General features: G+C 36.0%; 97 protein-coding genes, 2 tRNA genes and 2 riboswitches (1 of these 101 running past the window's edge). Of the genes, 38 read left to right on the top strand and 61 right to left on the bottom strand.

The window, feature by feature from the left end; translation table 11 throughout:
* Positions 1-642, top strand: the 3' portion of a protein-coding gene (locus M899_RS02920; RefSeq protein ID WP_081653706.1) for a YdcF family protein. The gene continues 15 nt to the left of window position 1, outside the view; only the last 642 of its 657 coding nucleotides appear in the window; its start codon lies beyond the left edge, outside the window; it ends in the stop codon at positions 640-642.
* On the opposite strand, the gene M899_RS02915 is transcribed toward M899_RS02920, so the two are convergent.
* The 5 genes from M899_RS02915 to M899_RS02895 form a co-directional block, all read right to left on the bottom strand.
* Positions 639-2,828 (bottom strand): RelA/SpoT family protein, encoded by a 2,190-nt coding sequence (locus M899_RS02915; protein WP_021269855.1) that lies wholly within the window; start codon positions 2,826-2,828, stop codon positions 639-641. The genes M899_RS02920 and M899_RS02915 overlap by 4 nt on opposite strands.
* 10 nt (positions 2,829-2,838) lie before the next feature.
* The gene (gene gmk / locus M899_RS02910) at positions 2,839-3,417 is read right to left on the bottom strand and encodes a guanylate kinase (RefSeq protein ID WP_021269837.1); all 579 of its coding nucleotides are present in this window, start codon (positions 3,415-3,417) and stop codon (positions 2,839-2,841) included.
* Positions 3,418-3,438: 21 nt separating this feature from the next.
* Positions 3,439-4,314, bottom strand: coding sequence for a YicC/YloC family endoribonuclease (locus tag M899_RS02905; RefSeq protein ID WP_021269828.1), 876 nt, complete (start codon positions 4,312-4,314; stop codon positions 3,439-3,441).
* A gap of 9 nt (positions 4,315-4,323) precedes the next feature.
* Positions 4,324-5,301 (bottom strand): acetyl-CoA carboxylase carboxyltransferase subunit alpha, encoded by a 978-nt coding sequence (locus M899_RS02900; RefSeq protein ID WP_021269840.1) that lies wholly within the window; start codon positions 5,299-5,301, stop codon positions 4,324-4,326.
* Between the two features lie 170 nt (positions 5,302-5,471).
* Positions 5,472-6,119 (bottom strand): hypothetical protein, encoded by a 648-nt coding sequence (locus tag M899_RS02895; RefSeq protein ID WP_034727547.1) that lies wholly within the window; start codon positions 6,117-6,119, stop codon positions 5,472-5,474.
* A gap of 226 nt (positions 6,120-6,345) precedes the next feature.
* On the opposite strand from M899_RS02895, the gene M899_RS02890 reads away from it, so the two are divergent.
* Entirely contained in the window at positions 6,346-7,215 is an 870-nt protein-coding gene (locus M899_RS02890; protein WP_021269829.1) for a hypothetical protein, read from the top strand.
* Here M899_RS02890 and M899_RS02885 read toward each other — a convergent pair.
* The 5 genes from M899_RS02885 to M899_RS02865 form a co-directional block, all read right to left on the bottom strand.
* Positions 7,208-8,068: a sigma-54-dependent transcriptional regulator gene (locus M899_RS02885; protein ID WP_021269827.1), complete on the bottom strand. Its 861-nt coding sequence runs from the start codon at positions 8,066-8,068 to the stop codon at positions 7,208-7,210. The two genes, M899_RS02890 and M899_RS02885, sit on opposite strands and share 8 nt — an antisense overlap.
* A 108-nt stretch (positions 8,069-8,176) precedes the next feature.
* The gene (locus M899_RS02880; RefSeq protein WP_021269871.1) at positions 8,177-8,482 is read right to left on the bottom strand and encodes a hypothetical protein; all 306 of its coding nucleotides are present in this window, start codon (positions 8,480-8,482) and stop codon (positions 8,177-8,179) included.
* Between the two features lie 117 nt (positions 8,483-8,599).
* Positions 8,600-11,437, bottom strand: a complete 2,838-nt coding sequence (locus M899_RS02875) for a hypothetical protein (protein WP_021269890.1) — start codon at positions 11,435-11,437, stop codon at positions 8,600-8,602.
* 23 nt (positions 11,438-11,460) lie between these two features.
* Positions 11,461-12,561: a hypothetical protein gene (locus M899_RS02870; RefSeq protein WP_021269819.1), complete on the bottom strand. Its 1,101-nt coding sequence runs from the start codon at positions 12,559-12,561 to the stop codon at positions 11,461-11,463.
* 6 nt (positions 12,562-12,567) lie between these two features.
* The gene (locus tag M899_RS02865) at positions 12,568-14,511 is read right to left on the bottom strand and encodes an OmpA family protein (protein ID WP_021269915.1); all 1,944 of its coding nucleotides are present in this window, start codon (positions 14,509-14,511) and stop codon (positions 12,568-12,570) included.
* A gap of 413 nt (positions 14,512-14,924) precedes the next feature.
* Here M899_RS02865 and yihA point away from each other — a divergent pair, with 413 nt between their 5' ends.
* The gene (gene yihA, locus M899_RS02860; protein ID WP_021269851.1) at positions 14,925-15,617 is read left to right on the top strand and encodes a ribosome biogenesis GTP-binding protein YihA/YsxC; all 693 of its coding nucleotides are present in this window, start codon (positions 14,925-14,927) and stop codon (positions 15,615-15,617) included.
* On the opposite strand, the gene M899_RS02855 is transcribed toward yihA, so the two are convergent.
* Positions 15,614-15,982 carry a hypothetical protein gene (locus M899_RS02855; RefSeq protein ID WP_021269881.1) on the bottom strand — a complete coding sequence of 123 codons (369 nt, stop codon included), beginning with the start codon at positions 15,980-15,982 and terminating at the stop codon, positions 15,614-15,616. The two genes, yihA and M899_RS02855, sit on opposite strands and share 4 nt — an antisense overlap.
* 142 nt (positions 15,983-16,124) lie before the next feature.
* On the opposite strand from M899_RS02855, the gene M899_RS02850 reads away from it, so the two are divergent.
* The 3 genes from M899_RS02850 to M899_RS02840 all read left to right on the top strand — a co-directional run bounded on the left by M899_RS02850 (position 16,125) and on the right by M899_RS02840 (position 18,078).
* Positions 16,125-17,003 (top strand): lysophospholipid acyltransferase family protein, encoded by an 879-nt coding sequence (locus tag M899_RS02850; protein ID WP_021269836.1) that lies wholly within the window; start codon positions 16,125-16,127, stop codon positions 17,001-17,003.
* Positions 16,990-17,946: an NAD-dependent epimerase/dehydratase family protein gene (locus tag M899_RS02845; protein ID WP_021269886.1), complete on the top strand. Its 957-nt coding sequence runs from the start codon at positions 16,990-16,992 to the stop codon at positions 17,944-17,946. The genes M899_RS02850 and M899_RS02845 overlap by 14 nt, the downstream gene beginning before the upstream one ends.
* Before the next feature lie 46 nt (positions 17,947-17,992).
* Positions 17,993-18,078: transfer RNA gene (locus tag M899_RS02840), tRNA-Leu, on the top strand.
* A gap of 25 nt (positions 18,079-18,103) precedes the next feature.
* On the opposite strand, the gene M899_RS02835 is transcribed toward M899_RS02840, so the two are convergent.
* Positions 18,104-18,568 carry a hypothetical protein gene (locus M899_RS02835; RefSeq protein ID WP_021269833.1) on the bottom strand — a complete coding sequence of 155 codons (465 nt, stop codon included), beginning with the start codon at positions 18,566-18,568 and terminating at the stop codon, positions 18,104-18,106.
* Between the two features lie 269 nt (positions 18,569-18,837).
* Here M899_RS02835 and M899_RS17420 point away from each other — a divergent pair, with 269 nt between their 5' ends.
* Positions 18,838-21,579, top strand: a complete 2,742-nt coding sequence (locus M899_RS17420) for a hybrid sensor histidine kinase/response regulator (protein WP_021269862.1) — start codon at positions 18,838-18,840, stop codon at positions 21,577-21,579.
* A gap of 47 nt (positions 21,580-21,626) precedes the next feature.
* On the opposite strand, the gene M899_RS02825 is transcribed toward M899_RS17420, so the two are convergent.
* From M899_RS02825 to gap, 3 genes are all read right to left on the bottom strand, one after another.
* The gene (locus tag M899_RS02825; protein WP_021269830.1) at positions 21,627-21,941 is read right to left on the bottom strand and encodes a hypothetical protein; all 315 of its coding nucleotides are present in this window, start codon (positions 21,939-21,941) and stop codon (positions 21,627-21,629) included.
* A gap of 65 nt (positions 21,942-22,006) precedes the next feature.
* The gene (gene sugE, locus M899_RS02820) at positions 22,007-22,327 is read right to left on the bottom strand and encodes a quaternary ammonium compound efflux SMR transporter SugE (RefSeq protein ID WP_021269852.1); all 321 of its coding nucleotides are present in this window, start codon (positions 22,325-22,327) and stop codon (positions 22,007-22,009) included.
* A gap of 21 nt (positions 22,328-22,348) precedes the next feature.
* Positions 22,349-22,413, bottom strand: a riboswitch (guanidine-III (ykkC-III) riboswitch).
* A 29-nt stretch (positions 22,414-22,442) separates the two neighbouring features.
* Complete coding sequence (gap, locus tag M899_RS02815) at positions 22,443-23,438, bottom strand: type I glyceraldehyde-3-phosphate dehydrogenase (RefSeq protein ID WP_021269834.1); 996 nt, start codon at positions 23,436-23,438, stop codon at positions 22,443-22,445.
* Between the two features lie 153 nt (positions 23,439-23,591).
* Here gap and M899_RS02810 point away from each other — a divergent pair, with 153 nt between their 5' ends.
* Complete coding sequence (locus M899_RS02810; RefSeq protein ID WP_021269847.1) at positions 23,592-25,595, top strand: hypothetical protein; 2,004 nt, start codon at positions 23,592-23,594, stop codon at positions 25,593-25,595.
* A 36-nt stretch (positions 25,596-25,631) separates the two neighbouring features.
* Positions 25,632-26,330 (top strand): transporter substrate-binding domain-containing protein, encoded by a 699-nt coding sequence (locus M899_RS02805; protein ID WP_021269924.1) that lies wholly within the window; start codon positions 25,632-25,634, stop codon positions 26,328-26,330.
* Here the strand turns inward: M899_RS02805 and M899_RS18750 are convergent.
* Positions 26,327-28,798 carry a methyl-accepting chemotaxis protein gene (locus M899_RS18750; RefSeq protein ID WP_021269922.1) on the bottom strand — a complete coding sequence of 824 codons (2,472 nt, stop codon included), beginning with the start codon at positions 28,796-28,798 and terminating at the stop codon, positions 26,327-26,329. The two genes, M899_RS02805 and M899_RS18750, sit on opposite strands and share 4 nt — an antisense overlap.
* A gap of 118 nt (positions 28,799-28,916) precedes the next feature.
* Entirely contained in the window at positions 28,917-29,396 is a 480-nt protein-coding gene (locus M899_RS02795) for an Lrp/AsnC ligand binding domain-containing protein (protein WP_034727541.1), read from the bottom strand.
* Between the two features lie 124 nt (positions 29,397-29,520).
* Here M899_RS02795 and asnB point away from each other — a divergent pair, with 124 nt between their 5' ends.
* On the top strand, positions 29,521-31,107 hold the full coding sequence (gene asnB, locus M899_RS02790; protein WP_021269845.1) for an asparagine synthase B: 1,587 nt from the start codon (positions 29,521-29,523) through the stop codon (positions 31,105-31,107).
* A gap of 2 nt (positions 31,108-31,109) precedes the next feature.
* On the opposite strand, the gene M899_RS02785 is transcribed toward asnB, so the two are convergent.
* The 3 genes from M899_RS02785 to alaS all read right to left on the bottom strand — a co-directional run bounded on the left by M899_RS02785 (position 31,110) and on the right by alaS (position 35,770).
* Entirely contained in the window at positions 31,110-31,646 is a 537-nt protein-coding gene (locus M899_RS02785; RefSeq protein ID WP_021269846.1) for a hypothetical protein, read from the bottom strand.
* Between the two features lie 9 nt (positions 31,647-31,655).
* Positions 31,656-33,053 carry a UDP-N-acetylglucosamine 1-carboxyvinyltransferase gene (gene murA, locus M899_RS02780; protein WP_021269865.1) on the bottom strand — a complete coding sequence of 466 codons (1,398 nt, stop codon included), beginning with the start codon at positions 33,051-33,053 and terminating at the stop codon, positions 31,656-31,658.
* 86 nt (positions 33,054-33,139) lie between these two features.
* Positions 33,140-35,770, bottom strand: coding sequence for an alanine--tRNA ligase (alaS, locus tag M899_RS02775; RefSeq protein ID WP_021269883.1), 2,631 nt, complete (start codon positions 35,768-35,770; stop codon positions 33,140-33,142).
* A gap of 175 nt (positions 35,771-35,945) precedes the next feature.
* On the opposite strand from alaS, the gene M899_RS02770 reads away from it, so the two are divergent.
* From M899_RS02770 to M899_RS02760, 3 genes are all read left to right on the top strand, one after another.
* A complete protein-coding gene (locus M899_RS02770) occupies positions 35,946-37,532 on the top strand; it encodes a phosphoenolpyruvate carboxykinase (ATP) (RefSeq protein ID WP_021269866.1) in 1,587 nt (528 codons plus the stop codon).
* A gap of 2 nt (positions 37,533-37,534) precedes the next feature.
* Positions 37,535-38,977, top strand: a complete 1,443-nt coding sequence (locus M899_RS02765; RefSeq protein ID WP_021269919.1) for an SLC13 family permease — start codon at positions 37,535-37,537, stop codon at positions 38,975-38,977.
* Positions 38,978-39,067: 90 nt separating this feature from the next.
* Positions 39,068-39,700 (top strand): transporter substrate-binding domain-containing protein, encoded by a 633-nt coding sequence (locus M899_RS02760; RefSeq protein WP_021269911.1) that lies wholly within the window; start codon positions 39,068-39,070, stop codon positions 39,698-39,700.
* Here the strand turns inward: M899_RS02760 and M899_RS02755 are convergent.
* Positions 39,669-40,274 carry a histidine phosphatase family protein gene (locus M899_RS02755; protein WP_021269868.1) on the bottom strand — a complete coding sequence of 202 codons (606 nt, stop codon included), beginning with the start codon at positions 40,272-40,274 and terminating at the stop codon, positions 39,669-39,671. The genes M899_RS02760 and M899_RS02755 overlap by 32 nt on opposite strands.
* 51 nt (positions 40,275-40,325) lie before the next feature.
* On the opposite strand from M899_RS02755, the gene M899_RS02750 reads away from it, so the two are divergent.
* Genes M899_RS02750 through M899_RS02740 form a run of 3 tightly spaced genes read left to right on the top strand, consistent with a single transcriptional unit; the run spans position 40,326 to position 43,520 of the window.
* The gene (locus M899_RS02750) at positions 40,326-40,853 is read left to right on the top strand and encodes a CopD family protein (protein ID WP_021269882.1); all 528 of its coding nucleotides are present in this window, start codon (positions 40,326-40,328) and stop codon (positions 40,851-40,853) included.
* A 1-nt stretch (position 40,854) separates the two neighbouring features.
* Positions 40,855-41,403 carry a peptide-methionine (R)-S-oxide reductase MsrB gene (msrB, locus tag M899_RS02745; RefSeq protein ID WP_021269844.1) on the top strand — a complete coding sequence of 183 codons (549 nt, stop codon included), beginning with the start codon at positions 40,855-40,857 and terminating at the stop codon, positions 41,401-41,403.
* Positions 41,400-43,520 carry an FAD-dependent oxidoreductase gene (locus tag M899_RS02740; protein ID WP_021269912.1) on the top strand — a complete coding sequence of 707 codons (2,121 nt, stop codon included), beginning with the start codon at positions 41,400-41,402 and terminating at the stop codon, positions 43,518-43,520. The genes msrB and M899_RS02740 overlap by 4 nt, the downstream gene beginning before the upstream one ends.
* On the opposite strand, the gene M899_RS02735 is transcribed toward M899_RS02740, so the two are convergent.
* The 3 genes from M899_RS02735 to M899_RS02725 form a co-directional block, all read right to left on the bottom strand.
* On the bottom strand, positions 43,521-44,186 hold the full coding sequence (locus M899_RS02735; RefSeq protein ID WP_021269843.1) for a LysM peptidoglycan-binding domain-containing protein: 666 nt from the start codon (positions 44,184-44,186) through the stop codon (positions 43,521-43,523).
* A 66-nt stretch (positions 44,187-44,252) separates the two neighbouring features.
* Entirely contained in the window at positions 44,253-45,317 is a 1,065-nt protein-coding gene (locus tag M899_RS02730) for a hypothetical protein (protein ID WP_034727534.1), read from the bottom strand.
* On the bottom strand, positions 45,318-47,234 hold the full coding sequence (locus M899_RS02725) for a hypothetical protein (RefSeq protein WP_034727532.1): 1,917 nt from the start codon (positions 47,232-47,234) through the stop codon (positions 45,318-45,320). It lies immediately after the preceding gene.
* A gap of 82 nt (positions 47,235-47,316) precedes the next feature.
* On the opposite strand from M899_RS02725, the gene M899_RS02720 reads away from it, so the two are divergent.
* Entirely contained in the window at positions 47,317-49,755 is a 2,439-nt protein-coding gene (locus M899_RS02720; protein ID WP_021269891.1) for an ATP-binding protein, read from the top strand.
* Here the strand turns inward: M899_RS02720 and M899_RS02715 are convergent.
* Both M899_RS02715 and M899_RS02710 read right to left on the bottom strand, forming a co-directional pair.
* Positions 49,752-50,156: a response regulator gene (locus M899_RS02715; RefSeq protein WP_021269874.1), complete on the bottom strand. Its 405-nt coding sequence runs from the start codon at positions 50,154-50,156 to the stop codon at positions 49,752-49,754. The genes M899_RS02720 and M899_RS02715 overlap by 4 nt on opposite strands.
* 65 nt (positions 50,157-50,221) lie before the next feature.
* Positions 50,222-52,060: an ABC-F family ATP-binding cassette domain-containing protein gene (locus M899_RS02710; RefSeq protein ID WP_034727530.1), complete on the bottom strand. Its 1,839-nt coding sequence runs from the start codon at positions 52,058-52,060 to the stop codon at positions 50,222-50,224.
* Positions 52,061-52,159: 99 nt separating this feature from the next.
* Here M899_RS02710 and typA point away from each other — a divergent pair, with 99 nt between their 5' ends.
* Positions 52,160-54,007, top strand: a complete 1,848-nt coding sequence (gene typA / locus M899_RS02705; protein WP_021269854.1) for a translational GTPase TypA — start codon at positions 52,160-52,162, stop codon at positions 54,005-54,007.
* A gap of 5 nt (positions 54,008-54,012) precedes the next feature.
* On the opposite strand, the gene M899_RS02700 is transcribed toward typA, so the two are convergent.
* On the bottom strand, positions 54,013-54,360 hold the full coding sequence (locus tag M899_RS02700) for a nucleotide pyrophosphohydrolase (protein ID WP_231370248.1): 348 nt from the start codon (positions 54,358-54,360) through the stop codon (positions 54,013-54,015).
* A gap of 141 nt (positions 54,361-54,501) precedes the next feature.
* Between M899_RS02700 and M899_RS02695 the strand changes: the two genes are divergently transcribed.
* Both M899_RS02695 and M899_RS02690 read left to right on the top strand, forming a co-directional pair.
* The gene (locus tag M899_RS02695) at positions 54,502-55,191 is read left to right on the top strand and encodes a response regulator transcription factor (protein ID WP_021269887.1); all 690 of its coding nucleotides are present in this window, start codon (positions 54,502-54,504) and stop codon (positions 55,189-55,191) included.
* A 45-nt stretch (positions 55,192-55,236) separates the two neighbouring features.
* Positions 55,237-55,659: a CBS domain-containing protein gene (locus M899_RS02690; RefSeq protein ID WP_021269825.1), complete on the top strand. Its 423-nt coding sequence runs from the start codon at positions 55,237-55,239 to the stop codon at positions 55,657-55,659.
* Here the strand turns inward: M899_RS02690 and M899_RS02685 are convergent.
* Positions 55,649-56,731: a UDP-N-acetylglucosamine--N-acetylmuramyl-(pentapeptide) pyrophosphoryl-undecaprenol N-acetylglucosamine transferase gene (locus M899_RS02685; RefSeq protein WP_021269894.1), complete on the bottom strand. Its 1,083-nt coding sequence runs from the start codon at positions 56,729-56,731 to the stop codon at positions 55,649-55,651. The genes M899_RS02690 and M899_RS02685 overlap by 11 nt on opposite strands.
* A gap of 127 nt (positions 56,732-56,858) precedes the next feature.
* On the opposite strand from M899_RS02685, the gene M899_RS02680 reads away from it, so the two are divergent.
* Complete coding sequence (locus M899_RS02680) at positions 56,859-57,668, top strand: hypothetical protein (RefSeq protein WP_021269816.1); 810 nt, start codon at positions 56,859-56,861, stop codon at positions 57,666-57,668.
* On the opposite strand, the gene M899_RS02675 is transcribed toward M899_RS02680, so the two are convergent.
* The 4 genes from M899_RS02675 to M899_RS02660 form a co-directional block, all read right to left on the bottom strand.
* Positions 57,656-58,846, bottom strand: coding sequence for an NAD(P)/FAD-dependent oxidoreductase (locus M899_RS02675; protein WP_021269822.1), 1,191 nt, complete (start codon positions 58,844-58,846; stop codon positions 57,656-57,658). The genes M899_RS02680 and M899_RS02675 overlap by 13 nt on opposite strands.
* A 6-nt stretch (positions 58,847-58,852) precedes the next feature.
* Positions 58,853-60,679 (bottom strand): DEAD/DEAH box helicase, encoded by a 1,827-nt coding sequence (locus M899_RS02670; protein ID WP_021269824.1) that lies wholly within the window; start codon positions 60,677-60,679, stop codon positions 58,853-58,855.
* Between the two features lie 129 nt (positions 60,680-60,808).
* Entirely contained in the window at positions 60,809-61,984 is a 1,176-nt protein-coding gene (locus M899_RS02665) for a tetratricopeptide repeat protein (protein ID WP_021269898.1), read from the bottom strand.
* Positions 61,985-62,053: 69 nt separating this feature from the next.
* Positions 62,054-62,443 (bottom strand): acyl-CoA thioesterase, encoded by a 390-nt coding sequence (locus M899_RS02660; protein WP_021269884.1) that lies wholly within the window; start codon positions 62,441-62,443, stop codon positions 62,054-62,056.
* Positions 62,444-62,471: 28 nt separating this feature from the next.
* Positions 62,472-62,948: riboswitch (cobalamin riboswitch) on the bottom strand.
* A gap of 192 nt (positions 62,949-63,140) precedes the next feature.
* Between M899_RS02660 and M899_RS02655 the strand changes: the two genes are divergently transcribed.
* A complete protein-coding gene (locus M899_RS02655; RefSeq protein ID WP_021269859.1) occupies positions 63,141-64,208 on the top strand; it encodes a hypothetical protein in 1,068 nt (355 codons plus the stop codon).
* Between the two features lie 2 nt (positions 64,209-64,210).
* Here the strand turns inward: M899_RS02655 and M899_RS02650 are convergent, their stop codons facing one another.
* From M899_RS02650 to M899_RS02600, 12 genes are all read right to left on the bottom strand, one after another.
* Positions 64,211-64,987, bottom strand: coding sequence for a DUF4423 domain-containing protein (locus M899_RS02650; RefSeq protein ID WP_021269860.1), 777 nt, complete (start codon positions 64,985-64,987; stop codon positions 64,211-64,213).
* 2 nt (positions 64,988-64,989) lie between these two features.
* On the bottom strand, positions 64,990-65,127 hold the full coding sequence (locus tag M899_RS18300; RefSeq protein ID WP_021269901.1) for a hypothetical protein: 138 nt from the start codon (positions 65,125-65,127) through the stop codon (positions 64,990-64,992).
* A gap of 78 nt (positions 65,128-65,205) precedes the next feature.
* Positions 65,206-65,472 carry a hypothetical protein gene (locus M899_RS02645; RefSeq protein ID WP_021269914.1) on the bottom strand — a complete coding sequence of 89 codons (267 nt, stop codon included), beginning with the start codon at positions 65,470-65,472 and terminating at the stop codon, positions 65,206-65,208.
* A gap of 151 nt (positions 65,473-65,623) precedes the next feature.
* Positions 65,624-65,920 (bottom strand): hypothetical protein, encoded by a 297-nt coding sequence (locus M899_RS02640; protein ID WP_021269858.1) that lies wholly within the window; start codon positions 65,918-65,920, stop codon positions 65,624-65,626.
* Between the two features lie 212 nt (positions 65,921-66,132).
* Positions 66,133-66,215, bottom strand: a tRNA-Leu gene (locus M899_RS02635).
* Positions 66,216-66,313: 98 nt separating this feature from the next.
* Positions 66,314-68,767, bottom strand: a complete 2,454-nt coding sequence (locus M899_RS02630; protein ID WP_021269916.1) for a hypothetical protein — start codon at positions 68,765-68,767, stop codon at positions 66,314-66,316.
* A gap of 5 nt (positions 68,768-68,772) precedes the next feature.
* Positions 68,773-69,672 (bottom strand): hypothetical protein, encoded by a 900-nt coding sequence (locus tag M899_RS02625; RefSeq protein ID WP_021269905.1) that lies wholly within the window; start codon positions 69,670-69,672, stop codon positions 68,773-68,775.
* 171 nt (positions 69,673-69,843) lie between these two features.
* Entirely contained in the window at positions 69,844-70,743 is a 900-nt protein-coding gene (locus tag M899_RS02620) for an ABC transporter permease (protein WP_021269849.1), read from the bottom strand.
* 10 nt (positions 70,744-70,753) lie between these two features.
* On the bottom strand, positions 70,754-71,695 hold the full coding sequence (locus M899_RS02615; RefSeq protein ID WP_021269853.1) for an ABC transporter permease: 942 nt from the start codon (positions 71,693-71,695) through the stop codon (positions 70,754-70,756).
* Positions 71,696-71,734: 39 nt separating this feature from the next.
* Positions 71,735-73,504 carry an ABC transporter substrate-binding protein gene (locus M899_RS02610; RefSeq protein ID WP_021269923.1) on the bottom strand — a complete coding sequence of 590 codons (1,770 nt, stop codon included), beginning with the start codon at positions 73,502-73,504 and terminating at the stop codon, positions 71,735-71,737.
* 114 nt (positions 73,505-73,618) lie between these two features.
* The gene (locus tag M899_RS02605) at positions 73,619-74,179 is read right to left on the bottom strand and encodes a hypothetical protein (RefSeq protein WP_155897047.1); all 561 of its coding nucleotides are present in this window, start codon (positions 74,177-74,179) and stop codon (positions 73,619-73,621) included.
* 50 nt (positions 74,180-74,229) lie between these two features.
* Entirely contained in the window at positions 74,230-76,074 is a 1,845-nt protein-coding gene (locus M899_RS02600) for a tetratricopeptide repeat protein (RefSeq protein ID WP_021269880.1), read from the bottom strand.
* A 500-nt stretch (positions 76,075-76,574) separates the two neighbouring features.
* Here M899_RS02600 and M899_RS02595 point away from each other — a divergent pair, with 500 nt between their 5' ends.
* From M899_RS02595 to M899_RS02565, 7 genes are read left to right on the top strand one after another with little or no spacing between them, the layout of a single operon-like run.
* Positions 76,575-76,961, top strand: a complete 387-nt coding sequence (locus M899_RS02595) for a polyhydroxyalkanoate synthesis regulator DNA-binding domain-containing protein (protein ID WP_021269877.1) — start codon at positions 76,575-76,577, stop codon at positions 76,959-76,961.
* Positions 76,962-77,002: 41 nt separating this feature from the next.
* Complete coding sequence (locus M899_RS02590) at positions 77,003-77,674, top strand: outer membrane beta-barrel protein (RefSeq protein WP_021269907.1); 672 nt, start codon at positions 77,003-77,005, stop codon at positions 77,672-77,674.
* A 15-nt stretch (positions 77,675-77,689) separates the two neighbouring features.
* On the top strand, positions 77,690-78,493 hold the full coding sequence (locus tag M899_RS02585; protein ID WP_021269917.1) for an ArsA-related P-loop ATPase: 804 nt from the start codon (positions 77,690-77,692) through the stop codon (positions 78,491-78,493).
* Entirely contained in the window at positions 78,490-79,548 is a 1,059-nt protein-coding gene (locus M899_RS02580; RefSeq protein ID WP_021269832.1) for an ArsA family ATPase, read from the top strand. Before M899_RS02585 ends, M899_RS02580 begins: the two co-directional genes overlap by 4 nt.
* Positions 79,549-79,570: 22 nt before the next feature.
* Positions 79,571-80,791: a glutamate--cysteine ligase gene (locus tag M899_RS02575; RefSeq protein ID WP_021269850.1), complete on the top strand. Its 1,221-nt coding sequence runs from the start codon at positions 79,571-79,573 to the stop codon at positions 80,789-80,791.
* An 11-nt stretch (positions 80,792-80,802) separates the two neighbouring features.
* Entirely contained in the window at positions 80,803-82,185 is a 1,383-nt protein-coding gene (locus M899_RS02570; protein WP_021269895.1) for a pyridoxal-phosphate dependent enzyme, read from the top strand.
* Positions 82,185-83,351: a trans-sulfuration enzyme family protein gene (locus M899_RS02565; RefSeq protein ID WP_021269909.1), complete on the top strand. Its 1,167-nt coding sequence runs from the start codon at positions 82,185-82,187 to the stop codon at positions 83,349-83,351. The genes M899_RS02570 and M899_RS02565 overlap by 1 nt, the downstream gene beginning before the upstream one ends.
* Here M899_RS02565 and M899_RS02560 read toward each other — a convergent pair.
* Both M899_RS02560 and M899_RS02555 read right to left on the bottom strand, forming a co-directional pair.
* On the bottom strand, positions 83,348-83,953 hold the full coding sequence (locus M899_RS02560) for a hypothetical protein (protein ID WP_021269900.1): 606 nt from the start codon (positions 83,951-83,953) through the stop codon (positions 83,348-83,350). The two genes, M899_RS02565 and M899_RS02560, sit on opposite strands and share 4 nt — an antisense overlap.
* Positions 83,934-85,043: a hypothetical protein gene (locus M899_RS02555; protein ID WP_021269908.1), complete on the bottom strand. Its 1,110-nt coding sequence runs from the start codon at positions 85,041-85,043 to the stop codon at positions 83,934-83,936. Before M899_RS02555 ends, M899_RS02560 begins: the two co-directional genes overlap by 20 nt.
* 149 nt (positions 85,044-85,192) lie before the next feature.
* Between M899_RS02555 and M899_RS02550 the strand changes: the two genes are divergently transcribed.
* The 3 genes from M899_RS02550 to M899_RS02540 are packed head-to-tail and all read left to right on the top strand — an operon-like array spanning position 85,193 to position 88,886.
* On the top strand, positions 85,193-86,020 hold the full coding sequence (locus M899_RS02550) for an HD-GYP domain-containing protein (RefSeq protein ID WP_052610300.1): 828 nt from the start codon (positions 85,193-85,195) through the stop codon (positions 86,018-86,020).
* 37 nt (positions 86,021-86,057) lie between these two features.
* Positions 86,058-86,855: a sulfite exporter TauE/SafE family protein gene (locus M899_RS02545; RefSeq protein ID WP_034727522.1), complete on the top strand. Its 798-nt coding sequence runs from the start codon at positions 86,058-86,060 to the stop codon at positions 86,853-86,855.
* 51 nt (positions 86,856-86,906) lie between these two features.
* The gene (locus M899_RS02540) at positions 86,907-88,886 is read left to right on the top strand and encodes a site-specific recombinase (protein ID WP_021269818.1); all 1,980 of its coding nucleotides are present in this window, start codon (positions 86,907-86,909) and stop codon (positions 88,884-88,886) included.
* Here the strand turns inward: M899_RS02540 and M899_RS02535 are convergent, their stop codons facing one another.
* From M899_RS02535 to M899_RS17415, 8 genes are all read right to left on the bottom strand, one after another.
* Positions 88,887-91,469, bottom strand: coding sequence for a chemotaxis protein CheW (locus tag M899_RS02535; protein ID WP_021269823.1), 2,583 nt, complete (start codon positions 91,467-91,469; stop codon positions 88,887-88,889). It abuts the gene before it with no gap.
* A gap of 83 nt (positions 91,470-91,552) precedes the next feature.
* Positions 91,553-91,915, bottom strand: a complete 363-nt coding sequence (locus M899_RS02530) for a response regulator (RefSeq protein ID WP_021269876.1) — start codon at positions 91,913-91,915, stop codon at positions 91,553-91,555.
* Positions 91,916-91,923: 8 nt separating this feature from the next.
* Positions 91,924-93,012 (bottom strand): hypothetical protein, encoded by a 1,089-nt coding sequence (locus M899_RS02525; protein WP_021269841.1) that lies wholly within the window; start codon positions 93,010-93,012, stop codon positions 91,924-91,926.
* Positions 93,013-93,014: 2 nt separating this feature from the next.
* On the bottom strand, positions 93,015-94,082 hold the full coding sequence (gene cheB, locus M899_RS02520; RefSeq protein ID WP_021269899.1) for a chemotaxis-specific protein-glutamate methyltransferase CheB: 1,068 nt from the start codon (positions 94,080-94,082) through the stop codon (positions 93,015-93,017).
* Positions 94,083-94,096: 14 nt separating this feature from the next.
* Complete coding sequence (locus M899_RS02515; RefSeq protein WP_021269896.1) at positions 94,097-95,653, bottom strand: methyl-accepting chemotaxis protein; 1,557 nt, start codon at positions 95,651-95,653, stop codon at positions 94,097-94,099.
* Between the two features lie 13 nt (positions 95,654-95,666).
* A complete protein-coding gene (locus tag M899_RS02510) occupies positions 95,667-96,128 on the bottom strand; it encodes a chemotaxis protein CheW (RefSeq protein WP_021269821.1) in 462 nt (153 codons plus the stop codon).
* An 8-nt stretch (positions 96,129-96,136) separates the two neighbouring features.
* Entirely contained in the window at positions 96,137-98,839 is a 2,703-nt protein-coding gene (locus tag M899_RS02505) for a hybrid sensor histidine kinase/response regulator (protein ID WP_034727517.1), read from the bottom strand.
* A 121-nt stretch (positions 98,840-98,960) separates the two neighbouring features.
* On the bottom strand, positions 98,961-100,073 hold the full coding sequence (locus M899_RS17415) for a hypothetical protein (protein ID WP_021269826.1): 1,113 nt from the start codon (positions 100,071-100,073) through the stop codon (positions 98,961-98,963).
* A 68-nt stretch (positions 100,074-100,141) separates the two neighbouring features.
* On the opposite strand from M899_RS17415, the gene M899_RS02495 reads away from it, so the two are divergent.
* Positions 100,142-100,774: a class II aldolase/adducin family protein gene (locus tag M899_RS02495; RefSeq protein WP_021269864.1), complete on the top strand. Its 633-nt coding sequence runs from the start codon at positions 100,142-100,144 to the stop codon at positions 100,772-100,774.
* Here M899_RS02495 and M899_RS02490 read toward each other — a convergent pair.
* The 3 genes from M899_RS02490 to M899_RS17410 are packed head-to-tail and all read right to left on the bottom strand — an operon-like array spanning position 100,760 to position 105,275.
* Positions 100,760-101,809 carry a hypothetical protein gene (locus M899_RS02490; protein WP_034727515.1) on the bottom strand — a complete coding sequence of 350 codons (1,050 nt, stop codon included), beginning with the start codon at positions 101,807-101,809 and terminating at the stop codon, positions 100,760-100,762. The two genes, M899_RS02495 and M899_RS02490, sit on opposite strands and share 15 nt — an antisense overlap.
* Positions 101,794-102,621 carry a DUF455 family protein gene (locus tag M899_RS02485; protein WP_021269913.1) on the bottom strand — a complete coding sequence of 276 codons (828 nt, stop codon included), beginning with the start codon at positions 102,619-102,621 and terminating at the stop codon, positions 101,794-101,796. Before M899_RS02485 ends, M899_RS02490 begins: the two co-directional genes overlap by 16 nt.
* 2 nt (positions 102,622-102,623) lie before the next feature.
* Positions 102,624-105,275, bottom strand: a complete 2,652-nt coding sequence (locus tag M899_RS17410; protein ID WP_021269867.1) for a helicase-related protein — start codon at positions 105,273-105,275, stop codon at positions 102,624-102,626.
* A gap of 143 nt (positions 105,276-105,418) precedes the next feature.
* Between M899_RS17410 and M899_RS02475 the strand changes: the two genes are divergently transcribed.
* Both M899_RS02475 and M899_RS02470 read left to right on the top strand, forming a co-directional pair.
* Positions 105,419-106,408, top strand: a complete 990-nt coding sequence (locus M899_RS02475; protein WP_021269904.1) for an NAD(P)H-dependent flavin oxidoreductase — start codon at positions 105,419-105,421, stop codon at positions 106,406-106,408.
* Between the two features lie 7 nt (positions 106,409-106,415).
* The gene (locus M899_RS02470) at positions 106,416-107,684 is read left to right on the top strand and encodes an MFS transporter (RefSeq protein ID WP_021269814.1); all 1,269 of its coding nucleotides are present in this window, start codon (positions 106,416-106,418) and stop codon (positions 107,682-107,684) included.
* Between the two features lie 22 nt (positions 107,685-107,706).
* Here M899_RS02470 and M899_RS02465 read toward each other — a convergent pair whose 3' ends face one another.
* Genes M899_RS02465 through M899_RS02450 form a run of 4 tightly spaced genes read right to left on the bottom strand, consistent with a single transcriptional unit; the run spans position 107,707 to position 112,275 of the window.
* Entirely contained in the window at positions 107,707-109,737 is a 2,031-nt protein-coding gene (locus M899_RS02465) for a M3 family metallopeptidase (protein WP_021269879.1), read from the bottom strand.
* Positions 109,738-109,745: 8 nt separating this feature from the next.
* Positions 109,746-111,002: an Npt1/Npt2 family nucleotide transporter gene (locus M899_RS02460; RefSeq protein WP_021269863.1), complete on the bottom strand. Its 1,257-nt coding sequence runs from the start codon at positions 111,000-111,002 to the stop codon at positions 109,746-109,748.
* An 11-nt stretch (positions 111,003-111,013) separates the two neighbouring features.
* Complete coding sequence (locus M899_RS02455; protein WP_021269831.1) at positions 111,014-111,721, bottom strand: hypothetical protein; 708 nt, start codon at positions 111,719-111,721, stop codon at positions 111,014-111,016.
* Between the two features lie 35 nt (positions 111,722-111,756).
* Complete coding sequence (locus M899_RS02450; RefSeq protein ID WP_021269870.1) at positions 111,757-112,275, bottom strand: metal-dependent transcriptional regulator; 519 nt, start codon at positions 112,273-112,275, stop codon at positions 111,757-111,759.
* Between the two features lie 211 nt (positions 112,276-112,486).
* Between M899_RS02450 and M899_RS02445 the strand changes: the two genes are divergently transcribed.
* The 3 genes from M899_RS02445 to M899_RS02435 all read left to right on the top strand — a co-directional run bounded on the left by M899_RS02445 (position 112,487) and on the right by M899_RS02435 (position 115,241).
* A complete protein-coding gene (locus tag M899_RS02445; RefSeq protein ID WP_021269839.1) occupies positions 112,487-114,199 on the top strand; it encodes a hypothetical protein in 1,713 nt (570 codons plus the stop codon).
* Between the two features lie 13 nt (positions 114,200-114,212).
* Positions 114,213-114,593: a thiol-disulfide oxidoreductase DCC family protein gene (locus M899_RS02440; RefSeq protein WP_021269869.1), complete on the top strand. Its 381-nt coding sequence runs from the start codon at positions 114,213-114,215 to the stop codon at positions 114,591-114,593.
* Between the two features lie 105 nt (positions 114,594-114,698).
* The gene (locus M899_RS02435; protein WP_021269820.1) at positions 114,699-115,241 is read left to right on the top strand and encodes a lipocalin family protein; all 543 of its coding nucleotides are present in this window, start codon (positions 114,699-114,701) and stop codon (positions 115,239-115,241) included.
* Positions 115,242-115,343 lie beyond the last annotated feature (102 nt).

Here is a 115,343-nt window from a genome sequence, read left to right as displayed (position 1 = left end):
TATTTATTCGAAACACGACGAACCAGGACCTTGAGGTATTTAAAAAATACCTCATTCCTGATTTTTATAGGTGGTGTCTTCTACACCATCTTCTGCCTACTCTTTCTTATTGTCTCCAAAAACGAAACGACCCTTTCAAAAGAAGCCTTTTTCAAACGACCTCCCGATCTCATTGTAGTATTCACTGGTGACCAAGGAAGAATTCCTCATGCCATGGAACTTGCAAAAGAATATAATCAGTCCAATATTTTTATTACTGGTGTTTATTCTAAAAACTCGGTTAATACTTTGATTCAGCCTTTGAATCTGGAAGGGCTTGTAGACCCTGATCTTTTGAATATTGACTATCTCGCTCGCAATACTGTTGAGAACGTTTTAGCGACTCTTCAGTTTCTACGAACTAAAAATGGTATTAAAACAGTACTCATTGTTTCAAGTGATTATCATATTATGAGAATCAAACTTATTTTAGATAAGGTAAAAGTATCAGAAGATGATTACAATTTTAACTATGCGGGTGTACCAACAGATTATTCAAGGCCAAGAAGTCTAAAGATTCTATATACGGAGGCCTTTAAATACCTCCGCACATATTTCTTTTTACTTTTATGGGAATCGGAACAGCAAATCTACTTAGATTAAGCTCTTGTTACAGTGATTACTTCTTCGATTGCTTCAATCGCACTGATTGTCTTTAAAAGTTCAGAATAGTCTTTAACTTCAATTTCAAAAACAAATGAACCTTTACGATCTTGTAGAGATTTCGCAAGGGCAGAACGAATATTAACTCCGATATTATTGATGGCCTTAGAAATTGTAGAAAGAATTCCCGGCTTATCATGAGTAATAATTCTAACGTTCACTGGATGCTTGAAACTAAAGTCAGGGTTCCATTCTACGTGAATTCGACGAGACATATCGAGTTCAATTCTTGCACAGTCTTCCTTATGTACAGTGATCCCACGTCCACGAGTGACAAATCCAAGAATTGGGTCCCCAGGAATTGGGTTACAACATCTGGCCATCCTTACAAGAACATCATCCATACCATCAACGATTACGGCATTATCTTTATTTGATTTACGACGAGCGGATTTAGAAAGTTTCTTAGAAAGTGTATCCACTTCTTCGATTTTCTTTTTAAGCTCATCCTCTTTTTGAGAGGCCTTCAGCGTTGGGATATATTCAATGACATTTTGAACAGTATATTTTCCAGAACCAATATATTGATAGAGTTCATCTTCATTTCTACACTTAAGTTCTTTAAGAGCTTGTTTCATCTCTCCAGATTTGATTGTAGATTTAATTGAACTTGAAAAGACTTTTAGTGCCTTATCAAGCATTTGCTCACCAAGTTCTCTATTTCTTTCGCGTTCAACTTTTAGAAGCCATTGACGAATTTTAGATTTCGCCTTAGACGACTTAACAATATTCATCCAGTCTTTTGAAGGATTTTGCGTCTTACTTGTTAAGACTTCAATCGTATCTCCAGACTTTAATGTATAGCGAAGAGGAACCATTCTTCCGTTTACTTTGGCCCCTACACAATGATTTCCAACCTCTGTGTGAACGGCATAAGCAAAATCTAGTGGAGTCGCACCGTAACGCAGTTCTTGGACGTCACCTTTAGGAGTGAAGACAAAAACACCACCGATATCAAGGTCATTTTTAACAACGTCCATGAATTCAGAGTTACTTTCAACGGCCTGGTTGAATTCAAGAAGTTCTTGAATCCAATCAAGTTTTTTAGAACCACTGACGAGCCCTTCTTTATATTTCCAGTGAGCAGCAACCCCGCGCTCAGCAACTTCGTCCATGTCTTGAGTTCTAATTTGAATCTCAATTCTCTCGGCCTGTGGGCCAATTACAGTGGTGTGAAGAGACTGGTAGTTGTTTACTTTTGGGATGGCAATATAGTCTTTAAATCGACCAGGAATTGGCGTAAACGCTGAGTGGATAATACCAAGACCTTTATAACATTCTGTAATATTACTTACGATAACTCTGAAGGCCAGAATATCAGTAATCTGATCGAAGTCTACGCCTCTTGCTACCATCTTCTTATAAATTGAGAAGAAGTGCTTCGGACGACCTTTTACATAGGCCTTCATAGAGTATTCAAGTAACTTTTCTTCGATAATTTCAATCGTCTGCTTAATATAGGTTTCGCGATCAGATTTTTTCATCGCGATCTTCTCAGCAAGACGGTAGTAAATATCAGGGTGTAAAAATCTTAAGCAAAGATCTTCAAGCTCAGTCTTAACAGAGTTGATACCCAGTCGACTCGCTAGCGGAACGTAGATATCAAGAGTCTCTTGAGCGATCTTCTTTTGCTTCTCATCAGATACATATTGAAGAGTTCTCATATTGTGCATACGATCGGCGAGCTTAACAATAATAACTCGTAGATCTTTTGCCATGGCCACAACCATCTTACGAAAGTTTTCGGCCTGAGATTCTTCTTTTGTTTTGAACTTAATTTTTGAAATTTTTGTAAGACCGACAACAATTTGAGCGATCTCACTGTTAAACTCTTTTTCTAATTCTTCAGGAGTAACGTCACAGTCCTCAACAACATCGTGTAGAAAACCTGCTGCGATACTGTCGATATCCATGCGAAGTTTAACAAGAGTAGCGGCAACGTTTAGAGGGTGAATGATATACTCTTCACCAGAGCTTCTCATTTGACCTTTGTGCGCTTTCTCTGCAAAGTAATAGGCCTTTCTTAAAAGAGCGAAGTCTGCATCAGGATAGTAGGATTCTACCCTTTTAATAACTTCATCAATTGTAAGATTTCTCTCATGTGAAAAATCCAGTTGTTGAAACACTTACAAACTCCTAATCGCCTTTTAAAATGGCCGCTACCGTTTCCTTAAGTCTCTGGAAGGCCCCTTCGACTTCATCATTTATTATACAATAATCGTAGTCATCTTTGCGTAAAATCTCTTTTTTAGAGTTCTCAAGGCGAACCTTTAATGATTTTTCATCCTCAGTGCCTCTTCCCTTTAAGCGCTTTTCAAGTTCAGTAAGACTTGGGGGCGCAATGAAAATGGCCCTAGACTCATTAGGAAACACATTGATAATCGAATCGGCACCTTGCACATCGAGATCAAATAGAAGGAATTTTCCTTCCTTTAGCTTCTTCTCAACGAAAGATTTACCAGTGGCCTTGTACTCAGAATGAACCTCGGCCCACTCTAAAAACTCTCCCTCATCTCGCATTTCAAAAAACTTCTCTTTGCTAATGAAGAAATAGTGAACACCATCAACCTCTTTCTCACGACGAGGTCTAGTTGTATAAGATATAGATTCAATAAGTTCAGGAAAAGACTCCTTCACTCTTTGAATTAAAGTAGATTTTCCAGTCCCTGATGGACCGATGATAATGACAATTTTTCCGTGCGCATTCGCAGTCATGGACAACTCTTTTTGCGTTTTTTATTCCAAATTGAGGGCCTGCTCGCGGATTTTCTCCAACTGTACTTTCATTTGTACAACTGCATCCGAGATATCCTGCATACCTGATTTGGAACCAATCGTATTAGTTTCTCTATTGAGTTCCTGTATGAGAAAGTCTACTTGTCTACCAATCTCTCCATCGCTAGACAAGAGGCCATCCAATTTTTGCAGGTGTGATTGAATACGGTTGATCTCCTCGTGGACATCAAGTTTTTCTAAGTAAAAAATCACCTCTTGCATAAATCGAGGCTCATCAATTGAGATTTCCTTAGCCGTATCGGCAATTCTCTTTTTTAGTTTATCCTGAACATGGGCCTGGAATGAGTCGGCAAGACCAGTAACGATCTGGTAGTGAGAAAAGTAATTTTCTTTATGGCTTTTAATGACCTCTACGAGCTTAGCCCCTTCTTGTAGGCGCGACTCCTTCAGAGTGTCTAGAGCACCTTTAAAGGCCTCCAGAACAAGGGAAAGTGTTGATTCCGTCCTCGCATCGTCAATGTCCTTATAGAACTCTGAGCGAAGGAAGTCTGTGGCCGATACTTGAATATCAACCCCAGAAGTTTTGGCCATCTTAACGGCCTTATCAAGATAGATTTTAACTTTAGTTTCATCAATATCATCAAAGCGTGAAGTCGATTCAGTTCTTTTGTAGTTCACATAGACATCAAAACTTCCGCGCTTGAAATAGTCGCCAAGGGCCTTTTTCAAATCAAGCTCAACAGAAGAAAATAGTGAAGACATTTTAAAACGTACGTCTTTAAAACGATTATTAACAGACTTGATTTCTACACTAACCGTGTATTCATCGTTTGCTGCTTCCCCACTTCCAAAACCTGTCATTGATTGAATGGCCAAATCGTACTCCTAAATTTCAGTAATTGTTGTGTTACCCATGGCGCGGAATTTTTCAAAACGCGCATCCATAAGCTTTTCTTTATCCATTTTAAGAAGTGCTTTAATTTCTTTCGTTAGCATTTTCTTAACAGTTTCAAAAGTTGCTTCAGGATCTTTATGAGCACCACCCGTTGGTTCTTTGATCATGTCATCAACAACTTTTAGCTCAAGCGCCTTTTGTGGGCTTAAGTTCAAAGCATTTGCCGCTGTTTCAGCTTTCTTAGGGTCGGCCCAAAGAATTGAAGCACATGATTCTGGCGAAATAACTGAGTAAACAGAATATTCCATCATAAAAACTTTATCAGCGATAGCAATTCCAAGAGCACCACCAGAACCACCTTCACCAATGATGATTGAGATGATTGGTGTTTTAACATCAAAAAGCTCTGCTAAGTTTTCAGCGATAGCACTTGCTTGACCGCGCTCTTCAGCTCCGATACCCGGATAAGCACCTGGAGTATCAACAAAAGTTACTACTGGAATATTGAATCTTCCTGCCATTTGCATAACACGAAGAGCTTTCCTGTAACCTTCTGGTCTTGGCATACCAAAATTGTGGTGAACTTTTTCTTTTGTCTTACGACCTTTTTCAATTCCAACTACGGCCACTTTTTGACCATCGATGTAACCAAAGCCTGCAATAATTGCGGCGTCGTCTGCAAAAAATCTGTCCCCGCTAATTTCATGAAAATCAGTTATAACATTACCGATATAATCGATTGCATGGGGTCTATTAGGGTGACGTGAAAGTTGTACTCTTTCCCATGGAGTAAGATTTTCATAAATCTCTTTCATTAGGGTATCAACTTTACTTTGTAGGGCCTTTACTTCTTTTGAAATATCTAAATCAGATTTTTTCGTGGCCTCTTTAAGTTCTTTGATTTGATTTTCTAAATCGCGAACTGGTTTTTCAAACTCAAGGGTATAGTTATTTAATAGATCGCTCATAACCACTCCTGTGAAATTGTGAATTGAGAGCTGTATTGTTATTGGTAAATTTTATCGAGAATAGTACGTTTAGCAGGATAACTCAATGGATGACGCAGTGAAAACTGGTAAAAAAATAGTGACTTTTAAAGCGAATAATTGCTGTAGATAAGGGTTTTGAAATGAAGGGCCTATTCTAAGGCCCATCCCTGTACAACGCCTGATTCAAAATAGACATATTGTAATTTTCCATTGTTATAAAAGGCCCATCTCTCGTTCTGATTGCGAGGATTACCAGCAACGTCGATACGTGTCGGTCTTCCCCATGCACCAACTACCTGATCCTTACTCATTCCCATGAAAATTTCGTTATTACGAACAGATTGGGAACGCAGAAATTGCACGCCACGAGTTTGGGCATAATCGCGACCCATAACCCCTTTTTGGTAGAGGTATTCTCTTTTCTCATAGCTAGAAAGTTGTAAATAATAGATGCGCTCTGAATCATTTTCAAAATAATCGCTTACTTTTTTAAAATCGGCATATTCCCCTTCAGATAGGCCTCTTAATTTGCGAGCAAGTTCATTGCGAATAGATTCATCGTATTCATTTTGCTCACTCTCGGCAGCAGATGCAGGAGTTCTGTCTAAAATTTCTTCTCGTGACCTATAGGCCTGTCCCGTATCCCCAGGAGTCACAGGAAAATCGCGACCAGCAACAAAAAGGCCGTCTGTTTCTCTGTCCATTTCATCGATATAGCTTCTTTGCGCTAACAATTCGGCACACCCATAAAACTGCGACATAAGCAGAAAAAACAAAACAAATTTTAGTTTCGACATATTTCCTCCTGCCCTATAAACAGGGCAACTGCATTTTCTTGTCGAAAGGTCGGCCCAAATCCTTAGAAAAGCCCCATAAACACAGCTCTAAGTGGACATTTTTGCCTTTAAAAAGCCTTAAGTTTAGGGCCGTTATCAAGAATTAATATTGTTGAATTAAAATAAGAATAACCACTTAACTTCTTTGGCCGCTAAACCGATAAGTTGAGTGTAAGAGGAGGCCATTTTGAACTTGTGGCTAAAAATTGAAAAAATTATCAATAATATTTTGGGAACATTTTTTGCTCTTCTTGGTTCATTTATCAAAAAATTAACTCCTTCTAAAATCAAAACAACAATTCGCGAAAGCAAAAAAGTTGCTTCTAATACCAAATCGAATTTGCGTGGTCAGCTTGATAAGACCAAAGAAAAAGCAAATAAACTTGCACACAATTCAACAAAACTTGCCAAACAAAAAATTGAGCAAGCATCACAAAAGGCCCGCAAAGCAAAGAGCTTCGATTGGAAATCAATAGACCTAAAAAAAATTGGGGTAATTTTATTGGCCCTCTTTGGACCAAGGCTTCTCAAATTAAAAATGTGGTATCTATCGCTTAAGCCTATGACCGTTGTGAGCTTTATTGTCGCCGGTGCGGCCACAAGCTTAACAGGAATTACTGTCTATACTCAATCGAAGAGTATTGTTGAAAAAACAACAGAAGCTGAACGTATTCCGGCCAGTGTCATCTCAAAGTATGTTCAAAAGCGTGGAGGAGATCTTCACTTAATTGATCAGAGAAGCTTAAGACTAGGCAATGTACAAATGCCTGTTTATGTAGAATCGCAAAAGCATCTCAACACATTGATTATGGACTTTACCATCATTTCTTCAAATAGATATATTCGTGAATATTTCTTTGATATGAATAATGAAACCCTTCTAAGGGATCGTCTCAGCTCTACTGTACAGCCCTTCTTAACGGATTTTTCACTGGAAGAAGAAGGTAAAACAATTATAAAGAATAAAATCAAAAAAGAAGTAAACGCCCTCATTAAAGACCTTCAGATTAAAGGCGAAGTTGAAGACGTTTACATTCATTCTCTTCTTGCTAATTAATTTGACGTAAATAGCTTCTCAAGGTCGCAGGAGTAATTCCAAGAATCCGGGCCCCCTCTGATACCTTTTCCCCACATTCATGAAAAACACGAAGACAATACTGAGTTTGAACTTCTTTAAGTGTTTTTACTCCTCCAAGAATCTCATTGCTAACAGCGATATCGTGACCAAGACTTTGATCTATTTCATCAAAGTAAAGAACTCTTCCCTTGGTTGAAATCGTTTTTTTTCGTAAATGCCCAATAAGCTGACGAATATTACCTGGCCATTCACAGTTTTGATAATAATGAATGAGTTTACTTTCAACTTGTATATTATTGTCCTGGGCAAAGGACATGCAAACTTGAGCGATTTTTTCTTTTTCTTTTCGTAGTGGAGCCAAGCTATATTGGAATCCAGAACTAATTCTAAAAAAGAAATCTTTTCTCATCTTTCCTTGCTCCACAAGTTTTTTTAAATTTTGTCCTGAAGCACAGATGAGACGAACCTGACTTTCATATTCTTTCATTGCTCCAACTGGACGGACTAGGCCAGAATCAAGAAAGAGCAATAGTTTTGTTTGAACTTCAATTGGCAGAGAATCAATCTCATCCAAAAACAATGTCCCTCGGTTCGCCTCCCTTAGTGCTCCAATCTTATCAGTAACTGCTCCTGTAAAGGCCCCTTTCGAATGCCCAAAGAGCTCACTTTCAATCAACGATAATGAAAAAGATGATAAGTTCACATGGATGAAAGGTCCTAGAAGATTGCTATTTTCATGTATTTTCTTGGCCAAAAAAGACTTACCAGTTCCCGTTTCCCCCTCAAGAAGTAATGAGACATTACTTTCAATAATATTTTTATTAAAAGGCAAATCTTCATTATGCTCTTCAGAATCATCCTGAAAAGTAATTTTATTATATTGAAAATGTATTTCATCCCCTCTTTTGAGAAATGCTTCAAAAACATAATTTCCATTATGTCAAATCGCCTTTTCACTTTTTACTCTAAGCAAATATCGTCCAGCATCTTCCGAGGATTTTGTTGAATAATCATTTATAAGTTCTAGATCAAACTCATAAAGTTCATTGCCTATTTGTTTCAGAGAAATTGAACTATTCAAAAATTTTGTTTCTTCTTGAGAGGTCTTTATTTCAAATTTGGTACGATTAAGTCTAATTTCTTTCTTTCGACCAAAGGCCGGTGTAATAATCATCTTATCATAAAAACGTAAACCACCTTTGGCGATAGGTTCACTAGATTGAGATCGTTTCATAATTGTATTCATAAAAAAGGCCCTCCGTTTAGAGGGCCATTATTCAAAACTTATGCCTAAATTTCTTTAGTATTCTAAGGAGTTAATTCTCGTAATAAAGATCAAGATTAACTGAATGGTATAGAAGCTTTACTCAATCGAGCTCCCCTTTGATACAACAAAGTCTTCGTAAAATTTCATCTTAAAAGCATTAAATTTATCTGAGTTTTCCTGATTAACAAAACCTTGATTCGCCCAGTTTATAAATTCCTGCTCCCTTAATCTCATTTTTTCAACACCTCTTTCTAAAAAGCGCGGATCAAGCTCACTTCTCATCTTTGAAAGCTCTTTAATAAGTGTCCCCTCTGAAGATACAAAGTTAATGGCAAATTCTTCCGAAAGTTCCAACTCACTAAGCATAAATTCATGAACACTTAAAATCCACTCATTCTGAAAAGTATCACTCTCATACGTACTGTGAAATTTTGGAGTGAAGATAACATTATCAGTATATGTTACTTTATAACCTGGAGTTTGATCCGGTTTATAGATTCTCACTTCTTGTAAATCTTGCACCTTTTTATCTTGCACCACTTGGGCCTCTGCGCGTCGGTTTTCAAGAAAGGTCATAATCGTATTTTTGGTTGTTGTTCTAATTCCAGCTAAGTCAAAGAATGCGACAAGCCCTAGTAAAGCGACAGGAAGCACTCTTGATGAATATTTAACAAAAATTTTGCCAATACTTTTTTGTTGATTAGTGTCTACTTCCAACCCCGCACTTCGGGCCATTTTCTTTGGATCATTACTTAGTGAAGACTTAAGAACATCGTGGATACCGGCCTTGATCTCTTTTTTCTTTTCGATATCTATTTCTTTAAGTTCCCCTTGGAGTTCGTTGATAATATAATTATAAACACAGTTATGAACATGTTCGATTTTTTTCGACTTCAAATTTTCAAATTCTTTTTTCTCTCGTCCAATTTTGTTCTCGAACTCTTTTTCGAAATCCATTTTTTTAATATTAAGTTCTTCAATCTGATTTCGTTTTAACTGTTCAATTAAGTCTCTCTGTTCTTGTTGCCACTCATGTACTTCTTTTTCTTTTTGTCTTTTATATTCTTCTGCTTCTCTCATTAAGTTAGATCGTTCACTATAGAACGATTCTAATTCAGTCTTTTTCATTTCTCTTAGCTTATTCTTTTGAGAGATCAGATCTTCTGTAGCTTTATATAAAATTTCATTTCTCTTTTTAGCTATTCTTTTAAACTCATTCCTTTTCATTTTTTCAACATTCATTAAAGCGTGTTTTTGAGTTTTTTCAATCCTAGCTTTTTCATTATCAATACTTTTTGCTCTAGCAATTCTTGCTTTTTCTTTTCTATACGCAATATAGTTTTTTAATTTATACTTTTGCTCATTAAACTCATTTTCAAATGATTGCTCAATATCTCTAAGTCTCTTTTCATGAGCATGACGATCATTAATCGCTTCTTTTAAGATCTCATTTTTTTGAATTTCTGATTTTTGCAAAATTGCATTACCACGGGTCTTTGCACTATTTATTATTGTTTCTGCTTCTTTGCATTTCTTTCTATACTCTTCCTGCGCTCTTGCTAGTAACGCATTCGACTCTCCTCGTCTTTCATCAAAGATCCGATTTGCCTCTTCAATTTTTTGAGCGACTTCAGTCTGCGCCTCTAACTTAATCTCACCAGCGCGAACATACATTTCTTGAATTTTGGCCTCTTTCTCTAAGGCCAACTGTTGAGAGTTTATAATTATTCTCTGGGCCTCTTTGTTGGCCTTATCAACAATATCATTTTGCTTTCTTTCTAATTCTGAAATCTTTTCTATATGTTTTTTCTCTAAATAGTTTTTTTGTCCCTGGTAATCACTTTCAAGCGCACTTTTTCTTCTCTCAAATTCGCTATACCAATTCTTTTCATTCTCTTTTAGCGTTCTCTCAAGATTTTCCATTCGACTTTCGATCTCATAATCATGACGAAGTTTTTGCAACTCAAGCTCCATTGCAATTTTCTTTTCTTCTTCCGCCAATCTTTTTCTTTGCTTTTCCTCTTCAAATTCCAGATTTTTCAAAGTCTGACCCAGTGCAGTCTTTTTCGACAATAAATCATCTATTTCCGAATTTAACAAAAGAAGTTGTCCTTGAGATTTTTCAATTTGATCCTCAAGTTTTTGTACATTTCGTCTTTTCTCATTCTGAGTTTCTAGAATTAAGTTATTAGAATTTTCTAGTCCTTCTTGATTTTTCAACAACGTTTTTATTTCTGATTCGTAAACATTCGCCTTACCGATTAATCCATCTAGATATTTTTTACTCTCAGAAATTTTATATGTTAATTCTTTATATTCAGTATCCAATTTCTCAATTTTAAAATCAAAAGAGCTTTTCAACGTTTCAAAATCGTTCGTGAACATCTTCTTTTGGACGTCAAGATCCCTATTTAACGCCTGTGCCTCAGATATGGCCTGTTTCTTTTGCTCTTCAATTATATTCAGTTTATTTAAATTAATTTTATAATCTTCTTCAGATTTCTGGATTCTAAGATTAAGTTGTCCCAGCTTAGTTTCTTTATCATTTTTATCGAAAGAGATTCTCTCAAGCTCTTCCTTTAATAAATTCTTCTTTTCATTTATCTCCTGAAGCTGAGTCCTCTCATCATTTATCAGTCTCTTAATTTTCAAAAACTCTATATTTTGAGCATTACTCTTTTCGTTTAATATTTTTAATTCAGATCGTTTTTGCCCAATACTGCGACGAATCTTATCAAGATCAAGATGGAGGTCGCTTTTACGTCCCTCTTCCTTTTCCAAGCTTTTGCGAATTCTCTTCAATTCACCATAGCTCTCTTCTAAAGATGAACTTGTTCTGTAGTTATCAGATGGAATATGAGGCAAAAGCTCATGATCTAATTGGTCATTTTCATCCGAAACAAGCCTATATGGTTTTAACTTTTGCTGTCCCAAAGTTCATCCTTTGCAAAGCTTAATTAAGCAACTTTCTCATCACTTTCAACATGTTCTTCTTGTTCATTAACACTTTCACGAAGATCATGATTCTTATTCTCTTTTGTACTTTCGTATTCTTTTATAATTTTTTCTTTTTCTTCATCAGCAAGAACTGGTCTCTGCCCTTTTTTGTCTTTTAACCACCAACCTTGAATTGGCTTTTTAAGATGTACAAAACCTGTTTCTACTTGTAACTCTCTTGTAACTACATCTTCGGCCAAAACCTCGATTGGGTCTCTATTTTCATCAAAGTCTTCAATATTTTTAGGTAAAGTGTTATGAGAGCATCTTGTCCAAAGAATACTAAGATTGTTATCGAAACCTTCTACAGTGTTGATGAATAATTTCTCTGCATTTAAAAATGTATTCATAAAAGTCATTGAAACAGACAAGACAATACCAATGATTGAAGTCGACATTGAAAACGAAATTTTCAATAAGAATGTATCCATTACAACACGACTATTTTCAACATCAGCAAGATCCATCCCACCAAGCTCTGGAAGGGCCTTCATGATTCCTAGGAAAGTACCAAAGATACCTCCTACAATAAAAAGATTGGGTAAAATATTTAAAAACTCATTGAAAGCTGAAATTGGAATAATACCAAAAACTTTATTAAAACATGGGTTGTTCTGAAATACAGTTTTACTTATTTCAAGAAAACGAGGTTTTTCACGGTCGTATTTGATATAACGAATTTGCTTAAGAGTATCGTTAACAATTTTCGCGGCACCCTGCTGAATTAAAAAGAGTCTATCTGCCCATGTCATGATGGCATCTGGATTACGTCTTTTCATAATAGAGCGGATTTCAAAGGCCTCATAAAATGTAATTTCTAACAGCCTTTTTGTAACAACATAGAACGATAGCTCTTTGTCATCATCTGCACTATTGATAAAGCGTAACACCCTTTTTTGAAATTCCTCTGCAAACCAATATTCTCTTCTGAGAGTCCACCAAATAAGACATCTCATGGTCACCCCAAAGAGAAATGTTAAGGCCATGAAAGGCAGTAATAAATCGGTAGAAAATGCTACCAGCCCATCAATCATCTGTTGAATCAATTCTTGTAGTCCCATGGTATATTAGTCCTTTAAGTTAAATCTAACGATAACTTTTTGAGATTTATCACAATCATATTTTGAGCAATATTCTTTACGAGAAATACCAGAAGCAATTCCTCGTCCTTGGACACCATCAGCAAGATAACTTCGACCTGTAACTTTAATTAAAGGTTGAATCTTTTTCTGATAGGTATAATTCATTTTTTCTGTATCAGTCATATATGTGAAGATTGCCTTTGCTCTTTTAAATGACAAATCCAAATTATAATTCAGGGCCGCTCTATCCTCAGCCTTTAAACTTTGAGGATCAATGTACTTCCCTTTATAAGTTGGAGATGAAAAACCCACGATTTCTACAGACTGAACCTGTTTTGCAATTTCATCATTTTCAAGAAGAGACTTGGCATATTCAGGAATGAACTTCTGTAGTGTCTTTTGCATATTTGCTTTTAAATCGGCACGTCCAGAATCAAAGTATTCATCCCCAAATGAAAGAGTAACGTCACCTGATTTTGGATCTACGTTTGCTTTCACACCTTGTTTTTTCAAGTTGGCAGCAATTTTATTGGCAAGATCTTTTTTAGCATTCGCAATTTTTTTAACTCGTTCCAAATCGCCTGATAAGTTTTCCTTATCAGACTTCAGCTGCGAAATAGAAGCAAGATAGTTCGCATGATCTTTTTTTGCATCAGCAAGCTTATCAGCATATTCTTTAGCTTTCTCGCTCATTTCTTTTAAGTCACCTTTAACTTTTGAAACTTTCCCTTGCAGTTCACCAAGAGCACTTTGAAGATTTTCTCTTTCTTTTGCTGCTTGTTCTTTGAATTCTGCAAGCTTCTGGGCCTTCTCTTTAGCGCTTGCTTTTTCTTGATTCAACTTAGATTCAAGCGCTTCCCTCTGTGATGCCACTTTACTATTAAAGTCGCTCTCAAGATCTTTCATCTGTTTTTGATAGCTGATTTCAGCTTGCTTTAATTCATTTTCAAGTTGTTCTTTTCTATTTTCTTGTTCTTCGATTTTACGACTCGCACTTGAAAGCTCAACATTGGCAGCTTCTAGTTTCTCGTTCAAATTAGTCAAACGACTTGCAACTTGATCTTTTTCTTCTTTAAGTTTTTTAACTTCATTACGACTTGCTAATCTGAGTTTTAAAACGGCCTGTCTCATTTCAGCTTCCGTTTTATTTTGTTTCTTATACTGTTCTTGAAGTTCTACGATTTTGCCATCAAGTTTACTATTTAAGTCATCTATCCTTTGTGCATTTTTAGCGAGGACTTCTTTTTTCTGATCAACTTCAGATTCTAAATTTTTAATCGCAACTTTTCTTTCTGCGATTTCTTTCTCTTTTTCTTCAATTTCTTCATTTTGCTTACTTATTAACTGCTCTTTCTGGCCGATAACGTTGGCCTTTTCCTCAATATCTTGAGCTTGTTCTTGAATTGTTTCATCAAGGCCTTTAATCGTTTGAACCTGCTCAGTAATAATTTCTTTTTTCTCAACAATAACTTTGTCTCTTCTTTCAATTCTTTTCTTAGCGAGTAAATTTGTATTAATGATATTACGAACCATTTGTTGGTACTGATTAAGTGCTTCGACTTTATCAGCATTGGCCTTCGCTTGATTTTCTAGATCTTTTCTTTCCTTATCTGTCTCATCTTGTAAGAGATCAAGTTTTGACATTAGTTCTTGATACATCTTCACTTCTTCTTCACTAGAGTCTTTTTCGAGGGCCTCATTCTTTAAAGCATTGTATGCACGCAACTGTCTTTGAAGATCTTCTTTCTGACTTGCTATCTGTTGCAGTTGCACGGCCTGTGTAATATTGCTCGTTCCATTTCTTACACTTGCAACGACATATAGAAGTAAGAATACAACTGACAAAACCATAAAAAGGTCGGAGTTTGAAGTCCAGTGATCTGACGAGTCAGATGCCTTTCTTTTTGCCTTATCGTAGTCAAATGCCATGATTGCCTGTTCCTGTTTCTGGAGTTCCCTTATTGGGTCTTTGTAATTTCACGCTTCGGGTTTCGCACCAGATATATTAAGCCGTAAAAATAAACTCACTTACAGTGATATCAGCTACTTTTTGAATGCTAATTTTTGATCTCTAATAATTTTGTCTATATAGGAGTAATTTTTTTTTGAAAAAAATGAAAAAAACAACATTTTTTAGCGCGTTGAATTTTCTCAATTTTTGCCACTATTTTTGTGCACTAAAAATTCTATGATGCGATATGAACTAGTTAGAATTAAATAATGCTTCTTTCTTTATTTTCAATGTTTTTTCCTTTGAACTATTAATAAATCAAGATTCCTTGACCTTTAGCAGCATTTATGGGAAAAGGATTTTCACATTTGAATTTAGTGAAGGAAAAAAGATGGCCTTAGAAGTATTAAAAGGGAACACTCAATTTCGTTATGGAATTAGTAACCCAGAACAACTTGAACAGTGGTTACAAGAAAACCCCAATGCAATTGGAGTGAGTTTTGTTGGACGCTCAAATGTTGGAAAATCTTCTACGATAAATTCACTTTTTGGCAAAGCGGCCGCACGTGTTTCAAAGACACCAGGAAGAACGCGCGAAGTTAATATTTTTACTTTTGAAATTGGCGAAAAAGGTAAAAGTGAAGATGATCTTCCCCCACTTTTTTTCTACGATTTACCAGGGTATGGGCACGCTAAAGTTTCAAAAGATATGTCAGATAATTGGGATCAGTTGATGGGACATTTTTTCCAATTGGCCTCACGTCATACATTAATGGTTAATATCCAAGATGCGAGACATCCAAATCAAAAATCAGATCAAGAATTTCATGATTATTTAAAGGGACAGAAGTTTGAAACTTTTGTTGTTTTTAACAAGCTAGATAAATTGAAGAAACAATCCGAAAGGGCCGCTCTCAATAAGCTTAAGCCACTTCTTTTCAAAGAGTTTAAATGGGTAAGACAAATTCATTTCATTTCGGCAGAGTCTGGACAGGGAATGGATCAATTACTAGGTTCTATTATTACTTTTGTTTTAGATAGAGCTGCTTTACAAAAGAAGATTGAAGAGGAAAAAGGAAACTAATCCTTTTTCTCTTCTTTAATTACTTCTTTCATTACATCTTTTATTTCTTCTTTTTTTGAAACGTCTTCAATACCAGAGTAAAACTTAATTTTATTCACTTCTTTTTCAATCAGTTTCAAGCTTTCTTCGCAATCCTTAATTTTACAAACCAGCTCTCTCACTTTTGGGTCTTCCCACTTTAGGGTTCCATTTTCCAAGGCCTGGAATGCCATACTGCCAAGCTCTTCTAGTGAGTCATGTAGACATGAATTAGTTTTAGAAGCAGACAACATGCGCTTGCCAATCTCTGTCGTTTTTCTAATCTCTTCTTGGCAAGAGCCAAGGATTTCATTAAAACGATTCTTCCACTGAGGTTGTTTTTGCATAGCGATCTCCTAGAGTTTTGATCAATCACTCTTATTACTACTGGGAAAAGTATATAGCACATATCAATTCTTGTGAAGAATTGACGATCTGGTAAAATAGGCGCAAATAAACACATTTCATTGTTAACCAATATGGTCAGTTATGATTGAACAAGTATCTAAAATATTTAGTAAATTAAAAATGGAATCTGAGGACAATGAGAAAGTAGATCAGTCCGTAGAGGAATTGTTAAAAAAATATCCAAACGGCGAAGATCCTTGGGGACTCAATTTAGAGAAGGCCAGACGTAATCTCGAATACATCTACCCTATTTATAAGAACTACTTCAAAGTCCGTCTCTTTGGTAAAGAAAACGTCAATGATAGGCCCTATATTGTCGTCTCCAATCACACCGGCCAAATTGCTATTGATGGCATGCTTATTTCGACGGCGTTTGCGACTGAAATTAGACCTGCTCGCGTTTTAAGATCCATGGTAGAGCGCTTCTTTACTGGTCTGCCATTTATTGGATTATGGGCCCAGCAAGGGGGAGCAGTTCTCGGAGATAGACACAACTGCATGCAACTTTTGCAAAAGGGCGAATCAATTCTCGTATTCCCTGAAGGTGTGCGTGGAGTTTCAAAAAGTACCAAAGACTTTTATAAGCTTCAGAAATTTACTCGTGGCTTTTTTAGAATGGCCTTGTCATCAGGCACAACTATTTTACCTGTTGCCGTAGTTGGCGCGGAAGAAGTTTTTCCTTACGTTGTCCAGGCCAGTGGCCTTGCGAAAAAATTAGGATTGCCTGCTCTTCCTCTAAGCGCAAACTACTTCCCTCTGCCATCTCCCATCGACATTCATATTGGCGAAGAATTTCCTCTTCCAAAAATTTCACCTGATGCAACGGACAGGGAAATAGATGAGCATATTTATGAAATCGAAAGAAGAATTAAAGAATTGATCGATAGAGGTCTTGAAAACAGAAGACCCTTTTTTGCAAACCAAGTAACAGAAAGTAGAAAAAAAAATGAGCGAATCTAAAAACATTCTCATTATTGGTGCGGCCGGTGGCCTTGCAAGAATAACAGCAGGTCTTATATGCAAAGACTTTCCTCATCATAATATTCTTGGTGTTGATACACGCGATGATCATGCTCCTATGATTAGACCCAATTTCAAATTCAAAAGAATAAAATATACTAGAGGACAATTTGAATCACTGTTTCGTGAACATCAATTCGATATCGTCTACCACCTAGGAAGACTTGGTCACTCTAAGGGTTCAACCCATGCTGATGTTGCTCAAAGACTTGATATCAACATTATGGGGACGAATCGCATTCTCGATTTATGCCTAAGAAATAATACAAAGAAAGTTATCATTCTGAGTACCCACCATGTTTACGGGGCCCTTCATGACAATCCTGTTTTTATTAATGAAGATTCACCCTTGAAAGCAAGTATCAAATATCCTGAGCTTCGCGATGTAACAGAGATGGATCAGTTGTGTACAAATTGGATGTGGAAACATCAACAAAATATTGAAACTGTTGTACTGAGACCATGCAATATTATTGGGCCTCAAATTAATAATTCCATCACACAATATTTGAAAACACCCTACGCCCCCGTGGGCCTTGATTTTAACCCAATGTTTCAATTCATCCATGAATTCGATATGGCAAAGGTACTAGTTGAGTGCCTCTCAAGCGTTCCTACGGGAATCTATAATGTTGCGCCTGATGAGACCATTTCAATCCGTCAGGCCAAGGAAGTTATTGGTCTGCCAATCCTAAATGTTCCCATTGTAGGGCTTGAGCCCATGGCCAAAATCGTCAAAAAGCTTTGGACTTTTCCAGATTATTTATTGGATTACATTAAGTACTCATGCATTATCGATAATTCAGAGATCAAGAAACACCTGCTAGATAATACCTTTCGCTTCTCAACACGTGAGTCCTTAGAATTATTAAAACTTCAGTAATTGACAGGTGGCGGCCAGTTAATTAAGATCAATCTATTCTATAAGTGGCCTGGTGGTGGAATGGTAGACGCAGCGGATTCAAAATCCGCCGCCCTCACGGGTGTGCGAGTTCGAGTCTCGCCCGGGCCACCACTTTTTAATTCATAGCAATTTTCCTCTATTCACCCATACTATAAAGCTTTTGAACTTTCTGCCTTAGTGCTTGCGGATAGTCTGACGGATTTTTAATGATATCATCTCTTAAGGTCACTAATCCTTCTTTGATAATATTTGAAAAACCATGCTCATCGAAAAATTCCAGATTGTATAATAGATTATCAATGAGATCATTGGATCCGCTTCTTATGTGCCATTTTGATCCATAACTTTCATTCTTGAGATCAACTCTCGCCTTAGAAGCGGCCATGATTAACTTTGAAATTTCAGTTTTATTTTCATTCAATATTTCTTTAGTTAGCTCACCTTCGATATAGGCATTATTAATCAAAGATAAGAAGAGATTATTTATTGGGATCTGAATCGTCACCGTGTTTGAAGACTTAGATTGTTCAATATAATTTTTGATCCTTAGTATATTAGTACCAATATAATCTTTACAAAATTTCTTAAGTGAATTTGCCATAAGAACTTATCGACAAAAAAATTCGATATAAAGAATTTTCACTAGTAATTTATCCAATGCTTTCACTCTACTACTTCTCTAAAACCCACAACTATTTGCCACTTTTTCCATTTATAAGAAAACTTAAATTAGCATAAATCAGGACCTTTTTTTCCTTCTCTAAAAGAGACTTAATCACCTGTTTTTATTAAATTAACACCTTCTGTAAAATTATAAATTTATTAATATATCTAGGTCCTTAGACCTCTTATAATTTTAAAATAAATTAAATGACAATTTTCACAGGTGATATTTTGAAAAGCATTTCAACCAAGTTAGTATTGACCATTTTAGCGACCCTTATTGCAAGTTTGTTATGCATAACTGTCTTTCATACAGTTAAAACAAGAGAACTTCTGATCCATAATAAATTTGAAGAAAAACAGGCCCAAACCGAACTCATTATGGGCACAATGAATGCGAAAATTTCAGATTTAAAAAGTGATGCTATCTTCCTTTCTGAAACACCGCCCATAAAAGGTATCCTAAGGGCCAAATCAAATAAAGGAAGCGATAAGATTGATAGCTCTTCACTTCTTCAATGGGAAGAGAGATTAACAACTATTTTTACGGAACTTTTAAGAGCTAAGCCCCACTACTCACAAATTCGCTATATTGGAACGGCCAACAACGGTAAAGAAATCCTTCGCGTTGAAAGAAGAGGTAATCATATATTCAGATCTGCTGAAGAAGATCTTCAAGAAAAGGGTGGTCGTAAATATTTCCAAGAGGCCATTCAAATTACTCCTAACAACGTTTATCTTTCAGAAATAAATTTAAATCAAGATTACGGAAAAATAACAATTCCTTACGAACTTACTCTCAGGGCAGCCGTACCAATTTATTCGTCACCCAATCATATTTTTGGAATAGTAATCATAAATATGAATTACAATAAGACGATTCTCGATCTTGGCGCACTTAATGAAAGAAATACGGAATATGTTTTCTTAAATAATAAAAATGAGATCCTGCTCCATTCAAACTTTGAAATCAACCGTTTTATTGATAATGATAAACTAAAACACCTCGATACATTCTATCCAATTTCAACCTTATTAGAAAAAAGTTCACATGATAATATTATCGAATTTGAGAACAAACTTATCACGACTTCTGAACTTCATTATAACAAATTAAACTATAACGATGTTCTTAAACTTGTCGTTCTAGTAGATAAATCAAGTATCATTTCACAAGTTAACAGTAATCTTTTGGGTGACACTGCTATTATTTTTCTTATAAGTATCCTAATGATCTTTATTTCATATCTTTATATACGAAATATTGTCGCGCCAATTAAACAACTTCGTAAGCTCACTCAACACTTTATTAACAACAAAGAAATTCCAGAAGAAATGTATAAAGTGAATTCTAAAGATGAAATTGGTGAACTCACTCATATTTTGATATCAATGTCTCGAGATATTCTTGAAATGAATAACTTGTTAAAAGTTCAGCAATATGCTCTCGACGCATCTGCAATCGTTGCTGAAACAGATTTAAAAGGAAAAATCACTTACGTTAATGATAACTTCTGTAAGATTTCTGGTTATTCGCGTGGTGAGCTTTTAGGAAAAGATCATAGAGTGCTCAATTCAAGTCTTCACCCTAAGAAATTCTTTAAGAATATGTGGGATACTATCCAATCTGGAAACGTTTGGCATGGTGAAATAAGAAATAAGAAAAAAAATGGAGACTATTATTGGGTTGATTCTACCCTTGTACCTTTTGTTGATAATTCAGGCATGATTAAAAAATATGTAGCAATTCGATTCGACATTACTGGAAAAAAAGAACAAGAACTTTATTTAAAAGAGGCGGCCCAAGCTAAAGCGAATTTCCTTGCGACAATGAGCCATGAGATTCGAACTCCATTAAATGGGGTCATTGGTATGGCGACACTCCTAAAAGAAGAAAACCTCAGCGAAGACGGTAAAAAGTATGTCTCGACTATGCTAAATAGTGGTCAAGATCTTCTTAATCTTATCAATGATATTCTTGATTTCTCTAAAATTGAGGCAGGAAAAATAAATCTCGAATCAATCAATTTTAATTTCGACGAAACAATCTCTCATGTTGTTTCACTTTTTTATCCCAAAGCAAAAGAGAAAGGACTTAAATTAATTATAAAAAGAGATAATAATGCCCCCGAATGGTTAACAGGTGACCCTTCAAGACTTAAACAAGTTGTTTCAAATCTTATAAGCAACTCTTTAAAGTTCACAGAGAAAGGGCAAATTGAAGTAAGTTATTCGTTGAAAAGCTTTGACCGTGGTGAATATACTTTTCAAGTAACAATCTCTGACACAGGCATTGGAATGGATAAAAAGGCCCTACAAAGAGTCTTTAATCAATTTGAACAAGCTGATAATTCTACTTCCAGAACTTACGGTGGAAGTGGCCTTGGCCTTGCTATCTCAAGGAGTATTTGTACGGCAATGGGTGGGAATATTTGGGTAGAAAGTAATCCGGGCAAAGGCTCTACTTTCTTTTTCACGATGAGATTTAAAAAAGGTAATAGTATTAATTTTGAAGGACACAATTTACCTAAAGATAACTCCATAAAAATAGCTGAATCAAATCCATTATCGCTCTTAGTTGCTGATGATAACTCTACAAATAGACTCATTATTAAAAAATTTCTCGAACAATTTGGCTACGAAGCTGATATCGTAAACGATGGTAAAGAAGTCTTAAAAGCAATCGCTCTTAAAAGCTATGATGCCATCTTACTAGATATTCATATGCCTGAACTCGATGGATATGAGGTAACAAAAACTATCAGATCAATTACTAAAGATAGCGAGAGGCCATGGATTGTTGCACTTACGGCAAGTGCGAGCGCTGAAGATAAGAAAAAATGTTTTAAGGTTGGTATGAATGACTTTGTCTCAAAACCTGTAACAAAGGAATCATTATTATCAGCAATACTAAGAATTAAAAAAGATCTTTTACTTCCAAAGCAATAAAACGAGGTCATCAGCAAGCAATGCTGATGACCCATTTTTTAAAAAACTTATTTAATGTAAACTAAAAAACAATTTCTCACATAATCCACTGAACCAACTGCATATTTTGTAACAGAAAGTTTTTCACCATCATTTAACATAGTGCTTTTTTTAGCGTAGAAAGATCCTGATCCGCCTCTTCTAGTATCACCCTCAAAACGAAATCCTGTTGTTTCAATAGCGCGACCTAAAGAATTTGTTACACTGCAAGTCCATTTACCTTTATTCCAACTAACATCACCTTCTAGGCTTCTTGTAGCTCTTGGCCATGCAAATACAGATGTCGCAGTAATTAATGCTGTAAGTACGATTAACTTTTTCATGTGGTCTCCTCATTTTTCTTTATTATATATTTCGAAAAAGAAGTTTAAACTCTCACCGCATTAGATTAGGCCGAAAGTTTAAGACCAATAATCGATACGACTAGTAAAATTGAAAAGATTATTTTTGCGGTATTTACTGGCTCACCTAGTAAAATTATTCCAAAGATAGTCGCTCCAAGGGCCCCAATCCCCACCCAAACGGCGTATGCAGTACTTACAGGTAAAACTTGAACAGCTTTTGAAAGAAGAAACATACTTAAAACAATCGCAGTGACTGTTAATAAACTTGGAACAATTTTAGTAAAACTTTCTGTGTACTTAAGGCCGATGGCCCAGCAGACCTCTAAGAATCCTGCAACAACAAGAATAAACCATGCATTTGACATAACAACTCCTTTAAAAAATTAAAGGCGTCGTCTTGTCTTAACCGGGTACGGCGCATCTCGTCCGAGTAATGAGAAATCACTACTCGGACAATTTATCAGAATAAAAAAAATAAATCTACTTAGAAATATAAGAGACGAGATCTAGGACTTTGTTTGAATAACCAATTTCATTATCATACCAAGCAACAACTTTTACAAAAGTATCACTCAATGCAATTCCTGCTTTTGCATCGAATACGCTTGTACACGTTTCTCCTAGAAAATCAGTTGATACGACTTCGTCTTCTGTATATCCAAGAATACCACGAAGGGCACCTTCTGAAGCCTCTTTCATGGCCTTACAAATTTCATCATACGAAGCTGGTTTCTTTAAATTAACTGTTAAATCAACAACTGAGACATCTGGTGTTGGTACACGAAATGACATACCTGTTAATTTTCCATTTAATTCTGGAATGACAACACCAACGGCCTTCGCAGCTCCAGTTGAAGAAGGAATAATATTTTGTGCCGCTCCTCTTCCACCTCGCCAATCTTTATGAGATGGTCCATCAACTGTTTTTTGAGTTGCTGTTGTGGCATGAACAGTAGTCATTAGCCCCTCTGAAATGCCCCACTTATCATTTAAAACTTTAGCAATTGGCGCCAAACAATTTGTTGTACATGAAGCATTCGATACAATTTCTTCACCCTTATATGATTCATGATTTACACCCATAACAAACATCGGTGTTTTATCTTTTGAAGGTGCAGACATGACAACTTTTTTTGCTCCGGCCTGGATATGCTTTCTAGCTGTATCGTCAGTTAAGAATAAACCTGTCGATTCTACAACGACATCAACGCCTATTTCATTCCACCTCAATTCCTCAGGATTCTTTACATTTGTAACTCTTATTTTTTTATTATTTACAATAAGAGCACCATCGCGAACTTCGACAGTTCCCTTAAATCGTCCATGTGTTGAATCAAATTTCAACATATAGGCCATGTAATCAGCGTCTAATAAATCATTTATGGCCACAATCTCAATATCATTTCGCTCACAAGCTGCTCTAAATACAAAACGTCCAATTCGCCCAAAACCATTGATTCCAACTTTAATGGTCATAACCCCTCCAGGTAGCTTTAACCTTCCTATTATACCAGAATCAATATGAAGTGCTATCTCAGAATTAAATAGCTGCTATATGCTTTTTTACATGACCGATCAATTCGCTCAACCATGTTATAGTTTGAAGCATGATTAACCGATAAAGACCCTATGAAAACGATTATTATTTTATTCTCAATTCTCCTAAATTTTATTGTCCAAGCAAGGCCACTTGATCTGAATGATTGTCACGATGAAAGTTTGCTTTATTTAGAGCAAGTTCTTACTTCACCTCGAGGAAAAGAACTTCTTTCTGAACAATTCCATATCACTATGTTAAAAATGGCCTCCCTATCGAATAGTGATAACTTGAAAACTATCGAAGAGTATTCAAAAGAGTGGTTCAATTCATTAAGTGAAAATGATCGAAAGGATCTGGACTCTTTAAAAAACAATTATCAAAATCAGGCCTATTTACTTGATTTGAAAAAAATTGACGATTTCTACCGCAAGGCCAATTACTACAAAAAGGATCTTCGCTTTTCCAATAAAGATGCTTCGGCCTTTGCCCTATCGCATATGCTTATTGCAAAAGATTCACCATTTAATGAAAATGATATTTCAATTCTGTGGTTTGCCGCCCAAATTAACAATGCTTCAGAAGAGCTGTATGGAAAATACTCTGCTCTTTACAACAAGACTTCTATTTCTAGTATTCTTACAAACTACTCAGGATTTGCGAATAATAAACGTCCCTTAACTCGAAGTGAGCTAGATAATCTAAAAAAGAATCATGTTAAAAACTATGCAAGCACATTGAATGAAATTGAAGGATCATTAAAATCACACTTACAATCTATTGGATGCCTGGATGAAAAAGGATTATTTGCTGGTGCATGTAAATTTGATGAAAACTATTTTCAAAATCTCATTAATGTCGGTCTAGATCAGTTAAGTTCAAAAATTAGTTTAGATGAATTAAATACCATTTCATTAAAAAATGATTTAGTGGCCCGCTATAAAGGCAAGGCCATCTTTGAATTTCTCCCTATCTCTGAATCTAATGTTGAACAAGCAAAAGTAATTGAGACAAAACCCTGGAAAATCTATGGAGAATCAAAAGATGAAATTCAAAAAATACTTTCAATTCAAGAAACGATCAATGATATTCCTGAACTCAAGCAAAGAGTGCAATCGTTCGCACACCATGCCAATTTAGACAACTATGTCATCGTTGATCCACAATTAGGAAAAATTCAATACTTTAATCGTGAGGGTCAACTCATTAGAGAAGAAAGAACTGAAATTGAAACCGATGATCGCTATCTCACTAGCGGCGCTGGTGTATATCGTTTAAATAAAATCGGTCAAAACGGTGAGCTTTTTATTCAAGATCAAAATAATAACAAGATCCGCCCGCTAGGTCGTGGCCTAAGACTTAATCTCGCCCCTAACACACCAGTGGTTGTTCTGCCAAAAGAACAAACGAGCACACTGATTGTTAAAGATGGAGAACTTCTTTTTAAGAAAAATATTACACCAGAAAACTACTATGCCTATAACTATACTCATACGAGTGGAAGAGAGTACAAGAAAATTAAAATAACTCTTACAGATACACAATTACAAGAAAGTGAGCTACTTACAGGCTTCTTAAAGGCCCTACAAGATGAAAAAGAAAAACTAATGACTCTCTATAATTTAACAAATGACGAATACAACCTATTGGCAAAGTTTTCTTTTGGAGTCATGAAGCCAGAAAGCCAAATGGGAACACATTGGCGCTATACTCTTAAAGAAACTCTTCCCGTGCTCGTAAGTCTGAAAAAATGGATTGATGGTAATGAAAGTTCAAATAGTCGTGGACCAACTCAACTGAAGAGAATTCCTGAATTAATAGAAAAGGAATATAATATTGATAAATCAGACTTGGGAAAACCAAGACCTGCTGCAATAGCAACTCTAGGCTTTTGTGCAGAACTCCTAGGTGAACTTAAACGAATTAAAAAGAATCATCAGAGTATTGATGAAGATAATATGATGGATTACCTCTACTATCTTTTTAGAGGGAAAAGAAAAGAGATAACTAAAGGCACAGCAACACCTGAACTGAATGCGAATATTAGAGACATAAAAGAGATGGCCTCTAAAGTAAAAATCTTTCAAGAGAAATAAAATCAACGTATAATGGTCTCTATCTTCGGGGATAATATGAGGCCATTAACACTTTTTTTTATAACACTATTTTATCTTATTAATAATGCCATTGCTCAACAAATACCTGTGTATATCTACCAAGATAAGCCTCCTTTTATTATCAATTCAAAAAAACAAATTGGTCTCGCCTATGATTTTGTAAGTATTTTGAATGAATATTCCAAAACAAAATACGAGCTCCAACTATTACCACGCACAAGAATTAATAAGATAAAAAGTAAAATTATGCTTTTTACAAATGAAGTATGGCTAAATGATGAAAACAAAGAGAGTTTCCTCTATTCATCACCTATAGCCGAGGATCAAAATCTTTATATCTCTAATAAGAAAAGGCCTATCGATATCAAAAAGGATAGAAATTTAAAGATCGCCGTTATTGCAGCAAATGTATATGTGGTCTTCAAAGAGAGTTCACATCAAAGAATAGATGTTTTAAAAGAAGAACAAGTCTTTGACATGGTAGATCGAGGAAGAGTTGATGTAGGAGTTATAAGCCTTTCGACACTAAATTACTTATTGAAGAAAAATAAACTGCCCAAAGATCATTTTTTTATAGATAGTAATTCTCAGCTGCTTTACAAAAGACATCTCGTTTATTCTAAAGATCTGAAAAAAAACTATCTCGAAATTGAAAAGATTCTTCAAAACCAAAATTTCAAAGAATCTCTCAATCAAATTTTTAAGAAATACTAACCGACATCCTCAAATCGAGAATCATCACTACTTGGAATTTCTAAACTTACCTCAATTTCACTTGAACGAGGTTCTGCTACGATCGGTTTTTCAATTTTTGGCTCAACTTTTACTTTCTCTTTCGCTTTTACAACCTTAAGCTCTGGTTTTACTTCTACTTTTTTCTCAATAAATTGAGGCTCTTCATTCTCAATTCTCTTATCAAAACTCTGTTCTTTCTTTAGTGGTGCTTCTTTGTTTCCATAAACAATTCTCTGCATTTCTACAACGATTTGAGAAAGGACATTCGATTGACCTCTAAGTTCCTCCGCTCGAACCGAAGATTCTCCTGCGACAATAGAGTTCTGTTGAGTAGCATTATCAATTTCTTGTATTGCTTGAGTGATTTCATTTACACCAGAAGCTTGTTCTTTAGCGGAATTTGCAATTTCATTTACTGAGTTATTTACAATTTCAAAACTCTCTAGAACATCATCTAATATTGATTCACATTCTACAGATTTACTTACACCACTTTCAACTCTCTGCTTAGCTTGATCAATAATTGTAATCATTTTAGCTTTTGAACTCTCGACAATATCGTTCACTTTTTTAGTACTTTGATCTAATAATGTCGTAATACTATTGGCCGCATTCCCTGACATTGATGCAAGATTTCCAACTTCCTCAGCAACTACTGAAAAACCTTTACCGTGCTCTCCCGCTCTGGCCGCTTCTACAGAGGCATTAAAAGATAAAAGTTTTGTTTGGAAAACGATATCGTTAATAACTTTGGTTTTTTCTGAAATCTCAGAAATAACGGCCTTAATTTCTTCAATCTGACGATTGTTCTCATCAACACCTTGAACAATATCCTCATTACTCTTATGAATCAGTTCAATAATACTCTTTACCTCATTAACCGATTTCTTCCCTCTAATGGCCTTTTCACGACTCTCCAAACTTCTATTGGCCGCGACATCTGCAGACTCTGAACTTCTAGTAACCATGGCCGAAATCTCACTCACTGATGAAGAAGTCTCTTGCACACTGGCAGCAAGCTCATCCGTTGTACTTGAAAGCTCCGTAGAACCTTCTGCAATTTTTGTTGAACTATCTAGAACACTCTTCGCCCCTTCATTCAGACGAGTTGCAATCTTAATAATTTGATTTGAAAGTGCTGTTGAGACAGTAAATGCTCCGACAATAATAATTAGAAGTGAAACAGCAACAACAACAAGAACGATATTTCGAAGTGCCACGACAGGAACAAGTGCTTCTGCCTGGTCAAACTCACTTAACATAAACCATTCAAGACCTTCTATTTTAATTGGCATATAAGCACTAATAACATCTACCCCACGATAATCTTTTGTTATTTCAAAGCCACTTTTTCCTTCGATTACATGATTAATCGCGCTTGATTCAAGCTTAACGGCCAATGCAGAAGTATTTTGTTTATCGATATAAGTGATCTGCTCTCCAGAAAGTCCTGCACCTTTCATAGATTCCAAATACTGTGGTTTATCTTCAATTAGAAAGCGTGAAACACTTCTCATAAAATGGTCTTTCCCAACAATATAAGTCTCTCCAGACTCTCCTAGCCCTTGTTCTTTCCATTTTTGATTTCCCGTAAGAATCATATTCACTTTATCAACTGGTACTTGAAAAACGAGCACGCCGATCTTCTTCCCATCTGCAATAATAGGATATGAAACAAACTGAGAGGGAGCATTAAAACTTGGGAAGTATTTTTCAATATCTGAAATATGTACACCATCAGTTGTAAGAGATTTCTTATATAGCTGAGTAATAGAAGAATTTGAAAATTCTCCTTTTGTAAGATCGGCCATAAAATCTATTTCTTTGGTCACGGTATATACGACCTTATTAGACTTTGCACTGATTAAAAATAAATCGTAATAGCCAAACTGCTCAATATAGTTTTTAAATGATTGATGAAACTTACTATGTGCCTTCGCGTAAGTCGTTCCATTTTCAAGATCTGAAAGCTTTGCTTTTTCACCGAATGGGAATTTGTTACTGCTAATGAAAGCATCTTGAATTTCAATTTGCTCATCACTTAAAAATTGGATGTAATCAATACCTTTTTTTGAAGTATTATTTATCTCGTTATATTTTTTTACAAATTGAGCATCATAATAACTTGTAAGCTTTGATTTTATATCTGAAGCATTAACATCAGGGGTTTCTGAACTATAATTTTCTACACCTTTTTCAAATTCAATGAGTGAATCTCTAACAAGAGTACTTTCACCTAAATTTTGAATTTGTGTTCTCATGAGTTTGTAAAGTTCTTCGAGTTGAAATGCTTTTGACTCTCTTACTGCAACAAGCTTAGTCATCGCCTCTTGGTTTAGAGCTTCTGAGCTTTTGTTAAATGCAAGAATTGCAATAATTGATGATGGTAAGGCACCGGCCAGAATCAAGATTAAGATTAATTTTGCTTTCAGCGATAACTTCCCCATATTCCCCTCTCATTTTAAAACTTTTCTTTATTATGATCGGTTATCGTAAGAGAATTAATTAAGATAAATTTAATTTTTATAAATTTTGCCGATTTAGTGAATTAACCCCTTTATATTCTTATTTAATTAATTTTAATTCCCTTTCGATTGGAGAAGATAAACATATAAACGATTCTGTGGATAAAACCTCGTCAATGGCCTGCAATTTTCCAACCAAGAACTGATGATAATGATCTATATCACGTACATAGACTTTTATCATAAGACCAAAAGATCCTGTCGTGTAATGCGTTTCTACGACTTCATCTATTTTCTGTAACTTACTTATTACTTTTTGAATATCTTTGGCATTGTGGAGGTGAATTCCGAGCATTACACAGACGCCCTGACCAAGTTTCTTATGATCTACTATGAGTCTTGTGCCCAAAATCACACCCATCTCTTTAAGCTTCTCCACTCGCTGATGAATGGTCCCACCAGAAACGGAGAGCTTTCTAGCAATTTCCAAAAAAGGCTTCCTCGCGTCCTTTTGCAATTCTCCAAGGATTTTAAGATCAAGATTATCAATTTCGTAATTATGGGTCACTTTACACCTCATTTTTTAACATTTTATCACAAAAATAGCCCTCAAATTAAATAATCATCATTAATAGAAATAATTATTTGATAAATTTTCACAATAAGTCGAAATTTATTAAGAAATCACTACTTGGAGGTTGGCGATGTGTGGTTTTTTAATAGGTAAATTCAGCGACAAGGAAGAAGCAACATTTAAAGACTCTCTTGCTAAAATACAGTACAGAGGGCCCGATGATACAGAAATTGTCCTTGCAAAAAATCATGTCTACATCGGCTTTCACCGTCTTGCGATTATGGATCTCACCGGAAAAGGGAACCAGCCTTTTTATCATCAGGACAAATACGCAGTATGTAATGGTGAAATTTATAACTTTCAATTTATTAAATCTGACTTTGAAGATACGTTTCCCTTTAAATCTGATTCAGACTGTGAAGTCCTTCTACCTTTATATCTCTACCATGGAATTGAGAAAACTTGCCAAGTACTCGATGGAGAATTTGCCTTTGTTCTTTATGATGAAAAAGAAGATCGTTTTATAGCGGCAAGAGATCATATGGGTATTCGTCCAATGTTTTATGGTAAAGCTAAAACTACTGGAGAATATGCCTTCGCCTCAGAAGTAAAGGCCTTAATTGATTTATGTGACGACATTAAACCTTTTCCTCCTGGTCATTATTTTGATGGAAAAGACTTCTGTGCTTTTGCTGATACAACTTCTCCAAAAACATATATTCGAGATCTAGACAAAGCACTCAAAGGAATTAGAGAGCTACTTACAAGTGGAGTAAAAAAAAGATTACACTCAGATGCACCTCTTGGTTTTCTTCTTAGTGGTGGGCTTGATTCAAGTCTCGTCTGTGCGATCGCTCATAAGCTTACTGGAAAAAAAATAACAACATTTGCAGTTGGGATTGAAGAAGGGCCAATTGATACAAAATACGCTCGTATCGTCGCTGATTATATTGGCAGTGATCACCACGAAGTGCTCTTTAAAAAGGCCGATATATTTAGAACTCTTGAAGATCTCATCTATCACCTAGAGACATATGACATAACTACGATTAGAGCATCTATGGGCATGAACCTCGTTTGTGAATACATTAAAGAAAAAACAGATATTAAAGTTGTTTTAACTGGTGAAGTAAGTGATGAACTTTTTGGGTATAAGTACACAGACTTCGCACCAAGTGCAGAAGAGTTTCAAAAAGAAGCAAAGAAGCGAATTGATGAACTTTATATGTACGACGTTTTAAGAGCTGATCGTTGTATTGCGAGCAACTCTCTCGAAGCGCGCGTTCCATTTAGTGATAAAGAATTTGTGGAATTTGTTATGAGTATTGATCCCTCTCTCAAAATGAATACAACAGGTATTGGAAAATATCTTTTAAGAAAGGCGTTTGAAGACGATGACTATCTTCCAGAAGAAATATTAATGAGAGAGAAAGCAGCTTTTTCAGATGCTCAGGGACATGCTGTTGTTGATTATTTAAAGGCCCATGCTGAATCTCTTTATACTGATGAAGAATTTGAAATGGCCAAGAAACACTACGAACATGCAACCCCTCAAACGAAAGAGGCCCTTATGTACAGAGAAATGTTCGAAAAGAAATTTTCTGGGATGTCTTATTTAGTAAAAGACTTTTGGTTGCCAAATAAAGAATGGAAAAACTGTGATGTTATTGATCCAAGCGCGAGGGTGCTACCAAACTATGGAAAATCTGGCGAATAATTCTAATAGAATTCATCCGCCTTCAACACAACACATCTCTCCCAAGTTTGATAGAGCTTTTTGTTGAAGTATCGAACCGGTTTAATTTTTTCCAGCTCACTCTTAGAAGGACAATCTAACTGAGACGGAGCTGGTTCTTTTCCCTTTTCAACTTGTTTTGGTTTTGAATCCCAACCCATCAAATAATTCATTCTATCGATAAGTGCAGATTTTGAACGAATCAAAGCGCGACATTCTTTAGTTCGCTCTTCATTGGGTCGCTGAGACGCAGAAGCTTCACAGTGTATATTGGGATAATTATACTTATAGGCAACTTCTTTAAGTCTTTTATCAATGGCCTTCATACCATTTTGAATTTCTGCTAATTCTTCGTACTTCTTTTTTTCATTTTCTTTTCTTAAAGTTTCAAGACAAATTTCACGAACGTGCTTAGCATTGGTGAAAAGATCTTGAAAAAAACCAGGTTCAGCACCACATTGAGCAACCTGGTCATTGGCCATTACTGAGAACGTAATTAAAGATAAGATAAGTATTTTCATTTAGAAATCTTACTCATTAATCATTTTTATATCAACACCTTGTTCTTCTAATTTTTCGAGGATATCGCTGTAGCCTCTAAAAAGATGTTTCACATCATGGATTTCTGTAACACCTTCAATTCTAGAGGCCATCATTATTAATGCGGCCGCAGCTCTCAAGTCAGTGGCCACCACTTTATTAGGCACAAAATTCTCTTTTCCATTAATCGTTGCCTTATTTCCTTCAACGGTAATATCTGCACCAAGCTTATTAAAATATTCAGCATGCATAAATCGATTTTCAAAAAGTGTCTCAGTAATTTTTGATTGACCTTCAACTGTTGTAAGTAGGGCCATTAATTGGGCCTGCATATCTGTTGGGAAACCTGGGTGCGGAAGCGTTGTTACATCAACAGGTCTTAGTTGACTCGGAAAAACTTCAATATAGTCTGGACCAACTTTCATATTGGCACCCATCATTTTTAAAACGTTTAAAGCGTCGCCTAAATGCTCTGGATTAAATCCACTAATTTTCACATGAGAGCGACTCATTAGACCCATTAAGACATAAGTTCCGGCCTCAATACGGTCACCGATGGCCCTGTAGTGAACTTCTTTCAGTTCACTTACTCCTTCAATTTTCATGACTCCATCACCGATCCAACTAATCTTTGCACCCATGGCATTGAGAAAATCCATTAGATCATCAATCTCTGGTTCTTTAGCAGCATTTCTAATAATAGTTTCGCCTTTAGCTAGTATGGCCGCACTCATGATATTTTCAGTAGCTCCTACAGAAGGAAAATATAAACTGATATCTGAGCCGACTAAGGAATTAAACTTTCCAATTCCTTGAACAAAGTCATCGCCTTCTTCAAAATTCACTCCGAGGGCCTTTAAACCTTCTAGGTGTAGATCAATTGGACGAGCACCAATAGGACATCCTCCAGGCAAGGCCACCTTTCCAGCACCATAACGAGCAATTAGTGGGCCTAAAAAAAGAATTGAGGCACGCATCTTCGTGACCATGTCACAAACGGCCATATTTGTTTTCAATGTGCTTGAATCAAAAGTTGTTACATTACCTTTTTCAGTAATCGTTACACCAAGCTCACTCAAAATAATTTTGAGCTTGTTAACATCACTAATCTTTGGAAGATCATATAAATGAACAGGCTTATCGGAAAGAATGACGCTTGTTAAGATTGGAAGATAAGCATTTTTGGCCGTGTTGATTTTAATTTCACCAGAGAGCTTAAATGGTCCTTTTACTACAATCTTTTTCCCTACTCCCTTAAGAGCAAGATCATCGACGACAGAGCTCAATCTCTTGGAATTTGTATCAAAGAAAGCTCTTTGAAATTCCTGTGTACAAACAGCGTGAGTATTCAGCGAGAGAAGAATGAGGGTATAGATTATTGTTTTCATACCCCCCATAAAGCAAAAATGGTGCCATTTATAGGCACCATTTTCGCTAAAAACTAGTTATTTAAATGATAGGTTGTCTAAGTTTTTTACAGAGATTCAATAGCTCCGAAGATCTTATCCATTCCCTCAAGACTTGGGGCACCACCTTGGGCAAAGTTAGGCTTACCGCCACCCCTTCCCTCAACAGGAGCAAGAATTTGCTTAAGAATATCACCGGCCTTCACTTTTCCAGCGATATCTTTGTGAACCCATACAAAGGCCTTAATTGATTTGTCATCTTTACCTAGAAGACAAACAATTTTACTCTCGGCCTTATCAATCATTTGATCACCAAGCTCTTTAAGAGTACTTGGCTCCACTTGCATCTCTCCAGCAAAAAAGCTTACACCGTGCAGTTCTTTTTTCACTTCTTTTACAAATTGAGCACTGCTAGCATTAACAGCAGGTGCTTCTTTTTTCTTTGCACTCGCTTGTTTTCTCATCTCTTGAATTCTGGCAACGATATCTGAAGTCTTAACTTTTAGTTCGTTGGCAGCAGCATTTAACTCTCTATTTCTTTGTTGCATCAACTCTACTGCATGTGCACCAACAACGGCTTCGATTCTTCTAATACCTTTAGCGACAGATGTTTCTGAAGCAATTAGAAATAAACCAATATCACCAGTTGCCTCTACGTGAGTTCCCCCACAAAGTTCAACAGATTCAGAACCAAAAGAGATGACGCGAACTTTTGAATCATACTTTTCACCAAATAGGGCCATGGCACCAGATTCGATAGCTTCTTCATATCCGCAAAGTTTTACGCTTCCTTTCGCATTTTCCATGATCCACTTATTTACAAGTTTTTCAACTTCTTCAAGCTCTTCTTTCGTTACAGCTTGAGGGTGTTGAAAGTCAAAACGAAGTCGATCAGACTTAACAAGTGATCCCTTTTGAGTTGCGTGCTTACCTAGAACTTGGTGAAGAGCTGAATGAAGTAAGTGAGTCGCAGAGTGATGTCTCTTTGTTGATTGTCTCTCATTTTCAGAAACTTTTAACTCTACTTTATCAGATGACTTGATTTCACCTTCAATTACTTTCGCAATATGTACGTGCTTATCTTTAACTTTAACTGTATCTACAATTTCGGCCTTACCAGCAGGGGCCACGACCATACCTTTATCACCAACCTGACCACCACTTTCAGCGTAAAATGATGTTTCTGTAGTTGTAAAAGAGAACTCATCACCTTTAGAAACAAATTCTACAACATCTGTTCCTTTTACAATCTTATTAACAATAGAAGCGTGATTTAAAGCTTCATAGCCTTTGAACACTGTCGCTTCTCCTTCAGTAAAAATGGCCTCAATTTTCTCTTGATCATCAGACAATCCACCTTTTCTAGAAATTACTCTTGAAGCTTTTCTGTGTTCTTCCCAACATTTCTCATATTTTTCTTCATCTAATGAAAGACCAAGGTCAGCAAGGTGTGACTTGATTACCTCAAGTGGAAGTCCGTGAGTTGAAACAAGATCAAAAGCTTCTTCACCAGAGAATATTTTAGCAGGCGCTTTCGCTACGATTTCATCAATCATTGAAAGACCTTTTTCAACGATTGGAGTGAACTCACTTACTTCTGTTTGCATATTGTAAATAATTGCTTCTCGCGCGGCCTTCATCTGTGGATAGAAGTCCCCAAGGATTTCAATTGTCTTATCAACCATTGGAGTGAAATCAATATTTTTAACTTTTTTAGAAATAAGAGCAGCAATACATTTTCTGATCAATCTTCTTGGAATGTAACCTTGCCCCTCATTTCCAGGCATAACCCCTTCACCAAGAATACAAGTCGCTGCACGAGTATGGTCAGAAAGCATTCTAACTTTTCTCATATCATTTTCATTTTTAGAACCACCGATCATTTCACCAAACATATCGACAAGTGGCTTTAAAAGATCTGTGTCATAAACTGAATCATGACCGTTGATAACCATCGCAAGTCGCTCTAGACCAGAACCTGTATCAACAGACTTAAGCGGAAGAGGTTCGAATGTTCCATCTTTTTGCTTATTAAGTTCCATAAATACACCTGCGTTCCAAATTTCGATGTAACGGCTTACATCATCAAAATGGCCACCCGGTTTATAAGTTGGACCGTATTGCTCACCACAGTCAAAGAAAACTTCAGTACATGGACCACAAGGACCAGTGTCACCAGCTGGACCCCAGAAGTTATCATCTCCAAGCATAACGATATGGTCTTCAGGAACACCACATTTTTTCCAAGCTTCTACTGATTCAAAGTCTGGTTTAATGCCAAGCTTTTCATTTCCACCATAAACGGTGAAATATAATTTTTCAGCTGGGAAACCCATTTCTCCAACAAGAAGATTATAAGCAAGTTCACATGCTCTATCTTTGTAGTAATCACCGATTGACCATGAGCCCATCATTTCAAAAATTGTGAGGTGGTGTCTGTCACCAACATCATCGATATCTTTTGTTCTAATACAAGGTTGAAAGTTTGCAAGTCTTGGACTTGGAGGTGTTTCTTTTCCTAAGAAATAACTCTTAAGCGGGGCCATCCCCGAGTTGATGAAAAGAAGTGTCGGATCGTTCTGAGGAACAATTGAAGCGGCACCAATTTTAAGGTGATCGTTCTTTTCAAAGTACTCAAGAAACTTGTTTCTAATTTCGAGCGAGCTCATTTTTTTCATAGCTTTTTCAACCTTGCGCATAAAGTTAATTTTGAGATTAATCCTACATTATATACCAAAAAAAACTTATTATCGCGAGTGAGGTTTAAAAATCAATCAATTTCATAGCAAAAGATGCTTTCAATCATAGATTTAATGGGTATTATCAGTTAAAAAATAGCACTATTTATACACAACGCAATAAAAGGGGTTCCTTATGTTGGATTTCTACAAAAATTTAGGCCTAAATGTAGAGAAATTTGGTGATAATGTTTTCGTTAACCCAGTTCCTTCATTTTTAATTCAACAATCTGTTAAAAGAGGCGAAGGTCGTCTTACAAAAGATGGTTCCCTTGTCGTACTAACAGGAAAGCACACTGGGCGCTCAGCAAACGACCGTTACATTGTAAAAAGTGAAAAAACTGAAAAGACAATTTGGTGGGAAAACAACCTAAACCCAATGACTCCAAACAACTTTGCGGCCCTTAAAACAAAAGTTGTGAACTTTTTAAATGAGCAAAAAGAACTCTTCATTACTGAGAGATCTGTTGGAGCTCACCCTGAGCACAACCTTGGTGCAAGACTAATTACAACACACCCAAGTCACGCTCTATTCTCTGGTCACCTTTTCAGAGAAACGACACGCAATTTCAACGACAATGACTTCACAATTCTTCACGCTCCACTACTAACTTTGGATCCAAAAGAATTTAATACTAAATCAGAAACTGCAATCATCACATGCTTTGATACAAACACAACAATTATCGTTGGAACTCTTTATGCAGGTGAAATTAAAAAATCAATGTTTGCAGCAATGAACTACGAAATGCCAACTCGTGGAATTCTGCCAATGCACGCAGGAGCAAGCCGTCTATCGAATATGGAAACTTCTGTATTCTTCGGTCTATCTGGAACAGGTAAGACAACTCTTTCAACAGATACAGGAACATTCCTAATTGGTGATGATGAGCACGGTCTTTCAGACGAAGGAATCTTCAACTTTGAAGGTGGATGTTACGCAAAAACATACAAACTATCTAAAGAGACAGAACCAGAAATTTTTGAAGCTTCAAATCGTTTTGGTGCTCTTCTTGAAAACGTTGTAATGAATGATAAAACAGGTACAGTTGATTTCGACGATATGAGCATTGCTGAAAATGGTCGTTCATCTTACCCACTTTCATTCATTAGAGACCTTGAAACATCTTCAAAAGGTAAATTACCAAGTCATATCTTCTTCTTGTCTGCAGATGCTTTTGGAGTACTACCTCCAGTTGCAAAACTGACAAAAGAACAAGCAATGTTCTACTTTGTACTAGGTTACACTGCAAAACTAGCAGGAACAGAAATTGGAATTAAAGAACCTCAAGCTGCTTTTTCTCCATGTTTTGGTGCTCCTTTTATGCTTAGACACCCAAGTGAGTATGCTAAACTTCTAGGGGAATACCTTGACCGTCACAATATCAAAGTATGGATGGTAAACACTGGTTGGACAGGTGGTCCATATGGTGTTGGTAACAGATTCCCACTAAAAGTAACAAGAGAACTTATCCGTTCAATTCAAGCGAATGAACTAAATGATGCTCCAATGGAAAAAGATCCTATCTTTGGTCTTCAAATTCCTGCTGGTGTTAGAGACATTCCAACTGCAACTCTTCAGCCTCAAAAGAATTGGCCAAATTCTGACGACTACGTTGTAAAAGCAAAAGAACTTGCAACAAGCTTCCATAAGCAAATGAAGAAATTTGGTGATTTCTACAACACAAATATTGAAGGAGCGCCAACATTTGGCCGTGAGTAAATATGAAAAGACTCGTTCTTAATATTTACAAAAAGGGACTGTTTATCGGTCCCTTTTTGTTTTTAGTGATTCTCTCTATAGATACTGGCTTCACTGTTATTCAACAACGTTTCTTGGCCATTTTTGCGTGGGTCATTTGCCAATGGCTTCTCACCTCAGTCCCTCTTTTTATAACGGGAATTTTTGGTGTGTGCTTGTCCATATTGATGGGGGTCACAACTACGAAGGAAGCTTTTGCTCCCTTTAGTGATGATATCATCTTTCTTTTTATGGGTGGATTCTTACTCGCAAAGGCCCTAGAAGTCTTGCGCTTTGATAAGAAAATTGCCCTTCATCTTCTTACTCTTCCCTATGTTGCCGGAAATTTAAAAAGAACTATCTTAGCTCTCTATGCAATTACTGCTGTGCTTTCTATGTGGGTTTCAAACACAGCGACAACCGCAATGATGATTCCAATTGTGATTGGAATTGTTAAAGGATTGGAGCTTAAAGAGAGAGAATTAAAGTCAACACTACTTTTAGGTGTTGCTTATGCTGCGACGATAGGAGGACTGGGCACACCGATTGGTTCACCTCCCAATCTCATTGCTTTAGGAATGCTTAACAACTTAGCTAATATTAAAGTTACATTCTTACAATGGTTGCTTTTTGGCCTGCCACTTGTTGTAATCATGATTTATTTTTTATATCTCTACACAACAAGACGAATAACTGATCAAGAAAATAGTTTTCCTTATACCGCCTTAATTGAAGAGAAAAAAACAATGGGGCATGTGACGAAAAGTGAAAGAACTGTCATGATAATCTTTTCAATTGCTGTGATCTTGTGGTTTGTTCCAAGTTTTATAGGTCTTATTCCAAACCCTGAAAGTAGTCTTGCGATTTTTATAAAAACAAAACTCACTGCAGGTGTCGTTTCAGTATTTTGCGCTTCATTACTTTTTTTATTTCCGCTTAATGATAGAGTGAAAATACTATCACTCGAACATACAAAAGAAATTGATTACCCATCGCTATTTCTTTTTGGCTCGGGACTATCTCTAGGTGGGATCCTTTTTAAAACAGGTCTTGCTGAGCTTGCCTCCCAAGCCTTACTTGGTGGGGGTTCAGATTTACAATTTGCACTATCAATTATTGTAGTCGTTTTTATTACAATATTTTTTACAGAACTTGCCTCTAATACAGCTTCAGCCAATATTATTATTCCTATGATTATAGCTGCAAGTCTTCAAAATGGTCACTCGCCTCTCATTGCAACAATTGGGGTGGCCCTTGCTTGTAATATGGCATTTATGCTACCTGTAGCAACCCCTCCTAACACCATAGTTTATGGTAGTGGCGAAGTAAAACTCTCTGATATGATTAAAGAGGGTCTTGGATTAAACTTTATTTCGTTTGCCCTTCTTGCCCTAGGAATCTTCTTGGGAACATTTCTTCTGGCATGATATAATGAGAAGGTGACACGTACCCTCCTTCTCATTTTTTTTTTATTCTCATCAATCGTTCATAGCAAAGAACGCCAGCTTGTCTGTGCAATGGCAATTGGCTTTCCTCCATTCCAATTCGTTGAAAACGACAGGCCAGCAGGAATAGATGTAGAGATTTTAAATTCATTCACACAACAAACAAATTTCAAAATTAAAATTGTTCAAATGAATTGGAGTGATGTCATTAGCAAATTTAACTTCACTGATAACATTGATTGCATTTGGGGAATTGAGCGTGGTCCAGAGAGAGATAGGCGCTTTCTTTTTTCGGATTCTCTCTACTCAAGAGCCTCCACCCTATTTAGTCTTAAAAATACAAAATTCAAAACAATAAAGAGTTTAAAAGGACACTTTGTTGGCGCAGATGAAGACTCACAATTAAACCATGAACTTATTAAAAGTAGTATTAGGTTTAAAAAATTCAAAACCAAAGAGCAATCTATAGAAGGTCTTATTAAAGGCGATATATCTGCGGCAATAATGCCTAGATATGTCGGACATTACTTAGCAAAAAAACACCAAATAGAACTATATGAAATTAAGAAATCACAACATCCAAGTGAAGTGAGTATTGCTTTCAAAAAGCGTGATTCTGATTTAAAAAATGATTTTAATAAACTCTTAAAAAGAGACGATATAAAGTCAGAAATTATAAAAATCCTGGAAAGATGGGCCCAGTAACAATGTGACCCTTTTCATCGATCTCAAGTTTATAGACTGTACAATTTGAAATACTAATTGGACTCGTCCCTTCAGGTAAATAAGAATGTAACAAACATCTTAAAGTTCCACCATGAGTACTAATACCAATATGGCGGTGAGGACCCTCACAAATTTTACTAATCAAAGTTCTCATTCTTTGTAGAGCTACACCTTTTTTTTCACCATTTGGAAAAGAAATATCGAGAGAAGATTCTTTGGTATCTGAAAAATTATTCCATAAATCTTTGCCAAAGCGTTCAAGAGCAACTTCCATCGTTAGTCCCTCAGCATCTCCAAAATCTAATTCTTGTAATTCCATAGCTTCTACGATCTCTCGCCCATCGCTACTCGCTGCGATTATGGCCGTTTCAAATGCCCTTTTAAGATGGGACGAATAGACAATGTCTATGGGAAGATTCTTTATGAAAAGTCGAAGCTCCCTGGCCTGTTCACGACCTTCATCATTTAGAGGGATATCAATTCTTCCCTGTAATTTTCTTTGTTTATTCCAGTCTGTGAGGCCGTGTCTAAAGAGGTAAAATGTCGTTTTCATTCCTATAGGGTACGTGGTACTTTTTTAAACATCAAGAGATAAGGAGAAATCATGTACTTTTACTTAAAGGCACTGCACATAATTTTTGTCGTAACTTGGTTTGCGGGCCTATTCTATATAGTTAGACTATTCATCTACCATACAGAAGCAAATGAACTAGAAGAGACTAAAAAAGAGATCTTACAAAACCAATTTAAGATTATGGAAAAGAGACTCTGGTATGGAATCACATGGCCATCATGTGTACTAACAATTCTTTTTGGCCTAAGTCTTTTTCACAATTTCTTCCCTTTGACTGATCACCCTTGGCTAATAGTAAAACTATGCTTTGTCTTTGGATTATTCCTCTATCATCTAAGTTGTGGATATATCTTAAAAAATCTTCAATGTAACAAATTCCCCCTTTCCAGCACTAAGTTAAGAGTATGGAATGAAGTTGCCACAATTTTTCTTGTCGCAATTGTCTTTCTTGTGGTCCTTAAGGATGTATTAAGTATGGCAAATGGTATCATTGGGCTCATAATTTTTACAGGAGCACTTATGCTCGGTATTAAAGGATATAAAAAACTGCGAGGATAAAATGTTATCCAAGAAAAAAGTACTTTCTCTTTTGACCTTCTTTGCACTGATTATTGTTGGAGTACTCGCCTTTGATTACTCTCGAAAATCAGCTGATGAAAATGAAATTTCTAAAGTGGGTCATCACTTAACAAATATGGCCTCACAAAGTGATTGGTCCAATAAAAGTGATGAATACTGGAAAAAGAACCTCACCCCTCTCCAGTATTATGTAACCAGACAAAAAGGCACTGAACGCGCTTACACTGGTCATCTCTGGGATGCTCACGATCATGGAACTTATATATGTTCAAATTGTGGACAAGTTCTGTTCTCATCAGAAACGAAATTTGATTCAGGAACTGGTTGGCCAAGTTTTTACGATGTAATCAACAAGGGAAATATTGAGCTTTTAGAAGATCGAAAATTTGGAATGTCGAGAACAGAAGTCATTTGTTCTCGTTGTAAAGCGCACTTGGGACACGTCTTTGATGATGGTCCAGCGCCAACGGGTCTGCGCTATTGTATAAACTCTGTTTCGCTAGTTCTTAAGAAGGATCAAGCTAAATGAAGAAGAATAATAAGTTGATTTTGATATCAATCATTATTACTCTTTTTACCATTTTTTATTATTTCGATTTTAGTGACTACTTTTCACTTTCATTTTTAAAAGAAAATCACCTAGAGCTAATCCAGCAATATAATCAAAGGCCAATTTTCTTTATTGGGATATATTTTATTATATATGTCATTGTCACAACCCTTTCAATTCCAGGAGCAACAATCCTAACGTTAGCGGGAGGTAGTATATTTGGACTTTGGTTGGGTGTACTTATTGTTTCATTTGCAAGCACAATTGGTGCGACTTTATCTTTTTTAAGTTCACGCTATCTCTTAAGAAATTATTTCGAAGAGAAGTTCCCAACACAAATGAAAGAAGTAAATAATGGATTTGAAAAAGATGGAGTGTTTTATCTTTTGAGCTTAAGACTAATTCCCGTTATCCCCTTTTTCCTAATAAATATACTTATGGGTCTAACGCAAATTAGGACAATAATTTATTTTTTCATTTCTCAAGTTGGTATGCTTCTAGGGACCATTGTATATATCAACGCAGGGGTTCAACTCTCATCTATTACAAATGTTGAAGACATTTTTGATTTTAAAATAATCGTATCTTTTTCACTCCTTGGACTTTTACCTCTTATGGCAAAATTCATTCTAAAAAACATCAAAACAAATCAGCTCTATAAAAACTTTGAGCGTCCAGTTAAGTATGACTACAACATGATCGTAATTGGAGCTGGTGCTGGCGGGTTAGTTACTAGCTATATCTGTGCAATGGCCAGGGCCAAAGTTCTTCTCATAGAAAAAGATAAAATGGGAGGAGACTGTCTCAATACTGGCTGTGTACCTTCAAAGGCGCTAATCAATATTGCAAATAAGGTCTATGAAGTCAGGAGATCATCACAATTTGGCATTCATCACAAAGATCTTTTAGTAGACTTCAAACAAGTAAAGAAAAGCATCACTGAAAAGATCAAACTTATAGAACCACATGACTCGATTGAGCGATATCAATCCCTAGGAGTTGAATGTCTAAGGGGTAATGCGAAAATCCAAAATCCTTGGTCTGTTGAAATTGATGGAGTTAGTTATACTGCAAAAAATATTACGATTGCCACAGGGGCCTCTCCCATAATTCCAAAGATACCTGGAGTTGAAAAGATAGACTACTTAACGAGTGATACAATCTGGAATTTAGACCATTGTCCTGAAAGACTACTTATCGTAGGAGCAGGTCCTATTGGACTTGAGCTAGGTCAGGCATTTTCACGTTTAGGTAGTAAAGTTACAATTATTGACAAAGACTCACACATTTTATCAAAAGAAGATCGTGATATTTCAGATATTCTTCTTCAAAAACTTCGTCTAGAAAATATCTCTATAAAACTTAATACTACTATAAACAGTTTTGAGAACAAAAATAGTGCTTCAATAAACTGTGAAGGCATCCAAGAGACTATTGAATTTGATTATTGCCTAATGGCCATAGGTCGAGCAGTAAATATCAGCGATCTCACGAATTTAGATTTTGAACTCAATATGTCCGGAACAATCAAAACAAACCAATATATGCAAACTTCTTTTCCAAATATCTTCGCATGTGGAGACGTCGCAGGACCTTTTCAACTAACTCACGCAGCATCTCATCAAGCATGGTATTGTGCCATTAATGCCCTTTTTGGGAAATTTTTAAAATTTAAAATTAACTACAATACTCTTTCCTGGGTGACCTATACTTCTCCCGAAGTTGCAACTGCTGGCGTAAATGAAAAGATGGCCATTGAAAAAAACATAAACTATGAAGTACAAGAGTATGAACTATCTGACCTTGACCGTGCCATAATTGATGAACAAAATTTTGGTAAAATAAAGGTACTTTTAAATAAGAATACCCAAAAAATCATTGGCGCAACAATTGTTCATCCCCAAGCATCGACATTAATTCAACAATATATTCAAGCTATTACTTTTAATAAAGATTTGAATTTTATCTTACGCCCCATTCAACCTTATCCAACAATAAATGAAGGTAACCGCTATCTAGCGGGTAATTGGAAAAAACAAAAAGGCCCACAATTTCTTATGGGCCTTTTAGATAAATATAATCGCTATATGAGATAATTAAAAATTGGCAGGACCACGTTCTAACACTTGCTCTTTTGGCAAATAATAAAGTGTAAATCCAGCGAAGATCATATCAGGATCAACAATTTGTACTTTATTATTTTCCCAAATATTTTTCCAATGCTTCCCATTATCCTGATATAATTTTTTTGAAATTTTTGTTAGATAATCCCCTCTCAAAATGAGATAAGGATTACCGTTAGGTGGCCAATTTGGGATACTATCTTCTGGAACATACTTCAATTGCTGACCTGCTTGAAGTTGCGTTCTTCCCTTAAGAAGCTCCTCATTCCACATACTGATGTGTTTCCACTTGTCACTATCGCGATAAATCTTAAATGCAACAAGCATTAATGTATCGCCATCTTCTACAGTATATTCTAGGAACTGACTTTGCTCGATACTAGCAACTTCCCTAGCGATTTCATTTTTAATTCCTTTAATTTTGTTTTGATCATCATAGATGCTATCAGCTTCAACTTTTGACATACCAGAAATAGTACTTTCGAGCTCCATATCAGCACCGTCATCAAAAACAAGAACATCATCATTAATTGTGAAGTCTTCTTTCTCTGAGCTTGCTAATTCTTGAGATTTTTGTTCTTTATTCATCGAACAAGCAGCACTTGATAAAACTAATAATAATAAAATCCAATTCTTCATATCAATACCCTTTATCATTTCCTAAGAAACTTTTCGGATATCAGGAATTTTTCTTTACCCCTAGAACTAGAACAAGATGTAACCGAAACCAACACCAATTCTTGTGACAGTTAGGTCAGATGGACCACTCATCCAGTGGTACTTAAAGAGTGAATGGACAAAATATCGATCATTTATCTTATGAAACAAATACCAGAGTATTTTACTCCCTTCGAATGAACTATGATCAACTGAAGCAGCATAACTAACATCACGAGTGGAAAAAATAGATTTTGAGAAACTAAGTTTTGTAAAAAATGTTTTATTCATTAAAGAAAAACTTCTTGAAGCACCGACTGTCAAATAGCCGATACTCGACTCATCGACATAGATAATTCTCTCATTTCTGACGCCTTCTAAGTTGAAGGTAGACATCTTTTCAAAATCAAGGCCACCGTATACAGAAAATCCCATTCTTTTGAGTTGGTATTCCCCATAAATATTTCCACCAATCTCTAGCGGAATGGAAACATCCTGATTATTGATATTATTTCCTGCTGTTAATAAGTAAGAAAAATACACTGATGATGAGAATGAATAATTCTTATTCTCTGGATAAAAAGACACAGCTAATCCAAGAGATATTGGGGAGTTTTGCAAGAATGTAATATTGGCCTGAGCAGGATTTGACTGCGTAAATTTACCATATGAGGCCATATAAAAAACAGATGCCTTTAATCCTTTAGGTAGTAATTTGTTGTTGGCCTGATCAATTTTATCGCTTTTATTTTTGAGAGCGACAACTTTATCATAAATTGATTTTTTATAGGCCTTAAGCTTATCAAAATCAATTACATCGAGTGAGATATATAATTTAACTTTCTTCCCAGCTGGAACCTTAGTCCAATCTTTGACATGAGTGTTTTCTCTCATCGTCCTTTGAACCATTTCAGTATTCTTACTAACAACGGCATCATCAAGGACGAAAGTTTTATAAAGATTGGCCAGGTGCTGTTCTTGGAAAGGTATATAGTTAACTCGAATGAGTTTTACTCTCTCTCTATTTTCCATTACAAAATCTTTAAAATTCACTGATTCAGCAAAACTCAAAGTAGAAAAAAGTAAACTAAGAAAGAAAACAAATTTATTCATTTAAAACTCTGTCAAAGGTGAAATTGGGAAAATAATTTCTCCAGTTGGAGAAAACTCACTCTTCCTGCTCCACTCATCGATTACTCTATAGCGGTAATAAAAGCGTCCACTTTTACTAGAATACCAGCAACCTGTATTTTTATTCATCTTTCTCTCAAAGACGAGATCATTTAATTCAGAATCTTTATAAACTTCCAATTCATATCTATTTATTTTCTCGAAAGTTGGAAGTTCAAACTCATAACAAACAATGCCCTTCTTTTTGACATTTTTAAGGATAATTTTTTCGGCATTTGCAATTTTTATCATTTGAGGAAAAATCACATTGAGTGTTTGGATATTAGAAGATAGTATTTCGGGTCTATCAACAGGCCCTACCTTCCAAAAATAAGACCCCGGTCTTTTTAAATTAACAGCTAACGTATTTTTATCAGTAATCGTATCTATTTCTAAGACTTTAAAATCTTTTGTTTGCGAAACAAGGACTCTATAATTCGAAACTTTCTCATCACTCCAAATTAGATTGGCCTTTATCGCCTTAGGATTTTCAATAAATTGATTCTTCTTATAAAGCACGACTTCTGCAGAAACCTTCTGTTGGATTTCAATTTTTTTCAATGGTATAGTTGCCTTCGCATTCGTGGCCACTACTTTATATTGCCCTAACTTGAGATTCTTAAAGACAGCTTTTGTTTTAGAGACAGTGGTTGGTCTAATAATCTTTCCCTCACCATCTTCAATGGCGATTTGTTTTTTAAAGCTAGCTTCTTTATCCATTCCCAAAATTGTCACATCTGCAAATTTGTATTCTCCGATTTTATTTAAACGATGGGCAACTCTGACAGATTCTAAGCCTATAGGGCTGGTAAAATTCACCTTAATGCTTTCTACCAATTTTGCATTTTCTGAGCCTACTGGAAAAATTTCAATAGAATAATCTCCAGCTTTCAATGGAATAAAAGAAATAATTTTTCCTTTTTGCTCAAAGCTCTTCTCCATGGCACCACTAAGTCTAACTCCATATTCAATATCTTCTCCACCCTTAAGTTGAATACTTAAAGGTTCACCTTGAATAATATTGAATATTCTTTCATTTGACTCAAACACAGGTGCAACATATGCGCTAACCTTAAATGTTTCAATATGGCCTAACTCATCTTTTAAAAAGTATTGCCCGGGTGTTGGTAAATTTACAACTGCACCATTTTCACCCAGTTCAATCGTCTGGGGATTCCAAAATGAACTTGTTGTAGACATCTGAATAGAGCTTTTTTTGCCAGCAATATTGCTAACTTTAAAAGTCTTCTCTACATTTGGATCAAAAGTTTGTTTTTCGAGAGAAAACATTGGCGCTTTTTTAGCAATTTTCTTTAATGGTAGAGGCTGCTTCTTAACCCCTAAATCTTGCTGCCTAACCTGCCCACTTTTGATCGCGGTATTTAAAAGACTTCCATCAGAGTTTACAGAAAACTGAGCGTTCTTTCCTTCCAGTAATTTAATATTATTACCAGAACGAATTTGGATTTTATCATTCTGTCCCTTTATATTGACATCTAAAGTACCCTTTAAAACCTCAAGATCGAAAACATTATTTAAAAGACTTATTTTTACAAGGGAGTTCTCATCGATGAAGACTTCGATATTGTTTTTATATTGGACATTGATCCCCTCTCCACTGTCAGTTAGGATGAGATCATTTTGATATAAATCCTCATTTAACTTAACTTCATTCCATGAAAGAGAACCTTCTATTTTTCTTTTAGAACTTTTTTTAATTTTTGAAACCTGAGCAATTGAAACATTATTTCCACTTAAAGACTGAGAATTTAACTCAAAGAAATTTCCGAGCACAAGGCCACCCACCAAAAAAATGGCACCTATCGAAAAAACAATACGGTCAAACTTATCTTGCAACATGCTCCACTCTTGTCTCAATAATAAAAGTTTCTATAATAAATGTAATATAATCTATTGTTTTTTCAAATAAGGAAAAATACGCATGACTCGTTTTGGAATCAAACACAAAATGGTTCTTAGTATAAGTATCATTTTGGTCTTGGCGATCGGACTCAATCTCGTTTTCTCGCAAAGAGTATTAGAGAAGGATAAAACCGCTTATATTTTTGAAAATGGTTTAAATAAGATTGAATCAAGCTCTGATCAATTCACATCATATATTCAAAAGAACATAAATATTCTCAATATTATCTCAAGTGGTGGACTTAATATTGATGATCTAACCAAAATCGTCTCTGAAAACGACGATGTAGACTACCTCTCATATAGAAATAAGCAAGATCAAGAATGGACAATCTTAAAGAACACCAATGCAATTGATCTCAACGACAAATCAATTCAACGAACACAGAAAGTTCAAGTAATACCATCGAACTTTGATGGGAAAGCTATTTTAGCTATTGAAACAGGAGACTTTGAATTTCATATGCTCATAAGTCTTCGCGATATCAACTTGAATTTCATGAAAGATAAAATCTTCTCTAATGCTCTCGTTGATAACACCGGGAAAACGTTTTTAAAAACAAACATTCCTCCTACTGTTATCAATGGAATCGTAAAAAATAATTCTGAGCAAGGAACTCTGACTCTTACAGATGGAAAGAAAGATTATCTTGTTTCATACTCAAAGAGAAAAGATAACAACTACACATTTCTCAATGTAATTACTAAAGAAAGTGCATTTTTTGTTTTCAAAGCACTCATGCTTAAGAATATCTTCTTTTCTATGTCTGTTTTAGGCGGATGCCTTCTTTTAACAATTCTATTTTCTAATAAAATTATCATTCCAATTCTTGAGTTAATAAATCAGACAAAAGAAATTGCCAGGGGTAATTTTGATACAGAAATTACCATTAATACAAATGATGAACTAAAAATTCTTGGAGATTCTGTAAATCATATGTCGTCTGAAATCCAAGAACTGCTTTCAGAAAAAGAAGTCATGATCGAAAAACTTCAAGATTATAATGAGAATCTTGAAAAGATGGTTGCTGAAAGAACTGCTGAACTTCAAAGTGCGAATAATTTTATTGAAGCGATGATCAATTCTCTTGATCAAGGACTCTTTGTTTTCGACGAAAATGGAAATTGTTCTGACATCTACACAAAGGCCACTGAAGATATATTTGAAGTTAATCCGAAAGGACAACATTTTTCAAAAGTTCTAAAGCTCGATGACAAGGAAATTGAAAATTTCAACAAGTGGTCAAAGATGCTTTTCGCTAATATGTTACCTTTTGATAGTGCCAAGCAACTTGGAATTAAAGAACGCACTTATCAACAAGAAGATGATTTTAAATCCGTTAAGATTCAGTACTTCCCTATGAAAAACGAAGAAGATAAACTCACTAATGTGGTTACTGTTGCGACTGATGTAACTTCTGAAGTTAAAGCTATCCAGGCATTCCAAGAAAAAGATGCATATGTATCAATGATTCTAAAATTAATTAAAAACAGAAGTGATTTTTTCAACTTTATTGATGAATCAAAGGAAATGCTAAATATCCTTATCAGTAAAGCGCAGCAAAACAAGGCCACTCATGCCGATGCCATGATTGTTTTTCATACAATGAATGGAACTTTTGCAACATTTCACGTTTCTCATATTAGTTTATTTGCGAGACAAACTGAGCAGCTCATCACAGAGAGCACACCTGACAAATTAATCGATATTATTATTGATCGTTCTCAACTCCTTTTAGGTTTAATCGAAGATCTACTAGAAGAACTGGCCCAGACATTGGGAATGAGTGACAACGTTAAAGAAGTAAAAGCACAAGATCTTATTGAGTTTAAGCAGCTCCTAAATAAGCAAAATAATCAAATTCTCATTGAAAATTTCACTGAACGCTTTGAGTATGTGTCTATCAACGAATCCATGCAAAAGTATGTAGAACTTGTCGAAAAGATATCTGAACGTATTAATAAACCGATGAAGCCTATCATTATAAAAAATGGTGACTACAAAGTTGATCAACAAAAATATCAAGAGTTCTTTAACTCACTTGTACACCTTTTTAGAAATTGCATGGATCATGGAATTGAAGACAGCATGAAGCGCGAAGAACTTCAAAAAGATTATGAGGGTCAAATCCTAGTTGAAGCAGAGAAAATTATTAGTAGTGATGAAAAGTATCTTCAATTAAAAATTCAAGACGATGGTGGAGGTCTTGACACAGATAAAATTCGTCAAAAAATGATCGACAAAGGCGTGAATCAAGCCGCGAACTATTCTGATAAACAACTCTTTGAATGTATATTCTTACCAGATTTTTCTACAAAAGATGAAGTTACAGAATTATCTGGTCGCGGAATTGGTATGAGTGCAATAAAAGATAGTTTGGATAAAATTGGTGGGAAACTAGAAATAGAATCCAAGAAAGGCAAAGGTTCGGCCTTCACCTTCTTGCTTCCACTTTAATCTTTGATTTTAAAAACTTCCATGATCTTTTGTTTTAAAGTATCTGGACGAAATGGCTTTATAATATAGTTACTGGCCCCTGCATATATGGCCTCCATAACCGTTGCGGACTCGTTTTCAGTAGAGATCACAATGATGGGGGTATTATCAAATGTGGGGTCTGCTCTTAGAACTTTTACAAACTCAATTCCATTCATTTCTGGCATATTGATATCTGTAAAAATGAATTCAAATTGATTTTCATCTTGTTCTCTAATTTTTCCCAGCGCTTGTTTTCCATTCTCAGCTTGATTAACTTTTTTGAATCCAATTGTTTTCAAACATGAAACGATATTATCTCTAATTGATGGCATATCATCTACAACAAGAACTTTCTTCGTCAGTATATCTTCAAGTTTCATTACTCACCTATCGTGTTTAAGTCTTATTTCTATGATGCCACAGACCTAAATAATATCAAGTGAGATCACTCCAATGACTTCAAAATATCTTCGTACTTAGAATTTTCAATCTCATACGTCTCACTTACATCAGAAAGCTCTAAGAATAGTTCATCAATTTTCTTATTCACTAGAGAAATTTCTTGTGAAAGTTCTGTGATCTTTTTTCCATCGGCCTTTGAAGATGCCTCTGTCATTTCATTATTTTTAACTTCTAAGTAACTCTCCAAAGTCATGATTTGCTTTTCAAGTTTTTCAATCTTTTCTTTCATAGGTCCAATAACTTTCGACCTCTCCATGATTGTTTGTTGTCTCAGTTTTTGAACTTCTTTCTTATCTTTTTTTGGAACAACTATCTCTACAACTTTTTCCTCTTCAGATTCCCATCCTATCTTTTCTAGAAATTCATCATATGTCCCATCAAAGAAATCGGCCCGTCCTTCATGGAAGATAACAAGCTTATTAACAGTGTTTCTAAGAAGTGATTCACTGTGAGTTACAATTAATACGGCCCCAGGATAATTTTCAATGGCCTCGGATAATGACTCGATTGATTCCATATCTAAGTGGTTTGTAGGCTCATCTAGAAAAAGTAGATTTGAAGCACCTGCGAGGATTTTTCCAAGCATTACTCTACTTTTCTCTCCCCCAGATAATACACTTATTTTTTTGTCCGCAAGATCACCTTCGAACATCATCGTCCCACAAATATTTCTAACTTTTGTATTTGAAAGATCAAGGTTCGCACTTGCAACTTCTTGAACGACTGTATTACCATCACTTAATCTTTTGATATTCGTTTGTCCAAAGTGACCAAGAACAGCGCTTGGATGAAATGACATATTCCCCGTGATTGGTTTTAAATCTTTGGCGAGAACATTTAGAAGTGTCGATTTTCCTTTACCATTTTTTCCAATAATTCCTATGCGATCGCTTTTTCCAACATGAAATTTTAAGTTTTTGAAAAGTGCATCTTCCATTTTTCCTGTATATGAAAATGAAAGATCATCAACTTCTAACAAAATTTTTCCAGGTGTATCTTTGTACTGAAAATCAAAATCTAAATTGGCCTGTGCTGCCAGTGAGTCCATTGTTCCAATTTTTTCAACTTGGCGAAGCCTAGACTGTGCTTGAGCGGCCTTTGAGGCCTTGGCCCTAAAGCGTTCTACGAATTTCATAAGCTCGGCCTTTTTCTTCTCTTGATTCAAACGCGTCTGCTCATAAAGCTCTTCATCTTGTAGAAGTTGCTCATAGAATTTTGCTGTATCGCCCTTTATTTTTTTAAGTTTTGAACGACTAATCCCCATCACATGGGTAACAACACTGTCCATGAAGTCTCTATCGTGTGTAATTATAACTACTTCCCCATCAAATGAGCGAAGAAAGCCCTTCAACCAACGCAATGAAACAATGTCGAGATAGTTGGTAGGCTCATCGAGAAGTAATAAATTCGGCTCCAACAATAAGGCCTTGCACAAATTAATGCGAACCTGATAACCACCACTGAACGACTTTGGATCTTTATCCAAATCTTCTTTCGTAAAGCCTAATCCAAATAGAATTTTTTCCGCTTTATATTGGTCATATACGGCGTCACCCTTAAGAACTTGGCAGCACTCATCGAGAACAGTGCTTTTAGTAAAGGAAATATGCTGGTCTAGAGCACCTATTTGATACCCTTTAGGTATTGAAATTTGTCCGCCATCTGGCAACTCATTGCCCAATATCAGCCTAAACAGTGTCGACTTCCCTGCTCCGTTTCTGCCCACTAAGCCTATACGTTCGCGACTTCCGACCTGAAATGTGATGTCTTCGAATACAACTTGAGACCCATAATGCTTACTTAGCCCACTTACCTGTATCATTTTGACCTAATACCCCATAAAATACGTTACAAATTTCGATTCTGAGACTACACTATCGACTCAAGATTGACCAATCCCCATCCTAAAGGAAATTATTTTATGAGTAGCGTAACAAAGCTCAAAAACATCGCTGTTGTGGCCCACGTTGACCACGGTAAGACAACCATGGTTGATGAACTTTTAAAACAGTCAAATACATTCGACGAAAGAGCAGAAATCGTAGAACGTGTCATGGACTCAGGCGATATTGAAAAAGAAAGAGGTATCACCATCACGGCCAAAAACTGTGCCTTCATTTGGAAAGATACAAAGATTAACCTACTCGATACTCCTGGCCACGCCGACTTTGGTGGGGAAGTTGAAAGATCACTGATGATGGTTGATGGAGTTCTACTTCTTGTAGATGCTTCAGAGGGACCACTTCCACAAACTCGTTTCGTACTTCAAAAAGCAATGGAGCGCGGAATTAAAATTGGTGTTGTTATCAATAAGATTGACAGACCGGACGAGAGAATCGAAGAAGTTAAAGGTGAAATTGAAGACCTACTTCTTGACCTTGCTTCACTTCTTAACATTGAAGATTTTGATTTAGATATTCCTATTCTTTACGCTTCTGCAAAAAATGGTTGGGCAACTCTTGATCCTTCAGAAGTTAGATCGGACATGTTCCCTATTCTTGACTTCATGGTTTCTGATTACTATCCAGAACCAAAAATTACTCCAGGTGATAACCTACAACTTCTAGTTACAAACTTAGCTTACTCACAATTTTTAGGTCAGCTAATTGTTGGTAGAATTCAAAGAGGTAAAGTAAATCGTAACCAGCAAGTTGTTTGTATGGATGAAGCTGGAAAGAACAAAACTTTCAAAGTTACTTCAATCCAAGTTTACGATGCTCTTGCGATGAAAGAAGTTCAAGAAGCTGTAGCTGGTGAAATCGTTATCCTTGCTGGATACGAAAATGCAAAAATTGGTGATACAATTTCTGCAACTGAAAAACCTGAAGCCCTTACAAGAATTACAGTTGAGCCTCCAACAGTTTCTGTTAACTGTTCAGTTTCAACTTCTCCTCTTTCAGGTAAAGAAGGTGACTACCTTACAAGTAGAAAGCTTGAAGAATTTCTTCAAGAAGCTTGTAAACTTAACGTTGCACTTCAGTTTGAGGCCACAGAAGACCCAAAGGTATACAGACTAAAAGGTAGAGGTGAGCTTCAACTTGCAATCGTATTTGAAGAATTAAGAAGAAAAGGATTTGAATTCATGCTTTCACGTCCAGAAGTTCTTCTAAAGACTGATGAAGAGGGTGCAAGAATTGAGCCTTATGAAAGAGTTGTTCTTGACGTTCCAAGTGAAGCAACTGGAGCTGTTACTGAAAAACTAGCTATCAGAAAAGGGATCATGCAAGGTATGATGCCTCTTGGTGATACTAGAACAAGACTTGAATTTGAAGTTCCTTCACGTGGACTTATTGGATACCGTTCAACATTCCTAACAGATACTCGCGGAGAAGGTCTAATGTCTTCTGAGTTCATCGGTTACAGACCATATGTTGGAGAAATGCTTGCTCGTCAAAACGGTGCACTTATCTCTGATAGAGCTGGAAAAATCACTCCATACGCTCTTTTCAACCTTCTTAACAACGGTAAATTCTTTGTTCTTCCTGGAGATGAAACATACGAAGGTATGGTTATCGGAGAGCACACAAGAGCAAACGACGCCGTTTTAAACTGTGTTAGAGAAAAGCACCTTTCATCAGTAAGAACTGCTGGTAAAGATGAGAACATTATTCTTCCTCCAATTCCTCCTAGAACTCTTGAGTGGGCGCTTGACTGGATTGACAACGACGAGTGGGTTGAAGTTACTCCTGAAAATATCCGCGTAAGAAAGAAAGAACTCGACTCTAAGAAACGCTCAGTTGTTAGAGGCGAGAGAAAAGACAAAAAATAAAAAGCTCAGTCTTTTTTTGAATATTTTTTTGCAATACCCCGTGCTAATTCCACGGGGTATTTTTTTATGTTCTTCTGAAATTTATCTTCAACTATTCTTGATATATCTAAATCTAAAACATCACATAGTCTAAAGGCATACAAAAGAATATCTGCAATCTCCTCACCCACCTCGGTCAATGTTTCGGGTGACAATTTTTTAGACTGTTCTTCAGTTAACCACTGGAAGTGCTCCAAAAGTTCGGCACTTTCACAAGACAGGGCCATGGAAAGGTTCTTGGGTGAGTGAAATTTTTCCCATTCACGCTCCTTGGCAAAATTATGAAGATTTCTTTTGATTTTTTTAATATCCAACAGTTCGTCTACCATTTTCCTCACCTTTTTAATAGAAACTAAATTTATTTGCTCTTTTTAAACATAAAGCATTGACACAAATTCCGAATAAGTTTAAAAATAGAATACTTAGAGTCCCAACCTAAAGAACCAGAGGTACGTATGCAACAGTTTAGAAAAGAAGATGGGTATCATGTAACAATAGTTGATGACGTTTATAATAATCTCATGAGCTATAAAGAATTATTAGAAAATGAATTTGATCTTGAGCTTATTCAAAATCCTCTAGAGCTACTTGGGTTTTTAAACACATCAAAAACTGATTTAGTTCTACTCGATCTTCATATGCCAAACGTTAACGGATTCGAACTCTATAACAAGTTTAAAGATACTCATCCAAATCTACCAGTTATTTTCTTAACGGGAGATCCTTCAGAAGAAGCGGTAGTTGAAGGTCTAAATCTTGGTGCAGAAGACTTTATCGTTAAACCAGTTTCTTTAAAAGAGTTGGTTGCTCGTGTAAGAAATAAGATCAATAGTAAAAAAGGTAAGAAGAAAGATACTGCTGTTATCAAGTACCCTGAGTTTTCACTTCATACAGAAGTTCAAATGGCAGAAATTGGTGAGAAGAAGGTTCAACTCACACCAATCGAGTTTAAAATTATTCATCTGCTTGCAAGAAATCCAAACAAGATTTTTTCAAGAGAATATATTACAAATCTTGTATGGCCAAACGTTCACGTACAAAACCAGAATATCGATACTCATCTGTCAAATTTGAGAAAGAAATTAAAACCTTTCTCTCAATATATTAAAACGATTAAGTCACGTGGTTATATTTTAAGAATCTAATGAAAGGCCCTCTATAAAGAGGGCCTTTTTTTTTGAGGAGGAGTTATGAATGATCGCTTAGATAATTTAATCTCCAAGGCCAATGACGATCATCTGCGTTTTCGTAAGGTTGGAAGCTTTATGAATCACACACTTATTCATATGCAAAAAGGTTTCACTCTACAAAATGTTATCGAAACATTAAAAGTTCATCATCAATCATGTCTTGCTGTTTGTGATTCTAAATTAAAAGTTATTGGAATTGTTACCCAACACGACTTAATCATCCAGGCAGCAGCTGGAGTCACTTCAAAGTCAGTATGTAAATTTCATGAACGTGTGTTCTGTGTGAAGGAAACAGATAGCCTGAAAGATGTAATTGTTCAATTCTACAAGAAGAAGATCAAACAATGCCCTGTTATAGATAACGAAGGGCATTTGATTGGCTATTTATCGAGAATGGACATTTTATCAGTTCTTATTGAATAGCTTGTTCGATCTGATCAGCAAGAAATGAAAGCCCGTCTTTCACTCCTTCAAAACCTTTATCGCCACTATTTACCTGTGAAAAATCGCGAATAACTGAAACTAAGTCACAAGTTTTAAACTCATCTTCTGTTAATACGATTGATCCACAGGCGCGATTCGCGGCCATAGCATTATGATACTGTTCATTTTTTTGAGCTATTTTTAGTGGTACATAGATTGATGCTTTCTTCAGGGCCATCAACTCACACACTGTCCCAGCTCCGGCCCTAGACAATACCACTTTCGCACTTTTAAAAAGATCAATCATCTCTTCACCGACAAAAGCGCTAGCATAATACCTTTCATCATTAAATTTACGATACTCTTCTTCAAAGTCTTTTCCAACTTGATGAATAATTACAAAATCTTTTTTAAGATTATCTAGCTCGCCCTTAACCTTATCATTAACAAGCTTTGATCCATTTCCTCCACCAGTAATAAAAAGCAGTGGAGCGTCCAAATTTGTTAAATCAAAATGACCAAACTTCTGATGACGTATTGTCGAATCAAAACATTCACTACGAACAGGATAGCCTGAATAGATTGCATTATGAGATACGAACTGAAGAGACTCCTCGAATGATACGAAAACTTTTTTTGCAAAATATGAGCAAATTTTGTTAGCGAGCCCCATTCTTGTCGTTTGCTCATGGATGAATACTTGTTTTCTCGTTAACCATGAGGCAATGACTACGGGGACGGAAACAAATCCGCCAGTAGAAAAAATGACTGTCTCTTTAGAGCTATATTTAATAAGAATCCCCAGAGAATCGAAGAGACCTTTGAAAATACGAAACATATCTTTGAAATTTTCAACAGATAAGTATCTTCTCAGTTTTCCTGTAGAAATTGGAAGATAGAGATTAACTTTTGATGGTACGATCTGTGACTCAATACTCTTTTTTCCACCAATATAAATGAAATTATAATTTGAATCTCTTCTTTTCAATTCAGCTATGATTGAAAGCCCAGGGATAACATGCCCCCCACTTCCTCCGCCTGTGAAAATTATATTCTTTAACTTTTTTTTCAACTTTCTTCCTTAAATCATTAACGGTAAATCCTGCCCTAATTGCACCTTAACCGAAAAACCATCAAGTCATTTCTCAATTTAACGTAGAGAGATTAGACCCTGCATTTTCAAAATTAAGGAGGCACGAATGAAGCCACTAGTTCTTGTATTGTTTCTATTATCAATAACTGTCCAATCATGGTCAAATCAAATTGATGTAAAAAATCTAACACTCAACTATAAAGACGATAATGGTCAAGGAAGCTTTGATAAATTTATCTTCGATAAATATAGCTATTTTGATCAGCAAGACTTCAATATGCTCTACTCAAATCAAGACATGATTTTTGATATAAATGGAGAGGAAATTGTCATCAGAGATGAGAAAGGTGTATTTAAAGACTTTAGTCGTTTTAATGTATCGAATTTTTCTGTGGCCACTTCGAATTCGAAAATTGAAGGAAATTTACCTTATTTAAGTGGTTCATCAACTGAATCTGATCTTGAAATCACAAATGCAAGAATACAATGTAAAACGACAGTTAGACCTCCTCTGGAACAAGATCTCTTTTTCTTTCTAGAAGATTGTTTAGCGAATTCGAACTCATCGATTAAAAGAGTGCGCATTAATAACAAAAACAAAAGTGAACTAATAAGCTTACTTGAAGACACACTTGAAATTGAGGCAGAAAAAGTAACTTCAATTGATAATATTTCCATGGAAATTAAAAATGGAAATTTCAATCTTACAATGTCACTAGATACTGGACTTAGAGTTACTGTTAAGATGAGTGGAACGATTAAATATTTCGATAATCAAAAAATGATTCGTCTTTCTATCACTAAAGCGAAGGCCGGAATTTTTAATATTAGAGAAAAGATTTTCGAAGAAATCGAAAAACGAGAAAGTGATAAACTTCAAGTTGAAAGACCGAATATCTTTATCTATTTAGAATAGTTTTGAGCTACAGCGTGGGCCGATGCCCACGCCCATTGAAAATTGAATCCACCCAACCATCCCGTCACATCTAAAACTTCTCCAATAAAGTACAAACCACTTACGATTTGGCTCTCCATTGTTTTAGAAGAAACTTGATCACAAGAAACACCTCCAGCCGTAACCTCGGCCTTTCTATAGCCTTCAGTCCCTTTGGGGATAAATGTCCATGCGTTAAGTGATTTCGCAAGCGATTCAAGCTCTACGTTTGTTAAATTTGCAATATAGATACTTGGGTCTTGTAGATTGATGTCTAGCCATTTTTTCACAAGGCGATCAGGGAGATGCTTTCTTAAAAAAGACTCAACCGTAATATTTCCATTTCTCTTTTTTAAGCGCTGAAATTCTTCTGAAAGATTTAATTGAGGTAACAAATTAATTGTTACTTCATCTCCAGGGTGCCAGTGAAGTGAAATCTGTAAAATCCCTGGGCCACTTAGTCCCTTATGAGTAAAAAGAATATTTTCATCAAATACAGTATTATTACAACTAATCTTGGCCTCTAGTGAAACACCTGATAGCTCCGCGAACTCTGGAAGTGTTCTTTCATCTAAGGTAAAAGGCACAAGAGCTGGTCTTGTTTCAATGAGTCGATGCCCAAACTTCTTAGCAATTTTATATCCAAAGTCATTCGCTCCAAGCGATGGTATTGATAATCCGCCAGTGGCAATGACGACATTGTGAGCGTAGAAATCACCTGCAGTTGTACTAACAAGGAATTGCTCTTCCTTATCAATACCATTCACTTTGATTCCAGTTTTAATCGTTGCCTTTCCACTACTGCGACACTCTTTAACAAGCATCTCGACAATATCCTTTGCTGATTTTTCACAGAATAATTGACCGAGTTTTTTCTCGTAATATGGAATGTCATGCTTAAGAACAAGATCAATAAAATCCCACGGGCTATATCTTGCCAGTGATGATTTTGAAAAATGCTGATTTGATGATTTGTAATTCGAAGGGGTGGCATCAGTGTTTGTAAAATTACACTTTCCACCACCTGAGATAAGAATCTTACGACCAACAGATTTATTTTGCTCTAGTAGAAGTACAGTTGCACCCTTCTGCGACAAAAGGGCAGTGGCCATAAGACCTGCTGCCCCTGCACCTACTATAATATGATCGTAGACCTTCATATTTTATTAGTCTCTACTTCCGCCTCTAAATCCAGAGCGTGGTTTTCTGCCTTGACCATTTCCATGGAAATCGCCACCGCTTCTTCTACCACCGCCACCGTTTCCAAATGAGCGACCTCCACGGCCTCCACCTGAACGAGGTCTTCCACCATGTCCACCACCGAAGTCTTGCTCTCCGTTTTTAGTAACTTCGAAACGAACTTCTCTATTATTTACGAACATATTTCTAGAGTTAAGAAATTGATCTTGATAATGAGTTGGAACTTCAATGAATGAAAATCTTTCTTTTAAACTTACGTTTCTGATCTTTCTTTCTTCGATTCTCATATTTGTAGAGATTTGACCTAGTAGACCCTTAAGAGTTACGCCGTCATTTCTACCGATATTTACAAAGAAGCGAACATGATCGCGAAGAGGCTCAACTGCACCTCTTCTTTCTCCACCCATTGAACCTGATCTTTCATTTCGTTGACCACGCTCTTTCATACGAGCATCAATGTTTGGTTTTTCGTCAAGTTTTTGCATACTATCTTTGAAAATGTATGTGTACATAACTTTTAAAATTTGCTCAGTATCTAAGTGATCAAACTCATCTTTAAACACGTCAAATGATTTATCAACAGTGTCATTTCCTTCAAGATTCTCAAGAACCTCTTCGAATTTAGATAGTGATCTTCTTACTATAGCATCTTTAATTAGTTCAACGTTAGGAATCTTCTCAGCGAAGATTTGTGCCTTAGTCATTCTTTCAACTTGTCTTAATTTATAAAGCTCACTTGGCTCAACAATAGACATTGCCACACCTTTTTGTCCCGCGCGTCCTGTTCTACCAATACGGTGAACATAACTCTCTAGGTCTTGTGGTAGACCGTAGTTAATAACGTGAGTAAGGTGATCTACGTCAATACCTCTTGCTGCAACATCTGTACAAACAAGAAGCTTAACTGTTTTTTCTTTGAATTTCTTCATCGTCATATCACGGTGTCTTTGATCCATATCTCCGTGAAGTGAGTCAGTTGGGAATCCTCTCATGTTTAGTTCATCAGTAAGATTCTTAGCATCAATTTTTGTTCTACAGAAAATGATACCGTAGTAGTCTTCAAGAGAATCAAGAATTCTACATACCGCTTCATTCATATCTCTATAGCCAACTACATAATACTTTTGAGTAATGTTCTCATTACTTAATGTACTCTTTTTGATCTTGATTACTTCTGGTTCTTTTAGATAATTTTTAATTAGATCTAAAATTGCAGGAGGCATCGTCGCAGAGAACATCCAAGTGTTCTTTTGCTCACAAGTTACATTAGAAAGAATTGTCTTAACGTCATCGATGAAACCCATGTCTAGCATTTCATCTGCTTCATCTAGTACAGCAATTTTAGCGTTGTTAAGATCAAGAACCTTTCTGCTAATTAAATCGAGAACACGCCCAGGTGTTCCGATAATAACTTGTGGTCTTTGTTTTTTGATCGTACGGATTTGTCCATCAATTGAAGTACCACCATAAACAGAAGTGATACGAACGCGTGCGTGAACTGAGAACTTTCTCATTTCTTCACAAATTTGGTTGGCCAATTCCCTAGTAGGACTTAAGACAATGGCCTGAATATTTTTATTTTCAACGTCAATCTTATTTAAAAGAGGAAGAGAAAAAGCGGCCGTTTTACCAGTACCCGTTTGGGCCTGGCCGACGAAGTCAACGTCGTTTAACGCAAGCATTGGTACAGCTGCGGCCTGAATTTCAGTTGGTGTCGTAAATCCACGATCTTCGATAGCAGTTAATAAAGTTTCTTTCAGAGGAAAATCTGAAAATGAGATCGTTTGTTCCATAATAAATTTAATCCTAGTCAATGTTTCGAATTTCTTAGTACTTAATACGCTGTTCCATATGAATTTACTAGGGGTTTTGAAATATTTATAAAAAAACCCTCACATCGTGAGGGTTTATTTATTGATGGGCTATTGGGAAATTAGGGACTTAAGACGACTCAACTCTTTTTGTTCATCACTCGGTATGTCAGTACCGGCCGATCCCGAGAAACCACTAACTATAATTTCTTCATATTTCTTAAAGCACTTCTTGGCGTATGGGTGTTTCGGATAGCGCTCCACACACTCTTTAAGGTAAAGCTCACCAAGAGAGTAAAAGAAATTAAAGTGCAATCTCTCCTCCGCAATTCCTAACCAGTAGAGTGCGTGAGGTGCTTCTTTTGAATTTGGTCTAAAGTTTAAAAACTTAGTTAACACACCTGACATGGCAAGAAGTTTCATATCTTCAGCACCACTTCCAAGTCCTTCTTCGTCTAAACCATTAAGATATTTTTTTTCAAATCTTAAAAGCTCTTCTGCATTTGAGACATTCCAAGGTGTATATACTTTTTGTAGATCTTTAATCTGCGCCTTCCATGAAGTGAAATCATCACGCACAAGTGGTGGTAAAAGCCTATCGCTTGCATACTTATCAATATAAGCAAGTGCCTGCTCTGGCTTGTAACTAATTTTTATATTGATAGTCACTAGTCTTTGTAATGCTTTTTTGTATGTTTCAAAGTTTATTGGTGTCGCCATTTTCTTTTTCAAATCAATGGCCTTAACTTCAGCAAGCACTCTCTCGTAATAACGAGCACTAGAAGTGAAGTCTCTTAGTAGAAATAAGAATTCTGCATATTCAAAATCACTTTGGAATGAATCGCGTCTCACCGCTTTTAAAGAAACAGAAAAACGAGAAGAGTTTTGACTATCAAGTTGAGTGTGACAACTCATACAAAGACCACTTAAGGCCTGAAGTCTGTTGTGGGCAAAACCTTTATGAGGAGAATTAAATGCTTCTTTTGTTGCGATTAAATATGAGCTAATTGTTTCAAATGAAGGTTTGAAACCCGGTGCATTTAATTTCGCATTGTGAGAACCTGATTTAAATACATCGATAATATTCTGAAGTTGAACATTGATATATTCATCATGTTTTTTATCATAGAACTTATTTGGGTCATGAATAAATGGTTGTAAATTTACAAACGAACCAAGTGCTTTATTCATCACCTCTTTCGTCGTTTTGGCTTCTGGCCCAGTCATGGCCATTGAAAAATTTGATACTGACAAAAACGCAAGAAATGCCAAAATCTGGATTTTCATATTCTCTCCTTAAAATAACTTGGTTTATTTTAACTGAGAAAGAACACAAAAACCCAGATAAAAATCATATTAATCGATTTTTAATTTTTCAGGATTTTTATTTTCATCAATGGCCACGAAAGTGAACGCCCCTTTAACGGCAAGATCTCTTTCGTGTGAATACATATTCTCAACAAACATTTCGACAGAGATTTTCAAACTTGTCGTTCCCACATGTGAAACCTTCCCAACAAGTTCTATAATTGTTCCAGCAGGAATTGGTTTTTTAAAGCTTACTGAGTCTGATGAAACTGTCACCATTTTTTGACGAGAAAATCTTGTGGCCGTGATGAAAGCGACTTCATCCATCCAATTTAAGGCCTGACCACCATAGAGAGTATCGTAATGGTTTGTTGTGTTAGGGAAAACGGCCTTAGTAATTACCGTTCTCGATTTTTCAATTTGTGCCTCTAAAGACATGGGAAACTCCTTTACCTCGAAGGTGCTTGATTAATATTCTACCAGAGGCAGGTCTTCGGGCTTGCGGCGCGGACAAAATGCAAAGCATTTTGACGGCCGCTTTACCGTCACGAATTGCAGTAGCGATAGCGCCTGCAATACGTGGGCGGCTCGGCCGTCTCACACTTCAAAACTTTATGACAACAGCTTTACCGTCACCATTGCAGTAGCGATAGCGCCTGCAATACGTGGGCGGCTCGGCCGTCTCACACTTCAAAACTTTATGACAACAGCTTTACCGTCACCATTGCAGTAGCGATAGCGCCTGCAATTCGTGGGCGGCTCGGCCGTCTCACACTTCAAAACTTTTAAAGCTTTACTCATTTTTTCCACCTACTCCCCAACTTCCCAATCTCAATGATCAGTGTCTTGCGGGTTTCGTTCCACATACCGCTGCGGGACAGCTTCCGATTCACACGGAATTCCCTTTTGAGCTTTTTACGGCACCTCTGGCTTTATGGCGCGATGATACTCACAAAGTTGGCTATTGAATATCTTCATTTTTACAGATGTTAAATATTTAGACATCACCATTTCAGATGTAGAAGACCTATCCTATTGATTTCAGACTATAAATCGGTTCATTTTTGTAATGACTTGTTGAAACGGGCCTTCTTTTTTCAAAGTAGAGTGGCACATGTCTTGCGAGGGATAATATATGTTTAAAATGATTTTACTTGTCACCATTCTAGGATTTTCTACTAAGGCCTCACTTGGCCTTAGTACAGAAATGAAGGCCTATTGTTCAACTCATTCTGAATTTTCAGGATATATGAGAAAAACATTTTTTGAGGACAATTACTGCCATAGAATGTTTCCTAATTCAGTTAAAGAATCTCTATCAGAGAACTTTGATGTTCCTGCTTCAGCAATTGACCTCAATATTGAATCAACAGTTCATATTGCAAAAAATAAAACACAGTGGCACAGTAAAATTCTAAACTCCTCTGTTCAAGATATCACACTTTCAGACGAGGAAATTTTAGCAGCAGCAGACTGGGATATCATTTTAGAGTTTAACAAAATGGCTCATGAAATTGTTCAGACTTCTAAGTCTAATAATTTTATCAAAGATTTTTATTCTCGATCACTTCCAAGAAATACTAAGAAGAAAATTACTTCTTTGATTACGCAAATGAATTCATTCTTTAAGTCTACCAGCTTTACTATGACATATGGGCTTGGGGCCATTTCTGATTTTCATCCTTTATTCACTGAACTTCTTTTAGAGATGTTTTATCATCTTCATGATTCAAGTAGTTCATTGAGTAATATGAAAGGTGGATGGTTGAAAATGCCAAATGATGATACATCCAAGGCCCAAGTTACGCTTGAGCTTGTAAATCGCTTTTTATATACACGTAATGACTCATTTTCTAATGTGGTCTTGAAGGATGTCTCTGAACATCAACTTGAAAAAACTCTTCAATTCACAAATATTGGAATTATGCTTATGTTCACAAGCTCGAGCAACTGTTTAGCATGGGGTTTTAAACCAGCATCTCACCGACAATTGCTACAATTTCTATTTTCCAAGTATGCAAACTTCGAGGGACAAGATTTATATCAAAGAATTGTAATGAATAATAAATCAGCGTGTGGAGACACCGCTCTTTATATTGATGGGATTGGATATCCTCAATCACCATATTTTGGGAAATATCCAGAAGTCATTCAAGAAAAGGTGAACTTTTTCAAGAAAAACTTAAAAAAATATTCACCTTAGTCTTATTTTGTAAGTGGATAGTACTGGATAGCGAGTTGATAAACTTCTTCAGCGTTACTCTCTGTTTCTAAGCAAGCTTCCATTTCTTTTCTAAAATTTCTAATAAGAGTTTTAGCTTTCTCAAAACTCTCTTTTTTCACAGAAATAGTTAGAGAAGAAATGTGTCTTCTATCAACTGTTTCGTTAATGATTTTATCTTTGATAAGATCCATCTCTTCAAGATGAGCTTTCTTCAAAGCAGTACTTGCAACATCTTCTGATGTTTTAATATTTGAATAAACTGGACGATAGCGAGAACCATCATGCTCCAGAAGATTTAGAGTGACTAAGCGATTAAAAACTTCTGAACCTCTTTCAAGAGAAATTCCTAATCTATTCGATATCCAATTCGCAGAAGGCTCAAAATCAGAAAGATTTGTTAAACTAAGAACAGCAAAGTACTCCCACTCTGAAATGATATCAAAGTAGTCTTCCCCTTCAATAGTATGGGCCTTCTCTAAAACGATATTATGAGTCTTCTTTGTCACATGACTTAGAAGAGATCTCATAAACGCCTGGCTTTTGTCTGTATCAAGCTTGAGTTTAACAATAAAACTATCGGCCTTACTTAAAGGTAATGCTCTTTTATTGGCCAAAATAGATGATAAGCTTGATGGATCAATACTGAGATTTTTCGCAAATGCTCTCAGTGAATATGCAGGATTCTTTGTTTTTCTTTCCTCAAATTCACTTTTGATAATTTGAATATACTCAATATTTGAATCAACGTGAGCGCTCATTATTAAACGCTCCCGTTTCCTTTTGTTCCACCGTCGTTATTTGAAGAAACTGTAACAGATGGCTTCAAAGTTGTTGCGATGGTTTGAACCAAAGTTAGGCCAAGTACGATGAATACTGACACTTTTAATAAATTTTTCATATTCTTTCTCCTGTGTTGTGAATCGTTTATTTAGTCCAAGGCCCGATTCAAGTCCACGGGCCCTATAGAATCTATAGACTAGATGCCGTAACAGCAAAGAAGATCGATCTGATGTCCACCATTTAACACACACTTATGTGGGTCAACAGACACTTCACAGTACTCAGCTTCAACTGATTTTTTAATTGATTTAGATGATTTGGCGATACAACAAGTTTCATATTCTGGCTCGTAATGACCATTTAAAATTTCACACGTCTCCTCTGCCATTGGTAAACATAGGTCATACGCCATAGTGTTAACACTTGTTAAAAGAACGAGTGAAACGAGTAAAGACTTCATCATTTAATTCTCCTGTAGGTTTGTGTTTGCGAAAAATACAAATGTGCCACAGGCATCGTCAATAATTTGAAAATATGAATGGATCGAAACAGTGGCAGGATTGCCACGCCAAAAGATAAACCCACCTCTCACAAGAAATGGGCCCTAGCCAATATTATAAATCTGAAAATTTAGTATTTCCGTAAAACTGAGCACATTCTCTAACTAAAACCTCTTCTTGAAATTGAGCTTGAGCTTCTGAATGTGAAAGTGAGCCATTATCTACATCTTGCATAAGGACTTCATGTTTTAAACTAGCAAGAGATGAAAGAACGTCAATCGCAGAATCGTTTAAACCAAACTCAATTCCACTAGCTTTTGCTTCAAAAACAAACTGGTCACATACAAAGGCATTAACATTACTGATACAAATAAATGCAAGCATTGAAACGCTCAAAAGTGACTTCCTCATACCTACTCCTTTCCATATTTTAGTTCAAATAAAATATCGCCCACTCATTAATGTAAGTATCTAACTAAGCCTAATACATTTTAAATCTCAATAAATTTTTATGAACTCTGTAAAATTCACAGAATCTCAATTGAAAGTTAATTTGAAAATGAATGATTAAAAAAGAAGGGCCTGAAAACAAAAAAGCCAGACTATAAAGTCTGGCTTTTTTATGGTGCCCAGGAGAGGACTCGAACCTCCACGCGCGAGCACTAGATCCTAAGTCTAGCGTGTCTACCAATTTCACCACCTGGGCATATACTGTGTGAAGTGTTTAGCGTGGGATCATTTTTAATTGATTAGAGATGGAATTGCAAGAAAAAAAATTAAAAAAAACAGCATATCAAATTTTATTTAGGCAGCGTTCTTTTCATACTTACTTAACTTTCTTTCAAGCTCTGTTATACGCAATTTCATCGCATTAGACTCTGTTTTGAGCTTATGGAGCTCTTTCTTTCTATCGGCAAGGTCAGTATTAACCTTATCGTACATTTGCTTCATACGATCGTGCTTTGTCTCCATCTGCTTTAGAGCAGTATTGGACTGTCCACCACCAGAAGCAGGGCCTCCTCCTTGGGCGCGTTGAAGCTTTTTCTCAAGATCCTTTAACTTACCATTTAAGAACTTATTCTTCTGTTCAATCTGTTTATACTTAAGCTCAAGGGCCTTATTTTCTTCATCACTGGCCTTCAATTTTTCAATCATTTCATTATTGGCCTTCTCCATTTCTTGTGGGGAAGTCTTATTTAATTCTTCAAGCTTACCTGCAAGAGCAGATATATTTTGATCTTTTTCACGAATCTCATTTCGAAGTTCGTTAATCTGTTCAGAATACTCTTTATCTTGGATTTTAACGGTCTCATATTTTTGGTTAAGAACTTCATATCTTTCTTCAGTAAGTTTCAATTTTAATGAAAGGTCACTGCTCTCATTTTGAGCTTGATTACCATCTCCAACAGATTTTTTAAGTTTCGAAGTTAATTCAGAAACTTGCTCCTCTAAGAACTTTACCTTCTCATCATAGTTTTCATTCAGTTGAGACATGCTTTGCTTTAATGACTCTATATGTGAATCTTTCTTCTTCACTTCTTCGGCCAATACTCTAACTTCATTTGGCAAAGGTTGATTTACAGTTTTATCAGCACCAATCTCTTTAGCGATACCTGAAGCGATAGTTCCGGCCTCAATTTTTCGCCTCATACTGTCTACAAGATTGCGCATGCGTTTAATTTGTTTATTGCGATTTTCAATTTCTGATTTTAATTTATCGTTCTCTAACTTTAGTAGATTTGGATTGTATCCACTATTGTCAAAAGCTGAAGTTCTTTCGTCATGGTGAGATTGTCGATATTCTTCACAAGTTAAACTTAATAAGTCTTTAACAAGTGCATTCGACTCACTTTTTGGAATATCAAAATTTAAAGAAATGATATCTGATATTCCTTCCTTGGCCTCACTTAGTGACTTACCTTCAAAAAGGGACTTTTTATCAATAATTTCTTTTACAATATCATCTTTTTTAATTCGCCAAACATCTTCTTTGATAACATCAGCAGAATTTTTTATAACGACATCGCTTTCTTCAGGAGCAAGCCAAGCTCTTATTTTTTGGGAAAGGTCTGGTTTTTCGACAGAACCTCGGACGCGAATAATCTCATCGGCCTCATCATGCGAGAGACCTTTTATTTTTTGAACAAAGTCATCTAAGACCTCATTGGCCGGTATTTTTTGAATTTCATCTTCAGAAGCTAACATTGAGTCTTTGCCCGAATTAACGAAAGCAATAACTTCGTTTAAATCATCATCTGATAACGATTTTACTTTTTGAAGCGCTGGGTATTCTTCAAGATATCCTTTCACTCTCATGATATCGAGTTCTTCATCACTCTTTTTCCCGCGAATAAATTCTGCAACTCGATCAAGTTTTACTTTTTCCCCAATTCTTGCCGTACTTATTTTTTCGTTCTCAAATCCAAAGACATTTTCAGAAGTATTTTCAGTAGGAACAAATTTCAACTCACTTGAATTTGTTCCAACAGATCTTTGATACTCAAGCTTATTAAAATCTTTAAATTGACTCATGAAAAAAGATGGCGCCATTTCATCTTTTAACCAGATTGAACAAAAGACTAACTTACTTCCACTTTCCAATGTGTAAACATCTAAGACATTAGAGAGATTCATCATCTCATTGAAAATCGTTCCGATTCTTTTGTCGTTTCTAATATCTGTAGTATCCATATTTTGAATAGTAATATGGGATTGAATTATAAAGAGTTCATTACTCGACATAAAATCAACTTCTAGCGGATACATGGCGATAGAAGCATTTTTTAAAATTTCAATGCATTCAATTTGTTTAAAGAAGTAATTTCTTAACTTAAAAGAATTAAATTCATTATGAATTGCTTCACTAGCGAGGACATCAGTATAATGACCAAATGATTTTGAATCACTGAGTTTAAACGTGAAGTTTTTGACATCGCCGCCAATTCCTGCTCTATCAAGACTCAAGCTACTGGACACTCCAAGATATCTTTTTAAAAGTATTACACCCATTGAGTAGTTTAATAGAGCTGGCGACATTAATGAGTGATTTTTCTTCTTAAAGACATCATCCCTTTGAATAGTATCACTTAAACAAAGTACTTGTTTGTCATCTATATCTAAAGTTTTATCAGTAATAATAACTTGGGCGCTTTCGAGAGAAACAATTTCCAATGACAGCTCTTGCAATAGCCCTAAAAGAACCTCTGGCGCTTCCTGTTCAAAATCTAAGTGAATGTGCTGTATCTTTTGCTCATTCAATATGATTATGCTCCTACTGCAGTCTGAAGATTAAAGTTACTATAAATAGTCATTTCTAATTTTTTATCTAATTTCATATGGCCAACAAGCCCCATAAGATAACCACGTCCATCATCATAGTCATAACTTGGTGTTCTTATTTTTAATGAGTGATGAAGACTACAATATAGTCTTTCAGTATCATTCATTTCATCACCATTAATTCCAGTTGCTCCACTTCCATCAATTTTTTCATAGTGTTTTTTCAAAAGTGTAGAAAAGAATGGAAAAGAAAAGACATCAATAACTTTATCTTTAACTACCTTTTCCACAAACTCTGCAGGATACTTTCCAGCTATTCCCGCCTCTAATTCTTGAATGAAATTTGTATTCAAATGATTCGTCACAAGTTCGTGTTCATAATAAAGAGCAAGATTGAAGGCCTCTTTCATGAAGGAATATGAGAGATGCCCTATGAGAATTGAATAGACGACATTCATCGTTCCCAAAAGAAGTGAGCGTTGAAAAATAATTTCACTTTTAAATTTTAAATTTACTGGAAATGAATTGCCTTTATCGAAGAAAGTCTCAACACAGGCCATCACCATTGGAAGAAGACTGACATCGTTTTTCCCGTACCAGTAATCATTGCTAATGAGAGATATAAACTTCGAATAAGTTTCAATTCTTTCTTTTTCAAAATGAGCATTATTAAATTCTTGGAACAATTGAAGGAAATTTTCGTACAAGGCCACATCGAAGAAAGACTCTATTTTTATTTCTGGATATTTTTTTAAAGATGATAAATCGACAACTCCACCAACAGGGAGAACGCAGACTTGCTTGCCACTTTTTTTAAGCCAATAAATATTCACTGGAGATATTAGAAAGTTCTCTAAATCTTCCAATCTTTCAATTTTGTTCAATACTCTTTCCTTCCAAGATTATTGCTCCACAAAACTTATCGGCATATTTACGATTATTTTTATTTCGATATGAGTAAAATCTATTACCGTGAAACACTTTATTCCCGACAAAAAAACTTTACTATTTACGAGTACAGACAAAAAAAAGGACCCGAATGGGTCCTTTATAAATTAAGATTTTCCTTTAAGCTTCGGATCAAGCGCATCTCTAAGAGCGTCTCCTAGCAAGTTAAAGGCAAGAACGACAACAAACATTGCAAGCGAAGCTGCGGCCAACTGCCACCAAACACCTCTAGCAAGCTCAAGCTTTGCATCGTCGATCATTGTTCCCCAGCTTGGTCTTCCCTGTACTCCAAGACCTAAATAAGAAAGAATTACTTCAGATTTAATGGCCGTTTGGAAAAGTAATGAAAACTGGATGATTACAATATGAAACACATTTGGAAGAATATGCTTGATCATTTTTCTCGAGTGTCCACCACCAATAGCAGTCGCTGCCTGAACATACTCTCTTTCTTTGTGACGAATAACTTCAGCACGGATAAGACGACAAAGGTTTACCCAAGTCGTAAGACCTAGCGCCATATAAACGGCAACCAAACCACGTCCCATGATGAAAGTAATCGCAACAAGAAGCATGATATTTGGAATTGATGAGAACATTGTATAGAACCAAACAATGAAGTCATCCACTTTTCCACCAAAGTAACCAGCAACACCACCAAGGGCAACACCAATTACAACAGCGACAATAGCAGTTACAAATCCAACAGACATTGCAACTTCAGTTCCTTTAATTGTTTTTAAAAGAACAGAGCGGCCAAAGATATCAGTACCAAAAATATGAGCGGCACTTGGAGCTTCATATGAAGCACCAACTTCTTGAGACCAATCAGCAGCGATTACGCCAGTAACAGTTAGAATGGCAACAATTGCATAAATAGAAACAATAACCATAGAAATAAGTGCGATTTTGTCACTTACCAAGCTTTCCCAAGCGTGATTCCATAGTGACTTCGACTGACTATGACTTTCTTTCGAAACTAATTTTTCAGCTACAGCTACAGACATTTGATTCTCCTTACTTCAAGCTTACTCGTGGATCAACAACAGTGTAGAGAACATCTGTAATGATCGAGAAGATAATATAAGCTACGGCCGTTAAAACTGTCATGGCCTTGATGACGGGAAGATCCGAAGCGTAAACTGCAGAGATCGTGATCCCTCCAAGTCCTGGAATCGAGAAGAAACTCTCCAATAGTAGAGCCCCTAGAATAAGGAATGGAAGCTGAATAATAACGTATGTGATGATTGGAATCATCGCATTTTTAAGAACGTGTTTGAAAAGAATTGTCGTTTCACTCAATCCTTTAGCACGAGCTGTTCTTACATAGTCTTGGTAAATTTCATCTAGCATGATTGTTCTAAAGAAACGTACGTCAGGACCAATTGTTAAGAATACCCAAATAAGAACAGGTAGAATGATATAAGGAATGAAATATGGAAACCCTGATTCATAACCAGAAATTTCAAACCAACTCATCTTATAAGCAAAGAACCATTGTCCAAAAAGGATATAAGCAAGTGATGGGATACTCATTAAAGCAACACAAAGAATTACTGTCCCCTTATCTAGAAGCTTTCCACGATAGAAAGAAACGACAAGAGAGATAATAATTGCAAACACTGTTGAGATCATGAATCCAGGAATTGTTAACGTCATTGAAGGTACTGCACCTTGCTTCATCATATCCCAAATATCTTGCTTAGTTTGCCATGAACGACCGAAATCGAATGTGAAGGCAGACTTCACGATATCGAGATATTGAAGAAAGTATGGCTTATTAAGCCCAAGTTCATTACGAACTTCTTCAATTTGTTTTACAGTCGCATGTTTACCAAGAATGATACTCGCTGGATCTGGCGAGAAAACATTAAACAGCAAAAAGATAAGAAAACACACCCCAAGTAAAACTGGGATCGTGTAAATTAATTTTCTAAGAACGTATAACCAAGTATTCACAATTTTTCACCTTTAGTGAGTGTATAAGAGACCGAGGTCCTAGAGTTTATCTAGGTCCTCAGCTTTTTTAGTTAGATCTACGTCAAGGTACATAGCTTGACCAGCATCGAAGTCTGTAGAAACGTAGTTCTTTAACCATCCGTGCTTCATTGTGTATTTTTGTCTATGAACACCGTAAATAATAGGTACTTCTTCAGAGGCCATTCTATTTAGTTTTTCATAGATCGCAGTTCTTTCAGGAGTATCTTGCATTAAAGATGCTTTCTTAAACAATTCATTGAATTGTGGATTGTTGAATCCTGAACCGTTAGCACCTGGTGATCTATTTGGTCCATAAAGAAGTTGTAGGAAGTTTTCTGCATCTGGATAATCTGCTCCCCATGCAATCCCCCACATCTGAACTTGTCTCTTATCAATTTTCTTTTGAAGTTCTGGCCAAGTATTTTGGATAACTTTTACCTTAATACCGATATCTGCCATGTTCTTCATGAAGAACTCACCTTGCTGACGAGAAACTGTTGAGTTTGGACAGTCGTAAGTGATTTCTGGAAGACCTTTACCATCAGCAAATCCAGCTTCAGCAAGAAGTGACTTTGCTTTTTCTAGATCTCTTTCTCTAAATGGCGAAACATAGTTTGGCATGTTACCAGCGATTCCTGGAGGAACGATTGATTGTGCCGACATCGCAGTGTTGTTATAGAAAAGCTTATTTGATGTCTTGCTATCGTAAGCAAGGGCCATCGCTTGTCTAAGTTTCTTATTCTTGAACAGGTCCATATCGTGATTGAAAGCAACATAAGTTACGTCAAGTTGTGGACTAATAAGAAGTGAGATTCCTTTTTTAGCAAGTGTATCAGCAAGACCATTGTCAGGAGTTACAGCTGAATCAAAGTTATCTTTAGGAATTGAAATAAAATCTAAATTCCCTTTTTGGAAGTTCAACCATCTCGGTTGATCTTCTTTCATAATATTAACTACTAGCTTTTCAACAAGTGGAAGATCTTTTCCTGCGTTTTCTTTTGCAATTGAAGCAAATTCTTCAGAGTGCTCAGATGGGAAAGTTTTCTTTCTGAATGTTGGGTTCTTTGTATAAGTAAGTCTTTTTTCTTGTGTAAACACAGGAAGAACAAATGGACCTGTTCCCACAGGGTGATTCAAAAACTCTTTTCCATAAAACTCTACTACTTCTTTAGCAACTGCAAATGTAAATGGCATAGCTAAAGAGTATAAGAATTGTGGAAATGGCTTAGAAAGTTTGAATTGAAGAGTATAACGATCAAGGGCCTTTAAACCTTCAATAGTTTCACTATAATCAACAACGTCTTCTTTAGAATACTTATCACGCCATTCATTTAAACCAGCAATTTTACCATCGATCATCCACCATCCAAGACCTTGAAGTTTTGGATCAGCAAGTCTTTTGATTGAATAAACGAAATCTTCTGCAACAAGCTCACGACCTTTTCCGTTTGGGAAGGCCTTATCGTCTTGAAAGAAAACTCCAGCTTTGATTTTGAATGTGTAAGTCAAACCATCAGCAGATACTTCAGGCATACTTTCAGCAAGATTTGGAGCAAGAGTATATGGTCTTTTCAGATATTCATACTCTAGTAGACCTTCATAAACGCGAGCAACTTCATTACTTGAATAAAGATCGTTAGCGTAAATTGGATCCATACCTTTAACTTCAGAAGCAACAACTAGATTGAGAACTTTCTCATCTAAATTTTGCTTTTTAGTACAAGCCGCAAACGATACTAGCATCGATGCTACCAACGTCAGCTTACCAAAAACTTTTAGTTTACCCATAATTCTTTCCTCGATTGTTAAGTCCACTAATGACAAGTTCGAATTCTATATAAAAATTCCCATTATTTTTCTACTGTTATTGAGAATGGTTCGGAAACATCGCGAAATATTACCTTAAAGACAATTGGATGTAAAAAGTTCTAAGGAAATAATAGGAGTTTTTTCGCTCTGCATGGCTAGATATTTTATGGTTGTTTTATAAGATTTGCCGTCTTTTAGCTGCGCCATATCTAAAACTAGACTCTTATCACCTAAAATTCTTGTTAAACTAATTTTCTTATCATCTTGCACATAGTCAAAAACGGCCTTCTCAACAACACACTGCCCAACGCCATTTATAGTATCACAATATTTATTCGCATTATTAATGGCGCGCATTACATATGATAGGTTTTGTAAAAAGAAAGCGGCCTCTCTTTTTTGTTTCCTGCCAGAGCCGGCCATGGAATTTATAAAACTCCCTTTTACTGCATTTGAATTTTCTAGAGATATTTCAATGTCCTCTTCACCATGTAGTGGAAAGTAAACACTCATGCCCCAGCTTTTTTTCTCTTCTAGAAAGTATGTCTCATACGAGAAAAGCTGCGTGCTTTTATTGTAAGTCACACGGCCTTTACCTTCTTGTTCAGGGCAAAAATATGAAAGCCCCTCTTGTGTTGAGAGGGGCTTTTTCAATGGATTAGTTGTACAAGATATTAACGTTAGAGCAAAAAATGCTGAGAGAATTAACGTACGGAAGCAGGCATTCTCATTGTTTCGAGAACTTCTAATTCCTTGATAACTTCTGCTTTTTCTGAATCTTCTTTGCAAATCTTCAATGCCTCAACGTAAAGTGATTTCGCCTTTGCATAGTTTTTCATTTCTTTATACACCATGGCAAGGTGTTTCGTGATCACTGGATCATCTTTAACAAGCTCTTTAGCTTTTTTGATTTCACTATAAGCTTTTTTCAAATTTCCAGTCTTAAAGTAGTACCAACCAAGAGAGTCACGAATGTAACCATCGTCCGGCTTCAATTCAACAGCTTTTGAAATATAAGCAAATGCTTTGTCCAACTCAATACCACGCTCTAACAATGAGTATCCTAAAAAGTTAAGTGCGTGTGGATTGTTTGGATTAACACTCAATACACTTTCAATGACTGAACGTGCTTTTAAGAATTGATTATTCTTTTCATAAAGCGCAGCAAGATAATAATCGTGGCCTTCACTATATTGCTCTTTACCACGAACTGCTTCTACCGTAGCTATCGCCTTATCAAGCTTGCTTACGTTCTCATAAAAACCTGCAAGAACTAAATTCATTTCAACATTTAGTTCTGATTTTTCCTTTGATCTTTCTTTTACATAATCTTGTAGTCTATTAAAGCTAACTTGACTGCCTACATGATGATCCTTCATTGCTAAGATATTTAAGATATGGGCAACTTGAAGGCTACTTTCAACAAATAATGGGCTTGAAGATTCAATTTTATTGAAAAACTCTACTGCGGATTCATACTTACCTGTTTGTTGGTAAAGCGATCCTAAGTAATAAAGTACTTTATCTGAGTTTGGTACTGCGTCTAGGATTTCTTTAAATACTCCAATGGCCTCATCATATTTCTTCACATCTGTATAAAGAACTCCAAGTCTGACCTTTAGATTCAAGTCACTCGGATCGACACTTGAAAGTCTTTCAGCGAACGGAATAACTTCAGTGATTCTTCCACGGTCAAACAAAAAATTCACATAGCGGCTTAAGACACTATAGCTACTCGGATTTTTATCTAGAAAGTCTCTATAGAGTTTATCAACTTTCTTATAATCACCTTTTTCTTCATAATAGATACCTAGAGCGTTTACAGCTTGATAATACTCTGGATCAATTTTAAGGGCCTCTTTAAAAAATAATGCTGCTTGGTGAAAGTTCTTTTCCGTTACAGCAATCTTTCCTTTGTAATAAGAAAAGATGGCATTTTTCTGACCTTTTTCACATTTATTTAAAAGTGAAACGGCCTTTTTATACTCTTTTCTCAGTGCAAGAGACTTAGAGAGAAAAACACATGCTTCTTCATTTGATGGCTCATATACAAGAATTTCTTTATAAATTTTTTGTGCGGAGTTCGCATCATCTAGCGCTGTAGCAACACCAGCTAAAATTAGAGAGATCGTGGTGTCTTTCGGAAGGTCTTTGTGCAGTTTTTCAAGAATGATATTTGCTTCATTCAATTGCCCAGAGCGTATAAGTTCGACAGCATATTTCTTGGCAACATATGAATCATTGGGCTTAAGATCGTAAACAAATTTCAAGATGTAGGCCGCGGCCTTAGAATCCCCTCTCAGTCCCGCATCTGCGGCCTTGATAAAAAGATCACTCGCTAGAAATTGAACGGCCTGTTCACCCTTAGCGGTAGCATCGCGCACAAGCTGATCCATTCTTTCAGTAATCGCCCTCTCGGTATTTTGCGCTGTAACTTCGTCAACAACATTAGCTTGTTCCTTCTTTTCTATCTGAGCACAGCTATAAAGCACACTCACAAGGACAGATAAAACTAAGAGGTTGCACTGATTTCGTTTTTTAATTTGCATCGAATTCCCTTTGCCTAAGATGGCCTATCTCTCTATTCGGGCAAAAGAAACTTTAACTTAGAATTAATTTAGTGATTGGACTAAATTACCCGACTACACTGCTCACCTTCTATTCTAACATCGAACAGCAAAAGAAAGTTTTTTTCGTAACGCGACGGCTAAATAGTTGATTTTAACGTAATTTTTCCACAAATAATGCACTGTAAGAAAAAAGACTCCATTTCGCCTTGACAGTATATTTTCAAAACTGTTAATCATTGGTGCGCCAGACAAACGGACCAAACAAACTCTCTTTGCTTCTCAAAGGAGTGTAGATAACCCCATGAAATTATGGAACATTCTATAAAATAGGACCCGCTTGCTTGTGTATTTGAAAAATATTCAATAAGACTTTTCGACGCTGCACACAAATGCTATGAGTTCAGCTGGGGAAGTTAGGTTGAAAAACTTAAATTATATAAATTCGTTTTAGGCAAAATCTTTCGACATAGGGGAAGGAAATGAACGACGTAAGAATTATCAAAAGATACCAAAACCGTAAGCTTTATGACACTCACCAAAGCTGTTATGTAACTCTTGAAGAGATTGCACAAATCATTAGAGAAGGTCATGAAATCCAAGTAATTGACAACAAAACTAAGAATGACATTACTTACATGACTCAAATTCAACTTCTTTTTGATCAAGAGAAAAAATCAACTAAAGCTGGTGATGTAGAACTTCTTAAGAGAGTTATCCGTTCTGAAGAAGGAACTTTCACAGGTTACATCAGAACTCTTGAAGGTGTTGAAGCTCCAGAAGCTACTGAAGCTACAAATACATTCAATACTTTCTCTCTAAACGCTGAATTGAACTCTGCTGTTGAAACACCAAGCACTTTGAACTAATATTATTTTAAATAATATTGGAACAAAGTTGAGTGTTTTAAATGATAAAAAAAGCAAATTTCGTTTTAAAGCATATTGTAACGCCTGCTGCAATCTTACTAGCAGGCGTTTCTTTTGCTAAGCCTACCATTAAAAGTCTAACTTCAAGCGATACTGCCAAAAAAGTTGAAAATGAAGTTGATGATGTAAAATCAAATCCAAATAGAACTATTCCAGGTGCACTAAAAGTACACTCAGTTGGTATTGGTCTTGGCCAAACTTTTTTAACAGGTGACTTTGAGGACAATGGTGATGACAAAATCACATGGGATCTTTTTTATAGTTATAGCGCAAGCTACTCTTTTGATTTTATCGCCAATGCCCACTACTCAAAACATAAGTACAAAGGAAGAAGTGTAACTCTTTCAAGTGCCAACTTTGGTATTAAAGGAAAAGTTTATCAAATGGATTCATTTTCACCATTTGTTCAAGCTGGACTTGGTTTTTACCAACCTAAAATGAGAAGAATTCAAGCGGATGTCTTAACGGACTCTGAATCAAAGGTAGTTTTCGGATACCACATTGGTGCAGGTATTGATCTAGACCTTAATTCAAGATTCAAAGTAGGTGTTCTAGCAACACTTCACAACCCGTTTGACGTAGATCAAGAAAATCAAGAAAAAGTCGAAGGAGCTTACCATAAGCTTATGATGACTTGTTTCTATAAGTTTTAATCTGACCTAAGTTCAATGCTTGGTCAAAAACGAATCTACATTTTCACTGGCAAGGGTGGGGTTGGAAAAACGACTCTTTCTCTTGCCCTGACTAAGCATCTTGCTGATTCTGGAAAAAAAGTTCTCTTTTGTGAATTTGATCAACAATCAGTAAAACCACTCGCTCAAAAACTTAATATCCCCTACTTAAATCTTGAAATAAATTCTTCTGCTGAAGAGTATGTTGGTAATAAGCTTGGCTCTAAAACAGTCGCGCACTGGATTATGAAGACGCCGTTTTTTTCGGCCCTTTTTAAAATGGTTCCAGGTCTTGCGAATATGATTTTACTTGGTCACATGATTGATATGCTTTTACATGATGAAGATTTAACTATTGTTTTGGACTCTCCTTCCAGTGGGCATGCATTAACAATGCTTGAGTCGCCATTCAATTTTAAAGAAATGTTTGGAAGCGGTATTATTGTAAATGATATTGAAAGAATGGAGAAATTCATCAAAAAAGAAGATGGCTTTCTTATTTCAGTAATTTCACTACCAAGCTTAATGGCCGTTACAGAGGCCAAGGAACTACAATCCGGCATCACAAAACTTGGTTATAAAAACACACAAGTTATTGCCAATGATCTATATGGTCTTACTAGCGACATAAAGGACAATTTCAACGCGCTTCCTGAATTTATGAAGATGAAAATTGACCTTGAAAAAGAAGTCATAAAAAATCTCGATACGACGACTTCAATGGAAGTCGCCCATATTTTTGATAATGAAATGGAAAATGTAGTTAATGTTTTGGCCCCTATTATGGGAGGCAAAATATGAACTTTATGCCTTCAAATAAAAGTATCGAAATTTTCTGTGGAACAGGAGGTGTTGGTAAAACAACGCTTGCGACTTCGCGCGCGGCCTTTCTTGCAGAAAATGGAAAAAAGGTTCTTCTCGTTACAATTGATCCCGCACGTAGACTCAAGCAAATTCTCCACCTCACTGAAGAAGATGCTGGAGATGTTAAACTGATCGATCTAAAAACGATTCATCCTGAGTTCGGTGATGGGCAGTTTAGCGCTCTTTTAATGAATCCCTCTCGCACTTTACGAAGGTTGGGAGAGCTTTCAAACACGACAAAAGAATTAGAAAATAAGATCATAAAGATTCTGAGCCGTCCTCATGGTGGAATGAATGAAATTTTGGCGACAATTGAAGTTCAATTTCAATTAGAGAGCAAGCAATATGATACCATTGTCTTGGACACTCCTCCGGGTAAACATTTTCTTGATTTCCTTGAAGCCTCGGGAAAAATTAAAAACTTCTTCGATGCAAGTTTTATAGAAATTTTCAAATATCTTGGAAAAAATTTTGAATCCACTCCTTCAAAAGCAAAGAAAATAATGGGCCTAATTGTTTCTTCTGGTGTCAAAAAGTTATTAAGTTACCTTGAGAAAGTTACAGGTCCTGATTTTGTTCACCTTTTTGTAGATGCTATTGTCGCCCTTTACAAAAATAAAGAATACTTTCTTAAGGCACTGGCCTTCCAACAAGGCCTTTCACAAAGACAAACTTCAAATTGGATTCTTGTAACTTCAGCAGAACAGAGTAAAGTCCATGAAGCTGAAGAATTACAACACTCCGCAAAATCCTTTTTGCATGACGACAACTTCCTTGCTGTAAATAAGTGCCTCGAAGAGTACCTAAATCAATGGAATACTAACGAGAATGTCACACTTTCCAACGTTAAGGTCACTATGCTGGAGAGAGAAAATAGGTTAAAACTTATGGCGAAGAGAAATTTTAAAAATTCACTCTTTTTTCCAGAAGTCTTGGGCCCAACTCCAGAAGAACACGTCCTTACTCTATCACGTGCTTGGAGCAAAAATTAGGCCCTTTTAAAAAGGGGAAGTCATGACGACTAATTATAAGATTCAAACAAAAGATGAGCTCGATCAATTCGTTTGCTGCAACTGGAACGATATCAATTCATATATTGATGAGAAAATGAAGACGCTTCCACGTCCACTTTATTCATCTGTTGATGTTCGCGAAAGTAAAGTAAAGTATGCACCAGTAGACCACAATATTTATCCAGCGGGTTTTAATAATATCTGCCTACTCGATTTAGATGCGGCCACAAATGAATTTCGAAAAGTAATTCCTCGCTATGCACCTGATGCAAAAGTTGTGGGGATTATTCCTGAGTCACATACGAAAAATACTTTCTATCTAGACAATATTGCGATCCTTGGAAAAGCGATCCGCGATGCTGGATTTGAAGTTCAGTTCCTATCTTTCGATGAATCACTTTTTACAGAAGAGACTCTAAATCTTGTCAGTTTCTCAGGCTATGACCTTGAAATTCACAAAGCAAAAATTATTGATGGCTCTATCTGTGCAGGTGAACATAAGACGGATTTCGTGGTCCTAAACAACGATCAGTCTAATCCAATCGGATTGGATTGGAACAATATTAAAACACCCATCCACCCAAGCCCTAAAATTGGCTGGTTTGCCCGCCAGAAAGTTATGCACTTTGAATTCTATCACAATGTCGTCAATGATTTTTGTGAACATTTCAGCGTAAATCCTGACCTTTTAGAAGCAAGGTTTAATAAAGTTGAAGACGTTGATTTCTCTGAAAAAGTAGGAATTGAGAAAATTGCTGCTTCAGTAGATGATCTCTTAAAAGATCTTCCAGAGGGTACGAACGCATTTGTTAAGGCTTCCCAAGGAACTTATGGTATGGGTATTAGTGTTGTGAATTCTGGCGCCGAGGTATTGGCCATGAATCGAAAAGATCGCAACAAAATGGATATTGGAAAAAATAAGATTAAGTTTACAACAATTCTGGTTCAAGAAGGTGTTGAAACGATCTTAAAATATGATGATATGCCTTCCGAGGTAACGATTTATCTTGTGGATGGTAAGAGCGTTGGTGGCTTTATGCGCGCCAACTCTGAAAGGGACAGCAAGGCCAACCTCAACAGTAAAGGGATGGTCTTTAAGAAGTTTTGTATTAGTGAGATTCGTCAAAACCAAGATCACAAATGCAAAGAGGCTGTCTACTCACTTGTTGCAAGATTATCGACATTAGCAAGTTGTTACGAAATTAAAGAATTTGATAAATAGAGAGGTATTCTATGATGAAAGGTGCAAGAAAAAATGTACTTGAAGCAATTGGTGGAACGCCGATTGTAAAATTGAACAAGACTGTAACAGAAGTTGAGTCGGAAATTTATGTAAAACTTGAATACATGAATCCAGGCGGATCGACAAAAGACCGAATTGGTTCATATATGCTTGATCAAGCTGTGAAAGAAGGAAAGCTTAAACCAGGCGGAACAATTATTGAAGGAACATCTGGTAACACAGGTGTTGGTCTTGCAATGTGGGCGGCCATTCACGGTTACAAATGTATTTTCGTACTTGCTGATAAACAATCAAGAGAGAAAATTGATAACCTACGTGCCTTTGGTGCGAAAGTTGTTGTTTGTCCAACAAACGTTGAGCCAGAAGATCCTAGATCATACTATTCTGTTTCAAAAAGACTTGCAGAAACTATTCCGAATTCATTTTATGTAAACCAGTATGACAATCTTCACAATAGAAATACACACTATAACTGGACTGCTCCAGAAATGTACGAACAAACACAAGGTGACTTTGATGTATTCATGGCCGGTGTTGGTACAGGGGGAACAATTACTGGTTGTGGAATGTTCTTCAAAGAGAAAATGCCTGATGTAAAAATTGTTGGTATTGACTGTGAAGGTTCAATCATCGCTCACTATGCTAAAACGGGTGAGATGTGTGAAGCGAAGTCATACGTTATCGAAGGTATTGGTGAAGATTTTATTCCTCAAAACTATGACTTCAGCGTAATTGATGACTTTGTTGTTGTTGGAGATAAAGAATCATTTTTAATGACAAGACGTCTTCTAAAAGAAGAAGGTATCTACGCAGGTGGTTCTGCTGGTGCGGCCATTTGTGGTGCAATTAAATATGCCAAGACTCTGAAAGAGCCAAAGAAAATTCTAATCCTTCTTCACGATTCTGGTAACCGTTATGCTTCAAAAATCTATAACGATGATTGGATGAGTGACAAAGGTTACCTAGATTCTTCTTTCAACGTTCAAATCAACGAAGTTCTTAAGTCACTTGGTAAAAATGGTAATGTTTTTACTGTAAGTGATGGAGCGACTGTTGGAGATGCTGTTAAAATCATGAATGAGAAGAATGTTTCTCAACTTCCTGTTCTTAACAAGAATCAAGAAATTGTAGGAATGCTTTACGAGAAAAATCTTGTTCGTCCAGTTCTTATGGGCGAATTCAAGCAAGATGACAACGTTTCGATTGCGTATTCTAATAAATTTAAAGTTGTAGATAGAAATGAATTACTAGAAGTTGCAGGTAGTGCTCTTCTCAATAAAGAAGTTGCAGTTATTACTGATCACGGCAAGATCTACGATATTCTAACTGAAATTGATGTACTTCAATATTTTTCTAAAAAAGTTCATAGCTAATGAAAAAAACAGATAGAGACCAAATGGATTTTGCAACTAGAGTGATTCACGTAGGTGGAGAACCTGATAAAGAAACGGGCGCAATTATGCCGCCCATTTATCAAACTTCAACATATGTTCAATCTAGTCCTGGAAAGCACAAAGGATATGAGTACACACGATCTCATAATCCAACAAGAACAAGATTAGAGGAGTGCATAGCTTCACTTGAGAACGCTAAGCACTCACTTGTAACTGCAAGTGGACTTTCTGCTGAGATGCTTATTATGCACGCAATCCCTGCGGGCTCTACTGTTATTTGTGGTGACGATGTTTACGGTGGTACTTACAGACTATTTACAACTGTTTTCAATTCGATTCATAACTTTATCTTTGTTAATACAACAGACATTAAACTTTTAGAAAAAACATTGAAAGAGCACAAAGCGGCCCTACTATGGCTTGAATCTCCAACAAACCCTCTTCTTAAAATTACAGATATCACAAAGGCCTGTGCTATCGCAAAAAAGACGAAGACTAAAGTTGTTGTAGACAATACTTTCATGAGCCCCTACTTCCAAAATCCACTTGATCTTGGAGCGGACATCGTACTTCATTCAATGACAAAATATATTAATGGTCATAGTGATGTCATTGGTGGTGCGCTAATGCTTAACGATGCCGATATGTATAAGAAGCTATGGGTACTTCAAAACTCAATTGGACCAAGCCAATCTCCTTTTGATTCTTGGCTAGTATTAAGAGGAATTAAAACTCTTGCAATCAGAATGGAAGCTCACCAAAAGAATGCAATGAAAATTGCAGCTTGGTTAGAAAAACATCCAAAAGTTGAAAGAGTTGTTTATCCAGGACTCAAATCTCACCCACAGCATTCAATCGCTAAAAAGCAAATGAAAGGCTTCGGAGGAATGATTACTTTCTTCCTAAAGGGTGACATCAAAAAATGTAATAAGTTCCTATCAACTGTTAAATTATTCTCACTCGCTGAGTCTCTAGGTGGTGTTGAATCATTGATTGAACATCCGGCCATCATGACTCACGCTTCTTTACCAAAGAAAACGAGAGAGGCCATTGGACTTACTGATAATTTAATCCGTCTGTCTGTTGGTATTGAAAACGTTGAAGATCTAATTAACGATTTAGAAGTGGCATTCGCCAAAGTCTAAAAAGACTCTGGCGCTGAATTTTGATCAAATTGAGCTGGGGCCTCGCTATTAACAGCAGGGCCTTCTTTTTTTACGGCCGCAGGATGAGAAAACTCTCGAACAAGTACGTTTTCGTAGTTCTCATTTCTATCGAACACAATTCCTTGATTCAAATAACTATTGGCCAATAAAAATGCGCAATAGATCCTACCGTGATCACTATTAATTTGATCCTTCTCACCTTCCGCGAAGATTAGTCCATCATCTTGAAGAAGTGTTTTAATCGTTTGATATTCTTTGCAAAACTCATCTTTGCGACCTGTCTCACAATTATCATTTCTCTTAAGTACTGTTACGGCCCCAGTTGTTTGTTTAATGTGAACAGGTCCACGACAAACGTCTACTTTCCAATTTCTTTTGTAGTATTTAAATTTTGTGTGTTCAACATTCACAACACAACCCTCTTTCTCTACCTTGATCCTATTTTCAAGTAGACCAAAAGGAAAACCCTTGTGTGAAACCTCAACTTCAAAATTTGATTGCAGACATTCAGAATCTGAAAAAGATGCAAAACTCTGAGTGGCCATCAAAAGGAAAATAAAACTAAACTTGAACAATGACATTATCTTTAACCTCTAGTGAAATAACTGTCGCATCGTACTCTAAGAAGGTCGATGTTGTATTTTTTTTCATCTGATAAAATAATTCGTTAATAACATTATTAGCACCATTTTCTTTGAGTGTCTCTCTCAAGAAAACCATGATGGATTCTCCTTCAATACGATCCCCCGTATTCATGTGAACCCCAGGACTTACGAAGAAATACTTTCCACCTCTTTGCATTTTTGATTTGAAGTATGATTTTTCAAAAAAGCTTTGAGAAAGTGGATATTTATTAGAATAGAAAAGTGAATCACCTTTGTCTCCAATACTATCAAACTCTCCGAAAACATGTCCTTCTACATCTAATGATGCTCTATCGATAACTGCAAAGCAAAGAGAAAGTGACAGTTTCTTGCGTGATGATTCTTGCAGGAGAGATAACTCTTGCATTAATGCGGTTGCAAGATTCTCAAGCTCACCCATACTATATTGTCCCTTCGATTTCAGCATTTCCATTTGCAATAATACTGAGCTCGAAAGCAAGTATGAATTACATTGAGTCATAAGAATAACAATTTTTCTTTCCGACTCAAAGAAATCAAAAAATTCACCGCCAGAACTTTCTCCAGCACTGAATTTACTAACGATCTCGATTCCTTTAAAACTATCCTGTCTCATTGGAACAAGCTTCTCATGAAACTTTTTAACTCTTTGGAGTTCTTTACTTGCAATTTCCAAAGCATTATCAATCTTTTCTTCAACCATATGGATTGAGCTTAATTCAAAAAATGTCTTCAATGAATTTCTAAAAAATGGTGACTCTCTATGAGAAAGAAACGAAACAAAATTGTGTCGCTGTTCAATTGTACCAATATGTTCATCCGATAGACCTTCTGTATAAACTCCAAAACTTCTAAATTTATCAAAGAAATTCTCTTGTGCAGTTTCAAGAGCACAAGGAAGAATAATCGTAGCACCACTAAAGTAATGATCATCTTTCAAAGAGTCAGCAGACCATTCAAGGCATTGTAGGCCGCTGGCCTCAACTGCCCTCTTAAGAAATGAAACCATCGAATTATCACTGTAAATTAAATTTATCACACGGTCCAAGAGCTATCCTTTTTAAGCAAAATCTATAACTTGAGAATACCATGATCTATTTACAAGCAAAGGCCCATGCAATTTGTACCTTTTAGCGACGGCAACAAATTTGGGCAAATGACCATTTTCAAAGTCTGATCGCAAGTGTCGGATAATGTGTGAAAACACAGAATTATACTCAAGAATCAGGACAAAATTCCGAAAAGAATCCTGATGCTAGTTATCATTTATTAGTACGAGCAACCGGAAATATGACTATGACCAAAAAACCAGACAACGTCTATTCGATCCCTGAACTCCTTACGAATATGACGCTTATGAACCTCTCAAGCGAAGTAGAGGGTCTTAAAAAGAAGCAGAAAGAAACTTGCGAAATGGCCGCAAGAAGTATCCTATATGCACTAGACTGCAAAGATCATTATACATATGGACATAGCACGAGAGTTGCCTTCTATAGCCTCGCCCTTGGTCGCGAACTCGGTTTAAATGAAGAAGAGCTCTATGAGCTTGAACTCTCAGCTCTATTTCATGATATTGGAAAAATTGGTGTCCCTGATTCGGTTCTCTTAAAGCCGACTCGTCTAACTGAAGAAGAGTTTCTTCAAATGAAGGCCCACCCTACACTTTCATATGAAATTTTAAAAGATTTTGAACCTTTTGGTAAAATAGCAATCAATGCAAAACACCACCATGAAAGATTTGATGGACGTGGTTATCCAGATGGTCTTAAAGGTGATGAAATTCCGTTTATGTCACGAATTATTCTTATTGCAGATACATTTGATGCCATGACTTCGACTAGACCCTATAGAAAAGGTCTTCCCTACGATGTGGCCTTCAATGAATTAGAAGAATTCTCTGGCAGTCAATTTGATCCGGCCTTAGTTAAGCACTTTATTAATGCTATGAAAAAAGAAGAGTCTAAAAATGAAAAGACTTTTACTCTTAGTATTGTAAATGGCACATTTGAAAAAGATGCGGCTTAATTTTTGCTAAATCCTTAAAAAGTTGTATATTAGCGTCATGTTGATTTGCATTCTCTTGATATGTGCTCTCGTTTCATTTCTCGGTACGATGGCCGGCTTTGGTGGTGGAATATTTATTGTTCCTATTCTCGTTATGTTCTTTAAAGTTCCCATTGAAATGGCCATTGGAGTTACTGCTATTTCACTCTTTCCCTCAAGCTTACTTTCAACTTGTTTAAATATTAAAAAGAAGGCCGTAGATTACAAGCTTATGATTGCTCTAGAAATCCCAACAATAGTTGGAGCTTTTCTTGGAGCAAAGCTCACAGGGCTTATCCCTACAAAACCTCTCGAAATGATCTTCGCCTCATTTCTCCTATTCATGGCCTATAAAACTTTATGGCCTGCGAAGAAAGAGACTTTCTTCAGTAAAATTGTAGAGAATTTAAATAACAAGGGATTTCTCATCAAAAATGAACACTATAAAGTGAGTCTTTACAGTGCTTCTATATTTGGTATTTTAGCAGGAGTTCTTGCTGGGCTCTTTGGAATTGGCGGTGGAATAATCAAAACACCCATCATGATAAATATCTTCAAAGTTCCGATTAAAACAGCAACAGCTACGGCCCTTGCCATGATCGTGTTTACAAGTCTTTCATCTGGTATCACTCACTGGCAAATGGGACATATTGAAAAAGAACTTTTGGCCTATGTTGTAAGTGGCTTCTTTCTTGGAGCTCTTATTGGCGCTTGGACAAACTCTAAATTCACAGACAAACACGTTAAAAAGCTAATCTCATTCTCTATTGCCCTGGCCGGGATGAGTGTATTTGTGCACGCAGTGTTCCTTGCATAGCAAAAATATCGGACTTTATAATACTAGCTACACAAACTACCCTAGGTGATAATGGCTGACTTTTCAAATAATCTTAAAAATGATCTAGACCTCAGTAAAGTTTTCTCATTTCGATGGCTTCTTGATCTTTGTGCGAAATTGCGACCTGATCATTTTACTAATGTAGAAATGGCCAATAAGAATATGGAAACATTAATCTATATTCTTGAACAAAATCCTGAATCAGCTAAATGTGTTGGTGAAGAAGTTCTTCGCATCTTTAAAAATTATTCTTTTGTTTCATTTATTACAGAATCAGGTTTTACAAAGAATGAAAGTTTCATGATTCAACTCAGAAATATTCTCTTTGAAAAAATTCTTCCAGAATCTTATGACCGAGATGATATTCTCTATATTTTTGAAAAACTCTTCTATCAACACAATGACTATGAATGGATGACTCTTGTCTCTGAAGATAATTGGTCTAAATTATTCACAGTTCTTGGTTATGAAGAATTTAATACCCTAGATCGTCAGAATCATTTTTTAAGACAAATTCTCAACTGTATCCAAGTTATCTCTATTAGAATCAATGCTATTGGTATTTCACCTGAGATTATTGAAAAATTCCCTCAACTGGAAAATTTTGAATCGCCTTTCATGGCCCAACAGCATGAGATACAACATTATATTGAAGAATATTTTGATGAAGGATTTGATAGGAGTGTAGACAACCAGCACTATAGACATATTCTTGTTCTGCTTGAGCAGTGTGAAGAATATGTAGAAATGATCAAAAAGAGAAAGCACATCTTTGGCGTAAGCTTTAAATTAACAAATTACCTTATAAGACTTAATCAAAACATTAAGCGTTTAAAAAAACTTCTGGCCCTCATTACGTTTCGACCTGAAACACCAAAATTTTCTGAAGAGATACATTTTTTCAAAGTTCTAATTCACAATTTAAAAGAAAGAAAGAGCTTTAGATATACGATAAACAAAAATCTTGAATTGATGGCCCAACAGGTAATTGAAAACACTTCACAAGTTGGTTCACTCTATATTACCGAAACCTTTGCTGAATACATGAAAATGTTTCTCTCTTCATGTGGTGGTGGTTTAATTGTAGGTTTTCTTACAATTATTAAAATGATGATCTATTACATGCAACTCCCATTCTTTGGAACTGCATTTTTTTATAGTTTAAACTACTCACTGGGTTTTATATTAATCCATGTGACTGGCTCAAAGCTAGCGACGAAGCAACCTGCAATGACGGCCTCAAGACTGGCCCTGGCCATAGATGATAAGATTGATGATAAAGAAGAAATAGATGATCTCGTAAAAATGGTTCGATTGATCTTCAGGTCTCAATTTATCTCATTCGTAGGTAACGTTATTATTTCTTTTCCTGTGGCCTTTACTCTATCTTGGCTTTACTTCATTGTCTCAGGTCAAGACCTCATAACAGACTCGAAGGCACAGGAGCTAATTGAAGAGCTAAATCCAATTACTAGTTTATCAATCTTTCATGCAGCACTAACTGGTTTCTATCTATTTTTGTCTGGACTTTTAACTGGGTATTATGAAAATTTCAGTTATGTTTCAAAGCTCCATTTAAGAATAAAAGACCATCCAAGACTACGTAAGATTTTGCCAGCAAGATTTCTTATTAAGTTCTCTTTTTATATTGAAAACAATCTTGGCCAACTTCTTGGAAACTTCTTTTTAGGTATATTCCTAGGGACAACAAGTACATTTGGAAAAATTATTGGACTTCCACTTGATATACGACACATTACTTTTTCAGCAGGAAATTTTGGTCTTGCGATTTCAAAGCTAGGGACTTCGATACCTCTGGATACTTTTATCATTTCCATAATTGGAATTGGGCTTATTGGTCTTATGAACTTTATTGTGAGCTTCGGACTATCACTTTTTGTGGCCATTGAATCAAAGGGTTCTTCATTAAGTCGAGGTAAAATTCTAATCAAAAGAATTTTCAGACTTTTCCTAAAAAACCCATTCGCCTTTTTTATACCTATTAAATGATTATGCGGCATCAGCGAGTTCATTTTCAAACTCGCTGACTTCTTGATATTGATCCAACTTAGTATAATTATCCATCAAAAATTCGACATCAACCAATGTCATTGTTTTTTCTTCAATATAAACAGAACCTACAATACCTTCTCGATCACTTAATTCTTCGTAAATTTGTTCACTTGTAAGGCCAATATCTTTTATACTCTTAACGACTAGTCCGAATTGTTGATTATTTCTGTGAATCACAATGACATTAATAACTTCTTCGGCATCAAGAATTTCCTGTAAATTTGTTCCTGATAGATTTAACATTCTTTCAACATGTATCAGAGGTAAGAAGTCTTCGCGATATCTAATAAGTGGAATATCGCCAGTAAATTGAACATTTGCTGTTTGAAATTCTTCTAATCGACTTACGCAAGACAAATCAACACAAAACTTTTTGCGAGAGAATAAATCAAATTGCATATATTCTCTATATACAACTTGCTCTTCACCAGAGTTATTTCGAAGTAAGCTATCATCGGTTTCAATATCCACTGTAACGTGCTCTAGTTGGGCAATACCGACAAGATCAAGAATAAGGGCCATATCTCCATCGCCAACTAAAGTAGAGCCTGAAAATGTTTTTGTGTTTTTTAAAAGTGGCGACATTTTCTTAACTACAATTTCTTCGATATCATGAATTTGATCGACTATAATTCCGTATTTAAAACCCTCACCTTTTACAATAACAATAGAGATTTCTTTGTTGAAATCAGTTGTTTCGGAAACGGTATTTAATTTTAAAACATTCTCTAGAGATATAAGAGGAATAAGTTCGTTATGACTCTTAAGTAGTGCAACGTCCTCTACAAAGACTATTCGCCCCTCATCAGAGTGTGGATCATAACTAAAAACCTCCGCAACTTCATCAAGAGAGATGCAGTAGTTTAACCCAAAGGCCTCAACCATTAGGGCCTTAATAATAAGAACAGACCTAGGAATTGGTAAAACCATAATGAATTTTGTACCTTTTCCAGGCTTTGAATCAATATGAATTTTCCCCCCAATCTCTTCGACCGAACTTCTAACCATATCCATTCCAACACCGCGACCAGATAGATCTGTTACCTGAGCGGCAGTACTGAAGCCAGATTCGAAAATAATACTAAGAATTCTTGCTTCAGACATTTTGTCGATTTGTTCTTTTGTATATAACTCTTTTTCAAGAGCTTTAACTTTTAGCTTTTCAGGATCTATTCCATTTCCATCATCAACAATTTCAACAATAATATTATCAGCGTCTTCATAGGCCTTTAATGTCATATGACCTTGAGCTGGTTTACCGATTGATTCTCGTACACTTGGCAGCTCAATACCGTGGTCAATTCCATTACGGATAAGATGCACCAATGCTCCATTTAAGACTTTACTTATTATTGTATCGACTCTTAAAGTGTCACCAACTGTTTTAAACTCAATATCTTTACCAAGTGCTTTAGAAGCATCTCGAACAACTCTTTTCATTGGCTTAAAGACGCTATCGAGTGAAATTTTTCTCATCTCTGATATTTCGTTTTGGAGAAGAGAAGAGACCTTATGCATTTCCTCTAGGGAATCACTTAGTGTATCGAAATCTCTATCCCCTTGATACTTTGCTTCTAGCTTCATAGCTGATTTTAAAATCATATTACGAAGAACAGTAAGCTCTCCAGATAATTCCATAAAATCATCTAAGACACTCACTCCTACATTTATTTTTTCTTCTTCGTTCTTTGAACTCACAGGAGTTGCTAAGATATCGTCAAGCTTCTCTTGCTTCTGAGTGACTACGACATCTTCAGATGAAGAGAAATCTTCATCAAAAATTCCTACTTTTGATTTAATTTCAAATTCAAGTTCATTACCACCTTGAATTGATGAATACATAAATTTAAGTTCATCAAGACCTTTCAAAAGAACATCAATTACTTTTTGATTTACTTTAAGTTCGCCCGATTTTAATTTACCAACAAGATCTTCATACTTATGTGTATATGCGGGAACACTTTTTAACCCAACACACGATGAAGTTCCTTTAATTGTATGGAGTAATCTAAAATAACTATTAAGAGCATTAATATCTTCTGGGCTTTCTTCTAGAACAAGAATTAGTTCTTCAATTTCTTCAATCATTGGAAAAGATTCTTCAACAAATGAACAAATCATTTCTCGCTCTTCTTCCAATTGATCAATTCGAGTAGTTACGTTTGCATCAATTACTTTTTGAATTTGATCGGCGTTAAAAGGTTTTTCGACGAATGCAGCAATTTTAAGCTCCATTCCTTTAACGGCCATTTCTTTACTATAGAACCCTGTAACAAGTGCAAATGGAATATTTCCAACAGAGTTTAGAACTTTCTCTCTAAGCTCAAAACCATTCATAACTGGCATTGAAAAATCTGATAAAATGAAAGCGATTGTATTTGCATTCGCTTCCATGTACTTCAATGCTTCTTCAGGTTTGTCGAATGTTTTAATTTCGTATGACGAGTGATCAAAAAAAGAAGGATATATTTCTAAAACTGCTTTTTCGTCGTCGATACAGATAATTTTATATTTGCTCATAGTTGTCCCCATCTAAGGGGACTATTCGGCAATTCATTAAATGATATTTAGAAAAGAAAGTTTGAGTGTTTCAGGCAAGAAAATTATGCGTCTAGAACTAACTCCATTTTATTGAACAGAATATCACTCGTAAAAGGCTTCATGATATATTCAACTGCACCTAGTTCAAGTGCACGCTTAATATAGTCAGGTTTATTTTCAGTCGTCATCATAATAATTGGATTCTTAAAGATCCCATCTTCCATATTCTTTTTTAGGAACTCTGGACCGTTCATATTTGGCATATTCCAATCGAGAAGAATTAGATCAATATCACCATGTTCGGCAATACACTCAAATGCTCTTCTTCCATCTTCTGCCCATACGGCCTTATGTTCGGCTTCTTCTAACATCTGTGAAACCATCATAAAAATTGCTTTCGAATCATCTACAACAAGTACTTTCATAATGAACCTTAAAAATGAGTTACTTCTCTTAATCTTTTAATATTACTAGTATATCTTATCTTACAGCTTTCGGTAGACCAAAAAGCAAGTTCTGAACCTGTTTCATCCATAAAATTTCTTAACTCCCAGAGAAGATTTACTGCTTCCTCAAGAGTAACTAAATTCCGTGAAACCCAATCTAAAAGTTTCTTATTATCTTGCTTAAACATTTCTTCAAGTAGGCCAGAAATTGTGGCTATTAGCTTCTCACTTATCTTGGCCTTATACTCAATAGTTACATCTTTCAACATTACTAATTCTTGATACATGCTATTTAAAACATTAGAAACATCACTGCCTAGATCGGCACTAGATCTTGTCATATCGATAATTTTCAAAAGCTTCTTTTGCTTCTTCTCATTGTAGGCCTCTGAATAGGGAGAGATCTGTATCTCTGATTTAACAGACGCCACTTTATTTTCGAGACGTTGGAGTTCCTCATCAGAAAGACCGCCAAGTTCTTTTAAGCTCTCAAGAGCGGCAGCACTAATTTGTGTGTCTTCATCGCTGCTTTCTGTTTTTTCTTCTGAAGTCGCTGACTCATTAGAAAAGTTTAAATCATCACTTTTAGTCAGTTCAGCAATTTCAGCATCACTTAGTGTCCCTAGCTCTTTTAAACTTTCTAGGGCGGCTGAACTTATGAACGAATCATTCTCAACAGCATCTACTTTTTGTATTTCAACGTTATCAGAATCAGCAAGATTTGTATGATTCGCTTCTTTAAAACTATTAAAATGTTTTTTCAACTCTTCGCCATCGACATTAAATCTTTCCATGAGGATATTTGCAAAGTTCAAAGACTTTTCTTGGACATATGAAAATGCATCAGAAAATTTATCACTACTCAAAACACCATCACGTTTACAAACAGCAGAAAAAGACATCTTTTCATTTTCACATTTATTAAGAACGTCTAATATTTCTTGGCCACTTAATAACTTTTTTTCACTAACAGCTCTAATAAAACTTGGCGTTGATTCAGCTTGTAAATAGGAAGCCTCAATTGCAACATCTTCACTAATGAATCCTTTTTGAACCAAGTAACTACCAAAAAACATTATTAAATCCTTTTAGATATTTCATCTATTAACATTGCAATTTCGTTCAAAGAGAGTTCTGTAACATTAATTCCTGCACGAGAAATTGCACCGGGCATTCCCCAAACCACTGATGATTCTTTATCTTGGATGAATTGGTAAGCACCCTTTTTCTCTAGCTCTTTTGCTCCTCTCATTCCATCTTCACCCATACCAGTTAAAACAATTGAAAGAACTTGTTCACTGTAATTTTCAGCAACAGACTTGAATAAAACATCTACTGCTGGACGTACAAAGCAAACCTTCTCTTCTTGATTCATTGATAATGTTAAATCTTTTTTTAAAGTCATGTGATAATCACCAGGAGCGATATAACAGTGACCATTAGAAATCCTCTGATTATTTTTTGCTTCTGAAATTGATAAGACACTCACTTTATCCAACATTGAGGCGAGCTTTTCTGTAAACATTGCAGGCATATGCTGAACAATCAATATTGGAACAGAACTGCCAATTTTGATATTTTTGAAAATTTGCGCAAGTGCCTCAGGTCCACCCGTTGAACATCCAATAACAATCAACTTGGGTTTAATCATCATTTCATCAACAATACCCGGAATTGTTTTGATGGCCATTTGTGTTTTTTTAACAACTGGCTTTGGGGCGATATCAACAATTTTCTTGTGCTTATTTCCCTTGAATGCTTCTATTTTTTGAAGAAGTTCAAGACGTATCATTTTAATACTTTCTTCAATATCTCCCTTTCCTTCAATTTTTGGGACGAAATCATCAGCACCAGCATTTAGCGCATCGATTGTTTTCTCTGCACCACGAACTGTAAATGAAGAGAAGACTATTATAATAACGTCTTTATTGAATTCACGAATGGCCTTAATTGTTTCAAGGCCATCCATAACGGGCATTTCCATATCCAGAGTAATGAGAGAGATATCAGGATTATGCTTCAAAAAATCTATTGCTATTTTCCCGTTACTTACGGCCTTAAATACTTCTAATCCAGATACTTCTTTAAGTGCCTGAGTAATCGCTGTTCTATAAACAATTGAGTCATCAACAATTAAAACCTTCAACTCTCTCTCCAACCTTAGTCAATTTTTAGTTTTTCTACATACTCAGCTAGAATATCTGCCATTCCTCTAAGTTTCTTAGCTGATTCCTGAGCACTTACGGCATCTCTACCTGTTACTGATGCGGCCTCTGAAACCTGAGCAATATTTTCGTTAATCTGTCTAACACCTTCAGCTGCTTCTGTTACAATTCTTGTTACTTCATTTGTAGTAGATGCTTGTTCTTCTACTGATGCAGCAATATTTCCGGCATATCCGTTAACTTTATCAATCGCAACACTGATTTCACCAATTGCATTAACTGCGTTTTTAGAATCTGCCTGAATAGCTTCAATCTTTTTAGTGATATCATTTGTAGCTTTAGCTGTTTGCTTTGCAAGTTCTTTTACTTCATTGGCAACAACCGCAAAACCTTTCCCGGCCTCACCAGCTCTTGCAGCTTCAATAGTTGCATTTAGTGCAAGTAAGTTTGTTTGTTGTGCGATTGAAGAAATAACCTTAATTACATTTCCAATATCCATACTTGAATCACCAAGTTGACTGATAATTGTATTTGTATTTTTAGCCATTTTCATTGCGTCGTTACTTAAAGAAGATGCTTCATTAGTAGTCTTTGTAATTTCTTTAATTGCAGCAACCATTTCTTCCATATTCGAAGCAACAGTTTGAACACCAGCATTAACCTCTTCAGATGCCGAGCTTGCAGTATTAGCTTGAGCAGAAGTTTCTTCAGCTCCAGCAGATAAACTGTTTGAAACTTTAAGAAGGTTATCGGCAGCATCACTTAGCTCTTGTGAACTCTTATTTAGATCTTCAACTAGTGCAACTCTATCAGATACAACTTCCCAAGTTACCATTGGCCCCATGTAGTTCCCCTGACTATCTGTAATGGCCGAAACAAGAAGATTTAGTTTCTCTGGTCCAACCTGGATAAGGGCATTGTGTGGAAGATTAGATGCACTTCCGATAATCTTTCTTTGAACTTCTGGTCTCTTATGGAAGATATCAATACTTTGCCCAAGAAGATTATCAACTTTATCTGGAAGATATTGTTCTAGAGTCTTCAAAGTTTTTTTCGAATTCTCATTCATGTAAATCAATTGTCCCTCAGGTGATGCCATCATTGTATTGATTGGTGACTTATCAACCATCTGTTGAGCTTGTTGCATTTTTTTATCGTTTTCTAATTTCTCAGTAACCACTTCCCAAGTCACCATTGAACCAAGATAGTGACCGCTTTCATCTTTAATCGCAGAAACTAGTAGATCTAGTTTTTCAGGTCCAACTTGAATTAGTGCCTTGTGTGGCAGTTTTTTTGGATCAGCTATAATCTTTCTTTGAACTTCAGGTTTTTTATGAAACCAGTCAATTGATTGTCCCACTAGATCATCAACATCAGCAGGCAAATATTCTTGAAGTGTCTTCAGTGTTGTTCTTGAATTTTCATTCATGTAAAGAAGAACACCTTCAGGAGATGCCATCATCGTGTTGATAGGTGACAAATCCACCATTTGCTTAAAGTTAAGTTTTACGTCATTGTCGTTTGCTACAGCTTCCAAATTTACCTTGTTCATAATTCTCTCCTGACTAGTTCTCAATATTTAAAATTTTATTCAAATCTAAAAGTATTAATAAGCGTTTTTCTTGTTTATAAACTCCACCAATATATTTTCTAATTTTGTCATCTAATGTCTCTGGCGTTTTTTCAAATGTTCTCGTGTCGACATCAATTACATCCAAAATCTCATCAACGATTAGGGCATAAAGTGAATCACCTGAGCGGACTATAATATTCATATAGTCCTCACTATTACTTTCAGGTAATCCAAATAATGTTCTCAATGAAATCGACGTTACGATTTGTCCCCTCAAGTTGATTAATCCCCTAACATAATTTGGAGATAATGGAACAGGTGTTACTGTTTGTGGTTTAATCACTTCTTGTACATCCAAAACTGGTACAGAGTAATGTCCACTCCCAATCTTGAATCCACACAACTGTGTAATCTGTGTTCCTACGCTTCTTAATTTAGATGTTTCTTTTTCCATATATTTTCCTACGACTCACTTAAAAGAGATGCTACAGTTTCATCAAGAGAGCTTTGATTCATTTTATCTAACATAAAATTGAAACCAACTCTTTGACCTTCATCCAAATCTTTCGATTTCATACTTCCGCTTAATCCAATAATTGGTATTTTCGATTTTTCAGAACTCAGGCCGCGAACTTTCTGAACAAGCTCCCATCCATCAATCTCAGGCATTTCAATATCTGTTAATACGATATCGTATTTACCATTACCTTTATTAAGTCGATCTAAGGCCTCTCGCCCATTTGAAACGACATCAACTTCATACCCAATATCTTTTAAGTGTTCTGATTGAATTCGTTGATAGAGAACAGAATCATCAACAAGAAGAATACGACCTTTATTGCGAACAACTTCTTTTGCACTCTTGTAGTTGTGTCCGATTTTTTGCATATCAACCACTTTGTGTACATCAAGCACCGTTACAGTTTTTTCATTTATAAAGACTGTACCTAAAATTCCTTCTCGATCAATATTCTGTGAACTAACAGCACTTTCATTAATTGCAATATCTCTAATTTCTTCTACACATAGACCAAATAATGCATTCCTTAAGAAAACAACGATACAAGAAATATTTCTTTCAGGATCGTCACTTTCAAGTGTCGACTTTCCACGAAGATTCATTGTTTTCTCTAGGTTCAAAAGAGGCATCGGTCTTTCTCTATATCTAATAATCGCCTGATCTCCACTCCACTCAACTTGGTCACGATCAAACTCTTCCAAACGACTCACAAGACATAGTGGAACACCGTATTCTCTGCGATCGCCCAGTGAACAAAGAAGGATTTCATCTGTCTCAAGAGCACTTTTTGCAAGTTCTTGTTCATTGAAATGCTGTTCTGTTTTATGTCCATGGCCTTTATCGACATGATTTAAGAACCCGAGTGCATCGATAATTAATGCAACTCTCCCGTCACCCATAATGGTTGCCCCACCATAGATAGACAAATCTTTTAATTTCCTACTGAGAGGCTTAACTACAATTTCTTCAGTATCTAAAATTGTATCAACAATTAAGCCGTAAACTCTTCCTTCTGCACTTAAAATGGCAATATTTGTTGCTTTATCACCGTCTTGTAATTCTTCACCTTCATTTTCTAGCAACAGATGCTCACTCAATCTAAAAATGGGGATAAGCTCCCCTCTAAGGCGATAAAATTCTGAGTCATGTAGTTTTTCAATTTTCTCTGCTGAATCTTCGCCCTCTAGTCGAACGAGCTCCATTAAATTGATTTGTGGGATTGCAAATGTTTCTTCTTTTGATTGAACGACCAAGGCAGGAACAATGGCCAATGTGAGAGGAATCTTTAATTTAAAAGAAGTCCCTTCACCAACAATCGAATGGATATCAACAGATCCACCAATCTTTTCAATATTACTCTTAACAACATCCATTCCGACACCACGTCCAGATATATTTGTAACCTGTTCAGCAGTAGAAAAACCTGGAAGAAAAATCATATTAAGAATCTGTCTTTTAGACATACTACTTGCTTTTTCAGCACTAACAAGACCCTTTGAAACTGCCTTGTTTAGAATTTTTTCAGGATCAATACCATTTCCGTCGTCACTAATTTCGATAGTGACTTGGCCACCTTCATGGTAGGCCTTAATTGAAATTGTTCCCTCTTCCTTCTTTCCATTCCCTTCTCTGGCCGCAGGTGCTTCAATACCATGGTCAATAGCATTTCTTACAAGGTGTGTGAGGGGGTCACGAATGGCCTCAAGAAGAGTTTTATCAAGCTCAGTTTCTTTACCTGAAATATTTAGTTTAATTCTTTTTCTTTGTGAACGAGAGAGATCTCTTACGATTCTTTCAAATTTTGAAAATACACTTCCTACCGGTTGCATACGAGTTGTCATAATATCAGTCTGCAACTCAGTAGTAATAATGTTCAATTGTTGGGCCAATCTTGTTAACTCAGACGCATCTTCGTTATTCGCAAATTGTAGAATTTGATTTCTATTTAAAACCAACTCTCCCACAACGTTCATAATTTTATCTAATAATTTTACGTTAACTCTAACAACACTATCGGCAATTGCACCGACTTTAGCAGATGAAGAATCACCTTCCTCTGAACTTTCAACAACTGGAGCTTCAACTTTTTTAGGATGATGAACATGCTCGTCACCTTTAGTTTTTGAAAGAACCGGAGCGACTTCCACACTTTCAACTTTTTTAGGCGTACTATCAATTTTAGTTTGAGGAATATCAAATTCTTTTAGAGATTCTACAATATCATCTTGTAGCAGTGTCGGGACTTCGATTTCAATATCGCCATGTAAATATTTTTCAAATTCCTTAATGAGATATTCGAAATTCTGATTACCTTCTTCACCAGTTGATTCTATTGATTTCAAAATATCAAGACAAGCATCAAAACTTTTAAGAAATGTATCTGTTAAATTTTCATGAATCTGACATTTTGATTCACGAACAAGATCAAGTACATTTTCTGCAGCATGAGCTACTGCTTGAAGTTTTTGTAATCCTAAAAAACTAGCTGATCCTTTTAGAGTATGAACCTTTCTATAAATGGAATTTAATAACTCTTTATCATCAGGTCTTTTTTCAAAGCGTGTAAGCTCTTCACTTATACCAGCTAAATTTTCAAAGGATTCCAAAAGGAATTCTTGGACTACTATAGAATTCTGATCGACCATAACATCCTGCTATTATGTTGAATAATTAGTAACATAATAACAACATTCGAAAATGGTCTAAAGGGTAATATTTTACCAGAGGTACTAATTTAACCTTAAGATGCCTGACTTTATTAGTTAATTAATTACAGTCAGGCGCTGGTTGGACAGTGTTGATATAGTGAACTTGAACAATTCTACAGCTCTTAAAATCTGCATATGTTTTTTCAATTGCACAATCTGGAGCCTTACCATTTTGCTTACTCCACTTATAGTTCATCTCGCATTGTAGATAAGGTTTTCGATCGACACAGGCCCAATGTTTGTCCTTACAATTGTAAACAAGACCTTTCCCATATTCTTCGTAATTTGGTGCAGGAGTGAAGTCCAAAATTTCTTTTTCTTTATTTTCTAATTCTTCTGTAATTTCACTTAACTTAGATTCCAATCCAGAACCTTCTGTATTTTCCTGAGAAGTATCACTAATTTTATCACCACTATTATTTTCTGCCCCTACTGCTGTTGCAGGTTCAGTTTCTGACAAATTAAGTTGCTCTTCAACTTGCTCCGTAGAATCTGTGTTGTTTTCATTAGCACTCATTTCGCTAACTTCATTTTGTGGAGTCTCTACGAAAGGATTTTCCTCAACAACTTCTTTATTTTCCTGCACAACCTCTGGTTCAGGAATTTTTATTTCCTCAACTGGTCTTTCTTCAACCTTTGGAACTTCAGCAACTTCTTCCTTGGGTGCTACAACTTCTTCACTAACTGGCTCTTCAGCTTTTGGTTTTGTTCTCTTTTTTGGATTTTTTCTCACAACAGGGGCAGCGACTTCAGGAGTCTCTTCAGGAGCATTTAAAACAAAAGTATCTAAGAGTAGAAAACCAATGACCAGTCCCGCACCAACCCTGATAAGTAACTGCTTTTTCTTTTTAGCTTTTTCCTCGTCGCTTTCCTCGTCTTCTTCGCCCTCTTCGTCTTCTTCATCCTCATCATCGCTTTCTTCATCTGACTCAAGTTCATCAGCGATATCATCACCATCTTCTTCTAATTGCGAAATATCATGTTGGGCCGTTTTCTCTTCAGAAACGTTTGCACCTTCCTCAGAATCTTCTGCGTCATCATATTCTTCATACTCTTCACCGTCTTCTTCGTACTCTTCATCCTCAGAAGGTTTTCCACGAAATTTTTCAGGCAAAAGTTGTTTCATTTTCTCTAGACTATTGCTAAGTTTATCTTTTAAATCTTCGAGCATGGACTTCGTCCCCGAGTTATGCAATCTTATATTTATATAACATATCGAAATTTCGAGGAGAATATTTAGTGGTTATTGATGATGGTGTAATAAAATATGATTTAAGTGGATATATTCACTCAGGTAACCTTCAATCTAACGAATACTCTGCACTCGAAAAGTATCGAGAAATCCTATTTGCACTAAATCTAATCGGTGAATATCCAGAAGAACAAGTTGGCTTCGGCAATATGTCTGTAAAAATCGACTACTCTTCTTTTCACCAAACTTCTAATCCACAATTTGTTATTACTGGAACTCAAACTGGTAAATATGCTCATTTAACAGGAGAGCATTACACTAGAGTTTTAGACTATGACATTAAAGCGATGACATTAAAGGCCATGGGACCAGTGAAGGCCTCAAGTGAAGCAATTACTCACGGTGCAATCTATCTTTCAAACCACAAAATAAACACAGTCTTCCATATTCATAACGAAAATATTTGGAATGGGATGATTGAAAAAAACTTTCCTGCAACTCCTGCAAACATTCCTTATGGTACATATGAAATGGCAATGGCCGTAAAAGAATGTATGGGTGAAACTAGCGAAGGTTATTTCGTCATGAAGGGACACAAAGACGGTGTCGTCATTTATGCTCAGACACTAGAGAGATGCCACGAGCTTAGTATTGAATTAAATAATTTATTTAACCCCTAAATCCGATTTAAAAATATTTATCAGTTCTAAAATAACACTATCACTATCGGCCATGAAGTAAGCAGATAGGAATCGAACATTTTCAGGAGATGTAATCACTACGTCTTTATTATCTTTATATTTATTCAAAAGCTCATTGTATGCTTTCTCATTTAGGTTTTTAGGAAAGATATGCCATTGGCCAAATGGTCGGTGAAAGTGCTCTTTTAACGATTTTAATACTAGTCCCATTGTCTTACGATAATTTATTTCGCACATAAAATAGAGATTAAGATTTTGCTGAGCATCTTTATAAGTAAAGTTATCAAATTGGATAATGCCAGTTGCACCCATGCTTTTAAATTGGATTATTAGCTCTTTTAAAACTTTATCTCCTGCTATTCCAAATGACTGAAGAAGATCAAGAAGTTCAACATTGGTCATCAAGCGACCACCGCTGAAGCGACCAAACTGACCCATAAAATTTTCATTAGAAAAATAACTTTCATTATCAAGATCTAATGTAATACCAAAATCCATCACCCTATTAAGGTAGGGCTGATACAAATAAGGTCCATGGCCAATTTTCTTACTTACAATATTTTCATCAACTTTAGTATTACAAGCAATGACATAATTACCATTTCCTGAAACTCCAATATCATTTTTGATAAGGCTTTGATCTTCTGATACTGGAATATCTTTCAATTTATCAAAGACAATTGTTTTCGGACAATGACCGATTTTTTCACTAACTGAGAGTGCATATATTTTTGAATTTAACTTTTTTACAAGCTCTTCATTATCCAATGGCGCCCACCAGTTCAATGGCGATGCTGCTTCAAAAACATGTTCGGTATTGAAACCGAAGGACGAGAGATAATTGATGTAATTTTTAGAGTATTTACGATGAGCAAGTAATACACGTTCAGGACTTTTGTTTATAATAAAATAGATATATTCAAAGGAGGATATAATATTTTTAGAGTTAGTTTGATCTCCATTTAAAACCCATTCAAAATCTAAATTCACTCTATCTACTAATCTTTGTCCCATGACTTCCTATTTGTAAGAGTATAATCATCTCTATAACCCTCAATTTGAGCAATGAAGTCCTCATCTAGTCCAGCAAGTTTTCTTGCCTCGACATTTAATATAATTCCTTTTGCTCTTGCGGGTGTTAAATTTCCAGGAAGATGTGTTTTATAGTAATCCCAAAGTGATTGATCCTTTTTCCAAAGATTAGACCAAATACGACCAAAGGCAACGTGAGAGATTTCATCTTCTAAAACAATATTCATTATGCGAGAGCTTTTCTCATCACCTACTTCATCGAATACTTTTGCATAAAACTCAGCAAAATCCAAATTGGCCTGCTCAAAAGTTAGGGCCATTGTACTAAAGAACGCACCATAATCTTCTATATCGCCCATTTGTCGCCAAAAAAAGTCATTCAATGGATAGTCTCCAAATTCGACTTTAAATTCTTTCATTCTATTCAGATAGAGTTTTAAATGCTTTTGTTCATCAGCGATAGTTTTAAGAAGACCTTTTTGAATTAGTTGATTCTCTTTGGTGTCGGCCGCAGATAATTTCAAAATCGCGGCCGCCATCATTTCAATGGCAAGTAATTCATGATTCGCAAAAAAATGAAGCGCTAAACCTCTACGATCTTCTAAGTGAAATGTACTAATTTTGGGGAATTTGATTTGTTTTGTCGAAAGAGCAAGTTTATCACTTCTACCAGGGACACTTTTCACTTTGAAGGAAGTTGAACTTCCTTCAAAGCTGATGTCTTGTGCTGGTAAAAGCTTATCCTCTAGTGAACTACCATTTAACAGGATATTGGCATATTCATATATATTCAAAACTACTTCCTAGAGAATTTTCTTTTCCTTGATGGTTTTCTCTTATCCGAAGACCTTCTTCCTGTAGGGTCTGTATTTTTTGAGTTTCGGTTTCCACCTTTTTGATGACCACTTCCCCTCTTTTTAGGAGCGCGATCCTCACCGCCACCACGACGAAATCTTCTCTTATGAAAACAATCCTCACAGATTGGAAAACGGCTATCTTCAGGTAGCTTGCATCCACAACTTGAACAAGTTGGGACAATCTTATCACTTAATAGCGCATTGAGCTTATCAACGGCAAGTGACTTATTTTCCAATAATTCATTTTCGTCATAGAAAAAATGTTTATTATTGAAATGTCGTGATAGCCACTGGTATAGCTCAACACATTTAATCGAAGTTTCAAGATAATCAATCTCGTTTGAATTGAATTCAATTGGTTCATTATAAATTGGTTTTGCTGATACATAGTGATTAAGAATCCACATGAAGTACTGAACATGGTCAATTAGACCCAAATTCACTGGCGCACATGCGAAACCGAAAATTTCTGCATCTGTTAAAATATTGTGTGAATCGACATCCTCAACCATTTCTGCAATTTCAATCATTTCTTTTAAATCAACACAGAAAAAAGGTTTCTTAAAAGTCATCGTGTTAAAAAGACGCAGAAACTCAGATAGCTTTAGAGTCGGAAGTCCATTGCCTGCTAAAGCTCCATTTACCTGGTTAAATATATCAAGGTCAGGACCGACCATACATTGTGTACTTTGATCCAACTTAGCGGCCAAGGCCTTATTAATAATCTCTAGGCCCTCTTCAACCTTCGTTAAACATGAAACAAAGCCTGTTGGAAATCTTTGGAATCTTCCGGCACGACCAGAGATCTGCTTGATCTCACTATCCGAAATTACAAATTCCTGAGAATTTACATATTTTGTTAGTGTAGAAAAGACAATCCTTCTGATTGGAAGATTCATCCCCATTGAAATAGCATCAGTACTTACAATAACGTCTGTTTCTCCGTGATCAAATTTTCTTGCTTGCTCACGTCTAACTTCAGGACTTAACATTCCGTACACAATGGAAACTTTAAATCCAATTTTTTCAAGATCTCTTTTGTAGCGAAGTGCATTCCTTCTCGAGAAAACAACAAGTGCATCGTGTTTTTGCATCTCACTAAGTGCAATTGGTCTGGGTTCAACATTTAACTCAGTCATTCTTGTATAGTTTTTGATTTCAAGTTCATCGCCACACAAGTCTACAACAACTTTTACAAGATCAAGCGCAGATGGATCACCACATAAATGAACTTCATCAGCAAAAATATTTACAAGAGCTCTGGTCCACGCCCAACCTCTTTGTGAATCCGTTATCATTTGGATCTCGTCAATTACACAGCAATCAAACTGTTCATTAAAACGGGCCATTTCAATAGTTGAAGAAAAGTGAGTAGCACCTTCAATTTCAACGACTTCTTCTCCAGTTAGAAGTGTCGTTCTAACACCGCTGGAATTGAGAGTATCGTAAAGCTCTCCAGCAAGAAGTCTCAAAGGAGCGAGGTAACAACCGCGTTTTGCACCTTTTAGCGCCTGAATGGCATGATAAGTTTTACCAGAGTTTGTTGGCCCCATATGATATACAATCTTTCTTCTAAGCTGACGTGCACTTGCATGCACCCAAAACTCTCCTAGATATTCTTGAAGAATTTTTGAAGAAAGATCTGTTTTCTTCAGAATAACAATTGATTTAACAAACTTTTTAAATTCACGTCTTAAAAACTTTTCATTTCCCCATATATTTGTAGCAATTAAAGCATAAAACTTTTCATATTCATCATCGTTAATAAGATCTACTGGTAGCTCCATCTCAATGAGGCAATCATCAAAGAACTGATGTAAATTTCTCGTATGCAGACGGGCCAAATCTGAAGGATATTGAAATATATCTTTTTGGATATTTTTAATTTGTGTTTCTAAACGATTCAATGATGATCTTTTAAGTTTGAATCTAACTTTGTAGAAAATTTTATCAAGTTCTTTTTGCATTCCATGATAAATTCCACTTGCAGCCTCTATCCCATCATCAATTCTTTCATCAATATTTGTTCTAGCAGTTTCGATAACTTTTTTACAATCTTCAAAGACAGTATCGCGCATCTTATTTCTAAAATCGGCTACACATTTTAAACACTGACAAGCAAGATCATTTGCTTTAAGTTCAAAATCAAAATCTTCCAAAACAAGCTTTTGTGTTTTTTGGTGTTTATCTTCTTTATCACGACACCAGCGATCAATTCCCGTTAAGTGAATCTTAAAAACATTTGGATTCAAACCACCGTCTTGACCAAAAAGCATTAATTCTTTTTGAGGAAATAAACAATCTTCAAGAAAAATAACATCTAGTACATAGTCTCTTCTGAAGAACTCTTTAACTGAAAGATAATCATTTTGAAAAAACATCATTAAAGACGGATATTTTGAGAGTAGCTGCCAATATTTTGTCATTGCTTCTTCTACAAAATCCAATACTATTCCAGCATCTTCTTCAGTTCGTGCGTAATCTTCATCGCCTGAAAAATTGTTGACCTTAATGATCGTCTTTCTTTCAGTTTCTAGTAAATCACGAATATCTTTAAAATCTGGGAGAGCAGGAATTGTCTGATCTGACACTTGATAAAACCTTGTTTAGAGTTAACTAAATATTACACCACACAGGTCTTTGGGTAAATACACATTAGCCTATTTTAAAGATTCATCTAAATGTAAATATGTGCGAAAATGTATAGGATTTTAATACCTAAGGAGTCACTACTATGAAAACGTGGTTAACGGAAACTTTCAATATAAAATACCCTATTATTATGGCCCCAATGTTCCTTGTTACAAACAAAGAAATGCTTATTGAAGCAGCAAAAGCTGGAATTATGGGATGTACTCCGGCCCTTAATTGGCGAACACCAGAAGATTTCGAAGCTGGTATGAAAGAGCTAAAAGAATCTTGTCCAGGCCCATTTGGAATCAACCTCATTGCGAATAAATCAAATATTCATTTAAAAAAACAACTCGACGTTTGTGAGAAATATCCACCAGCATTTGTCATTACTTCCCTAGGAAGCCCTGAAGAAATTATCAGAAGACTTAAACCACATGGAACAAAAGTTTTTTGTGATGTTGTTGATGTTGCTTATGCGAAAAAAGTTGAAGCTCATGGAGCAGATGCACTAATTGCCGTAAACTCAGGGGCCGGTGGTCACTGTGGTCCGATTCCCGCTTCTATCCTCGTCCCTCTTTTAAAAAAAGAATGTAATATTCCCGTTATCAGTGCAGGTGGAATTGGTACAGGTGCTGGTCTTCTCTCAATTATGGCATTGGGATGCGACGGCGTTTCAATTGGTAGTCCCTTCATCTCGACTAAAGAAAGTGGCGTTTCAAAAGAGTATAAAGAGGCCTGCGTTAATTATGGTGCACAAGATATCGTGCTTTCTGACAAAATTTCAGGTACTCCATGTACAGTTATTAAAACTCCTTACGTTGAAAAAATTGGAATCAATCAAAATTTTCTAGAGTCATTTTTAAATACAAATAAAACAGTTAAAAAGTATGCCAAGATGCTAACTTACTATAAAGGTATGAAGCTTGTTGAAAAGGCCGCATTTTCAGCTACCTATAAAACAGTATGGGTTGCAGGTCCATCAATCGAATTTATTAATAAGATTGAACACGTTCACGAGGTTGTCGAAAGGCTAATTTCAGAATATAAAATTGCATTCGAGGATCTCAATAAAATAAAAATATCAGAGTAAAAAATAAATGTTAAAGCTTCCTAAACTCCTGCAGTTGCCAAATTTCTCAAAACTTTACTACGCCGGGCTCACAAGTGAGCTCGGATCATTTATCACAGAAACTGCATTAATGATGCTCGTTTTCAAATTAAGTACCGGCGACAAGTCGCAGCTTGGTCTTATGAGAGCGGCATTTCTTATCTCGCTAACTCTGGGCTCTCTTGTCGGTGGCCCCATTGGCGAGAAATTTAACAGAAGAAATGTTCTTCTATTCGCAAATGTTTGTCGTATTCCATTCGTGATCTCGCTTTTCTTCTTTCACAATTTCTACAACATCATTATTTGCGATGCACTCATTGCTTTCTTTACAGGGCTTTATAATCCATCAAGACAAGCAATGATTAATGATATTGTCCCAAGTAAAGATATTGTCAGTGCCAACTCGTTGTTTGGCGCCACCGTTGCAATTCTTCACATGATAGGTCCTTTTGTCGGTGCAACTCTTTTTGCTGCCTTTGGTGGAATTTACGAAATCATTACTTTCGATCTGCTAACTTATATTTTTGGAATTGGTCTACTTTTGAAAATAAACTATAGACCTCCACAAAAGAAGGCCCATGGGCAGGAAAAAACTAGCATCTTACACGACCTCAAAGAGGGACTTCGCTACGCATATAAGAGAAATGATCTCTTGGCCCTACTTATCAATTGCGCCGTTGGAGGCTTTTGTATTGGAATTCTCTTTCCTCTACTTCTGCCCTTTACTGCGGAAGTTCTAAAGCTCAAAGAAGCTGAGTACGGAATTCTACTTTCAATCTTTGGAATGGGTGGAATCGTTGGTGGTTTTTTGTGCCATAAAATTTCCAACAAGTATATGCCTGGAAAACTTATTGTCGTAACTTCGGCAATAGAACCTTTTATCATGCTTACTTGGGTTCTCGTTCCTATTTATTGGTTTAGTGCTGCAGTTTTCTTTATTTGGGGGCTATTTGTCTTTATTAGAATACCTTCTCAACTAAACTATGTTTCAAAAACAGTTCCAACAGAATACCTATCGCGTACTCATTCGATTCTCGATTTGTCTTTTGTTATTCCTAATATTTCAGGAGGAATTTGTGTGGCCCTTGTGGGAAATCGTTTTGAAACGATGGATATGCTTCTGGCCGCATCAGTGATATTTATCGTTCTTATCATTCCAAGATTGATGTCAAATAATATGCAGAGTCTTTATAGAGATGAAGCAGAAATTGTCACCAGAGATGAATCAGTTCAAGATACAGTTCAGCCGCATGTTTAATGCGGCCAAACTGATTAGATCATTAAATTAAACCGGCACGTCTAAGAAGAGCATCCGTATTTGGCTCGGCCCCTCTAAACTTCTTATAAAGCTCCATTGGATGCTCAGAACCACCACGTGATAGAACGTTGTCTCTGAACTTTTTCCCGATCTCTTTATTGAAGATACCGTTTTCTTTGAAGTATTCAAATGCATCTGCATCTAGAACTTCTGCCCATTTATACGAGTAGTATCCAGCAGAATAACCACCAGCAAAGATGTGGCTAAAGGCACAACTTGAGCTTGTTCCAGGAATTTTTGGAAGAAGCTTAACTGATTCAGTAGCTTTTGCTTCAAAGGCCATTACATCAGAAATATCTGATGGGTTACCTGAGTGCCATGCCATATCTAAAAGACCAAAAGTTAGTTGTCTAATAGTCATGTAACCTTCACCAAAGTTTGCTGAATCTTTTAGCTTTTGCACTAATTCTTCAGGAATCAACTCTCCAGTTTGGTAGTGCTTAGCGAATAGATCTAGACATTCTTTCTCATAGGCCCAGTTCTCAAGAACTTGAGATGGAAGCTCTACGAAGTCCCAAAATACATTTGTACCTGCAAGTGACTTATATTTACAGTTTGAAAGCATACCGTGAAGTCCATGTCCAAACTCATGAAAAAGTGTTGTTACTTCACCAAAAGTTAAAAGAGAAGGCTTCGTCTCAGTTGGTTTTGTAAAGTTACAAACGTTAGAGATAAGTGGACGAACATCTTTACCATGGTGTTGGTGCTGTTCTCTGAACATAGTCATCCATGCTCCACCTCTTTTTCCAGCTCTTGGGAAGAAGTCAGCATAGAAAAGTGAGATGTGTTTTCCATCTTCATCTTTTACTTCATAAGTCATTACATCTTTGTGATATTTTGGAATGTCATGTCTTTCTTCAAAAGTTAAACCGTAAAGTTTATTAGCAACTTTAAATACACCATCAATTACGTTTTCAAGTTTAAAATAAGGCTTAAGCATTTCATCATCAATGCTATATCTTTCTTTCTTTAGTTTCTCGAAATAGTAACCATAATCCCATGGCATAAGTTCTTCGATACCATCCAATTGCTTAGCATAATCTGCGACTTCAACAACGTGAGCTTTAGCAGCAGGAAGACCTTTGTCTTTTAACTTATTTAAAAGTGTAAATACGTTGTCAGCATTTTGGGCCATTCTTTCTTCAAGTACGAAATCTGCGTGAGTTTTATAGCCAAGAAGATTTGCTCTCTCAAAACGAAGATTAGCAATTCTCTTTACGATTTCTTGGTTGTCTCTCTCATCGCCTTTGCAACATTTTGAAGCAAAAGCGCGAGACATTTTCTCACGAAGAGCTCTATTGCTAGCATAAGTTACAAATGGAACATAGCTCGGGTATTGAAGTGTGAAAACCCACTTACCTTCATGTCCTTTCTCAGTAGCTGTCATAGCAGCAGCTTCGATAACACCTTCAGGAAGACCTGCAAGATCATCTTTGTTATCTAGAACCATTTCAAAGCTATTTGTTTCTTTTAGAACATTATCACTGAACTGAATTCCAAGAGTTGATAACTCAGTATCAATAGCTCTTAACTTGTCTTTTTTCTCATCTGATAAAAGTGCACCGTTACGAGTAAATGATTTGTAATTCTTCTCAAGAAGAGTCATTTGCTCACCAGTCAAGTTTAGAGAATCTTTCTTGTCCCAAACTTTTTTAATCTTAGCAAAAAGTCCAGCATCTAAAGTTACATCATTTCCAAACTCAGTAAGTTTTGGAGAGAAAACTTTATCGATCTCAGTCATCTCGTCATTTGTTTCAGCACTTGTTAAATTTGAAAAAGTATAAGCTACTGTATCAAGTAGAAGTCCTACTTTATCAAAGGCCTCAATAACATTTTCAAAAGTTTCTTCTTCTGTATTATTTTTAATGGCCTCAATTTCAGCCTTCGCATCAACGATGGCCTTTTCTAGAGCTGGTAGGTAGTGCTCGTTTTTAATTTTATCAAATGGAATGGCCTCAAAAGGCGTATCAAATTTTTCAAAAAATGGGTTCATTCTATCTCCTAAACCTTTATCAATTTTCGTTGTAGTTTAAACAACGGAATAAGTATTAATAACCATAAAATCAGACAAATGGCCAACAATGAGTCGATAAATACCATCGATTGGACAAAGATTAAAATGAAGGAAATCAATCCTTTAGAGAATCGATAGACCACCATATCAATCAAATACTTAGCACCATACTTCTGCTTTGCGTCCAATGGGAAATATAACATCTCTTTTGCCGCTGAAAAAAGAGAATAATCAAATCCCTTATACAGGACAAACATTGAGGCCACTGGCAACAGACCATTAGTTCCTCCAATTAAAGAAAAAAGGAAGAAAACCATATAGATGATGGGCACACTAAAGTGAATACGACTATTTTTCACCATTTTAAATAAAATTGGGATAATCACAATTTGCAAAGCAAAGCTGACAATACTGATGATGGAATACAAGTTTCCAAGATAAGCGGCCTTATCGACCTCACCAAAAACAAATTTTTCGAACTCTAAATTGAATTTAAAATTCGCCAGATTGATTACAAATTGAGTTAACAGAACAAGAGTTGCAATTCCAAAAACATAGTATTTAACTTCAACAATTGACTTTAAAGGTGAATCATCTTTATGTTTTATATTTTGATCTTGAATGACATACTCACGCTTTTCATAAAAAAATGCTGCCCCAAGAATCACAATAAGAACCCCAAGCATACTCACAGCGATTAAATTCTCAAGTCCTGTTACAATCGTCATTTTCTTCGTTAGATAAACTGTCGCCTGCCCCCCTAGAATACTTCCAATACTCGCAATGGCACCTAATGGCCCATAGACAATTTTTGCAGTTTCATAAGTGAGAATGGTGTTCATATAACCCAGTACTATGTGAACTAAAATGACAATATAGACTTCTTTCCAAACGTATAAAGGGTAGGCCCAAAATTTGTGCCCACTGACAATCATCGCATTACAAAGCGAGAAAATGATTAATGAGAAAAAACCAATGCTCGCAAATAACTTATGAACGCTATGCTTTGTTTGAAATTTATTGAAAATCAAAATAGAAATACTTAGTGTTATGACAGAATAAACCCAAACGAGAGGAGAACTTTTCGCTTTATACACTTCAAGAAAGATGGCCTCTGAAGTTGCTCTAATCATAGGGTAAGAAAAATAGAGTAAAGACAGCGTGGCACAGATTTTAAATAAACTAGATTTTTGACCCTTATCGAGTGACGATAATTCGGCCTTAATTTCTTTTAGAATTTTCAATTTAAACTCACTTAACGAATATAAAGAATGTAATTGTATGTAACGTTAGATTTCTCACTTCCGTAACTAACGCCTACTGGAATACCTATTTTTTTATCTTTTTTATTAATCTCATCTTTCATCGAACCAATATCTACTGGATCATTTTTTTGAACAGTAATTGCAGTCGAAAGACTATCGCGACCATAATTTTTCTCAATGCTAAGAGTGATCTCATATGACTGTGAACCACGTTTTTCACACTTCAGATAATAGTCATCACCATCCATTTTAAGGAGCCCAGGTCTGCCCTCCCCTAAGAGCATTTGGCTTGTGGACTTACCGCTTCCTTGTACAGTTTCTTCAATTAAGCGAGTTTTACTCCCAACTTGGACTTTCTTTATAACTTTTCTTTCTTTTTCAGTTCTTTGAATTTCAATTCTACAATTTTGTGAAACAGCTGGCGCAAGAGAAGCTTCTTTTTGAGAGCGATAAGATGACTTCACTCTATATTTTGTTGAAATCAATCCATCAATCAGAGTCATTCTATCGTCACTACCAACTTCAAATTCAACACAGTACTCTGTTTGATTAATTGATAAAGATTCTCCCTCTAGTAAGAAGGGCGATATTTCTTTTTTTATATTTTCCAATGAAGTGTGGCGGTCAAAACAGCGACCATAAAATGCAGATACATTTAAGGAGAGGATTGTAATTAGTAAGAGAGTAACTTTCTTCATTTCGCCTTCCTTGGCAAAAAATTAAAGGTCGAAAATTACTCGTCGACCTTTAGATATTTATCACCCTCTTGTTTTTCCATGAAATCTTCTGCGGTTTTGAAATCGCAAAGATCTAAAGAGGTTTCAAAGTTTGGTAGTTTCTTTCCGTCCTTGCAGCTACATGCAAGCATCTTCATAAATTCAAAGAATTTTTCACTCGTTTCATGGCTCATCAAGTGCTCCATCATACAAGAATCTCTTTCGGCCACTCCTTCTTCAACTCCTACGAAGTCTTTAAGGAAATAGAAAAGTAAAGTTCTTGATGAAAGAATTCTGTGAACTTCTTCGTGACCTAGATCAGTAAGGATTACAAACTTGCAATCCTCTTCTTCTTCAACAAGGCCTTTTTTCTTCAAGTTATTTAAAGCAGTTGAAACACTGCCTTTCGTTAAATTTAAATCTTTTGCAATGTCAGTCACACGCGCAAAGCCCCTTTTTTCTTTTAACTTATGGATCGTTAAAAGATAGTGGACCATTGAATGCGACAATTCATTTTCTCTTTCTACTGTATTCATAATTCCTTTTTAGCAACACATGATGCGGTAGTCAAACGTCAATAATAATTTGCACTTATTTACGGTATAAAGCACTCTGCAAGGCACAATAAGCTCCTGAAATCACACATATTGCAAAGAGGAAGATATTATCCCCTGCCTTGAAAGTAGGCACTCAAGGTAGAATAGGATCACTATATCAAAGAAAACAGTAACTTCGAATGTGAGCGCCATGAGCAAAAAACTACTAAGAACTCTATTAACGACGACCCTTATTTGCCAGCTTAGTTTTGGTCAGGCGATCTCTAATACGACAGGTAATCAAGTCGATGAGAACAACCTCACAGATCAAGAGAAGTGGACGAGTGAAAACTACTTCCATGAAGGTAAGGCCTCGCGAATATTAGAAGAAGAATGTCGTAATGGTGATAAAAAAACTCAAGAGATTTGTGATGGACGAGACCCTAATGCGAAAAAGGCCATGATGGTTAAGGCCTTAACTCAAATGTATACAATGATCGTTACTGTAATCCCAGACATGGGAAAAATTTCTAAATCTGTTGATGTAAAACCGACAGATGGGACAACTCCAAAAGCTGCTTCACAAAATGGTCCAACAGCAAAATCACAGGGCCCAGGAAATGCTCCAAACGCAAATAATACAGGAACTAACAATACAAACGGGACAAATTCTTCGAACTCTAATTCTTCATCAGGAAAACCAGATGAAGAAAAATCGAGAAATGACTATTGTCGATTTATTGCGACGGCCACAGAAGGTCTTGCGATGTTTCAACAACAGCTTGGTCAAACTAATATTGGCGGAGAATTGAAAGAAGAGACAGCTCAAAGACAAGCTCTTGAGAAGGCCTACCTTTCTCACAAAGAAAGAGCAAAAACAGCTAAGATCCAGACTCTTGGTTGGGGTGGAACAACAGCATGTTACGTTGCCATGGCCGCTAAGCCGATGGTTACAGGGCAGGCCGATTGGAAAACTTATTTAAAGACTGCTGCGGCCGCAACTCTAACTGTTTATTATAATGGTGTCATTGGTGACCACGAAGATTATATGGCCAAAGTTCAGTCTATTAAAAATAGACTTCCAAAAGCGGGAGATTGTAATCCTATTACTGAAAAAGATTGTTACTGTTCAGAGCCTTCAACTCAATGGGACACTCAGCACTGTGAAAAACAAATTAAGAAAAAACTTATTGCAGAAAATTCAGTTTATGTAAGCTGTGTTGATAATAATATGAAAGTTGATGAAGACTGTTCATGTGAGCAGTCTGATACTTGTTATGATAGAAAAGTTCTCGATACAATGGTGAAGTTTTCAGGACCAAATATTGTCGGTTCAAAATCACTAGAGTCTTTGAATTCACTTTTCACTGGTGAATTGAAAAATGGAAAGATCTCTGGAACACCAGATGCCAATCTTTTAGCAATGGCAAAGAAAGCTCTTAAAGATCAGAAGTTCAAAATCACTTCAAAAGTTCCTTTATCAAATGATCAAAAAGAAGTTTTTGAAGGCCTAAAGCTCTTGGGTGTTGATAATGAAGTCGCAAAATCATTAGCGGCCATGCCATATGATGAATCTTCAGCTGCCAATACTGCGAAATTTACAAATCCAAATGAAAATGCCGCAAATGTAAAAACAGCGAGCACTGGAAATTCAAGATCTAATGTCATCACGTTCACAGGGGGAAGTGGTCTTAACAAAGACAAGAGCAATAAGAAGAAGGATGACTTTAATTTTAAAAACTATTTCGACAAGCAACTTAAAGGCAAAAAGAATCAAGAAGCTGGTCAAGAAAACGTACTTAAGTTTGCTGAAAGAGCTCAACAGGGAGCTCAAATTACAAAAGATACATCAAGACCAATCTTCGATATTGTATCAAGAAGATACCAAGTTTCGGGCTGGCGAAGATTAGAAGTTAAAGAATAGAAAAGGAGATCACATGGATGTGAACGAAAACGAAAATAAGACGGCCTACCTCTTCTACGATGAAGAATGCCCCCTATGTTTACGCTTTAAACAGGCGCTAGAGAGAGTTCCTGGTACAGAGCATATTAAAATGGTCTCTATCCACTCTGAAGAAATGAATACATTTTACGATCTTGATAAAGAAGACTGTCATAACGTTATCCATCTCATTAATGAAAAGGGTGAAATACTTAAAGGTCCAGAAGTTGCTAACTACTTGGCCCATCAATTTCCCATGGTTTCTAAATTTTCATGGCTTCTTGACTCTGAAGTTGGGAAGAAGGCCCTGAATAAGATGTATGAGATCGCTAATAAGTACCGCAAGCATTACTCAAAAAATTGTCCAAATTGTTAAAATCACATCCACTGTGGCCATGTACATATTTTGTCTAGGCCACAGCTCTTCACCTTGAATTAGAATTTTCCTATAGTCTCAAGAACTCATCATAAGGAGAATTCTATGAGATTAAGCTTTTGCATGATTACTCTATTGTTCTTTTCTCTTCTCAGCACAGCTCAAGCTGAACAACTTAAGCACGATCCTGAAGTTACAAATTATGTTCACCTCGATCAATACCTAGGAACTTGGTATGAGGTTGCTCGCTTTAAAGATCATCCTTTTCAAAATGATTGTCTTTCAAGTAAGGCCGAATATTCCATCGATGGTAAGTTCATCGCTGTAAAGAATAGTTGCAAAACTCTTTCTGGCGAAATCAAAGTTGCCCATGCTCTTGCCAAAGTTAAAGACAAAGAAACAAACGCAAAGCTTAAAGTAAGCTTCGTTCCATTCTTCAATCGATTTGGATTATTTGCAGGAGACTATTGGATTCTTGATACAAAAGAAGATAGCTACTCACTTGTGGGAGCTCCCAATAGAAAATTTCTTTGGATATTAAGCAGAACACCTGTTCTTGATGAGGCCATTATGAATGATCTAAAGGCCAAGGCAAAAGAGCAAGGATATGATCTAAACAATTTGATTGAAACGAAAACTTGGGAATAAAAAAAGCGCTCATAAGAGCGCTTTTTTATTATCTTGTTAGAACTTTTCTAGAATAGATTACTCTGTTGTAAGGAGCAAAGAAAAGAAGAACAAAAACCCAGC

The organism is Bacteriovorax sp. BSW11_IV, assembly GCF_000447755.1.
In the GTDB taxonomy this organism is placed as follows: Bacteria; Bdellovibrionota; Bacteriovoracia; order Bacteriovoracales; family Bacteriovoracaceae; genus BSW11-IV.
The sequence above is the reverse complement of the archived record's forward strand: the minus strand, read 5'-3'. Positions and strand labels throughout refer to the sequence as shown.

Coding starts and splice junctions, on each gene's coding strand:
- gmk (WP_021269837.1), bottom strand. CDS start 3,417: ATGACTGCGAATGCGCACGGAAAAATTGTCATTATCATCGGTCCATCA.
- M899_RS02900 (WP_021269840.1), bottom strand. CDS start 5,301: ATGAGCGATCTATTAAATAACTATACCCTTGAGTTTGAAAAACCAGTT.
- M899_RS02895 (WP_034727547.1), bottom strand. CDS start 6,119: ATGTCGAAACTAAAATTTGTTTTGTTTTTTCTGCTTATGTCGCAGTTT.
- M899_RS02880 (WP_021269871.1), bottom strand. CDS start 8,482: ATGAATACAATTATGAAACGATCTCAATCTAGTGAACCTATCGCCAAA.
- M899_RS02870 (WP_021269819.1), bottom strand. CDS start 12,561: ATGGGACTACAAGAATTGATTCAACAGATGATTGATGGGCTGGTAGCA.
- M899_RS02865 (WP_021269915.1), bottom strand. CDS start 14,511: ATGGCATTTGACTACGATAAGGCAAAAAGAAAGGCATCTGACTCGTCA.
- yihA (WP_021269851.1), top strand. CDS start 14,925: ATGGCCTTAGAAGTATTAAAAGGGAACACTCAATTTCGTTATGGAATT.
- M899_RS02855 (WP_021269881.1), bottom strand. CDS start 15,982: ATGCAAAAACAACCTCAGTGGAAGAATCGTTTTAATGAAATCCTTGGC.
- M899_RS02850 (WP_021269836.1), top strand. CDS start 16,125: ATGATTGAACAAGTATCTAAAATATTTAGTAAATTAAAAATGGAATCT.
- M899_RS02845 (WP_021269886.1), top strand. CDS start 16,990: ATGAGCGAATCTAAAAACATTCTCATTATTGGTGCGGCCGGTGGCCTT.
- M899_RS02835 (WP_021269833.1), bottom strand. CDS start 18,568: ATGGCAAATTCACTTAAGAAATTTTGTAAAGATTATATTGGTACTAAT.
- M899_RS17420 (WP_021269862.1), top strand. CDS start 18,838: ATGACAATTTTCACAGGTGATATTTTGAAAAGCATTTCAACCAAGTTA.
- M899_RS02825 (WP_021269830.1), bottom strand. CDS start 21,941: ATGAAAAAGTTAATCGTACTTACAGCATTAATTACTGCGACATCTGTA.
- sugE (WP_021269852.1), bottom strand. CDS start 22,327: ATGTCAAATGCATGGTTTATTCTTGTTGTTGCAGGATTCTTAGAGGTC.
- gap (WP_021269834.1), bottom strand. CDS start 23,438: ATGACCATTAAAGTTGGAATCAATGGTTTTGGGCGAATTGGACGTTTT.
- M899_RS02810 (WP_021269847.1), top strand. CDS start 23,592: ATGAAAACGATTATTATTTTATTCTCAATTCTCCTAAATTTTATTGTC.
- M899_RS02805 (WP_021269924.1), top strand. CDS start 25,632: ATGAGGCCATTAACACTTTTTTTTATAACACTATTTTATCTTATTAAT.
- M899_RS18750 (WP_021269922.1), bottom strand. CDS start 28,798: ATGGGGAAGTTATCGCTGAAAGCAAAATTAATCTTAATCTTGATTCTG.
- M899_RS02795 (WP_034727541.1), bottom strand. CDS start 29,396: ATGAGGTGTAAAGTGACCCATAATTACGAAATTGATAATCTTGATCTT.
- asnB (WP_021269845.1), top strand. CDS start 29,521: ATGTGTGGTTTTTTAATAGGTAAATTCAGCGACAAGGAAGAAGCAACA.
- M899_RS02785 (WP_021269846.1), bottom strand. CDS start 31,646: ATGAAAATACTTATCTTATCTTTAATTACGTTCTCAGTAATGGCCAAT.
- murA (WP_021269865.1), bottom strand. CDS start 33,053: ATGAAAACAATAATCTATACCCTCATTCTTCTCTCGCTGAATACTCAC.
- alaS (WP_021269883.1), bottom strand. CDS start 35,770: ATGCGCAAGGTTGAAAAAGCTATGAAAAAAATGAGCTCGCTCGAAATT.
- M899_RS02770 (WP_021269866.1), top strand. CDS start 35,946: ATGTTGGATTTCTACAAAAATTTAGGCCTAAATGTAGAGAAATTTGGT.
- M899_RS02765 (WP_021269919.1), top strand. CDS start 37,535: ATGAAAAGACTCGTTCTTAATATTTACAAAAAGGGACTGTTTATCGGT.
- M899_RS02760 (WP_021269911.1), top strand. CDS start 39,068: ATGGCAATTGGCTTTCCTCCATTCCAATTCGTTGAAAACGACAGGCCA.
- M899_RS02755 (WP_021269868.1), bottom strand. CDS start 40,274: ATGAAAACGACATTTTACCTCTTTAGACACGGCCTCACAGACTGGAAT.
- M899_RS02750 (WP_021269882.1), top strand. CDS start 40,326: ATGTACTTTTACTTAAAGGCACTGCACATAATTTTTGTCGTAACTTGG.
- msrB (WP_021269844.1), top strand. CDS start 40,855: ATGTTATCCAAGAAAAAAGTACTTTCTCTTTTGACCTTCTTTGCACTG.
- M899_RS02740 (WP_021269912.1), top strand. CDS start 41,400: ATGAAGAAGAATAATAAGTTGATTTTGATATCAATCATTATTACTCTT.
- M899_RS02735 (WP_021269843.1), bottom strand. CDS start 44,186: ATGAAGAATTGGATTTTATTATTATTAGTTTTATCAAGTGCTGCTTGT.
- M899_RS02730 (WP_034727534.1), bottom strand. CDS start 45,317: ATGAATAAATTTGTTTTCTTTCTTAGTTTACTTTTTTCTACTTTGAGT.
- M899_RS02725 (WP_034727532.1), bottom strand. CDS start 47,234: ATGTTGCAAGATAAGTTTGACCGTATTGTTTTTTCGATAGGTGCCATT.
- M899_RS02720 (WP_021269891.1), top strand. CDS start 47,317: ATGACTCGTTTTGGAATCAAACACAAAATGGTTCTTAGTATAAGTATC.
- M899_RS02715 (WP_021269874.1), bottom strand. CDS start 50,156: ATGAAACTTGAAGATATACTGACGAAGAAAGTTCTTGTTGTAGATGAT.
- M899_RS02710 (WP_034727530.1), bottom strand. CDS start 52,060: ATGATACAGGTAAGTGGGCTAAGTAAGCATTATGGGTCTCAAGTTGTA.
- typA (WP_021269854.1), top strand. CDS start 52,160: ATGAGTAGCGTAACAAAGCTCAAAAACATCGCTGTTGTGGCCCACGTT.
- M899_RS02695 (WP_021269887.1), top strand. CDS start 54,502: ATGCAACAGTTTAGAAAAGAAGATGGGTATCATGTAACAATAGTTGAT.
- M899_RS02690 (WP_021269825.1), top strand. CDS start 55,237: ATGAATGATCGCTTAGATAATTTAATCTCCAAGGCCAATGACGATCAT.
- M899_RS02680 (WP_021269816.1), top strand. CDS start 56,859: ATGAAGCCACTAGTTCTTGTATTGTTTCTATTATCAATAACTGTCCAA.
- M899_RS02675 (WP_021269822.1), bottom strand. CDS start 58,846: ATGAAGGTCTACGATCATATTATAGTAGGTGCAGGGGCAGCAGGTCTT.
- M899_RS02670 (WP_021269824.1), bottom strand. CDS start 60,679: ATGGAACAAACGATCTCATTTTCAGATTTTCCTCTGAAAGAAACTTTA.
- M899_RS02665 (WP_021269898.1), bottom strand. CDS start 61,984: ATGAAAATCCAGATTTTGGCATTTCTTGCGTTTTTGTCAGTATCAAAT.
- M899_RS02660 (WP_021269884.1), bottom strand. CDS start 62,443: ATGTCTTTAGAGGCACAAATTGAAAAATCGAGAACGGTAATTACTAAG.
- M899_RS02655 (WP_021269859.1), top strand. CDS start 63,141: ATGTTTAAAATGATTTTACTTGTCACCATTCTAGGATTTTCTACTAAG.
- M899_RS02650 (WP_021269860.1), bottom strand. CDS start 64,987: ATGAGCGCTCACGTTGATTCAAATATTGAGTATATTCAAATTATCAAA.
- M899_RS18300 (WP_021269901.1), bottom strand. CDS start 65,127: ATGAAAAATTTATTAAAAGTGTCAGTATTCATCGTACTTGGCCTAACT.
- M899_RS02645 (WP_021269914.1), bottom strand. CDS start 65,472: ATGATGAAGTCTTTACTCGTTTCACTCGTTCTTTTAACAAGTGTTAAC.
- M899_RS02640 (WP_021269858.1), bottom strand. CDS start 65,920: ATGAGGAAGTCACTTTTGAGCGTTTCAATGCTTGCATTTATTTGTATC.
- M899_RS02620 (WP_021269849.1), bottom strand. CDS start 70,743: ATGTCTGTAGCTGTAGCTGAAAAATTAGTTTCGAAAGAAAGTCATAGT.
- M899_RS02610 (WP_021269923.1), bottom strand. CDS start 73,504: ATGGGTAAACTAAAAGTTTTTGGTAAGCTGACGTTGGTAGCATCGATG.
- M899_RS02600 (WP_021269880.1), bottom strand. CDS start 76,074: ATGCAAATTAAAAAACGAAATCAGTGCAACCTCTTAGTTTTATCTGTC.
- M899_RS02595 (WP_021269877.1), top strand. CDS start 76,575: ATGAACGACGTAAGAATTATCAAAAGATACCAAAACCGTAAGCTTTAT.
- M899_RS02590 (WP_021269907.1), top strand. CDS start 77,003: ATGATAAAAAAAGCAAATTTCGTTTTAAAGCATATTGTAACGCCTGCT.
- M899_RS02585 (WP_021269917.1), top strand. CDS start 77,690: ATGCTTGGTCAAAAACGAATCTACATTTTCACTGGCAAGGGTGGGGTT.
- M899_RS02580 (WP_021269832.1), top strand. CDS start 78,490: ATGAACTTTATGCCTTCAAATAAAAGTATCGAAATTTTCTGTGGAACA.
- M899_RS02575 (WP_021269850.1), top strand. CDS start 79,571: ATGACGACTAATTATAAGATTCAAACAAAAGATGAGCTCGATCAATTC.
- M899_RS02570 (WP_021269895.1), top strand. CDS start 80,803: ATGATGAAAGGTGCAAGAAAAAATGTACTTGAAGCAATTGGTGGAACG.
- M899_RS02565 (WP_021269909.1), top strand. CDS start 82,185: ATGAAAAAAACAGATAGAGACCAAATGGATTTTGCAACTAGAGTGATT.
- M899_RS02560 (WP_021269900.1), bottom strand. CDS start 83,953: ATGTCATTGTTCAAGTTTAGTTTTATTTTCCTTTTGATGGCCACTCAG.
- M899_RS02545 (WP_034727522.1), top strand. CDS start 86,058: ATGTTGATTTGCATTCTCTTGATATGTGCTCTCGTTTCATTTCTCGGT.
- M899_RS02540 (WP_021269818.1), top strand. CDS start 86,907: ATGGCTGACTTTTCAAATAATCTTAAAAATGATCTAGACCTCAGTAAA.
- M899_RS02535 (WP_021269823.1), bottom strand. CDS start 91,469: ATGAGCAAATATAAAATTATCTGTATCGACGACGAAAAAGCAGTTTTA.
- M899_RS02530 (WP_021269876.1), bottom strand. CDS start 91,915: ATGAAAGTACTTGTTGTAGATGATTCGAAAGCAATTTTTATGATGGTT.
- M899_RS02525 (WP_021269841.1), bottom strand. CDS start 93,012: ATGTTTTTTGGTAGTTACTTGGTTCAAAAAGGATTCATTAGTGAAGAT.
- M899_RS02515 (WP_021269896.1), bottom strand. CDS start 95,653: ATGAACAAGGTAAATTTGGAAGCTGTAGCAAACGACAATGACGTAAAA.
- M899_RS02510 (WP_021269821.1), bottom strand. CDS start 96,128: ATGGAAAAAGAAACATCTAAATTAAGAAGCGTAGGAACACAGATTACA.
- M899_RS02505 (WP_034727517.1), bottom strand. CDS start 98,839: ATGGTCGATCAGAATTCTATAGTAGTCCAAGAATTCCTTTTGGAATCC.
- M899_RS17415 (WP_021269826.1), bottom strand. CDS start 100,073: ATGCTCGAAGATTTAAAAGATAAACTTAGCAATAGTCTAGAGAAAATG.
- M899_RS02490 (WP_034727515.1), bottom strand. CDS start 101,809: ATGGGACAAAGATTAGTAGATAGAGTGAATTTAGATTTTGAATGGGTT.
- M899_RS02475 (WP_021269904.1), top strand. CDS start 105,419: ATGAAAACGTGGTTAACGGAAACTTTCAATATAAAATACCCTATTATT.
- M899_RS02470 (WP_021269814.1), top strand. CDS start 106,416: ATGTTAAAGCTTCCTAAACTCCTGCAGTTGCCAAATTTCTCAAAACTT.
- M899_RS02465 (WP_021269879.1), bottom strand. CDS start 109,737: ATGAACCCATTTTTTGAAAAATTTGATACGCCTTTTGAGGCCATTCCA.
- M899_RS02455 (WP_021269831.1), bottom strand. CDS start 111,721: ATGAAGAAAGTTACTCTCTTACTAATTACAATCCTCTCCTTAAATGTA.
- M899_RS02450 (WP_021269870.1), bottom strand. CDS start 112,275: ATGAATACAGTAGAAAGAGAAAATGAATTGTCGCATTCAATGGTCCAC.
- M899_RS02445 (WP_021269839.1), top strand. CDS start 112,487: ATGAGCAAAAAACTACTAAGAACTCTATTAACGACGACCCTTATTTGC.
- M899_RS02440 (WP_021269869.1), top strand. CDS start 114,213: ATGGATGTGAACGAAAACGAAAATAAGACGGCCTACCTCTTCTACGAT.
- M899_RS02435 (WP_021269820.1), top strand. CDS start 114,699: ATGAGATTAAGCTTTTGCATGATTACTCTATTGTTCTTTTCTCTTCTC.